The organism is Microbacterium sp. 05N427 (assembly GCF_056397105.1).
In genome coordinates this window covers 166,446-279,916 of record NZ_JBFTMT010000010.1, presented here as the reverse complement: position 1 = coordinate 279,916, position 113,471 = coordinate 166,446, and the positions used below count along the sequence as shown (strand labels likewise).

The following is a 113,471-nucleotide window of genomic DNA, read 5'->3' as shown; positions in this document are numbered from 1 at the left end:
CGGCACCCTCCACGATGATCGCGGCATAGCCGGATCCGCGGAACGACGGGACGGTGAAGGCCCTCGTCAGCGCCATCGTGCGCCCGTCGTCGCGATAGTCGAGCACGCTCACCAGCACGCCGTCGCGCGTCAGCGTGTAGCGCGACGCGTCGGCCTCGCGAGTGAGCACGAACCGGTCTGAGCTTGAAGAGATCCCCACCGTTTCACGCTACGCCCGCATTGTTCGACCGGGTCCGTTTTGACATAGGAGGTCACCGTCGGTAATAATCGGGCCCATGACCACCAACGCACGCCCCTTGTCCGCCCAGGAGGCGAACGGGACGACCGGGATGATGATGCCCGGTTGCGTTGGCATGTGTTGCCGAATGTGTCGCTGAAGCCACAGAACTCTGTCTGACTCGCTCGTCGTGATCTTCGCGGGCTGAGTCTCCGAGCACCCATCCGCGTGCTCGTCCTCCGGCTCGCCGGTCACTTCGCAACACTCTCCGAGTCGCCGACCGACTCCTTCCTTCCAAGGACCCATCATCATGTCGCACTCCGCCCTCCTCGAGCGTCCCGTCACCATCTCCCCCGTCGCCGCGCCCCGGCTGCACGCCGTGCCGCGCACCCAGATCGATGCTCCGGCTCCCGCCGTCGACGCTCCGCCGGCCCGCTCGCCCCGCGGCTTCGCCCTCTACGTCGGCCTCGACGAGCTGAAGGCCGCCACGAACGGCGTGAGCCTGCCCCTGCTCGTCGACGCGCTGCGCCGCACGCTCGCCGAACTCGCACCCGACGCAGAGACCCACGCCACCGTCGCCCTCGCCCCGCAGGGCACCGGCGGTCGCGACCTCGACGTCGTGCGCCTCGCGCTGCACGAGCCCGGTGCGATCGCCCGTTCCAAGGCCGAGGCCGAGGAGCGCGAGCCCGAGGACGGCGGCGGTGTCGTCGTGGACATCTCCCGCAAGCGCGTGCTGATCGACGGCGACTCCGCCGCGTTCACGTACAAGGAGTTCGAGCTGCTGCAGTACCTCGTCCTGCGTGAGGGCTCGACGATCGAGCGCAGCGAGCTCGTCGGGGCGCTGTGGCAGACCTCCGACGAGGAGGCCCCCGGCGAGCGCACGATCGACGTGCACGTGCGTCGCCTGCGCGCCAAGCTCGGCCGCTACGAGGACATCGTCCGCACCGTCCGTGGCGTCGGCTACCGCTTCGACCGCCACGCCGACGTCGCGATCCGCTACGGAGTGGGCACCCCCTCCCCCGACCGGTTCTGAACGCCCCCGGCTGACCGGATCCTGCGCCCACCGCACCGGATCCTCGCGACTGCACCGGATCCTCGCGACCGCACCGGATCCTCGCGACTGCACCGGATCCTGCCGACTGCACGGCTTGTCGGCGCGAAGATCCCGTGCACTCGAAGGCTTCCCGTGCACTCGGCGACTTCCCCTGCCTTCGGCGCCCTCCCCTGCACGCGACGACTTCACGCTCACTCGACGACGGCGAGCGGATCCTGCAGCAGAGACGCTGGCCAGGATCCTGAGCCTCGCCTGTCGGCGCACGGATCTAGGGTGTTCCCATGACCCTCGCAGCGGATCCCGCACCGCGCACCTGGCCGGTGCGCGAGAGCGTGTACCGCCCGCGCGGGCCGCTCGACCTGCCGGCCACGATCGGCATCCTCGGCCGAGGGCCGCGCGACCCCGCGTTGCTGCAGGACGGGCCCGTGCTCTGGCTTACGCTCCGCACCGAGGCCGGCATCGCCACGCTCGCGCTGCGCGCCGGATCTGGCGAGGTGCGAGCGAGCGCCTGGGGGGCCGGCGCCGACGCCGCTCTCGACCTCGTTCCTGCACTGTGCGGCGCGCACGACGACCCCGAAGGGTTCGACCCGTCCTCCCACCCGCTGCTCGCGGCGACCGCTCAGCGTCGTCCCGGCGTCCGCCTCACCCGCACGGGCGCGGTCTTCGACGCCCTCGCCGGCGTCGTCCTCGAGCAGAAGGTCACCGGTCTGCAGGCGTACGGCGCCTGGCGTTCGATCGTCACGCGCTTCGGCGATCCAGCGCCCGGCCCGGTCCCGCGCCCGATGGCCGTCGCCCCCGACGCCGCGGGCTGGCGCCGCATCCCGTCCTGGGCCTGGCATCGCGCGGGCGTGGAGCCGCCCCAGTCCCGTGCGATCGTGCGCGCGGCCGAGCGCGCGGCCGGGATCGAACGCGCCGTGCATGCCGCCGCGGACGGCCCCGCTCGCGACAGGGCGCTCACGAGCCTGCCGGGAATCGGGCTCTGGACCGCGGCCGAAACACGGATCCGCGCCCTCGGCGACCCCGATGCGGTGAGCGTGGGCGACTATCACCTCGCGCACGAGGTCGGCTTCGCGCTGACCGGGCACCGCACCGACGACGCGGGCATGCTCGCGCTGCTCGAGCCATGGGCGGGGCATCGCCAGCGCGTGGTGCGCCTCATCCGGATGAGCGGCGCTCTCGAGCCGCGGCGCGGACCGCGCCTTGCCCCGGAGGACCACAGGAAGCGGTGAGCCGCAGTCCGCAGGCCGGCTAGTGCCAGACGGCGAGCGGACCGTCCGGGCCGTCGATCACGGTGACGGGGGTCTCGAACACGTCGGTCAGCACCTCGCTGCGCATGATGTCGCCCACCGGGCCGAACGCGATGACCTCGCCGTCCTTCATCGCGCAGATCCGGTCGGCGTACCGCGCGGCGAAGTTGATGTCGTGCAGCACCACGACCACGCTCTTGCCGAGCTCGCCCGAGATCCGCTGCAGGTGCCGCATCATCCGCACCGCATGCTTCATGTCGAGGTTGTTGAGCGGCTCGTCCAGCAGCACGGTGCCGGTGTCCTGCGCGAGCACCATCGCGACATAGGCACGCTGCCGCTGCCCGCCGGAGAGCTCATCGAGGTAGCGCTTCTCCAGCTCCCCCAGTTCGAGGAAGTCGATCGCGCGGCTCACGGCCTCCTCGTCCGCGTGCGTGAGCCTGCCGCGCGAATGCGGGAAGCGGCCGAACCCGACCAGCTGGCGCACGGTCAGGCGCGTCACGAAGTGGTTCTCCTGACGCAGGATCGAGACGACCCTGGCCAGCTCCTTCGACCTCGTCGTCCCCACGTCGAAGCCCGAGATCCGAATGGATCCCTGGTCCATGCCGAGCAGCCGTCCGATCATGGTGAGCAGGGTCGACTTGCCGGCGCCGTTCGGGCCGATCAGGGCGGTACCGACGATCGCATCGTCGGTCTCGGGACGAGGGTTCGGTTTCGCGGCCACGCGAGAGGCCTTGCGGGGGTCGTTCATAGGCGTCCCTTTCGGAGCAGGACGAGCAGGAAGACGGATCCGCCGACCAGCTCGATGATGATGGAGACGGCGCCCTGCGCCGAGAAGAGGTGCTTCATCACGAAGTACGCGCCGCCCAGCACCGCGATCGCGGTGAGCACGGCGACGGGAAGCACGAGCCGGTGATCGTGGGTGTCGGCCAGCTGGTAGGCGAGGGTCGCGACGAGGAAGCCGAGGAACGTCATCGGCCCGACCAGCGCGGTCGAGGTCGCCATGAGCACGGCCACGAGCAGCAGCACGCGCAGCTGCTCGCGCCGATGGTCGACGCCGAGCGCGTTCGCCGCGTCGGGCCCGAGCGCCAAGACGTTCAGGCGGCGCGACCGCAGGAAGAGGAGCGCGGATCCGGCCAGGCACAGCGGGATCGCGAGCGGCAGATAGGAGGCGTCGGCGTTCGCGACGCTGCCGAACAGGCGCGCGGCGAGCACATCGAACTCGCTCGGGGTGAGCAGCCGCTGCATGAAGGTGGACACGGCGCCGAGCCCGCCGCCGATCACGATCCCGATCAGCAGCATCACGTGCATGCTGCCGCGCCGGCCGGACAGCAGCCAGCCGTAGAGCAGGACGGCGAACCCCGTCATCAGCACGATCTGCAGCGCGAACTGCGGCACGCCTTGCAGCGCGGTGACACCGGCGGCTCCGAGCAGGAACACCGCCGTGGTCTGGATCGCCGTGTAGAGCGACTCGAATCCCATGATCGACGGCGTCACGATGCGGTTGTTCGCCGCGATCTGGAACGCGACGGTAGCGGTGGCCTGAGCGATCGCGACCACGAGGATCACCAGGACGCTCGTGACGCGCAGCTGCACGACGCGCCAGAAGCCGTCGGTGCCGAACGGCACGGGGTTGCCGTGCACGAGCAGTCCGATCAGCGCAGCTGCGGCGAGCACGGTCAGCACGGCGATCACGAGCACGTACCGTCGCCGCGCACGCGCGGTCGGGAAGGCACCGGACGTGCGCCCGGTCGCCGGAGTCGCAACCGGGGACGACGAGGCCGGCGCCGGCGACATGCTCAACAGCTCAGCCACGGGGACGCTGCCTCAGGATCAGCACGATGAACACCGCGGCTCCGACGAGGCCGAGCACGAGCGACACCGGCACCTCGAACGGCATGATGATGGTGCGTCCGATGAGGTCGCACACGGTGACCAGACCCACCCCGAGCAGGCACACCCAGGGCAGGTTGCTGCGCAGGTCATCGCCACGGATCATCGACACCACGTTGGGCACGATCAGTCCGACGAACGGCAGGTTGCCGACGACGACCGTCACGACTCCGGTCGTGGCCGCGATGAGCACGGTGCCGAGCAGGACGACCCTGCCGTGGTTCACGCCGGCGTTCGTGGCGATCTCCTCGCCGAGCCCCGCGATCGTGAACCGATCAGCGACGACGAAGACGATCACCCCGACGATCGCCACGATCCAGAGCAGCTCGTACTGCCCCCGGAGCACCGAGGTGAAACTTCCCGCGAACCACACCCCGAGCGTCTGCAGCGTGTTGGTCGCGAGGGCGAGATAGGTCGACACGGATCCGACCACCGCGCCCAGCATGATCCCCACGATCGGCACGATCAGAGAGGACCGCAGGGACACCCGCCGCAGGAACGCGAAGAACACGAGCGTGCCGACGAAGGCGCAGAGCACCGCCCCGAGCATCCGCAGCGGGATGCTCGGGTGCGGCACCAGCACCGAGACGGCCAGCAGTCCCAGCCCCGCCCACTCCGTCGCTCCGGTGGTGGTCGGCTCGACGAAGCGGTTCTGGGTCAGCATCTGCATGACCAGGCCGGCCATCGCCATCGACGCCCCGGCGAGCACGAGCGCGGTCGTGCGCGGGATGCGCGTGATCGCGAACATCTCGGCGCCGTCGGCGGATCCGGTCACGTCGTAGACGCCGAGGAACAGCGACAGCACGAGGAGGCCCGCGACGATGAGGATGCCGACGAGCAGGGCGGGGTCGAAGAGCCTCGCCCTGCCCCGGGCCGCAGCGGAGGCGCTGCCAGGGGCGGGACGGGTGAGCGGGGTGGTCATGGCCGGATCCGACGGAGCGTCAGCTCTTCTTCGCGTTCTTCTCGAGGGCGTCGGCGAAGGAGTTGAGGAACGTCGTGTACGTCTGGATGCCCTCATTGAGGTAGGTGTCGGTGGGCATGTAGACGATGTGCTTCTGCTGGATCGCGGTGACGGAGGCCAGCGCCTGGTTCTTCTCCAGGATGTCCGCGGCCTGCACGTAGGAGGGATCGTCCTTCGCGAACACCGCATCGCGGTCCATCACGAGGATCCAGGACGGGTTCGACGCAGCGATCGCCTCGACCGAGATGTCGTCGCCCTTGTGGTTGTCGTCGGCGCCCTCGACCGAAAGCGCGGGCTTGAGTCCGAGGATGTCGAAAACCGGGCCGAGCGTGCGGCCGACCTTCGGCGCGAGGTAGCCGATCTTTCCGCCGGACGTGGTGACGGCCATCACGCCGGATCCGTCGTACGCCTTCTTGGCGCGGTCCACCGCCGCATCGAAGTCGGCGGCCAGCTTCTTCGCCTCCTTCTGCTTGCCGAAGACCTCGCCGAGCACCGTGACCTGACGCTTCAGCTCGGCGTCGAAGGGCTGCCCGTCGCGCGGGTCGAGCTCGAGGATGGTCGCCTCTGGCACGAGCGCGGCGAGCTTGTCGTGGTGCTGGGTGAACCGCTGCCCGTTCACGATGAGGTCGGGCTCCACGGCGACGACCGACTCCAGGTCGGGCTCCATGTGGGTGCCGAGGTCGATGATGCTCTTGTCTTTGACGTACGACACGGTCTCCGGCATGAGCGACACCGCGGCGGCCTTGACCGGGATGCCCCAGTCCGCGAGCGTCTGGAACGTGCGGTTGTCAGTCGCGACGACCGAGGCCGGAGGCGTGGAGATCGTGTGCTCGCCGTTGTTGTCCTCGACGGTCACGGTGCTGGCTTTCCCGCTTTCCGTGGGGGCTGCGGCGGGGCCGGAGGCGCAACCGGCGAGGGCGACGACGGCTGCGAGGCCGAGCGCGGTGGCGGTGAGGATCCGAGGCACGGACATGGAGATGCTCCTGTTCTGCGGGATGTGCTGTGTGAGTGGCCCGATTGGGAAGSTTAGGTTTACCTAACTTCAACCTGGGGTCTCACACAGGTTAGCCTTACCTTATGAACAACGCGAAATCCGGCTTCACCCTGGTGCGACGCCCGCTCGAGCTGCGCTTCCGCACGCTGACCCTCGCTGCACGCGAGTGGATCGTGCCCGATTTCGTGCGGGTGCGGCTCGCCGGATCCGACCTCGCCGGCTTCGACTCGCTGGGGGCGGACGACCACATGCGGCTCTTCTTCGTGGACGCTCCGACCGACTCCGTCGAGGAACTGCGCGCCGCGCCGAGCCGCGAGTACACGCCCCTCGCGTGGGGCGAGGACTGGCTCGACGTGGAGTTCGCCGTGCACGGCGATGAGGGTGTCGCCGCCCGCTGGGCGGCGACCGCACCCCTCGGATCCGTCATCGGCGTCGGCGGCCCGCGCGGCTCCCTCGTGCTGGAGGGCGAGCCCGACGGTTGGCTCCTCGCCGGCGACGAGACCGCAATCCCGGCGATCCGGCGCTTCGCCGCCCTGATTCCCGCCGGCGTCCCCGCCCGCATCGCGATCGAGGTGCGCGGGCCGGAGCACGAGCTGGCTCTCGATGCGCCCGTCCCGGTCGAATGGATCCATCGCGGTGATGCTCCCGCCGGATCCTCCCTCGCCGACTTCCTGGGCGCGCTCGGGGAAGCCGATCGTCCGGGAGCGGCCCCGTTCGTCTTCGTCGCCGCCGAGTCGTCGATCGTGAAGCCGGGCCGCGCCCTGCTCGAGCGCTGGGGCGTCGACACCGCTCGGGCCGTCGTGAAGGGCTATTGGAAGCGCGGCGAGGCCGAGTACCACGCCCCGCACTGACGCGTACGGGGACGCCCCGAGCCGGTCTCTGGTCTCCGGTCTCCGGTCTCCGGTCTCCGGTCTCCGGATCAGTCCTCGTCGAGGACCGCGGCGACGGCCTCGATCTCGACCAGCTGGTCTTCGTAGCCCAGCACCGTGACACCCATGAGCGTGCTGGGCACATCGTGGGGGCCGAACGCGTCGCGCACCACGGCCCACGCGTCGACCAGGTCCGACTGCCGAGTCGAGGCGACGAGCACTCGCGTGCTGATCACGTCGGTCAACGCCGCTCCAGCAGCGGCGAGCGCGACCTCGAGGTTCTTGATGCACGTAGCGGCCTGGCCGGCGTAGTCGCCGACCGCCGCGGTGGATCCATCGCGATCCAGCGGGCAGGCGCCGGCGAGGAAGATCAGCCGCGCGCCCTTCGGCGCGGTGGCCGCGTAGGCGTATTGCGCCACATCGGAGAGCTCCCCGGCGCGGATGAGGGTCACGGCAGTCATGCCCACAGTCTGTCGCACAGCCCGACGGGCCCGCGCGCCGGGCGCAGCGGGGGGCTGTCGGCTCGATCCACACATTCCCACGGTCGGAGCAGTTCTGCACAGATCCCGTGATCTGTGACCACCAGCCCGTTCGCCTCTGGCATGCTCGGACGAACGATGCGACGATGAGGAAGTGGGATTCATGAACGATGCGCAGATCTGGACGATGATCGGGGCCTTCACCGCCCTGATGTTCGGCATGCTCACCGTGGTGTCGACGTTGTTCATCCGGGTCCTTCGCGCGGAGATCGGCGGACTCCGCTCCGAGGTGAACGGCCGCCTCGACATCATGAACACCCGTATGGACGGGCTCGACCGGGACGTGCAGGCGCTCGTCAAGCGCACCTTCGGCCTCGATCGGGACTGACCGCGCCGCCCCGTCGGGCAGACTGGTCCGCATGCCGCTTTTCGATCATCTCGGCCTCACGGTCGAAGACCTCGACCATGCCTTCGCCCAGTGGAACCCGGTGCTCACCGCTCTGGGCTGCACGCCCGAGGACGGCGAGATGGAGGGCGGAATCGCCTGGTGGCGCGAGGGCGACACCGAACTGATCCTCTACCGCGCCCCGGAAGCCGGTGGCGAACCGCACCGGTACGGACGGATCGGGTGGCAGCATCTCGCCTTCGCCGTGGACTCGCGCGCGGAGGTCGAGCGTCTGCACGCCATCGCCCTCGACGCCGGCTGGACGCCGGTGCGCGATCCCAAGGTCTTCACGCGCTTCTCCRACCGCTACTACGCCTCGTTCGTCGAGGAGGACAACGGCATCCGGATCGAGTTCGTGTACAACCCTCCGCGCGAGTCCGTCGAGGGCTGAGGCCCGCTCCCGCCTCGCCCGTCGCCGAGCACACCGGATCCTGTCGAGCACACCGGATCCTGACGAACGCACCGGATCCACGCGTCAACAACCCGTGCACCCGACAACAAACCGTGCGCGCGGCGACTGCACCGGATCCTGACGAACGCACGGGATCCACGCGCCAACAACCCGTGCGATGGACAACAGCCCGTGCACTCGGCGAGAACCCCCGTGACGGACGCGCCAACAAAGCGTGCACTCGGCAAGATCCCGTGCACACGGAGGGACCCCGGGTCCGGGCGCCTCGCGCTTTGTCCCCGGCATCCGCGATGCTGGAGGCATGGCCACTCTCGATCACCTCGGCATCAGCGTCGACCACGTGCCCGGCGCTTCCGCGCAGTTCGATCCGGTGCTGAGCGCACTCGGCTACGTCCGCAGGCACGACGCTCCCGACCTCGCCTACTGGCGGCGGGACGGCCTGCCCGAGATCCTGCTCTACCCCGCGCGCGACAATGCGGATGGCCCGCACGAGCACGGCCGCATCGGCTGGCAGCATCTCGCCTTCGCCGTCGACTCGCGCGCCGAGGTCGACCGCGTGCATGACATCGCTCTCGACGCGGGCTGGACCGCCGTCCGCCCGCCGAAGGAGTACCCCCGCTTCAGCGATCGCTACTACGCGACCTTCGTCGAGGACGACAACGGGATCCGGCTCGAGATCGTGCACAACCCGCCGCGGGACGCGCCCGAAGCCTGATCCGCGACACACTGTTGCCGATGTCGGGGGCCGGGCCCAGACTGATCCTGCGCACATCCCGCGCCTCATCCTGAGCTTGACGGAGGACGTCCATGACCACACTCAACCCGTACATCTCGTTCCGGGACAACGCCCGCGAAGCCATGGAGTTCTATCAGCAGGCGCTTGGCGGCGACCTGCAGGTGATGACCTTCGGAGACATGCCGGGCATGGTCGAGGACGAAGCGGAGCAGCGCCTCGTCATGCACTCGATGCTGCGGACTGCCGACGGCCTCGTGCTGATGGGATCCGACACCCCGGCCCACATGGAGTACCAGGCGCCTCAGGGCGTTTCGGTTTCGCTGAGCGGCAGCGACGAGGACGCCCTTCGCGCGATCTGGGGCAAGCTCGCCGACGGTGGGACGGTCACGATGCCCTTCGAGCAGGCGCCGTGGGGCGGCCTGTTCGGCATGCTCGTCGACCGCTTCGGCGTCTCCTGGATGTTCTCCGCCGGCGACGACCAGGGCTGACCGCGGGAGGATCCGGCACGACATCGGCCCGAGGACTCAGTCCTCGGTCTCAGTCCTCGGACTCGACGGTCGCCCACTCGACGCCGTCGAGTCCGAGTTCACCGGTCATGTCGCGCAGGAACCGGATGACGACCTCGCGCTCCCCCTCGGTCAGGCGCGCCGCGGAGTGAAAGCGGCGCGCCTGCTGACGCCCCACGGTCTCCATCGCGGCTCGCTGGGTCTCCGGCGTGATGGTGATCGCGAGCGCCCGCCGGTCCGAGGGATGCGCGGAACGCGAGACGTGTCCCCCGCGCTCCAGCCGATCGAGCAGCTTGGTGGTCGACGCGGTGGAGATGCCCAGATGCTGCGCGATACCGCCCGGCGTCGCGACGGCCCTTCGGTTCGCGCACACGATGAGGTAGTGCAGCGCGCACATGTCGGTCTCGTTGAGCTTCATGTACCGGCGGGACGCCTCGGCGAGGCGCTGCTCCGCGTCGCGCAGCTCGCCGAGGGAGGCCATCAGCTCGCCGATCTGCCGGATCGCACTCGGATCGACGCCGGCGCGGTCGAGCAGCACACCATCCGGGTCGCTCGCCTCGATGTCGTAGACGGCGCCCGCTTCGACGCCGTCGCGTGTCGGGACCCCGTCGCGTGTCGGCTCCTCGACGAGCGTCACGAGCTCCTGCTCGCCCGCCTCGTCGCGCCGCTCCGCCATGCCGTCATGCTACACCGAGTATCTTTTCACGCCAGGATGATTACTTGCCAAGCTAGCTAATTCGATCTATCCTGCCGAGGACGGAAGGATACCGATGACCGCCTCGCAGCACGTCTCACGCCCGCGCCGACCCCGCCGCCTCCTGAGGGTCCTCCTGCCCGCGCTGATCATCCTCGGCTGGCTGGTCGCGGCGTCGCTCGGCGGCCCGCTGTTCGGCAAGGTCGACCAGGTCTCCTCGAACGATCGCACCGCCTACCTCCCTTCCTCCTCCGACTCCGCCCGCGTGCAGGAGCTGCAGACCCGCTTCGCCGGATCCGATGAGATCCCCGCGATCATCGTCGCCGCCTCCGACCACGCGCTCACGGACGCGCAGCGCACCGCACTGTCCGACGCGGTCTCGGCCACCACCGACATCGAGGGCGTCGGCGACGACGTCTCCCCCGCTCTGCCCTCCGATGACGGCAAGGCCGTGCAGGCGTTCGTCCCGATCCGCTCCGACGCCGACCTGGGCGACGTGGTGGCGGAGATCAGGGCGTCCCTCGAAAAGGCCGCGCCGGAAGGCGTGCGCGTCTACATCACCGGGCCCGCCGGTTTCAGCGCCGACCTCGTCGCGGGCTTCGCCGGCATCGACGGGATCCTCCTCGGTGTCGCGCTGGCCGCCGTCTTCGTGATCCTCGTGCTCGTCTACCGCTCGCTGCTGCTGCCGATCGTCGTGCTCCTGACGAGTCTGTTCGCGCTGTGCACCGCGCTCCTGCTGGTGTGGTGGCTCGCCAAGTGGGGCGTGCTGCTGCTCAGCGGGCAGACCCAGGGCATCCTGTTCATCCTCGTGATCGGCGCCGCGACCGACTACGCGCTGCTGTTCGTCTCGCGCTTCCGCGAAGCTCTGCGCGTCGAGCGGGATCGCGGGAAGGCCGTGCTCGCGGCGTGGAAGGGCGCCTTCGAGCCGATCCTCGCCTCGGGCGGAACGGTGATCGCCGGGCTCCTCTKCCTACTGCTCAGCGACCTCAAGTCGAACAGCGCGCTGGGCCCGGTCGCGGCGATCGGGATCGCGTTCGCGATGCTGTCCGCGCTCACTCTGCTTCCTGCCCTCCTCATGGCGTTCGGGCGCGCGGCGTTCTGGCCGCGCCGCCCCACGTACGCCCCCGAGGCCGTCGCGGCGGAGGGGGGCATGCCCGCGACCGGCGTGTGGGCGCGTCTCGCCGAGCTGATCCGGCGCCGCTCTCGGGTGATCTGGATCGCCACGACCCTGGTGCTCGCCCTCGGCACGGTCGGGGTGCTGCAGCTCGACGCGTCGGGCGTACCCCAGTCCGACCTCCTGCTCGGTTCCTCGCAGGCCCGCGACGGACAGAAGGTGCTGGGTGAGCATTTCCCCGGCGGATCCGGCAGTCCTCTCCAGGTCGTCGTCGCGAAGGACTCCCTGCAGGACGCGGCCGATGTGCTCCTGGCCGACAAAGGCATCGACGGCGTGACGGTGACCGCGAAGGACTCGCCGAGCGGATCGGCCCCTGTGACGAAGGACGGCGTCCGGCCGGTCGGGCGTCCCGGGACTCCGGCCCCGGATCCGACCGTGGTCGACGGCGATGTGATCCTCCAGGGAACGCTCAGGTCCGCTGCGGATTCGACCGCCGCGGAGGACACGGTTCGCCGCATCCGCACCTCGCTCGAGGGCACAGGAGCCGTGGTGGGCGGAGTCACCGCGACCGCGATCGACACGAACGACGCTTCGCTGCACGACCGCGCCCTGATCATCCCGGTGATCCTCGTCGTGATCATGCTCATCCTGATGATGCTGCTGCGCGCGATCGTCGCGCCCGTGCTGCTGATCGTGACGACCTTGCTGTCGTTCGGCACCGCGATGGGCGTCTCCGCGCTCGTCTTCAACGGCATCCTCGGCTTCCCCGGGGCGGATCCTGCCGTGCCGTTGTACGGCTTCGTCTTCCTCGTCGCGCTGGGGATCGACTACAACATCTTCCTCATGACGCGCGTGCGCGAGGAGAGCCGGATACACGGCACGCGCGAGGGCGTGCGCCGAGGACTCGCGATCACCGGCGGGGTCATCACGTCGGCAGGTCTCGTGCTCGCCACGACGTTCGCGGCGCTCGCGGTAATCCCGATCCTGTTCCTCGCACAGCTCGCCTTCATCGTGGCTTTCGGCGTGCTGCTGGACACCTTCGTGGTGCGCTCGCTGCTCGTGCCCGCCCTCGTGCACGATGTCGGCCGCGCGGTGTGGTGGCCGTCGAAGCTGTCTCGCGGGGAGCGCTGAGACGCGCCGTCGTCCGGCCCGTCAGCCGATCGCGGGCTCCGTGGCGGCGGCGTGGCCTGCACGGTCGGTGAACGCCTGCTTCGGGACGAACAGCAGCAGCACGGCCGCGGCGAGCGCAGTGACACCGCACACGACCCAGACGGTCACATAGCCGGAGAAGGATCCGGCAGTGCCCTCGGCCGCGGCGGATCCGGCGACCGCGTGCATGAGCGCGATCCCGAACACGCACGAGGCGATCGCGCCGCCGACGGTCTTCACCGAGTTCGTGAGGCCGGTCGCGACACCGGTCTGGGTGTGCGGCGCGGCCGACGCCGCGGCGGCCGGGAGTGCGGCGACGAGGGCTCCGGATCCGATCCCRACGATCACCATGTTCGTGATGACCTGCGCGTAGGCGGCGTGGAAGGGGAGGAACAGCAGGAACCCGATCCCCACGAGCACCGAGGCGCCGATGAGCGTGATCCGGGGCGTCGCGAACCGCGCGATCTGCGGATAACCCAGCGCACCCACGATCATCGCGACGAGGTAGACGCCGATGATCAGCGAGGTCGCGAACCCGCTGGTGCCGAGGCCGTAGCCGTAGACGGACGGATCCGTGCGGGCGAAGGTCGACAGCGGCGCCTGCGCGCCCAGCACGCTCACGCCGAACAGGCCGGCGGTCAGGAACACCGGTCCGAGCGCGGGGCTGCGGAACATCCGTACGTCGATGAGCGGATCCTGCTGGCGCAGCTCCCACAGTGCGAACGGCACGACGAGGAGCACGCCGATCGCGATCACGATCCAGGACAGCGGGTTCGCGACGCCGCCGGGCAGGCGCAACAGACTGAGCCCACCCGTCAGGCCGATGAGCGAGAGCGAGATCAGCACGAGGCCTGTCGTGTCGAAGACGCCGCCGGTCTTCTCCGGCGACTCCTTCACGCCGAAGAGGATCACGAAGAAGCAGGCCGCGATGAGCGCCGCGGGCACGAGCAGCACCGTCGACAGCGGCAGCTTGTCAATGAGCGCGCCGCCGGCCAGAGCGCCGATGATCGCACCGCCCTCGAGCGCGGCCACCAGGATTCCTGCCGCCTTGGCGGTGATCGCCGAGCTGCCCTCGATGCGCCGGGCGCGCGACCAGATCAGCGCGATCTCCAGCGGCAGCCAGACGACGTAGAAGCCCATCATCGCCCAGGCCACGAGGAAGACGCCGAAGGTGTCGGTGAACGGCAGCACGAACGCGGCGACCGCGGTGATCGCGGTCGAGATCAGCAGCATGCGCTTGCGGCCGATCATGTCCCCGAGCTTCGCGAAGGCCGGCACCACCAGCGCCGACAGCATGAGCTGCGCACCTTCGAACCAGTTCACGTCGGCGTCGTGGATGCCCAGGTGCCGCGCGATGTCGCTCAGCATCGGGGTGTAGTAGCCCTGCAGCACGCCGCTGGTGAACTCCACGAAGGCCAGGAATCCGACGACGGCGACCAGGGTGCCGAGCGTGGCGGTGCGCGTCATGAGCTGCTCCTCCGTGCGGTCCCGTCGCCGGCGGCGGGACGTGGTGCGGCCGCGTCGAGACGATCGGCGACCGCAGCGGGTCAGCTCACTGTAGCCGCTCGATGAGCGCGCGGTGGAACCGCTCCCCGCGCTCGAGCGCGGCGATCTCGACGCTCTCGTCCACACCGTGGATCGTGGCGCGCTGCGCGTTCGACATCTCCAGCGGCGCGAAGCGGAAGACCGCCGGCGAGAAGCGATGGAAGTGCCGGGAGTCGGTCGCCTGCATCGTCACGTACGGCACGGCGGGGATCCCCGGATGCGACGCGGCCAGCGCCTCCGCGATGAGCGCGAACGGCGCCGTGTCCGTGGGCGACTCCGGCGACGGATCGCTGCCCTCCCGCACTTCGACGGTCACGAGCGGATCCGCGATGCGCCGGCGCACGCGTGCAGCCGCGCTCTGCACGGTCTCGCCTAGGGCGATCCGCAGGTTCACGGTGGCGGAGGCCTGCGACGGCAGCACGTTCGCGGCGGTGCCGCCGGACTGCATCGTGGGGGCGACGGTCGTGCGCACGAGGGCCGCCGCCTCGCCGCCGAGCGCGGCGAACACGCGCGCCGACACGAGAGGGAGCGCACCGAGCGTGCGCAGCAGCAGGCGCGCGGGCCCGGAGGCACCACCGGACAGCTGGATCAGCATGCGCGAGATCGCCCGCGGCGTGCGGGGACGGAAGGTGCCGGGGCCGAGGCGCTCGACGGCGCGTGCGATGCGGCGCACCGCCGTGAGGGGCGGCGGGGCCGAGGCGTGGCCGCCTTCGCCGCGTGCGGTGAGCTTCACCGTCATGACGCCCTTCTCGCCGACGCCGATCATGGCCGCACGCCCCGGCACGAACGGCAGCGGGGCGTCGACCACCGCACCTCCTTCGTCGAGGACGAGCCAGGGCACGATCCCGCGCTCCTTCAGAACGTCCGCGATCGCGACGGCGGCGGATCCGAACGTCTCCTCGTTGCCGCCGAAGGAGAGGTAGACGTCGCGGGCGGGAGTGAAGCCCTCCGCGAGCAGCTTCTCGACCGCCTCGAGGATCACGATGAGCGGACCCTTGTCGTCCAGAGCGCCGCGGCCGTAGACGGATCCGTTCTCGATCACGCCGGCGAACGGCGGATGCGTCCAGTCGTCGGACTCGTCGACGGGGACGACGTCGTAGTGCGCCATGAGCACGAGCGGGCCGTCCGCCGCCGGCCGGTGCCCCACCCACCGGAACAGCAGTCCGAAGTCGGTGTGGCGTTCGAGGGTCAGCTCGGCATGCACCCGGGGGTAGAGCTCGGCGATGAGCGCCACGAACTCCTCGAAGGGCGCGGATCCTCGTTCATCCAGCTCGGCGGACACGGTGGGCAGCTGGATCATCCGGGACAGGCGCTCGGCGATCTCGGCGACAGGAGCGTTCATCGTGGCCATGCTAGCTCCGCGCCGAGCATGACCTCTTAGGCTGGCTGCATGACCGCTCCGCACCCGTCTTCCGCAGGATCCCGCCCGCAGGCCGTCATCAGTGGCGGCGGAACCGGCATCGGACTCGCCTCGGCGCTGCGCCTCGCCCGGGACGGCTTCGACCTCGTCCTCCTCGGCCGACGCGAAGCCGTGCTGCAGGAGGCGGCCGACCGCATCCGCACGCAGACCCCGGACGCCCGTGTGCAGACCGTCGTCGCCGATCTGCAGGATCCGGCCGCCGTCGAGCGCGCGGCCGGCGAGATCGCCGGAGATGTGGACGTGCTGCTGAACAACGCGGGCGGCAACGTACTGGACCGCGGCGAGGGTCTGGCCGGCATCGCCGCGAACTACGAGGCCAACATGCGCCTGAACGTGCTCACCGCGGTGCTGCTGACCGAGGCACTGCTCCCGCGCATCACGAGGCCGGGCGGCCGGATCATCTCGATCAGCTCGATCGCGGCGCTCCGCGGCGCGAACGGCTACGGGGCGGCGAAGGCCGCGATCCACGGTTGGATGATGGGGCTCGCGGCCGAGCTCGCCGCCGAGGGCGTCACGGTCAACGCGGTCGCGCCGGGTTATGTGCCCGACACCGGGTTCTGGGACGGCCGGCGCACGCCGGACGTCGTGTCCTCGCGACTCGCCCAGGTGCCGATGAACCGCGCCGGAACGCCGGACGAGGTCGCCGGCGCCGTTTCCTACCTCGCCGGCTCCGAGGGCGGCTGGACCACGGGGCAGATCATCCAGGTCAACGGCGGCGCGCTCTTCGGCCGCGGCTGAGGCCGCACCCGGCATCAGAGCAGCGCCGCCGCATCCGCCTTCACGAGCGCCGCGTGTAGCGATGCTCCGGGCGGCCGGTCGCGCCGTAACGGAGCCGCACCTCGACGGCGGCGCGTTCGGCGAGCGCGGCGAGGTGGCGCTGCGCCGTGGCCCGGGAGATCCCCACGCGCTCGCCGATCTCGGCGGCCGAGGCCTCGTCCTCTCCCAGCGCCGCGAGCACGACCTGCTCGGTCGCCGACCGCGAGGACGACGCCGCTTCTCCGGATCCGTGCAGGATCGCAAGGGCCCGATCGAGATCCTTCTGCGGCAGGGGACGATCGCCCGAGAGCAGGTTGCGGAAACGCGCGTACCGATCCAGCGCGCCCGCGAGGCTGCGCTTCTCGAACGGCTTGATCAGGTACGCGTGCGCGCCCGAGCGCAGCGCACGGCGCACGGTCGCCGAATCATCGGCCGCGGAGACGACGATCGCATCGATGCCGGCCTCGCGCACGAGCCCGATCCCGTCGCCGTCGGGCAGGTAGACATCGGCGAGAAGCAGGTCGGGAGCGAGATCGCGGACGGCCGCGCGTGCTTCGGCGATCGTGCGCACGGGCTCCAGCGCGACGAATCCGGAGCGTTCGTCGACGATGCTCTGATGCAGGCGTCCGACCCGGAAGTCGTCGTCCAGCACGAGGGTGCGGATCGGATCCATCATCTGCTCTCTTCCTTCTCCTGTCGTGTCCCGGCACGCCCGGATTCGTCGTCCGGGTCTGCGTGGCCGAGTTCTCCGACGGGTGCGACCGCGCCGTCGAGGCGGGCCGCGAAGACCGCCCCGTGGTCGTCGCCGCCGCGGTCGATGATCCACAGATCCCCGCCTCCTCGGCGGGCGATCTCCCGGGACAAGGGCAGGCCCAGCCCATGGCCGTGCACCGCGCCGGCGTCGGCGAGGTTCGCCTCGGCGCCGTCGCCCGTGGTCGCACCCGGCGCGTCGGGCTCCTCGACGGGCGCCGCATCGAGCCCCGCCCCCGAATCCGCGACCGTGACGATCAGGGCGTCCCCGTCGTCGAGCACGGCGACCTCGACCCAGCGCGGGGCGCTGCCGGCGACCGCCGCGGTCACGGCGTTGTCGACGAGGTTGCCGAGCACGGCGGCGACGTCCTCCGCCTCGATCACCGTGCCGAGCAGGTACGTGTCCTCCGCGATCCGCAATGTCACGCCGCGCTCGGACATCTCGAGCGCCTTCGCCCCCAGGAACGACTGCAGGAACGGATCGCCCAGCCGTTCCAGCCCCTGCACCGGGAAGTCCACGGATCCGCGTTGCCTGAGCTCCGTGAGGAAGTCCCTGGCGTCCTGCACGCGCTCCGCGTCGATGAGCCCGGCGGCCACGTGGATCCGGTTGGCGAACTCGTGCCGCTGCACGCGCAGCGCGGCGGTCATGGTGCGCACGCTCTCCAGCCGCTCCGACAGCGCGATGAGCTCGGTGCGATCGCGGATCACGGCGACCGTGCCGAGCGCACGCCCCTCGCGCTCGACAGGACGCGTGTCGAGGTAGAGGACCCGGTCCCCGAGCACGACCTCGGAGAGCACCCGCGCACCGGAGAGGGCGTCGCGCACCGCATCGGGAAGGCCGGTCCGCCCCAGTGGCGCGCCGACGAGGCCATGCACTCCGAGCAGGCGCTCGGCGGCGTCGTTGCAGACCCGCACGATGCCGTCCTGATCGACCGCGAGCACGCCGTCGTCCACCCCGTTCAGCACGGCGGTCTGGTTCTGCACGAGCGCGACCAGTTCCTCCGGCTGCACGCCGAGGGTCAGCCGTTCCCAGCGGCGGCGCAGCGCGAGCGCGGCGATTCCCGCCAGCAGCAGCGATCCCGCGGCGGCGATGCCGATCACGGCGAGCAACGGCGGCAGGTCGTCGAAGACGCCCGCGCGGGCGAAGCCGACGCTGACCTCGCCCACCGGCGCGCCCGCGTCGTCCCGCACGGGCACCTTCGCCCGCGCGGAGTCTCCCAGAGTCCCCGTCTCCCATTCGACGACCTCGTGCCCGGCGAGCACGTCCTGGTAGGGCGTGCTCACCTCCTCTCCGAGGCGCTCCGGATCAGGATGCGCGAGTCGGATCCCGTGATCGTCGGTGATGACGACGAAGAGGGCTCCTGTGCGGGAGGCGATCGCCGTCGCCGTGCGCTGCAGCGCGCCGCCCTCCAGATCGGCCGCCTGCGGTGTCCCCGGTTCTGCGGAGGCGTGCACGACCTCCGCACGGACCTCCGGATCCTCCGCCAGCGTGCGCGCGATACCGAGGGCAGAGGACTCCGCCTCGGCCCGTAGCTGCTGCACGGCCAGGAGCAGATAGACCCCGGTGCACAGGGCGACGACGAGCACGACCGTCGCGAACTGCAGCAGGAGAGCCCGCGTCGCCAATCGCAGCCGGCGTTTCCGGGGCATCCGTCCTCCTTGAGCAATATGCGCAGAAGTCACGCTACGCGCACAACGCGAGGAATGCGACTTACCGGATCCGGATCGTGCCCCGCCCCTAATCTCGGCGGAGTCCGTCGACGACGACAGGCGGATGACGAAGGAGTCAGCTCATGCCCACGGTGCTCACCGGTCTGCTTGCCGCAGCCGAGGACAAGCCCTCATACGACATCGCCTTCGCGCCGCCGGAGGGGGTCCTGGTGATCCTCGGTTTCGTGATGGTGCTGGTCTTCATGACGCTGATCATGACCAAGCGCCTCACCCCGATGGTGGCGCTGATCCTGGTCCCCACGGCGTTCGGCCTCTTCGCGGGCGCGGGACTGGGGCTCGGTGACATGATCCTCGACGCGATCGGCAAGATGGCGCCGACCGCCGCCCTGTTGATGTTCGCGATCATGTTCTTCGGCATCATGATCGATGTCGGGCTGTTCGACCCGCTGATCCGCCTGATCACCCGCGTGCTGGGCGACGACCCGGCCAAGGTCGTCGTGGGCACCGCCCTGCTCGCCGGTGCGGTGTCGCTGGACGGCGATGGATCCACGACCTTCATCATCACGACCTCGGCGATGCTGCCGATCTACCTGCGCCTGGGCATGAACCCGGTGGTGCTGACGTGCGTCGCGGGCCTCATGAACGGCACGCTGAACATCGTGCCGTGGGGCGGGCCCACCGTGCGCGCGGCGACCGCGCTGAGCCTGCAGCCGACCGATGTGTTCGTACCGATGCTGCCCTCGCTCGGGGTCGGCCTGCTCGTGTCGCTCGGCTTCGCCTGGATGCTCGGCCTGCAGGAACGGCGCCGGCTCGGCGCTCTCGACGAGAGCCGCCTGACCGGCACGGGCGAAGGCGGGCTGCTCGCGGCGATCCCCGCGATCTTCCGCGGCGCCGACGCCAAGCCCGGCGCACGTGCCTCGCTGCGCACGGGCAACATCGTCACGGTCGCGCATGGTCACGGACCGGTTGCCGCCGGCGGGGTGGACCCGGCCGACACCGCGATGGCCGACACCATGCTCGATCCGAACCGGCCCACGCTGCGCCCTCGGCTGATCTGGTTCAACCTCGCCCTCACCGTCGCCGTGATGGTGCTGCTCGTGATCGACATCCTGCCGCTGCCGTTCGTGTTCATGATCGGAGCCGCAGTGGCGCTGCTCGTGAACTTCCGCAAGCTCAAGGACCAGGCGTCCGAGATCGTCGCGCATGCGCCGAGCATCGTCGGCGTCGTCTCCATGGTGATCGCCGCGGGCGTGCTCGTCGGCGTGCTCAGCGGCACCGGAATGGTCGATGCGATGGCGGGTTGGATCACCACCGTGCTGCCTCCGCAGCTCGGCCCCTTCCTGGCCCCGATCACCGGCGTGCTGTCGATCCCGTTCACGTTCCTGATGTCGAACGACGCGTTCTATTTCGGGATCCTGCCGGTGCTATCCGAGAGCGCTGCGCACTTCGGCATCGCCCCGGTCGAGATGGCCCGGGCCTCGATCACCGGTCAGCCCGTGCATCTGCAGAGCCCTCTGGTTCCGGCGATCCTGCTCCTGGTCTCGCTCGCGAGCGTGAACCTCGGCGATCACCACCGCAAGGTGCTGTGGCGCGCGCTCGTGGTCTCGCTCGTGATGCTCGCGGTCGGGATCCTGACCGGAGCGATCCCGTTCTTCGTCGCACAGTGATCGTGGCCCCCGCCCCTCAGGCCGCGACGGGCGGAGCCCCGGCGTCGGCGTCCACGAACATCACCCGAGCCGGCGGGGTGTCACGGAACTCGAGCCCCGAAGGCGTTGTCCACACGATCACTCCCCCTGGTCTCTGCTCGGCGAGCCAGCGCCAGCGCGGGTCGAGGTCGGGATGTTTGAGGGCGTGATGGGTCTCGCAGAAGCACGACAGGTTGTCGATCGCCGTCGGACCGCCGCGGGCGTAGTCGTGGTTGTGGTCGATCTGACATCGGCGGGCCGGCATTCGGCAGTTCGGGAACCGGCAGGTCCTGTCGCGCGCCCTGAGATGTCGCCGCATCGCCTCGCTCGGTCGATAGGGAGTGGTGCGGACGACCCTTCCGGCCTGATCCAGCTCGAGCCTCTCCCAGCTCAACGCCGATGCGGCCAATCGGCGAGCGAGATCCGGATCCATCGGCCCTCGGCCGTCGAGTTCGGCCATCCGGTCGTTCTCGCCGGCGAGAGTGGTCTCGGCGATCGTGACCTGCACGGTCGCATGGATGCCGTCGAGCACGTCGGCGTCGTCCGAGATGCGGCCGGTGAGCACCCTCAGCAGGAACCTGTCGAAGCGCACCTGATCCAGTCGCCGCCCGTCGGCTGAGCCGCTCGTGCCACCCGCGCGGTCCGCCCGCTGGGAAGCATCGAGAATGGCCCGCCCTTCCTGGGTGAGCAGATCGAACGCGGCGTGGATGAGCGCCGCAGGCCCGCTGGCATGCATGGTGGCCTGCCCCGCACCGTCGTCCGTCACCGTGACCGCGCGGTCCTCGTGCACTCGACGATGCACCTCGGTCAGAGCGACCGGGGCGACCGCGGCGGCCACGGACTCGGCGAAGGCCTTCGTGCGCGCCCGGGACTCGGCGGAGGCGAACGGCACGACCTGGGCCTCGTACTCGGCGAGCGCCGTCGCGTCGTCGCGAGGGATGTCGGTGGCGGCCTCGATGATGGCCTCCGCATGGGCGAGGGACAGGTCGCCGGCTTCGAGAGCACCGCGCGTGACCGTGAACCGCTCGTGCAGGACGTGCCCGGTCGCGAGCAGCTTCGCCGCGGCATAGCGGGACAGATGCAACCCGACCGCCAGTTCGCAGATCATCGAACGCTCCGCCTGGTCGAATCCTGCGGATCCGGGCGGCACTTCGTCGAGCAGCAGCGCGACCCTCTCATGCGCAAGAGCCGCCTGCCGCGCGTGCAGCTGGGCGATCTGCCGCCCGAGATCAGCGCACTCATCCACGATCTCCGCACTACGGCGGAGGTAGTGGTCAAGAGGCTGGTCCATGCCTCGAGTTTAGTACATATCTTCGAAGAGCGGAAGAGTTTCCACACCTCCGGTTCTGTCAGAACAGTGCCGCCGGAAGCGCTCCCTCATGCTCGAGCAACCAGCGCTTGGTGAGCAGGCCCTCGCCCGGACCTCCGCCGGAGTATCCGCCGAGCCCGTCGCTCGCGACAACCCGGTGGCACGGCACGATGATCGGGATCGGGTTGGCGCCCATGATGGATCCGATCGCCCGCGCGGGCGATGCCGTGCCGCTGCGCTCCGCGAGCTCGCCGTAGGTCACGGTCTGGCCGTGACCGACGGTGTCGTAGAGCGCGTGGAGCACGGCGTTCGTGATGTCGGACTGCGGGCCGAGGTCGAACGGCAGGTCGAAGCCCGACCGTTCCTCTGCGAAGTACGCGCCCAGCTGCGCGAGCGCCTCGGCGAGCAGCGGATCCCGATCGGAATCCTGGGGCGCCCCCGGCGCCGGCGACGCGGATCGCCCGCCGCGAGGCCAGGTCACCCGGGTGATCGCGACCCCGTCGCTGTGCACCGCGAGCACGCCCACCGGGGTGGCGATCGAGCCGGAGTAGGTCATCCCGTGATCGTACGCCGGGGGTCGGACACGGCCGCGCCGCCCCCCCCTGTCACACTTCCGCCTCCGGATCCGACACCCCTCCTGAGAGCCGATGTGTGCCCGCAGGACCGCGGGCCCGGCCACGGAAGGATCGATGATGACCAGGATCGACATGGCCCGTACCAACAAGCTCGGCTACGCCGCGGTGCTCGGAATGGAGGCGTACTCGCGCAAGAGCGTGGAGCCGCGGCTGTACGAGCTGATCAAGCTGCGCGCCTCGGTCCTGAACGGGTGCGGTTTCTGCGTCGACATGCACGCGACCGAGGGCGCCAAGCGTGGAATCCCGCAGCGCACGCTGCACGCGGTCGGCGCGTGGCAGCATGCGAAGGGCTTCTTCGATGAGCGCGAGCTGGCCGCGCTCGCCCTGACCGACGCCGTCACACAGCTCGGCCCCGAGACCGTGACGGACGAGATCTGGAACTCGGTGGCGCGGCACTTCGACGAGGGAGAGCTCGGCGGGCTCGTGCTCGCGATCTGCACGATCAACGTGTGGAACCGCGTCGCGATCGCCACCGAGATGGCGCCGCCGATCGACGACAAGCACCCGATCGTCTGAGCGGTGCCCGATTCCGGGCGGTACCGTGGGCCCATGACCCTCGTCTCGCCCGCCACCCGCGCGTGGCAGGCGGAGCGGGGGCGCCTGATCGGCATCGCCTACCGGATGCTCGGCGACTACGGCCACGCCGAGGACATCGTGTCCGAGGTCGCGATCGAGGCGCTGCAGCAGGAGCGCTCCGAGCACCCCGATCCGGACGAGTCCACCGCGGACGGATCCGTTGCGGCGGGACGCGTGCGCTCCTGGCCCGCATGGCTGACCACCGTGTGCGTGCGCCGCTCGATCGACCGCGTGCGCGCACTCGCAGCGATGCGGGAGGACTACGTCGGCCCGTGGCTGCCGGAACCCGTCGCGACCTCGCGGCTGCCCGAGGACGCGGTAGCCGACCGCGAGCTGCTCTCGCTCGCGCTGCTGCACATGGCGGAGCAGCTCGCACCCGAGGCACGGGCGGCCGTCGTGCTGCACCGGGCGTTCGGGATGTCGGCCGTGGAGATCGGACGGATACTCGAGAAGACGCCGGCCGCCGTGCGGCAGCTCGTCTCCCGCGGCGAGCGCCGACTGCGCCTCGCTGACGACCCCGCCCTCACCCGCGCGGCGGATCCGGCCGCGCTCGGTGCTCTGCTCGCAGCCGTCGAGCACGGCGACATCTCGGGCGTCCTCGCCCTGCTCTCGGACGACGCGATCCTGTGGAGCGACGGCGGCGGGAAGGTGCGTGCCGCGCTCAATCCGATCTTCGGCGCCGATCGCGTGCGGCGCTTCCTCCTCGGCGTGCTGGAGAAGGCCACAGCCGACCCGATGCTGCCGTTCGCCGTGGCGCTGCTCGACGTCAACGGCGAGCCCGCCGTCGCGCTCACGCACTCCGGCCGCACCGATGTGCTCACGCTCGAGTTCGGTGCCGAAGGGCTGATCCACGGACTCCGCCAGGTGTGCAACCCGGACAAGCTCGCGTACGCGGTCTGAGCCGGACGCCGAGGGCAACCCCGGGGATCCGAGGATCCGTCCTCGCCGCGCGGCCGCGTCAGCCTGCGACCGGCTCCGCCTGCCAGGCGGTGAGGTGGAGTTCGGTGCCCGGCACAACGTCGAAGGCGTTCGTCCACGTCTGGCGGCTCTCCCCCGCGCGAATCGCCACATGCAGGCTGCGCGCGACGAGCTGACCCTGGGTGGAGTTCGCATCCCACCCGATCCCCGCCCTCGCGGACGCGCCGGGCGCGAGCATCACGGGCGACGCGCCGGGATCGGACGCCATGAAGGAGCTCCCGCGCTCCTCGTCCACCTCGATCGTGTGTCCGTTCTGATCGCCGAAAGCCACATCGGGATACCCGTTCAGCACGCACGCCTTTGCGGAGACGTTGGTCGCCTGCAGAGCCTGCAGGCGATGCCCGGTCGCTCCGTCCACGGGCGGTGCGAAGAGCTCGAGCTGATCCGCGCTGCAGGCGTCCGGCCCGGGAGGTTCGGCCGACGCGGCCACCGTCGGCACGGGCGTTCCGGGAGCCGCGGGATCCGGCGCGGCAGCGCCATCGGGATCCGTCGGAGTCGGTCCGCGATCCGCCGCGACGACCTGCTGCGCAGCGTCGTTCGCCCCCGCCGAAACAGCGGGCAGGACTGCCGCGAGCACCACGAGGACCGCCCCCAGTACGGTGACGACGCGCGGCGACGGCGCACCCCGCCGCGCCTCGGAGGCAGATCGCTGGGACACCGTGATCGCAGGGATCCAGCCGACGACGAACGCCCAGAACACCGCGAGCATCGTCGAGCCCGTCGTGCTGAGGGCCGCGCGGAATCCTCCCCAGGAGATCGCCGCGACCATCGCACCGAGATCGAGCACTCCGCCGACCGCGAATCCGACGGCCACCGCCGCCAGCCACGCGGCGAGGAACGTGCGCGCACCCCGGCGGTCCAGCAGTGAGATCGCAAGGACGTAGGCCCCGCCCACGAGGAGCGCCGCGACGGCGTGGAGCAGGAGCGCCCATCCCGGAGGAGCCCCGAAGAACTGTCCGTTCATCGGGGAGGGCACGATCCTGCCGAGGGTTGTCAGGGATCCTCCGGCGGAGGACAGCAGATACGGCAGCCATCCGCACAGCAGCCACAGCGCCGCGAGCATCCCTCCGCCGAGCAACCGTCGTCTCGTGCCCGTATCCATCGCCCCCCGATCCGTCTCCGTCACCCTAGCGGGGACGAGCTCTGACCGGCTCCGATCCCCCCGTCCGGTCCTGACCGCCCGAGATCCCCGCACCTCAGTCCAGGAGGTGGCGGGTGTACCGTCCCGGTTCGTCCAGGAACGACCGCCAGTGCCGCACGAGCTCCAGATCCTCCCAGGCAGCGTCGCGGAGCCCCCACTCCCCGACCTCGAGGATCTTCGCGCCGGGCAGCGCGGCGAGCACCGGCGAGTGCGTCGCGCAGAGCACCTGCCCGCCTTCCTCGGCGATCCGGCGCAGCACGGCGATGAGACTCAGGGTCGAGGAGAAGGAGAGCGCCGCCTCCGGCTCGTCGAGGCAGTAGAAGCCGGGATCGTCGAACCGCGACTCGAGCAGCGCGAGGAAGGATTCGCCGTGACTCATCTCGTGGAAGAGCGGTTCCGGCCCGGGCGACGGGTTCTCCTCGAGGTAGGTGTAGAACGAGTGCATCGTCTCCGCACGCAGGAAGAAGCCCCACCGGTTCGCCCCCACACCGYGCTGGATGCGCAGCCAGTCCGAAAGCGGGGACTCGGTGGGACGCGTGCTGTGCCGGGCCTGGCGGGATCCGCCCTCGGGCGAGAGTCCATAGGCGATGGCGACGCCCTCGACCAGTGTCGACTTGCCGCTGCCGTTCTCGCCGACGAGGAACGTCACGCCGGGATCGAGGGCGATGCCCTCGCGCAGCACCTGCGCGACGGCGGGGATGCTCGCGGGCCAGGTGCGGCCCGCGGCCGGCGCATCGTCGGCGGGGTGCACCGCGACCACGGGCTGCTGCCGGCGTCGGCGACTGCGCGGGTCCCAGAACGGATCCATGACGCTCCTCTCTGCGATCGGCTCTGCTCCATTGTGCCGGGCACGACCGACAGAGCCGGCGCCAGAACCGGCGCCAGAACCGACAACGGCGCACAAGACCCGAGCCGGACCGTCAGCGGTTCCCCAGACCGCCCCCGGGAGGATGGATCCGTGAGCCAGTCGACGAGTGAGCAGGTCAGGGCGCGCCGCGCGACCCCTCGTCGCCGCGCCGTCGTCGCGATCCTGCTGATCACCGCCGCGCTCACCACGACCGTGCTGCTGGGTGCGATCCCCGGCCCGGTCGGGACCGGGATCGCCGTCGTCCTGCCCTGGCTGGGGTTCGCCCTGGTCCCTCTCGTGGTCGCCGCGCTGCTGATCCGGCCGCGCACGGCGTGGATCGCCGCGGTGCCGCTGGTCGCCTGGACCATGGCGCTGTGGGCGTTCCTCCCGGTGCCCTGGCAGGGCGATCCGCCCGCCGGGGACCATGGGCTGCTGATCGCGACACAGAACGTCGAGGCGGGATCGGGAACCGGGGCCGCGTCCGCCCGCGCGCTCGCCGATGACGGCGCCGGGATCCTCGCGTTCACGGAGCTCGACGCCGACTCGGGCTCGGCGATCGCCGAGGAGCTCGCCGACGCCTACCCTCACACCTACCGCGTAGGCACGGTGGGTGTGTGGAGCCGCTACCCGATCCTCGACGAAGAGGCGCTCGACCTCGGGCTCGGCTGGAAGCGCGCGCTGCGCGTCGAGATCGATGCGCCCGGCGGCGCCGTCGACGTCTACGTGGTGCACGCGGCCTCGCTGCGCCCCGGCGCGCAGAGCGCTCGGGACGGCATGCTCTCCGCGCTGGGAGAGCGGATCCGAGAGGATCRGAGCCCTCGGGTGATCGCCCTCGGCGACTTCAACGCCGTGTCGACGGATCCGGCTCTCGCCCCGATCGCCGGCGCCCTCGGCGAAGTGCGATTCGGCGGCATCGGCCCGTCGTTCACCTGGCCTGCGTCGTTCCCGGCGGTCCGGATCGACCACGTGTTCCAGCGCGGCTATCCCTCCGCATCAGGGCGGACGACCTCGGCCGGCGCCAGCGACCACCTCGCGGTGGTCGCTGCGCTGGGCGGCTGACGACTCGGCCCGAGGTCAGCCGACGACCATGAGGACCCGGGCGTCATCGGCGACGATCCCGGGTCCGCGGGCGACCGCGCTGTCGCTCGTCTTCGCGGACGGCAGCACCAGCGCCTCCATCGCCGCTGCCGTGCTGCCCTCCGTGCTCACCCGCCCCGAGCGCACGACGATCGCGCGCACTCCGTCGGGCAGGACCGATGCTCCGTTCAGGTCCGCGAACACGAGCGCAGGCCGCGCCCGTGCGGTCACCGTGGAAAGGACGAGGACCCGGCTCAGCTCCGCGGCACGGAGCCGGGGCCGGCGCAGCTCCAAGAGCGGATCGGTGTGTCGCAGCACGCGCTCCTTGCGCAGCCCCACCATCGCCCCTGGGCCGACATCGACCTGCGGGCCGCCGATCCCGGCGAGCACGTGCGTCGCCTCATGAGGCAGGTGCAGGATGCCCACTGGGCCGCGCAGCTCGACCAGTTGCAGGGCCCAGTGCAGTTCGCCGTTCGCGCCACGCAATCCGCAGATCTCGCGCACGTGCCCGCCTCCCGCGGCGAGACCGCGCCTGGGCAGGCTCCGCAGCTGCAGGAGCTCGGCCGTGGCGGGACTCGCCGCGAGGGAGGCGGGGTTCATCGGATCAGACCCGCGCGCCGATGAGGACATAGCCCTCTTCGCCGTGCACCACGGTGTCGAGCCCTGCGATCTCGTCTTCGTTCTTCACGCGGAACCCGAGGATCTTCTCGATGACGAACCCGATCCCGAAGGCGAGTGCGAACGAGTAGACGAGCACGGCGCCCGCTGCGAGCGCCTGGGCCGCGAGCTGTGCGAAGCTGCCGCTGAAGATCAGGCCGGTGCCGTTCGCGAACACGCCCAGGTAGAGCGTTCCCAGGATGCCGCCGATGAGGTGGATGCCGACCACGTCGAGCGAGTCATCGAAGCCGAGCTTGAACTTCAGGTCGATCGCGAGCTGGCAGACCGCGCCGGCGAGGAGGCCGAGCACGACCGCCCAGATCGGGGTGAGCGCGGCGCAGGCCGGGGTGATCGCGACGAGACCGGCGACAGCACCGGACGCGGCGCCGACCGAGGTGGGCTTGCCGTTGCGGATCTTCTCCATCACCAGCCAGCTGAGCAGAGCGGCCGCGGGAGCGGCGAGGGTGTTCACGAAAGCAATCGCGGCGGTGCCGTCGGCGCCGAGCTCGGAACCGGCGTTGAACCCGAACCAGCCGAACCACAGCAGGCCGGCGCCGAGAAGCACGAACGGCGGGTTGTGCGGCACGTCGGCGCCCTTCTGGAAGCCGATGCGGCGGCCGAGCACGAGGGCGAGTGCGAGACCGGCGGCTCCGGCGTTGATGTGCACCGCGGTGCCGCCTGCGAAGTCGATCGCGCCGACGCCGAGCCAGTCCTGAAGGCCCTTGGTGACCCAGCCGCCGTAGGCGAAGCTGCCATCCTTGTTCAGGCCGAAGTTGAAGACCCAGCTCGCGACCGGGAAGTAGACGACCGTCGCCCAGATGCCGGCGAAGATCATCCAGGATCCGAACTTGGCACGGTCGGCGATGGCGCCGGAGACGAGGGCGACGGTGATGATCGCGAATGTCGCCTGGAACGCGACGAACGCGAGCGGCGGGTACGCGGCGTCCTTGGGTACTTCGAGCAGGCTGTTCAGGCCGATCGCCGACCAGTCGATGGTCCACGGGGCGATCAGGCCCTTACCGCTGGGGAACGCGATCGCGTAGCCGAAGACGACCCACAGCACGCCGATCAGTCCGATCGCGCCGAAGCTCATCATCATCATGCTGATCACGCTCTTGGCCTTGACGAGGCCACCGTAGAAGAACGCCAGACCTGGCGTCATGAGCAGCACGAGGGCTGCACAGATCAAAACGAAGGCGGTGTTCCCCTGATCCATGGGTCCGCTCCTCTCTCAGTGAGAACGCTCCTGCAGCGTCGGGTGACGTCAGACTGTCACTCGCGCGTTTCGCTTCGACGCGCGCTGTGTTACCGGTGCGTTTCGTCGCGCGCGCCCCACGTGAACAAGCTGTGACGAAGTCCGTGCGCCTGGCAGGATGAGGCCATGCGTGCAGTGGTGTTCGATGCGGTCCGTGCCCGACCGGACGTGCGTTCGGTGCCGGAGCCGGAGGTCCCGGCCGACGGCGTGCTGGTCCAGGTGAGGGCCACGGGCCTGTGCCGGAGCGACTGGCACGCCTGGGCAGGGCACGACGACATCGCGTTCCCGCACGTGCCGGGGCACGAACTCGCCGGGACCATCGCCGCCGTCGGGCCGCAGGTGACCCGCTGGCAGGTGGGAGACCGCGTGACGGTGCCGTTCGTCTGCGGCTGCGGACGCTGCGAGTGGTGCCTTTCCGGCAATGCGCAGGTCTGCCCCGACCAGCAGCAGCCCGGGTTCACGCACTGGGGATCCTTCGCCGAGGTCGTCGCCCTGCACGCGGCCGATGTGAACCTCGTCTCACTCCCGGACGAGGTGGACTTCGCCACGGCGGCGAGTCTCGGATGCCGCTTCGCGACCGCCTTCCGCGCGCTCGTCGGGCGCGCTCGGGTGCGCGAGGACGAGTGGGTCACGGTCGTCGGAGCCGGAGGCGTCGGGCTCAGCGCGGTCATGATCGCGCAGGCTCTCGGCGCGAAGGTGATCGCGGTCGACCGCAATCCGGAGGCGCTCGCTGTGGCGAAGGAGGTCGGCGCCGCGCACACGCTCCTCGCCGACGGGACCGACATCCCGGCAGCCGTGGCCGCCCTGACCGGCGGCGGCAGCCACGTCTCTGTCGACGCCGTCGGCAGTGAGCAGACCCTCGCCGACGCGGTCCTGGGACTGCGCCGGCGCGGCAGGCACGTGCAGATCGGCCTGCTCCCGCCGGTCGACGGACACCCCCGTGTGCCGATGGACCGGGTGATCGGCTGGGAGCTCGACCTGCTCGGCAGCCACGGGATGGCCGCGGCCGACTACCCCGCGATGATGGAGCTGATCGCCGAAGGGCGGCTGGCACCGCAGCGCCTCATCGAGCGCACCATCGGCCTCGAGGAGGCGGCGGCACTGCTGCCCGCGTTCGACCGGGCGACCGTGGCGGGCATGACCATGATCGATCCGCAGCGGGTCGGCTGACGATCGCCCCTCGCGCCACGCCGCTCAGGTCGCGGTCGAGGTCGCGCCCAGTCCCGGGGACCTGGCCCCCTTCGGAAGACCGAGGCGGCCGCGGGTCACGAGGATCAGGACGACGGCCGTGCCGGTGAAGCCGATCAGCACCGGAAGAAGCCCGTAGTCGTTGAAGATCGGCGCAGGAAACAACGGCGCCCCCACCTTGTTCGCGAAGGTGTTGAACGAGGCGTGCATCAGCATCGTGATCAGCACGCTGCCCGCCGCATGGTTGAAGACCCAGGTCATCATGATGGTCAGGGCCGTGATCATCACCACGAACATGACCATGTTCGTGAGGGTGGGCGGGGTCCACACCCCGCTCCAGAAGAGCGGGAAGTGCCAGAACGCCCACAGCAGGCCGAGGATGACGCTCCCCGGCAGCGGACCGTAGCGCTCCTGCAGCCGCGGCAGCGCGAACCCTCGCCATCCCGGCTCCTCGCCCAGCGGGCCGCCGAGGAGGAACGTCAACAGGAATGCGAGCGGGTAGGCGGCCAGCAGCGGCCCGACGATCGGCTGGAACGACGACAGCACACCGGGGACGACGATCGTGCCCAGCACGATGATGATCGGGACCCCGACGAGCAGGAACAGATACCAGACGATCCCGACACGCCACTGCACGTACCGGCGCAGCAGACGAGCGATGCCCGCCTTCCCCTCCATCACGCCCGTCATCACGAAAGCGCCGACCGTCGGGCCGAAGGTCGCGGCGACGACCGCGACCGCGATCACCGGTTTCGGCAGGGCCGGCAGCACGCCCTGTGCCGAGAGCGCGACCGGCACCTCGATCAGCCACGCGAAAAGATACGCGATGACGGCGAAGGCGATGAGCGGATACCGGGCGAGCAGGCCGCGAGGCGCCGCACGGGAGGATCGATCGAGCTTGCCGACGACAGCCATGGGATGACCTTTCCGCCCGCGACGGGCTCGCACCGATGCGCGTGGGTCGTACGCCGATCCTCAGTGTTCCACTCGGCGGGGTCGGGCGCCAGACACACCGTGAAGCTCGACGTCAGCCCTCCAGCAGGCGCTGGATCGCGGACTCCGGACTGATCGTCGTATCGAGCACGCGGCCCTGGGCGTAGCGGCCGAACACGCGCGGATCGATGTAGCTCGCCCGTGCCACCGCCGGAGTGTTGCCCAGCGCCGCGGCGGCCGCCTCGACGGCATCCCGTTCGGCCCGTTTACGCCGGGCGACGCCGTCCTGCACCCCCGCGGCGGCCAGGGCGCTCGCCGCCGCGATCGTGCCCCGGAGCGTGCGGAAGTCCTTCGCGGTGAAGACCGTGCCCGTCAGGGCGCGCACGTAGTCGTTGACCTCCCTCGCGGTCACCGCGACTCTTCGCCTCCCCCGGCGATACGCGAGCAGGGTCGCGCCCGCACCCGCGCCCTGCACGAGATCGGCGAGCACGGCCGAGAGCGTCGGATCCTCGATCTCGAGATGCATCCGCTGTCCGCTCTTGGCGGGGAAGGCGAGCGAGGTCGTAGAGCCGTCGATGCGCACGTCGCGACAGCGCAGCGTGGTGAGCCCTCTGCTGCCGTATCGCACCAGGTAGCGAGGAGAGCCGATGCGCGGAGCCGCGTCGTCCAGCAGCCGGAAGGCCACCGCGAGCACGCGCTCCCGGTCGGGCGCGCCGTCCTGTCCGAGCACGCGCGTCACCCTGGCCCGCGCGCTCGGCAGCCCCGCGGCCAGTGCCATGGCCCGGCGGAACTTCCTCCGGTCCCGGCGCCGGCGCCACTGCGGGTGGTACAGATACTGCCGCCGCCCTGCCGCGTCGAGACCCACGGCCTGGATATGCGCGCGCGGGTCCTGCGCGATCCAGACGTCCTCCCACGCGGGCGGGATCGCAAGGGAGCGGATCCGCTCGAGATCCTCGCCGGCGGCCGCGCGTCCCCGCGCATCCGTGTAGCGGAAGCCGGATCCCGACCGCTTCCGCCAATATCCCGGGTCGGCGCCGGGGCGCGCGCGGACCAGTCGCGCCCCCTCGGCCCTGCGCGTCATTCTCCGGCCGCGCGGCACGCGGAGCCGCCGTCGAATCGCCTGGTCATCCGCGTCCCCTCTCTCCACGACAGGCCCCGGTCGTGGTCACGATGACTCTGCCGGGCCGTCTGCGCTCCGGGAAGGGGCTGGTGGCCGGCCGCCGCTGTCGGCTACCATCCTTCGGCCCGGCGGAAGAGGATCCGTCGGGATCGGCCGTGAAGGATCCGCCTGCCCGCGTGCGGGGCCCGGTGGCTGCGGCTCAGCCGCGCAGCCGGGCCGCACGGGCGCGCAGATAGTCGCGCTCCGGGATCGAGAGGGTCGCCCTGGCCGCATCGAGGTACTCCTGGGCCGCCTCGGCCGTGCGCCCTGCGCGTTCCAGCAGGTGCGCGCGCACGGATGCGATACGACGACGGTCGCCGCGCACCCGCGGATCCACGATCCCGTCGATCACGGCGAGCCCCGACTCCGCGCCGTGCACCATCGCCTGCGCGACGGCGCGGTTGATCGTCGCGACGGGGTTGCCGGTCTCGAACTCGAGCAGGCGGTACAGGGCCAGGATCTGCGGCCAGTCCGTCGTCTCGGTGCTGGGCGCGTCGTCGTGCAGGGCCGCGATCGCGGCCTGGATCGCATACGGGCCGTGGCGGCCGGCGGCGAGCGCGGCGTCGAGGATCTCCGTGCCCTCGACGATCCTGTCCCGGTCCCACCGGCTGCGGTCCTGCTCGTCGAGCGGGATCAGCTCGCCACGAGCGCCGGTCCGCGCGGCGCGGCGCGCATCGGTGAGCAGCATCAGCGCGAGCAGGCCCGCGACCTCGACGTCGTCCGGGCGTTCGCGGTGCAGCATCCGGGCCAGGCGGATCGCCTCGTCGCTGAGCCGCACGTCGTTGACGTCGGCGCCTTCGCTGGCTGTGTGCCCCTCGGTGAACATGACGTAGAGCACGGCGAGCACCGGATCCAGGCGGTCGTCGGAGTCGGACGGCTCCGGGAAGACCGCCCCTGCGGCGCGGATCCGCGCCTTCGCCCTGCTGATCCGCTGCGCGATCGTCGCCTCGGGCAGAAGGTGCGCGCGGGCGATCTGCGCGGTCGAGAGGCCGGCGACCGCGCGCAGCGTGAGCGCCACCTGCGCCGGCATCGTGAGAGCGGGGTGGCAGCACAGCCGCAGCACCTCGACGCTGTCGTCCGCGTGCGCCGCTTCGGCCTCGGCGAGAGGCCGCCAGGCGTCGGCGTAGGCGTGCTCGCGCTCGCGGCGCTGGTGCTCGCTGCGGATCCGGTCGATCATGCGGCGTCGAGCTACGGTCAGCAACCAGCCCTTCGCATCCGCAGGGGCGCCCTCGGCCGGCCACTGCTGATGCGCAGCGAGGAGCGCCTCCTGCACCGCGTCCTCGCACAGGTCCAGCTGCGCGGCACCGTAGCGACGCAGCAGCGCGGCGAGGACCTGCGGCGCATTGCTGCGCCACAGGTCCTCGAAGCCGCGATCGGTCACACGTCGGTCCCGGCGGAGAACATCACAGGGCGGATCTCCAGGGCGAGGCCGTCGATCGCCGCGTCCGGGATCTGCCGGGCGAGCTCGACCGCACGTTCCTCGGACTCGACCTCGATCAGGTAGTACCCGCCCATGAACTCCTTGGTCTCGGCGAACGGACCGTCGACCACCTCAGGAGCGCCCCCGGCGCCGCGCACCACCTTCGACTGGCTCGGGTCGGCGAGGGCGACGGTCCCGAGCATCTCGCCCGATGCCGTGATGGTGTCCATGAAGGCCTGGTGGCCCTCTCCGATCGCCTGCATCTGCTCCGCGGTCAGCGCATCCAGCACGTCCTGGCGCACCTGCATGAGGATCATGTACTTCATGGTCGTTCTCCTTCTGTTCGTGGGGCGACTTCTCTTCGTCCGGGCGATCCGTTGTCCGCCTCGGTATGTGGTCGGAGCCGATGCTCAGTTCTCGACATCATTCTGCGCGCCGAACGCCGGGATGTGCCGGAGTCGCGCCGCGGTGACCCCCGCGAGCGCGAGCATCGCGACCGCGGCGACGACGGCTGCGACCTGCAGCGACGAGGTGAATGCCGCCCCCGCGACCGCGCGCACGGCGGGGTCGGCGACGCCGAGCGCCGCGTCGACCCCGGCCGACAGGGCGTGGCGGTCGGCGGCATCCAGTCCTGGCGCGCCCGCGACGAGGAAGCGGTATACGGCCGTCGTCAGGCTGCCGACCACGGCGATGCCGAGGGCGTAGCCGAACTGACCGCTCGCCTCCTGCGTGGACGCGGCGGACGACGCCTCCTCGACGGGCACGCTGCCGAGGATCACGTTCGTGCCGAGCGTGGGTACGGCCGACGTGCCGAAGCTCACCACGCTGAACCCGACGACGAGGGGCCAGGGTCCCGTTCCCGGCGTGATCTGCGCCATGAGCAGGAGCCCGGCAGCGGAGAGGGCGAGGCCGGCGGCGATGAGCAGGCCGGGCCGGATCCGCTTCGCGAGCAGCGGCATCGTGAGGAAGCCGGCGGCGCCGGTGAGCGCCGGTGGCACGGTGAGAAGGCCGGCCGCGAGCGGATCCGCCCCGGCGACCGCCTGGAAGTACTGGGTGTCGAGCATCATCAACGGGCCCGTGAGCATCGTCATGAGCAGCATCGTGATGAGCACGACGCACACCCCGCGGCGGCGGAACATCGCAAGGTCGAGCAGAGGGGCATGTCCGGCGCCGCGGGCGAGGGCGCGCTGACGCCGGAGGAACACGACGAGGAACACCGCCCCGATGATCAGGCTCGCGACCGCGACGACGGCATCGCCGGAGCGGGCCGCCTCCTTGATGCCGAAGACGATCGGCAGCACGGCCAGCAGGGACTGCGGCACGCTGACCGCATCGATGCCGCGTCCGGTGCGCCGAGCGCGCGGGGCGGAGACGTCCGCGACGAGCAGCGGGAACGCGATCAGCACGAGCGCCATGACGGGAACGGCGATGAGGAAGACCGCGCCCCACCACCACAGGCTCAGCGCGATCCCGCCGACCACCGGTCCGATGATCATCCCGCCCATCAGGCAGGTCATGAAGACGCCGATCGCGATCGCCCGCTGCCCGGAATCGGGGAACAGCCCGGTCAGCAGTCCGTAGAGCGACGGAGCGAGCGCGGCCGCACCGATCCCCATGACGGCCCTCGCGCCGATCAGCATCTCGGGCGAGAGGGCGAAGGCAGCGGCCAAAGACGCGAGGCCGAAGACCGTCGCCCCGAGCATCGCCATGCGCCGCCGGCCGAGCTGGTCGGCCAGTCCGCCGAACGCGATGAGCAGCCCCGCGAAGACGAAGCCGTATCCGTCCACGATCCAGAGCTGCTGGACGGCGTCCGCGTGCAGCTCCCGCGCGATGCTCGGCAGCGCCAGCAGCACCACGGAGGTGTCGATCGCGGTCATCAGCGCCGCGCCTGCGAGCACGGCGAGGCCGAGCCATTCCCGTGGTCCGGCCGAGGCGCGCGTGCGCGCCCCGGCTGACGTCTGCCCTGCGTCCTGCGTCCGTGCTTCGTCTGTGCGAGTCATGCCCTGTGGTCGGAGCGGACCGGCGGTTCTCGACAGGGACGACGGGCGAACAGCCGGGAGCGTCGCCGTGCCGGTGGCGCTACGCCCGCCGGCGGAAGATGCGCCCTGACACGGACGTCGGGTGGATGCGCACCCACCTGTCCTTCGGCTCCGGCGCCCACGGCATGACCCCGGTCTTCTCGGCGTCGAGCGTGTCCGCGTCCCGGTCGAACTCCTCGGCGACGCCCTTCACCATGACGCTGAAGGCTTCAGCTCCGTCGGTCCCGTCGATCTCGAACACGACTCGCTGCCGTATCGTCAGCTCGAGCAGCTTCGTGCCCGCAGACGTACGGAAGACGATCATCCCGTCGAGCACGGCATGGTTGATAGGGAAGACGTCGATCTCCTCCGCCGCCGCGACGGCGATGCGCCCGTACGGGGCCGCGTGGATCCGTTCCCAGCACTCGCTTTCGGTGAGAGACCGCGTCGGCTCCCTGCCCTCTTCGGTGTCCATGGCCCTATGCTGCCGGGCTCCGCTGCCTCGGTCAGGGTCCAAAGTCCCGTCGGGCAGGCGGCACGATCAGCCGTGAGCACGCCTCGGACCGCCGGAGGGCGCGGTGAAGCGTGCGGCGCGCCGCAATACGCGCCGCACACGGGGACGCGGTGGCACGACGACCGAGGGTCGCGCGCTCATCCGCCGGAAGTACCAGAGCTTGGCGAGTTCGACGAGCACCAGATAGACGATCAGCATCGCGACGAGCGCGAGGAAGAAGGGCGCCGGCAACGGTGTGAAGCCCAGCAGCCCGTTCGCCGGCGAATACGGCAGCCATGCTCCGACGGCGATCGCGGCGAACACGGTGATGGCCAGCACCGGAGCCGGACGGCTCCGCACGAACGGGACCCTGCGGGTACGGATCGCGAACACGATGAGGGTCTGGGTCGCTATCGATTCGATGAACCAGCCGGAGCGGAACTCGGGCGCGCCCGCGTGGAAGACGAACAGCATCAGCCCGAAGGTCGCGAAGTCGAAGAGAGACGAGATCGGCCCGAACAGCAGCATGAACCGGCGGACCGCGCCGATGTCCCAGTGCGAGGGCGCCCGCAACTGCTCGGGATCCACCCGGTCGGCGGGGATGACGAGTTGGCTGGTGTCGTAGAGGAGGTTGTTCAGGAGGATCTGCCCGGGGAGCATCGGCAGGAAGGGCAGGAAGATCGAAGCGGCGGATGCGCTGAACATGTTGCCGAAGTTGCTGGACGTGCCCATCATCACGTATTTGATCGTGTTGGCGAAGATACGCCGCCCTTCCGTGACGCCGTCGGCCAGCACGTCGAGATCCTTGTCGAGGAGCAGCACGTCCGCGGCATCCTTGGCGATGTCGACGGCGGAATCCACCGAGATCCCGATGTCGGCGCCGTGCAGCGCGAGAGCGTCGTTCACGCCGTCGCCGAGGAATCCCACCGCTCGGCCGCGATGCCGCAACGCCCTGATGATCCGAGCCTTCTGCTCGGGCGAGACCCGGGCGAAGATCGTGGTCCGCTCGGCCGCATCGATGAGCATCGCGTCATCCAGGGCGTCGACCTCCTCCCCGGTCAGCACCGCGGTCACGTCCATCCCCAAGTCGCCCCCGGTGCGGGCTGCGACCACCGCGCTGTCGCCTGTGCAGACTTTGACCGAGACGCCGAGATCCGCGAGCCTCTGCAAGGATGCGCGGGCGCCCGGCTTGACCGCATCGGAGAACACGAGGAAACCGCCCAGGATGAGGCCCTCATCGAGACCTGGGGTGAGGGCGACGGCCCCCGGGACGGCGCCGTGGGCGACGGCGACCACTCGGAGCCCCTCGCGATACAGCGCGTCCAACGCGGCGGTCGCGGTCGTCGGCACCGCCGCGCAGTGCGGCAGGATCGATTCGGCCGCGCCCTTCATGATCACCATCGGGTTCTGTTCGTCGCGCTGGACGAGCACAGTCATCGTGCGGTGTTCGTGGTCGAAGGGGATCGCATCGAGACGGTGCCACCCGCCGAGCGCCGCGCCGCCGGCCAGCCCCACCAAGAGCGCCGCGTCCAGGGCGTTCAGCCCCACGACGGAGAGCGAGCTCAGATCAGCCTCGGAGGCGAGCAAGCCCCATTCGACCAGCGGGGTCGCGGCATCGCCGTCGACCGGGACCGCGCGTTCGAAGGAGATCTCCCCGGTGGTCAATGTCCCGGTCTTGTCCGTGACGAGCAGGTCGAGATCGCCGAGATCCTCGATGCACACCATGCGCTTGACGAGCACGCGGCGTCGCGCCATCGCGCGCGATCCCGCCGCGAGACTCGTGCTGACGACCGCCGGCAAGAGCTGCGGAGTGATTCCGACCGCGATCGCCAACGAGAACAGCAGCGACTGGATCAGCGGCCGGCCGAGCGCCACCGCAATGACGAAGATCGTCGCAGTGAGAAAGATCGCCACGAGCAGCAGGAACGTCGAGAAGCGTCCGAGACCGCGCTGGAACTCGGTCTGCGGCTCCCGCGCAGCGAGCCCCGCGGCGATCCGCCCGAACTCGGCGCCAGGTCCTGTCGCCACGACCACTCCGGTCCCGGAACCCGCATGCACGACCGTCCCCATCAGCGCGCAACAGGTCAGATCCCCGACGCCGGTGCCCTGAGGCACCGAAGCCACTCTCTTGACGGCAGCCATCGCTTCGCCGGTGAGGATGCTCTCATCGCACTCGAGCCCCTCGGCATGCAGCAGACGCAGATCTGCGGGCACGACGGTTCCCACGGAGAGCACCACCACATCACCGACCACGAGCTCGGTGACATCCACCCGCTGAGCCGCACCGGACCGGCGCACGACGGCCGTGTGCCGCAGCCGGTCGTGCATCGCATCCGCCGCGCGTTCGGCACGGAACTCGTTGACGAAGCCGAGGCCGACGCTGAGCAGCAGGATCATGCCGATCACCACGGCGTCCGTGATGTCACCGAGGAAACCTGCGACGATCGCCGTCCCGAACAGCATCAGCACGATCGGGCTCCGAAGCTGCCTGCCCAGCACGCGCCAGGGACGGGCCCCTCGGCTGCGGATCGCATTCGGCCCCTGCCGCGCGAGCCGCTCCAGGGCGTCCGCCGTGCTCAGCCCGTGCTCGACCGATCGGAACTCGGTGAGCACCTGAGCGGGATCCTCAGCCGCGCACCGGCGCACCGCACTCTGCAAGGTCGAGGATCCGGCCGGAGCCGGTTGCAGGGAATTGCCGCCCCCGCCTGCGGTTCTCGTCGTCGCGTCCGGGGCCTGCTCAGCGGACACGACTCCAGCTCCACTCGGCCACTTCGGGGATGTCCTCACCGTGCTCGCGAGTGTAGGCGCGGGCGCGCAGCCGCGCGTCCTGCAAGTCCTGCCGCAGTGACGCGGAGCGCTGAGCGAGCCCCGGCACGCGGTCGATCGCGTCGATCGCCAGCTGGTAGCGATCGAGGTCGTTGAGCATGACCATGTCGAACGGCGTCGTGGTCGTGCCGTTCTCCTTGTAGCCGCGCACATGGAGGTTGTCGTGTCCGTGCCGCTTGTAGGCCAACCGATGGATGAGCCAGGGATAACCGTGATACGCGAAGATCACCGGCCGGTCGACGGTGAAGATCGCATCGAACTCCCGGTCGGACAGCCCGTGCGGATGCTCGCTCTCCGACTGCAGACGCATCAGGTCCACGACGTTGACCACGCGCACCCGCAGCTCCGGCAGCGCGTCGCGCAGAATCTGGGCTGCGGCGAGCACCTCGAGCGACGGAACGTCGCCGGCGGCCGCCAGCACGACATCCGGATCCTGCCCCGTGACCTCGGTACCCGCCCATTCCAGGATCCCGAGGCCGCGCGTGCAGTGATGCACGGCCTCCTCCATCGTGAGCCAGTTCGCGGCGGGCTGCTTCCCCGCGACGACGACGTTGACATAGTCCACCGAGCGCAGGCAATGATCGTAGGTGGACAGCAGCGTGTTGGCGTCGAACGGGAGGTAGACCCGCACCACCTCGGCGCTCTTGTTCACGACGTGATCGATGAATCCCGGATCCTGATGGCTGAACCCGTTGTGATCCTGCCGCCAGACGTGGCTCGTGAGCAGGTAGTTCAGGCTGGATATCGGACGCCGCCAAGGGATCTCGCGCGCCACCTTGAGCCACTTCGCGTGCTGGTTGAACATCGAGTCGACGATGTGGATGAACGCCTCGTAGCAGGTGAACAGACCGTGCCGCCCGGTGAGCAGATACCCTTCGAGCCAGCCCTCGCACTGATGCTCACTGAGCATCTCCATGACCCGTCCGACGCGGGCGAGGTGGTCGTCCGTCGGCAGGATCTGCGCGACCCACTGCTTCTGCGTGGCCTCGTATACCGCCGGAGCGAGACGGTTGGAGGCGGTTTCGTCGGGACCGAAGATCCGGAACGTGGAGGGGTTGCGCCGGATGGCCTCCGCGAGCCACGTGCCGAGCACTCTGGTCGCTTCGGCGCTCGTGGACCCGGGCGAGGGGACGTCCACGGCGAACTCCCGGAAGTCCGGCAGCGACAACGGTGCACGGAGAAGGCCACCGTTCGCGACCGGGTTGGCGCTCATCCGATGCTCGCCGTCCGGGGCGAGCCGTGTGATGAGCGCGACCGGTGCGCCGTCCTCGTCGAAGAGCTCCTCAGGACGGTATCGGCGCATCCAGTCCTCGAGGATCCTGAGGTGCTCCGGGGTGTCCCTGGCGCTCGCGAGCGGCACCTGATGAGCGCGATAGGTCCCTTCCACGAGCACGCCGTCGACCTCGTGCGGCCCGGTCCAGCCCTTGGGCGTGCGAAGGATGATCATCGGCCACTCCGGCGTCGCCATCACCGGGTCATCCGAGCGATACCGGCCCGCTCGCGCCTCCGTGCGGATGCGGGCGATCTCGTCGAACACCTCCTCGAGCAGGGCGGAGAAACGACGGTGGACGCTGATCGGATCCTCATCGTCGAACCCGCCCGTGAACACGTACGGTGCGTACCCGTAGCCCCGGAACAGTTCGACCAGTCGTCTCTCCGGGATGCGTGCGAGGACGGTCGGGTTCGCGATCTTGTAGCCGTTCAGATGCAGGATCGGCAGGACCGTGCCGTCCTGCACGGGATCGAGGAACTTGTTCGAGTGCCAGCCCGTCGCCGCGGGTCCGGTCTCCGCCTCGCCGTCGCCCACGACGCAGGTCACCACCAGGTCGGGATTGTCGAAGGCCGCGCCGAACGCGTGGCTGAGCGAGTAGCCCAGCTCGCCGCCTTCGTGGATGGACCCCGGCGTCTCCGGAGCGACGTGGCTCGGGATCCCGCCGGGGAAGGAGAACTGACGAAACAGCGCGCGCACTCCGTTCTCGTCCCGGGAGATGCGCGGGTAGACCTCGGAGTACGTGCCGTCCAGGTAGGTGTTCGCGACCATTCCCGGACCGCCGTGGCCCGGGCCGGTGACGAAGATCGAGCTCAGCTCGCGGTCTCGGATGACCCGGTTGAGATGCGCGTACAGGAAGTTCAGCCCCGGGGTCGTGCCCCAGTGACCGAGCAGTCGCGGCTTCACATCCTCCGCTGTGAGCGGTCGGCGCAGCAGCGGGTCGTTCTGCAGGTAGATCTGGCCGACGCTGAGGTAGTTCGCCGCGCGCCACCAGGCGTCGATGCTGGCAAGATCCGAGTCGGGGACGCCGCCCTCCGGCGTCGAGGGGTGCTCCGTCGGGTGCGTCTCGATCATGGTTGCAGCCTCGTCCTCTCACTGTCGTCGTTCCGGGCCATTGGTCCCTCGATCGGAGCCTGCGAAGCGATGGCGCGCTCCGGAGTCAGCGGGCCGCGCAGCGCCCGCAGCGCGTACAGGATCGTGGCGAGATCCACGAGCTCCTGCACCAGGGCACCCGCGACGGCGGGGATCACGCCGGTCATGGCGACGATCATGAGCGCGATGCTCAGCGCGATCCCGATCCAGATCGCGGTCAGCGCGACCCGCACGGTGTGCCGACCGATCTGGACCGCGTGCACGACCTTCGCCAGGGAGTCCACGAGGATGACGGCGTCGGCGGCCTCGCCCGCGGCGGTCGCGCCCTTCGCGCCCATCGCGATCCCCACATCGGACGCGGCGAGCACCGGGGCGTCGTTCACGCCGTCACCGATCATCATGAGAGGGCGCGGCTGCAGGTCGCGAGCGAGGCGCACCTTGTCGTCGGGCAGGAGCTCGGCGTGCACCTGGGTGATGCCGACCGTCTCCGCGATCGGATCCGCCGTCGCCGCCGTGTCGCCGGTCAGCATCACGATCTGCTCCACACCGTGATCGTGGAGCCAGGCCACGACGCCCGGCGACTCGGGGCGCGGCGCGTCGGCCAGCACCAAGGCTCCGGCGTAACGCCCGTCGATCGCGACGTAGGCCGCGGCCTGCCCCGCAGCGAGGTCGGTGCGCGCGAACTCCGGCACGAGCGAGGCGATGTACGCGGGCTTGCCCACGACCACCGTGCGCCCTCCGATGCGCGCCATCACGCCGTTGGTCGCGACCTCGCTCGCATCCTCGGCCGTCTCCGGCGAGAGACCGCGCTCGCGGGCCGCCGCACGGATCCCGGCCGCGAGGGCGTGCGAGGAATACTGCTCCGCCGAGGCGGCATGGCCCAGCACCTCCTCCGCCGTGAACCCGGCCGCGGGCCGGACATCCACGAGAGCCGGCTTGCCGCGGGTGAGCGTGCCGGTCTTGTCGAACGCTGCCGAGCGCACCCGGGAGAGCGTTTCGATGACCGCGCCGCCCTTGAGCACGATCCCGTCCTTCGCCGACCGCGACAGGCCGCCGAGGAACGCGACGGGCGCGGCGATCAGAAGTGGGCACGGCGTCGCCAGCACCAGCACCTCGGCGAACCTCACGGCCTCGCCGGAGAGCGCCCAGGCGAGGCCGCCGAGCAGCAGCGACACCACCGTGAACGGAATCGCGAACCGGTCGGCCAGCCGCACGACGGGCGCGCGCGAGTCCTGCGCCTGCCGTACGAGCGCGAGGATCTGCTGGTACTGGCTATCGGCACTGCGTCGCACCGCCCTCGCCCGCGCGATGTGGGTGCCGTTGACGGCGCCGGAGAGCACCGTCTCGCCGGCACTGCGTGTCACCGGCAGGCTCTCGCCCGTGAGCGAGGACTCGTCGAAGGAGACCTCCTCGGTCAGCAGCTCGCAGTCCACGGGCACGATCTCAGAGGGACGGATCAGCAGGACGTCGCCGATTCCGACCGCGTCGACGGGCACATCCCGGACGAGCTCGCCGTCCCCCTCTCCCTCGGTCGTGACGACGTGCGCAGTCTGCGGCGAGCGCTCCAGCAGCGCGGTCAGCTCGCGCTTGGCCCGGCGTGCCGCGAAGTCCTCGAGAGCCTCTCCCCCGGACAGCATCAGCACGATGATCAGGGAGGCGACGTACTCGCCGACTGCGAGCGTCGCCACCATCGCGACGATCGCGAGGACATCCAGCCCGAACCGGCCGCGCAGCATCTCGCGGATCATCTGGATGAGGGTCCAGACCACGAAGGCGCCGACCACGATCGACGCGAGCCATCGCGCGATGACGTGCTGAGAGGTCGCATCGAGCACGAGAATCACGATGAGGGTGACGAGGGCGATCGGGATCGCGGGCTGCCGTCTCACCGTCTTCAGCACTGCCATGTCGTCGAGCTCTCCCTCTCCGGTGGCTCGTGAGCCGTCTGTGCCTCCACCCTTCCGCCCAGTTGTCGCCCCCGCAAGTGACTTTCGTCCTGCGTGCCGCATCGGACACGGAGAAGGGTGAGGGCATGAACACCACTGCGAATGCTCCGATCCTCGTCGGCGTCGACGGCTCCGCCGCTTCGCTCGACGCTCTCCGTTACGCCGCGAAGATCGCGGCCGCGCTCGGGGCGCCCCTGCGAGCGATCACCACGTGGGACTTCCCTGCCCTCGTCGACCTCTATCCGAGCGTGGGCTGGAAACCGGACGAGGATGCGGCGGATCTCCTGGACGCCGCAATCAAGGACGTGTTCGCCGGAGATCCGCCGGCCGCTTTCTCGGCCGCGGTCGTGGCGGGCCCCGCCGCGCCCGTGCTGATCAAGGAGAGCCATGGCGCCGAGATGCTCGTGCTCGGCAGCCGCGGACGAGGAGGCTTCACCGGCCTGCTCCTCGGTTCGGTGAGCGCGACCTGTGCAACGCATGCACACTGCCCTGTTCTCGTCGTGCGGCACGAGCCCCACGAGGAGTGAGGAACAGGTTGCCGCGGCGCATACGGCGGCATGCCGGGCGGACTCGATATCGGAGACGACACCCCCGAGGGTTTCTGCACGGTCCGCGTCCTCCGTCGGCGCCCCTCGCTCGCGTTCGCGAAGTTCGGGGGCGTGCTGGGCTCAACGGTGCTGCAGTCGTCCGGCCAGCTCCAGCGCCCATCGTCGGGCGCGCTCCCGCTCACTGTCGGACAGCGGACCTTCGTAGCCGTGCACGCACGCCGAAGGTCTCAGGGCTCGCAAGCAGACGGAACCCGAGGGCGGTCAGTTGCCGCATTGTCTTCTTCGCAGCGGAACCCGGCAGCCGAGGCGCCATCACGCGAGTGTCAAAGGTGGCGACGGCGACATGTCGGCTCGGCGATGGCAGGGCCGCGATCCATTCGCGGATCCCACATAGAGGGATCCGCGTCGCGCCCTGCTCTCTCGCCGCGCCGCGTGTGGCCGACGTGGGCAAGGTGAAGGCATGAGTGGGTGTGCCGACGATCGGGAGATCGACGTTCGACGTTCGACGTTCGACGTTCGACGTTCGACGTTCGACGGCACGGTACCGGGCGCCGAGTCGGCGTCCGCGACCTCCACCTCGCCGCCGGTGCGATGAAGAACTTCTCCCAGACCTGCCCCGATCTCGCGAGCAAGGCGTGGGAAGGCGGGGCACCGACGCCGAATCAGTCCAGAATCGCCTGCAGGCGTGCGCCCGCAAGTGACTTTCGTCCCGTCCCCCGCGGCGCTCGCGGAGAAAGGTGAGGACATGAATACCACTGCGAACGCCCCGATCCTCGTCGGCGTCGACGGCTCCGATTCCTCGCTCGACGCCCTTCGTTACGCGGCCAGGTTGTCAGGCGCCCTTGGGCTCCCGATCCGCGTCGTCATGACGTGGGACTACGCCGCCCTGATCGACCTGTACCCGACGCCTGATCGGTCTCCCGACAAGGAGACGGCAGTGCTTCTCGACGCTGCGATCAAGGACGTGTTCGGCGACGCCCCGCCGGCGGATCTGGCCGCCGCCGTCATCGCGGGTCCGGCTCCCTCCGTGCTGATCGATGAGAGTCGCCGTGCGGAGATGCTCGTGATCGGCAGCCGCGGTCGGGGCGGATTCGCCGGTCTCCTGCTCGGATCGGTCAGCTCAACCTGCGCGACGCACGCGCACTGCCCTGTCCTCATCGTGCGGCACCAGAAGCACGAGGGCTGAGCCGCAGCGCGATCGTCGCCTACGGCTCTCGGCGGCGGCCGCGCTCGATCTCGAACACCGCAGCCTGAGTGCGGTGATCCAGGCCGAGCTTGCTGAGCAGTCCCGAGACGTAGTTCTTGACCGTCTTCTCCGCCAGTCCCAGTCGTTCGCCGATCTGCCGGTTGGTGAGTCCATCGGAGATCAGCGCGAGGATCTGCCGCTCGCGCAGGCCCAGAGAGCCGAAACGGGGGTCCTCACCGGGCGCGTCGCGCAACCGCTGCATAGCGTTGCGCTCCGCGCCCGGATGCAGGAGTCTTTTGCCCGCCCCGACGTCGCGGATCGCCCCGACAAGCTCCGCGCCGCGGACGCTCTTCAGCAGGTATCCGGCTGCGCCGGCCACGACCGCGGCGAACATCGCGTCATCATCGTCGTAGGCCGTGAGGATGAGACACTGCACCTGGGGGTGATCCTGTCGAATCTGCCGGCACAGATCGATGCCGTTCCCGTCCGGGAGCCTGACATCGAGCACGGCCACGTCGGGTCGGGTCGCGGCGATCCGTGCCAGCGCATCATGGGTGGTGRCTGCCTCGCCGATCACCGTCAGATCGGACTGGCCGTTGATCACCCCCGCAAGCCCCTGGCGGACGATCTCGTGATCGTCGACGATGAACACAGTGCTCATCCGGACTCCCTCCCGTTCCGCTCATCATGCCCCAGAGGCATGGAGACCCGCAGGGGCGAAGGTCCCGCGCCGACCATAGACTGCCATGTATCAGGGACAGAGGCGCCATGGACGACGATCCGCTCACATTCCCCGATGTTCCTCGGCTGGAGCTCGAGAAAACCATCGCGGAGCTGATGGCCCGCGCCCAGCAGGTACTCACCGCGCAGGGGCGTCTGCGCAGCCTGCTCGGCGCCACCCGTGCCGTGAGCGAGGACTTGGACCTCGACACGGTGCTGCGACGCATCATCAGCGCGGCCATCGAGCTCGTCGGTGCCCGGTACGGCGCGCTCGGGGTGATCGATGAGGACGGTCTCCTTGAGCGCTTCATCCATCAGGGAATCGCCCCCGAAGTGGTCGATGAGATCGGTGCCCCTCCGCGAGGGCACGGGCTGCTCGGTGCCGTGATCGAGGCCGGCGAGACGATCCGGATCCCGCGCATCGCCGACGATCCGCGCTCGGTCGGCTTCCCGGATCATCATCCGCCCATGGATGCTTTCCTGGGGGTGCCGATCCGGGTGCGGGATCAGACCTTCGGCAATCTCTACCTGACGGACTCCGACAAGCAGACCTTCTCGGACGAGGATCAGGAGATCATCGAAGCGCTCGCAACCACGGCGGGGGTGGCGATCGAGAATGCTCGGCTCTTCGCGGAGACGCGACGACGGGAGCGTCTCGGCACCGCACTGTCGGAGATCACCGCTGCCCTGCTGTCGCCCGACTCCGTGGACGTCCTGGGAATCGTGGCGGACCGGGTGACTTCGATCATCCCCACGGATCTGGTCACGATCATCACTCCGGACGAAGACGATCTGCTGCGCATCGACGTCGCGCGCGGGGCAGGAGCGAAGGCCCTGGAGGGCACGCATTACCCGGCGGCCGACGCGCTCGTCACCGTCGCCATCGCCGAAGAACGGCCGGTCGTCGGCCGTCTCCCCGACCCGGTCGATGTCGTGCTGCGCCCGTTCGGCTTCACAGTGGCCGTGCCACTCATCACTGCAGGGGACGCCGTAGGCGCCTTGTGCGTGTCACGCAGCGGAAGCACCTTCACGCGCACGGAACTGCAAACGATCGCAGACTTCGCTTCGCAGGCGGGAATCGCCATCTCACTGGCTCGCGCCCGCGAGCAGCGCCAGATCCTCGACATCATCGAGGACCGCGGCCGCATTGCGCGCGACCTGCACGACCACGTGATCCAGCGACTGTTCGCCACGGCGCTCGGCTTGCAGGGGCTGGCGGCAGTGCATACTCCAATCGGCGCCGACCTCGATCGCCACATCGAGGAGCTCGACGGAGCGATCTCCGACATCCGCACGGCGATCTTCGCCCTTCGCGCCCACGACGGCGCGAACAGCGGTCTTCGGCGCCGCCTGCTCGGGATCGTCTCCGACTATGCACCGCGGCCGCGGATCTCCTTCACCGGACCGGTGGACCTCGTCGTCACCGGCGATCTCGCCGATGACCTCGTCGCGGTCGTGCGCGAGTCGCTCGCGAACGTCACCCGACACGCGCGGGCCTCGATCGCGCTCGTGGACGTCCGGCTCACAGAGACCGAGGTGACGGCAACGATCGAGGATGACGGCGTCGGGCTGCCCGCGGAACTGACCCGGAGTGGCACCGCCAATCTTGCCGCCCGTGCTGCCGCCCGCGCCGGCGAGTACGTCATCGAGCGCCGGCCAGAGGGCGGCACTCGCGTCCACTGGAGCGTTCCCCTCCAGGAATAAGCAGGACCACCGGCTCGGCGGCGTGCCGACCCGCGTGACGAAAGTCCCATTCCGCACGTCGCAGCGGGTGTTGTGTCATCTCCATGAGCGCGACACTGACCTTCCTTGGGGCGACCGACACCGTCACCGGATCCCGCTACCTGATCGAGACGGGGAAGAGCAGGATCCTCGTCGACTGCGGCCTCTTCCAGGGCTACAAGACGCTGCGCGAACGAAACTGGGCACCGTTCCCGATCGACCCAAAGAGCATTGACGCCATCGTCGTCACGCACGCTCACCTCGACCACACCGGTTACCTGCCGGCACTCGTGCGCGACGGCTTCCGCGGCGCGATCCACTGCACCGTCGGCACGGCGGAGCTCAGCACGCTCGTCCTTCCGGATAGCGGGAGGCTGATGGAGGAGCAGGCCTCGTTCGCGGAGCGCCGGCACAGCTCGAAGCACGCACACCCGCGGCCGCTCTACACCGAACGCGACGCGATGACGGCGCTCGATCACTTCGAGCCGCACCCGTTCGACGTCTCCTTCGAGACCGGCGACATCCAAGTCTCGCTCGTCCCCGCCGGACACATCCTGGGTGCGGCGCAGGCGCGCCTCGACGTGGACGGCACCCGCGTGCACTTCACCGGCGATCTTGGCCGTGCCGACGACCCGCTGATGCGTGCGCCCCGCGACCTCGAAGCGACGGACGTGCTCGTCTCCGAGTCAACGTACGGTGATCGCGCACACCCGGCCGAGGATCCAGAGACGGCGCTCGCCGACATCATCAACCGGGTATGCCGGCGCGGTGGGGTCGTGCTGATGCCGGCCTTCGCGATCGGCCGTGCAGAGACACTACTGCTGCACCTCAGCCGTCTGCGCACCGCCGGAAGAATCCCAGACGTGCCGCTGTTCCTGAACAGCCCCATGGCGGTGAGCGGTGCCGAGATGTACGCCCGGCATCCTGAGGAGCACCGCATCCCCGCCGACGAATTCCATCGCATGTACGAGGACGCGACGCTGGTCCGCAGCGTCGAGGAATCCAAGGCGCTCAACAGCCGCGGAGGTCCGGCGATCATCATCTCCGCGAGCGGCATGCTCGAGGGCGGACGGATCCTGCACCACCTCGCCTCCTACGGGCCGGATCCGCGCAATGCGATCGTGCTGACAGGCTTCCAGGCCGGCGGCACGCGCGGGGATGCGCTGCAGCGCGGTGAGCGCACCCTGCGGATCTACGGGCAGGATGTGCCGATCCTCGCCGAGGTCCACTCGCTGGAAATGCTCTCCGCACATGCCGACGCCGGACAGATCCTCGACTGGATGCGCACCGCTCCGCAGGCGCCCGCGCAAGTGTTCCTCACGCATGGCGAGCCGGGCTCCTCCGACGCCTTGCGCAGCCGGATTCGTCGTGAACTCGACTGGAGCGTCCGGGTGCCGCATCTGGGGGACTCCGTCGCACTGGACGCGTTCCGGCATGTGGCCTCCGACGATGCGGCCCCCGACTCTCGCCCGTCTGCGGCAGTCTCCGCCCCGGCCGCCGCGGCTGATCCGACGAACCCGATCGCGGGAGTGTCGGCGGTTCCGGAGCCCGCGCCGACGGACTCCCAGACTCCGTCCGCGACGATGCGCGCAGCCGTGGTCTCGTCGTTCACCGAGCCCATCGCGGTGCAGGACGTGCCCGTCCCGGTCCCGGGTCCAGGACAGGTGCTCGTGCGCATCGAGACGAGCGGCCTGTGCCACACCGACATCCACGCCGCGCGCGGCGACTGGCCCGTGAAGCCGGCGCTGCCGTTCATCCCGGGACACGAGGGAATCGGCCGCGTCGACGGCCTCGGCGAGGGGGTCTCCGTACCCGCTGTCGGCACGCGCGTGGCGTTGGCCTGGCTCGGCTCGGCCTGCGGATCCTGCCGTTACTGCGCGAGCGGCCGCGAGAACCTCTGTCTGGCGCAGAAGAACACCGGGTATGCGGTGAACGGCGCGCACGCCGAGTACGCGGTGATCGACGCGCGGTTCGCCGTCCCCGTGCCGGAGTCGCTCGCCTCGCTCGACGCCGCTCCGCTGACCTGCGCCGGCGTGACGACCTACGCCGCGGTCAAGGCCGCCCACGTGACGCCGTCCGAGCGGGTCGCCGTCTTCGGGATCGGCGGCCTCGGGCACCTGGCGATCCAGTACGCGCGCCTGGTCGGGGCCGAGGTCATCGCCGTGGATGTGAGCGATGACAAGCTCAAACTCGCCACGATGCTCGGCGCAGACCACGTCGTCAACGCCGCGAAGACGGATCCGGTCGAGGCGATAAAAGCGCTCGGCGGCGCGGACGCCTGCATCGTGCTCGCCGTCGCGCCCGCAGTGTTCGATCAGTCCTATCGGGCCCTCGCCCGCGGCGGCCGACTCGTGCTCGTCTCGCTGCCCAAGGACGGCACCCTGACGTTCCCGATCTTCGACACGGTGCTGAACGGCATCGAGATCATCGGTTCCATCGTCGGGACGCGAGAGGACCTCGCCGAGGTGTTCCGGCTGCATGCGCTCGGTCGCACGACGGTCGTCGCCCAGACCAGGGATCTGTCCTCGGTCGCCGAGTCGATGCAGGAGGTGCTCGATGGCACCGTGCCGGCCCGGCTCGTGTTCGACTTCGACGTCGAGACCTCCGATTGACCCGATACCGGATCCGGTCGCGCCCTGCGACGCGGATCCGGGTGACTTTCGTCCTGCCGCCGGTTTGCTACCCGGAGAACCCTGGATTCATGGAGAACAACGAGAACAAGCGCATCGTCGTCGGCGTCGACGGCTCCGATTCATCGATCGCCGCACTCCGCTATGCCGTCCGGATCGCGGATGCCATCGACGCTCCGCTCGAAGCCGTGACCACCTGGTATTACTCCTCGCTCTCGGGCGCGCGGCTCGTGATGGAGTGGACTCCCGAGCAGGATGCGACAGACACCTTGGCGACGGCCATCGACCGCGCGTTCGGCACGAATCCGCCGGACCGCCTGGTCCGGACGGTGGCCGGAGGCCCCCCAGCGCGCACCCTGATCGAGATGAGCAGGACGTGCGAGATGCTCGTGCTCGGCAACCGGGGCCACGGCGGGTTCGCAGGACTCCTGCTGGGCTCGGTGAGCGCCGCCTGCGTGCGGCACGCGCACGCACCGGTGCTGGTGGTCCGCCCTCGCGAGATTCACGCCGAGGCCTGATCATGATGTACGGCTATGACGACCTCGGGGCCACGTGGTCAGTCCTATGGCTGATGTTCGGCATCGTGGCTTTCGCCGCCTACCTCTTCGCGCTCTTCGCGGTGGTCGCGGACCTTTTCCGCGACCACTCGCTCGGAGGCGTCGCGAAGGCGCTGTGGGTGATCGCCCTCGTCTTCCTCCCGCTGCTCGCCCTGCTCACGTACCTGATCGCCCGTGGCCCCGGAATGCAGAGGCGCACAAACCTCGAAGCCGAGCGGATGTGGCGCACCACCGACGACTTCCTTCGCCGGATGCCGGTCGCCAGCACCCCGTCCGAGGAGATCGCACGTGCCAAGGCGCTCCGCGACGACGGCACGATCACCGACGGCGAGTTCGACGTGCTCAAGGCGAGAGCACTTTCCTTCCCACCACCCGCTTCGGCCGCGAACACGTGGGCGGAACACCCGTAGTGCATCGCGGCGCCGGCCTCACTCCGCCCCGCCCGGCAACATCGCGCGCAGCGCCCCCTCAAGCGCCACAGGCGCAGCCGCGCCTCCGGTCGGCGCCGTGACGAAGAAGGCGCGCCGCTCGAAATCCGGAGTCGGCGATCTCGCCCGTCACTACGGGATACATCTCCTGGTGGTGACTCCGGTGCGGATGCTCAAGGGAGGCGCGGTTCTTGCCCCGCGTCCTTGACGAGGCGATCGCCGACCTTCAGCTCTTTCCACAGGGCTCGGTCGAGGCGGAGCCTCTCCACCCGTCCGTCGTCCGTCTCGACGGTGACCTGCCGGTAGAAGTTGGAGCCGTCCAGCAGCTTTCGCGACTTCTCGGTGACCGTGCCGCTCCAGACATCGTCATCGTGCATGTTCTCTCTCCATTTCTCTGATTCTCGGAAGCGCGGTGCCCGGGCGGCACCACCCTTCGGTCCGCTTCGCCGCGTGTCAGCGCCGGTAATGCAGCAGGAGGCAGCCGCCCGATCGCTCGGCGCTGATGAGCGAGAAGCGCTGCAGTCCCGCAGTCCCGTCGAGCAGTGGTTTTCCGCCACCCGCGAGGCTCGGCGCCACGACCAGCCGCAGCTGATCGACGAGCTCCGCGGCCAGCAGCGCGCGGGCGATCGACAGGCTGCCGTGGACGCCGATGTCGGATCCTGCCTCTGCTTTCAGCGCGGTCGCATAGGGAACCAGCGCGTCGCGGACCTGGCTCGAGCGCGCCCATTCGAGCGCGAGGGGCGATGAGGTGAAGATCCGCTTGTCGACGCCGTTGATGAAGTCGGCGAACGGCTGCATCGTCGATGTCGGCCAGTAGGGGGCCCATTTCTCATACGTCGTCCGGCCGAGCAGCACGGTATCCTGCGTCGCGATGGTCGCACCGAGAAAGTCGGCCAGACGCCCGTCGGCATCGCCGAACCACTCGCCCTCACCCGGGTCGTCCGCGAATCCGTCGAGCGACATCAGCTCGTACAGCACGATCTGCCGCTGGCCCTGCACATTGATGCTCATAGCCCCAGGATGTCCCCGTGCGGGCACCCGCGACAGTGCCGCCGTCACCGTTGCGGCGTGCATTCTGCACGGGTCGCGGTCATCCGAGCCAGCCGTGCTCCTCGGCGATGATCGCGGCATACGTGCGATTGCGGGCCCCGACCTTCTCGGTGGCGGCCGCGAGATAGTTGCGGACGGTGCCGTACGACAGGAAGAGCTGAGCGGCGATGTCGCGCGGATCGAGCCCGCGTGCGTGAAGCCGGAGCACCTCGACCTCGCGTGCGGTGAGCGGATTCGGGTCTGCCTCGAGCGCGGTCAGGGCGAGTTCCGGGTCGACGGCGCGGCCGCCGGCCGCCAAGGACCTGATCGCGGCGGCGAGTTCTCCGGCGGTCACGTCCTTCGGCAGGAATCCGGACACGCGTGCGGTGAGCGCCGCGCGAAGGTTGGCCGGCTGCGTGTGGGCGGTGAGGATGAGAACGCGACAGGCCGGCAGCTGCTCGGCCAGGAGCGCCGCAGCCCGGATGCCGTCGATACCGGGCAGATCGAGATCGAGGACCGCGACGTCCGGCGGGTCCTCGAGTGCCGCGGGCAGGATCCGATCGCCCGCCGCGATGGCGGAGACGACGTGGATGTCGTCCTCAAGGCTCAGCACCGCCACGAGCGTGTCGCGGAGGATCGTCGAGTCCTCAGCGATGAGCACCCGGATCATGATGAGCCTCCTGGGGGATTCTTCGTCAGAGGGACGACGGCTGTGAACTCGAACGATTCTCCTCCCGAGATCACGCGGACCGTGCCGTCGAACGCGGCGACACGGGTTCGTATGTTGCGCAGCCCTGTCCCTTCCGTCGAACGGCCGGACGGCAGTGGACGATCGTTGCGGACCGTGAGGGCGGCCGCGGCAGCGTCGAGGGTGATCCGGATCGTGCAGAGGCGCGCATCGCTGTGCCGCAGCACGTTGGTGACAGCCTCGCGGAGCACTGTGCCCAGCAAGGCGTCCAGCGGTTCCGGAACCGCCAAGGGGTCGTGCTCGACGAGCACCTCGACGCCTGCCGCCCTGAGCGCCTCGCCCGCGGCATCGAGCTCCGGGATCACGCCGATATTCAGGTCTCCGAGCGCGACGGCGGCCGCGTCAGCCTGCACGTTCTGCCCGAGCCGCAGGATCTGCACGGTCTCCCGGCGCGCACGCACGGGATCCATCCGGATTAGCGCCTGCGCGAGGTCGCTCTTCAACGCGATCGTGGACAGCGCCAGACCGAGAGCGTCATGCGCGTCCCGAGCGATCCGGATCCGCTCCTGCTCCGCTCTCGCGGCCACGAGCTGGGCGCCTGCGTGCTCCAGGCGCGCAGCGACGTCAGGAAGTCGGGCGAGGACGTACAGCAGCAGACCGGTGTATGCCATCGTGGCCGCCGCGTACAACGCCCACGACACCACGCCCGTACGCGCGAGATCCTCGGAGCCCGCCACCACCAGCAAGGGAAGGGCGGCGATCGTCCCTCCGAAGACGACCCAGCGCGCCGGCCCCCTCAGCAGCAGCAGCAGCGCGCTGGCGCCGACGAACGCGAGGAAGAGGCCGCTCGCCGCCCCGAAGACCGGGTAGAGCGCGAAGCACGATGCGATCTCCAGCAGAAAGGTCCACCGCCAGCCCGCCGGACGTCGCGTCGGGGTCGCGGTCGCGTGTCGGAGTTGAACCGCCACTGCCGAGACGGCGATGACAACGCTCGCGATCGCCATCCCTGCCGTCGCCGTCCCCGTCCGGATCGCGGCGACCACGGTGTTCGCGAGGAACTGCACCGCGTACAGCACCGTCACGGTGGTCGCGATGCGCGCCGCCGTGCGCGAGGACAGTCCGGAAGGGCCCGTGCGCGGGGCCTCCAGGCCGGCGGGCGATGTCGCGATCGTGCGTGCGGAGACCGCCGCTTCACGGGCGAGTCTCCCGACCGCCGCATACGCCGGCCCCGCGTCCTGAGGCGTCTGCGCGCGAAGCGCCGAGATCGCCTCGGTGCGCAGTCCATCGAGGCGATCGGCGATCGATGTCCGCAGCTCCCGCGACGCCGCCGCGCGCTCGCGTTCGGCTGCGGCGTCCGACAGAAGCTCCGCCGTCGTCTCGAGGCGGTCCACCAGGATCGCTGCGGTCGCCATCCCGTACAGCCCCAGGCTCGTGCTGAGGAACGCGACGGCGACCCAGATCACGCTGGCCGCGACGGGCATGTAGGGCAGGCTGACCGCCGCCCAGACGGTCGCTTCCGCGACGGCGAGCACGCCGAACAACCACCATCGCAGCGGCGCGGCGACGACCAGCAGCACCAGCGCACCGAGCAGGCCGTCCACTCCGCCGACCCAGCGCGGACCGAAGATGACCAGACCCGACGCGCACACCAGTACCTGCCCGGCGAGCAGCGCCCACGGCGCCCGACGCCAGGGCCCGCGCCCTCTGCCGGTCAGCCACCAGACGGGCAACACGAAGCAGGTCAGGACCCACGGCAGATACTCCGGCCCGGGGTGCGGATTGCCGTCCATCAGCTTCGACACGAGCAGACAGGCGACGTACGCCCACAATGCGACCCGCACTCCACGCCCCGACCGGGGATCGATCAGCGACGTCACGGCCCGTGTCTCGCTCATGACGATGTCGCCCTCTCTGGCCGCGCGGGGAGCTCCCCCTGGCTCCACCCTGCTCCGGCTCCGGAGAGGTTGCAAGCAACGCCGTCCCGGCGCAGCGAAGACCGCTCGTCCTGCTCCTAGATCATGCCGTCGGCCTGCTCGGCGGGCAGGTCAGGCTCCCGGATCCGCGGCGCGCGCCCTCGCCACGACGATGCCGCGCTGCGACGTGGGGAACCGCTGCAGCATCGCCCGCAGCTCGGCGGCGCCGACGTCGGCGCCGAAGGCCTCCGCGCCGGGCTCCAGCATGATGCCGCTCGCGAGATCACCGGCGACCACGGGATCGAACCCGAGGTCGTCGACCAGCCGTGCCACGTGCGCCACGTCGTCGGGATCGTCCCCGGCGATCGCGATCGCCTTGCGGTCGGGCGCAGCCGCGGGCCGGGTGTCGTCCTCGAGGTCCTGATAGCCCATGTGGTTGAAGGCCTTCACGACCCGCGATCCGCGCAGGAACCGCTGCACGGTCTCGCTCGTGGACGTGCGCGGATCGTCGAGGTCGCCGCGGATCCCGTCGCCCCACCAGTAGTTCATGGCGTCGATCACGAGCTTCCCCCGCATCGGCTCGGCGGGCAGGGTGGTGTGCCGGCTGAGCGGCAGAGCCAGGAGCACGGCATCGGCCGCTCGGGCGACCTCGGCCACGTCGACCGCGGTCGCGCCGAGTGCCCTCGCCGCGCGTGCGATCCGCGCCGGATCCGATGATGCCGCGACCAGCACGCGGTAACCGGCCGTTACCGCGAGCCTCGCGAGCACGCTGCCCACTCGCCCGACACCGATGATGCCGAGCGTCTCGATCCGGGGTCCCGTGTCCGCCACGGCGCCATCGTATCCAGGAGCCTCTCTCTGCCGTGACGACGATGAACACGAGCCCGCCGGCTGCGGCGAGCGCGAGGTCACCCGAGGCGCAGTTCCTCCGGCTCCAGCACCAGATCGATCAGCGCGCCGCTACGCAGGACGACCATCTCCATCCGCCGCCCGATCGCGCCTTCGACCATGACCCGTTGCAGCCCGGTCGGGTCGAAGACCGCGGTGCCGTCGATCGAGAGAACGACGTCGCCCGGCCGGGCGCCGGCGACGGCGGCGGGGCTTCCGGGGACGGTCGACATCACCTGCATTCCGGTCGGGGATCCGACCTTCGCAGCGGCCTCGGGCGTCAGCGCGACCTTCGCGCCCGCCACCCCCAGCCAGGCGCGCCGCACGCGTCCGAACGTCGCGAGCGTGTCGACGATCGACAGGGTCGTCGCGTTGATCGGCACAGCGAGCCCGAGTCCGATGCCCGCGACGGCGGTGTTCACCCCGACGAGCCTGCCCGAGCTGTCGGCCAGCGCTCCCCCGCTGTTGCCGGGGTTCAGCGCGGCGTCGGTCTGGACCACCTCGTCGATCACGCGCCCCGACGCGGTCGGCAGCGAGCGGCCCAGCGCCGAGACGATACCCGCGGTCACGCTGCCTGCCAGCCCGAGCGGATTCCCGAGCGCGACGACCAGCTGCCCGACTCTGAGGCGTGCGGCGTCGCCGAGCGGAACCGGATCCGGGATCGGACTCTGAGCCCGCAGCACGGCCAGATCCGACAGCACATCGGATCCGACGACCTGCGCATCCGCGGAGGTCCCGTCGGTGAATGCGAGACCGACCTCGCGCGCGCCGGCCACCACGTGCGCGCTCGTGAGAAGCAGGCCCGCGCGGAACACCGAGGCGCTCCCGGCGCCGGCTCCGCCGTCGGTGCGCACGCTGACGGCGGCGACCGAGGGCAGCACCGTCTCCGCGACGCGGACGACCGTCGTCGAGTAGGCGTCGAGGGCTTCACTGTCGTCCATGCCCAGAGTCTCCGCCCGCGCCGAAGGCCCGCGGGCGGAGTTCGCCCAGGGCTGACGGGTCGCCGTGCGGCTCGGAGCGAGACCCGGCCTGCGGAGCCCGGACCGGGCCGTTTCAGCGGGCCGGTCGCTCGATCCGCGCGCGGGCCTCACGCTCGACGAGGACAGGCACGAAGTCGCGCACCCTGGCCTGCTCGAAAGAGCGCTGCGCGTCCCGGACCGCACCGTCGATCTCGATCTCCGCGGTCTGGGGGAACCTCGTCTGGAGACGTTCGATGACGTCGGCGATCGCCTTGTCCTCGTCGGACGCTTCTCGGGTCATGGCGCCATCGTCGGCTTCCGTCCCCGCCCGTGTCAAGCGAGACAGGTGATCCACAGCGACTTGGCGGCGCTCACACCACCGAGTCGTCCCCTTCAGCGGAGCCCAGAGCATCCGCTGAGGGGGACGACTCGGTAGTGGGCGGGTGCCGCTGGCGCTCGGGCGGCGACGGGCATAGGTTCGTCTCGTGCCGTCTATGGAAGCCCTCATCGCCTTCGCCCTCACGTCGCTGGTCCTGATCGCCGTTCCCGGGCCCAGCGTGCTTTTCGTGATCGGACGCTCACTCGCGTGGGGACGCAGCGCCGGGCTCTGGAGCGTGCTCGGCAACGAGCTCGGAAGCCTCGTCCCGATCGGGGCTGTCGCGTTCGGCGTGGGAGCCATCGTCGCGCAGTCCGTAGCCCTGTTCACCGCGGTGAAGGTGCTCGGTGCGCTCTACCTGGCCTACCTCGGCATCCAGGCGATCCGTCACCGGCGCGACGGCATCGGGGACGCGACCGCGACGAGCCAGCGGCGGATGTCGACGCTCGTCATGCTGCGTCAGGGAATCATCGTCGGGGCGACCAACCCCAAGACCATCGTCTTCTTCGTCGCCGCGCTGCCGCAGTTCGTGGACTTCCACGCGGGCGCCGTGCCGCTGCAGATGCTGATCCTCGGTCTCGTCTTCACCGTCATCGCCTTCGCCTGCGACGCGACCTGGGCGCTGATCGCCGGCTCGGCGCGAGCCTGGTTCACGAAGTCACCACGCCGGCTCGCCGCCGTCCGCGGCACCGGCGGCGGCATGATGATCGGCCTCGGCGGCGTGCTGCTGCTCACGGACAACAAGGCCTGAGAGGCGGCCGGATCGGTCAGACGCGCACCTGCGGACTRCCGACCGCTGACCGCCGACCACCGACCGCCGACCGCCGACCGCCGACCGCCGACCGGGTCAGCGTCGCAGCGCTGCCGGTCGCGGCAGCCCGAGATCCTCGATGAGGTCGCCGAGGGCGCGGTCGAGCTCGGCGCCGGCCTGCGTGATCTTGTTGACGCCGAAGCCGGCGAGCCGGGAACCGGGCACCTCGAAGCTCAGCGTCGTCCCCGGCGCCTTCGACGTGTGCGCCTCGATGCGCAAAGGGGCATAGAGCATCGTGCCGGGGTCGTGCCGGAACAGCCGCGCCGTGATCCCGTGGTGCGCGATCAGCCACACCACGCTGCGCGCGCCACTGCCCGCGTGCTCCATGAGCGCGTCGGGGCGCGAGGTCCAGACCCGGACGAACCCGCTCGGCGCCTCCCACTGCAGTCCTTGCACGAAGCCCGCCCAGTCGCCACGGCGCAGTTCGACCAGCGCCTGCTCCTCCGACAGCGCAGGGACCGCCGCCTCGAACGCCCCGACCAGGGCGTCGAACTGCGCGTTCGTCTCGAGCCGGATCCGCCGTCCCGCATGTTCGAAGACGGTCTCCGCCGCGTCATAGCTCACCGGACCATCCTCTCGCAGCCGCACCTCAGGGCCTCCGACAGTGAGCGCCCGTCTTCCCGCGTGTCCGGATCCGCGTGTTCGGATCCGCGTGTCCGGATCCGCGTGTCCGAATCTGCCGGCGTCGTTCGACGGAACAAGTGAAGGGGCCGAAGAGCGGCCCCGCACCGAAAGGAAATGCACATGCGGAAGATCGTGGCATTCGAGCACATGACGCTCGACGGATACGTGTCGTCGGGGAAGGGGATGGGGTTCGAATGGACCAACCGCGCGTACGACGAGGAGCTCTCCGCCTACGCGCCGCACATCCAGGAGGACTTCGATCTCCCCGTCTACGGACGTGAGACATACCTGGGGATGGCCGGCTACTGGAGCACGCAGCCGAACGCGGAGAGCACACCGACCGAGCGCGCGCACGCGGAATGGGTCAACGCAGTGGACAAGATCGTGGTGTCGACGACGCTCGAGTCCGCCGACTGGAACAACACGCGCCTCATCCGCGGGAACCTCGCCGAGGAGTTCGGGCAGCTGAAGGAGCAGCCTGGCGGCACGATCGCGATCTACGCGAGCCCGAAACTGGTGCACTCGTTCCTCGACCTCGGCCTGATCGACGAGTTCCGGGTCATCGTCCACCCCGTCGTCATCGGCGGCGGCACGCCGCTGTTCCCGACGGGCACCGACCTCGAGCTGACCCTCGAGGAGTCGCGCTCGTTCGCGGCCGGCGCGACCTACCTGCGCTACGGCGTGGCGTGAGAGAGGATCAGACCATGCGATACCTGCTTCTGATCCGGCCCGACATCGAGGATCTGCCCGCCGACTGGGCACCCGACTCCCGACTCGAGGAGGAGATGGGTCACCTGCTCGAGGAGATGACGAAGGCGGGCGTGCTGCTGGACACCGCCGGCCTCCGCCCGCCCGAGGAAGGCGCGGTGATCCGTCTCGCCGCCGGCGAGGTGACCGTCGTCGACGGGCCATTCACCGAGTCGAAGGAGATGGTCGGCGGCTACTGCCTGCTGCAGACCCGCACCCGCGACGAGGCCGTCGAATGGGGCACGCGATTCCTGCGCATCCACGGACCGGAGTGGACGATGGCTCTCGAACTGCGCGAGCTCGACGGCGAATAGGTGACCGACGGCCCGCCCCTCGACCGCGCGGTGCAGCGCGCGGTCGATGCGGCGTGGCGGCTCGAGTGGCCACAGCTCGTCGCGGTGCTGACCCGCCTCGTCGGCGACATCACGCTGGCCGAGGATCTGGCGCAGGATGCGCATCTGGCCGCGCTCGAGCAGTGGCCCAGAGACGGCGTCCCGCACAACCCGGGCGCGTGGCTGACCGTGACCGCGAAGCGCCGGGCAATCGACCGGATCCGCCGCGACACGACCCTCGCCCGTAGGCTCCCGCTACTGGAGAGCGAGCTCCTCGCCGACCTTTCCGCGATGTCGGATCCGGCGTCGATCGTGGACGGCGAGATCCCCGACGACCTGCTGCGGATGCTCTTCACCGCCTGCCATCCGGCGCTCTCGCGCACCTCCCAGGTCGCCCTGACGCTGCGCATGGTCGGCGGGCTCACGACCGAGGAGATCGCGCGGGCGTACGTGACCGCGACGCCGACGATCGTGCGCCGCATCTCGCGCGCGAAGAAGACCATCCGCGACGAGCGGATCCCCTACGAGGTGCCGTCGGGCGCCGAGCTCGCCACCCGGCTCGACGCCGTGCTCGAGGTGATCTACCTCGTCTTCAACGAGGGCTACGCCGCCACCGCGGGGGACGAATGGATGCGGGTCGATCTCTGCACCGAGGCGCTGCGCCTCGCCCGGATCCTATGCGCGCTGATGCCCGCCGAGCCGGAGGTGCACGGGCTCGCCGCGCTCCTGGAGCTGCAGGCATCCCGGCTACGCGCCCGGCACGACGCCGCCGGGTGCCTCGTGCTGCTGCGCGATCAGGACCGCACGCGGTGGGACCGGCTGCTGATCCGACGCGGCTACGCGGCACTCGCCCGCGCCCACACCCTCGCCAGGGACCGGGAGCGGCCGCCCGGGCGCTATGCGCTGCAGGCCGCGATCGCCGCGGCCCACGCGATGGCGCCGACGCAGCCGGAGACCGACTGGCGCCGGATCGCGGGCCTCTACGCCGTCCTCGCCGCGCGGTTCCCCTCGCCGATCGTCGAGCTCAACCGGGCTGTCGCCGTCGCCGAGCTGCACGGGCCGGCCGCGGGGCTCGAGCTCGTCGACGCGGTCGTCACCTCAGGCGCGATCGACGAGTACCACCTGCTGCACGCAGTGCGCGGCGATCTCCTCCTGCGACTCGGGCACGCGACTGAGGCGAGGGTCGAGTTCCTGCGAGCGGCGGAGCTCACCGCCAACGCGGCCGAACGGGCGATGCTGCGGGGTCGCGCGGGCCGCTGAGCGCACGCGGCCGAGCCGACTCGTGCGTGCCGTCCGCCCGTCACATCTCGCCCTGTGCGCCGCCGAAGAGGCGATCGACGCCCGCGAGGTACGCCTCCCGGTCGAACCCCTGCAGCAGCGTGCTCTGCAGGATGAGCCCCTGCACGAGACCGAGCAGTACAGGGAGCATGCTCGCCGCCCACTCCGTGGCCTCGTCGGGTCCGATGCCCTGCACAACCTCCGCCCATCGGCCCAGATGGATCCCGAACATCGCCCCGAGCTCCTGGAACGCCGTCGACGCGATCCGCTCGAACTCCGGGTCGCTCGCCGCCTCTCCCCACATCTGCACGATGAGCGCCGGTGACGGTGAACGGCGCAGGAAGGCGTCCGACACGATGCGGATGATCTGACTCGGCGAGACCGCTGTCCCCTGGGCGGCCGTCTCGAGCTCCGCCGCACGTCCTGCGGCCTCGCGGCGCATCGCCGCAAGGGCGATCGCCTGCTTGCCGTCGAAGTATCCGTAGATCGCCCCCGCGGACAGACCGGACTCGGCGATGATCTCGGCCATGGTCGTGGCCCTCACTCCACGGCGCAGAAAACAGGCGACGGCCGCGTCGAGGATCTGGTCTCGGCGCGACTCCCGGTGCGCGTCACTCACTTTCGGCATGGGTCCATCCTCTCCGAACCGACGAAGCATCTTGTCAGGCACCTCTTGAAGTATTATAAAGAACGTACATTCGTTTTTTAAGTCGCCATCGTCGCGAGGAATACGAGGAACATGTCCGATTCCGCCTCCACCCGCACTTCTCCGGAGGGCACGCACGCTCCGCACACGCCCTGGGCGCGCGCGGCGCTGATGGGCGTCGTCCTGTCCGCCGTCGTCTGCCTCGTGGTGCTCGCATTCTCCTGGCCGAGCGCGACCCTGAACCCGAAGGACGTACCGATCGCGATCAGCGGCCCCGCCGCCGCACTCGACCCCGTCAAGAAGGCTCTCGACGAGCAGGGCGGCGGAACCTTCCGCCTGATCGAGGTGGACGATCGCGACGCCGCCGTGCACGAGATCAAGACCCGGCAGGCGTACGGGGCGATCGTCCTCGGCACGAAGCCCGAACTGCTCACGGCATCCGCCGCGGGGGCGGCGACCTCGGCCATCATGACCCAACTCCACACCCAACTGCAGGCCATGGCGCAGCAGCAGGCCGCGGCCAAGGCGGCGGGTGCACCGACGGCACCGACCGTCACGGTCCCGCTCACCGACGTCGTCCCCCTCGTGAGCACCGACACCCGTGGGGTCGGACTCGCCTCCGCCGCGCTCCCCCTCGTCTTCGGCGGCATGATCGGCGGCATCGGAATCGCGTTCGCCGTCTCCGGCGCCTGGCGCCGCGTCGCGTCGCTGTTCGTCTACGCGGCCGGCGGCGGACTCGCGATCGCCGGGATCATGCAGGGATGGTTCGGCTTCCTCGGCGGGAACTACTGGGCCAACGCCGGGGCCTTCGGTCTCACGCTCCTCGCGATGGGGGCGACGATCGTCGGCTTCGCGTCCTTGTTCGGGCGTCCCGGGATCGCCGTCGGGCCCGTGCTGTTCATGCTCATCGGCAATCCGATCTCCGGCGCGCAGTTCCCCAAGGAGTTCCTCGCCTCCCCGTGGGGAGCAATCGGTCAGTGGCTTCCGCCGGGAGCCGGCAACTCGCTCCTGCGCGACAGCTCGTACTTCCCCGACGCGGACCCCTCGTTCCCGATCCTGGTCCTGTCAGGCTGGGCCGTTGTAGGGCTGCTCCTCGTGGTGATCGGCCACTTCAGGGACCAGGGCAGGCTCGCGCTCGAGGAGAATCCGGCGGACGCGGCCGTCGCCGCCGTCTGAGCTCGGCGCCGGTCTGCGCGATCTTGTTGACGCCGAAGCCGCCGAGCGCGACGCGGCGCACCTCGAAGCTCAGCGTCGGCGTCGGCGCCGGAGCCGGAGCCGCCACCCTGGTGTACCTCCGGCGTCCTGCGACCGGTTCGCGCGCGTCGCGTCACGATCGCGGCTAGTGGGCCGGCTGCTGCTGGGTCACGCAGTGGATGCCGCCGCCGCCTGTGCCGAGGTGGTCGATGTCGAGCTGCTCGATGGCGCGTCCCGGGAAGAGCGCCGCCAGGGTGGCCTTGGCTGCGGCGTCCGCCTTCGCGTCGCCGAACTGGCCCATGATCACGGCACCGTTGCAGACGTAATAGTTCGCGTATGAAGCGAGGAAGTCCCGGTTGGTGGAGCGGATCCGATCGTAGTTCGGCCCCTGCAGAGACGTGACCGTGATGCGCGCACCATCGGCGGTGCGCGCCGAGGAGAGGACCGCCAACTGCTTCCTGGCGTCCTTCGCGAAGGCGTCGTTGTCCGAGGCGTAGGGCACCTGCACGACGGCGCGGCTGGGGGCGACGAAGCGAGAGGTCGCGTCGACGTGGTCATCCGTGATGTCCTGCCCCTTCACCCCGTCGAACCAGATGACCGAGTTCGCACCGTAGGCGTCGAGCATCGCGGCTTCGATGTCTCGCTCCGACATGCCAGGGTTGCGGTTGCTGTTGACGAGGCTGCTGCGCGTCGCCATCAGCGTTCCCGCGCCGTCCTGCTCGACGGCGCCGCCTTCGCCCACGAGGTCTCCGTAGACGATGCCCACCCCGACGTAGTCGGCGATGCGCGAGGCGACCTTGGCATCATTGGAGTGCGCCTGCTTGTTKCCCCAGCCGTTGAAGTTCAGGCCCACCGCATCCATGCCGCCGCTGCCGTCCGTGCGGAAGATCGCGCCGGTGTCGCGGATCCAGCAGTCGTCGACCGGGATGTCCGTCAAGACGGTGACTCCGCTTCCGCACAGCGAGCGAGCCTTGGCCGCGCTCTTCGCGTTCGCGCAGAGGTAGACAGGCTCGTACTCGGCGATCGTCGCGGCGATCCGCGCGATGTCTTCCTGAACGCCGGCGAGTCCTCGACCCCAGATGTTGGTCCTGTCAGGAAAGGCCATCCAGGTTCGGGTGTGCGGAATATCCTCCGCGGGAACGGCGAATGATGACGCATTAGCGGCGGAGGCGCGCGTTGCCGCCGACGCGGGAAGCGCGCCACCCAGGAGGGGCGCGGCTGCGGCGCTTGCCGCGCCGACGCCGACCGCCGCGAGGAAGCCGCGCCTGTTGGTCGCCCACCGGGCGGGCATCTGTGAGGACCTGGTCATGTCGACTCCTTCTCGTAGGAAGCTGTTGCGATCAGGCTAACTGACCAAGCGCTTGGTTAGCAATAGAGGGATACCATGTACCCATGGCGCAGACGTCCGACCTCGACCCCGCGGCGCCGGTGCGGCGTGCCAGAGGCGAGGCGACGCGTGCCCGCCTCATCGACGCCGCCCGAGCGCTGCTCTCCGGCGAGCAGGACGGCACGTTCACGACGCGCAACGTGGCGGCGCTCGCCGGCGTGACGCACGGCATGTGCCACTACCACTTCCATGACCGGACGGAACTCGTCTTGGCCGTCATCGACGATCTCCGGCCCGAATGGATCACCCCGCTCCGCGAGGCGGTGGACCCGCCTGGCCGGTTCCTGGATCGCGCCGAGCGCGTCCTGGCGCTTCTCGTGGAGCCGGAGAGCACCTCCTCCGCGAACCTGTTCTCCGCTCTGCACTGGATGGCGCAGGGAGATGCGCGGGTGCGCGAGCGTCTCGCCGACGAGTACCGCACCTGGCGTGAGGGCTTCGTCGACCTCTTCCGCATCCTGGCCATTGAGCAGCCCACCCGAGGCCTGGATGCGGAGGCTCTCGGAACGGCGGCCGCGGCCGCGGCCGACGGGCTCGCCGCATACGGCGCGCTCGGTATCGCGGAGTCCTTCGAACCCGCGCTCCGCGCCGTCCTGATCGATCCGGCCCGCTCGCCGGACGAGCGCACGGGGTAATCGGAGACGGCCGGCGAGCAGCACTGCCGCCCCCTCCCCTCACCCCCGAGAGCCGGCCCCTCTGCGCCACGAGAAGTGACACAGAGGGGCCGCGCAGTTCCCTCAGCCCGACGCGGGAGCCTTCTCAGAGGGAGAGGCCTGCGGGGATCTGCTGAGTGATGCAGTGCGGTCCCCCGCCGCCCGTGGCGATCGTGTCGGCGCGGACACCCACGACCGCTCGGCCGGGGTAGATCTCTCGCAGACGATCGAGCGATCCCTCGACCCCGACACCCCCGTCGATCGGCACGATGACGCCGCCGTTGACAAGGTAGTGGTTGGCGTAGGAGACCTCCGCGTCCAGGGGCGGATCGAACTTCTCGATCTCGATGGGCCGGCCCCGCGCGTCGAGACTCGCGCGCAGCGCCGCGAGGTTCGCTCGGGCGCGGGCGAACTCGGTGGAGTCCTCGGACTCGGGCACCTCGAGCATGACCCGGCCAGGGGCGACGTACTGAGCCACGCCGTCGATATGCCCGTCGGTACCCGTCGCGCCCGTGTCGAGGCTGTGCCCGTACGGCATCCAGATCACCGTATCGATGCCCAGATAGTCGTGCAGGATCTGCTCGATGTCGGCCTTACCGAGATGCCGGTTGCGGTTCGGGTTGAGCAGGCACTGCTCCGTCGTGATCAGGGTGCCCTCCCCGTCGACGAAGAAGGATCCGCCTTCCAGGACCATCGGCGCGGCGAACACCGGGACTCCGAAATGCGCGGCGATGCGCTCCGGAACGAGCGCATCGTGGTCGTACGGGTGGAACCTGTTTCCCCAGGCGTTGAAGCCGAACTTCACGACCGCCAGGTCGCCTCGGTCATCCGTGACGAAGGTGGGACCGCAGTCTCGCGCCCAGGAGTCGTCCGCGCCGAACGGCAGCGGGGTGACGCTCGACGGACAGCGCCGGCGCACATCGGCGACGGCGTCGGGTTCGCACACCATGAAGACGGGCTCGAACTCGGCGATCGCCGCCGCGACCTTCGCATACTCGTCGCGGGCCGTGTCATAGCGGTCCCCCCAGAGCGCCTGCCGTGACGGCCATAGCATGATCGTCGCCGAGTGGGGAGCCCATTCGGGCGGCATGCGGAATCCAGCGGCGCGGGGGGTGAGCGGCAACGATGCCATGAGTACGTCCTCCAAAGAGTGGTTTCCCACTATTTTGGATGACATCCAATTTCACGTCAAGGGATCACCCGATGGAGTTCGTGACGGTCTCGGTCTCGGTCACGCGCAGCAGCGCCGCCGCGCCGCCCTCGAGCAGTTCGAGCATGCGGGCACGGTCGACCCGGCCCGCCCCGACGGTGACCTGGATGGAGAGCCCGTCGATCATGGCGGCGATGGTCTCGCACACATCCTCCACGTTCGCGACGTGGAACACCCCACGGCCGCGGCCGTACTCGACCACCTCGGTCAGCATGTCGAACCAGCGCTGATCGAGCTGTCGGTGCTTCTGGGAGACGCTGGCGTCGGAAAGCCCGTTCGCCCAGGCCTGCAGCCAGAGAAGCCACCCGTCGTCCTGGAAGCCGCTCGCCGCCGCCAGGCCGATGAGGTGACGCAGCCGCTCCATCGGGTCCTCGATGCCGGCGAGCTCCTCTCGGGACTGCTGCACCAGTTGCTCCTCGCTGCGCTGGATCGCAAGCAGGAGCAGGTCGTTCTTGGACGGGAAGTAATAGGTGACGTGACCAGTGGTCATGTTGGCGCGTTCCGCGATATCGGAGACGCGGACGTTGGCATACCCGAGGTCGGCGATCGCCTCGCCCGCGGCGCGCAGGACGATCTCCTCCCGCTCCTTGCCCTTTGCATGACGAGACACTCGCGACCCCCTCCTCCGCGCCGTCGTGCGGCGCAACACGGCAGCGAGTCTATAGGCGGGGTACGGCCGAGAGCAGCTGACGGGTGTACGCGTGCTCCGGCTCCGCGAAGAGCTCTGCAGCAGGCCGATCCTCCAGAACCGCTCCGTCCTTCATCACCACGACCCGTTCGCTGATGTGCTGCACCACGGCGAGGTCGTGGGAGATGAACAGCAGCGTGAGACCCAGATCGCGTTTCAGCTGCATCAGCAGGTTGAGGATGGCCGCCTGCACGGACACGTCCAGCGCCGCGGTCGACTCGTCGGCGATCAGGATCTTCGGATCGACTGCGAGCGCTCGAGCGATGCCGACCCGCTGCCTCTGGCCACCGGAGAGCCGCCGCGGCAGGGCATGGTAGGCGGAGTCCGGCAGGCCGACCCTGTCCAGGAGCTCCCACGCGCGGGCCCGCACGCCCGCACCGGAGGCCAGGCGATGGAACCGGATCAGCTCTTCGAGCATCGGGCCGATCGACATGCGCGGATTGAGGGATGAACTGGGATCCTGGAACACCATCTGCAGGAGACGCACCTGCTCCCGGGTGCGCCGGCGGTCGACCGGATCCCCGTCGATCCGGATCTCACCGGAGGTGAGGGGGATCAACCCGATGAGGGCCTTGGCGAGGGTGGATTTGCCCGACCCCGACTCGCCCACGATCCCCACGGACTCTCCCGCCCGAACCGCCAGGTCGACGCCGTTCAGAGCGGGACGCTCGCCGCGTCGCGGGCGACCGTAGTGCACGGTCGCATTCAGAGCTTCCAGGGCCGTGCTCATACGCGGGTCTCCAACGTGAGGTCTGTGCGGATGCACGCGGTCATTCCGCCCGCCCGCTCGACGAGCAGATAGCTGGCACTGTGGCAGGCTTCGACCTCGAACGGGCAGCGGGGGGCGAACCGGCACCCGACGGGGAATCGACCAGGGTCGGGCGGGGTGCCGGGAATGGTCTCGAGCTCCGCGTCACCGCTGACCGCGGAGGGGGTGCACCCGAGGAGAGCGGCGGTGTAAGGATGCTGCGGGTGGTGCAGCACCTGGTCGGCCGTTCCCGACTCCACGAGCCGTCCGGCGTACATCACCGCGATGCGATCGCTGATCGAGCCGACGACGGCCAGGTCGTGCGAGACGAACACCATTCCCATGCCGCGCTCCTCGCTGAGCCGCCGCAGCAGGGCGAGGATCTGAGCCTGAATGGTGACGTCCAGCGCCGTGGTCGGCTCATCGCACAGCAGGACATCCGGCTCTGTGCCGAGAGCAGCGGCGATCATGACCCGCTGCCGGAGTCCCCCGGACAGCTCATGCGGCCACATGCGGGCACGGCGTGCGGGCTCGGGGATCCCGACGTCAGCCATCAGCTGCAGCACCTTGGCCTGAATTGCGGCGCGGGGTGTGCCGCCGTGGGCTCGGATCCCCTCGGCGATGAAGTCCCCGACGCGCATGGTCGGGTTCAGCGCGAGCATCGGCTCCTGGAAGATGAGCGCGACACGGGCCGGCCGGTCGCCCTCCCCATGGGGAAGCGTGATCGTGCCGCGACGGGTCGCCCCTTCGGGCAGGATGCCCAGCACGCCGCGCAGGGTCAGGCTCTTGCCCGAACCTGATTCACCGACGATGCCGAGGGTCTCTCCGCGTCCGACAGCGAACGAGACGCCGTCCACCGGCGTGAGGCGACGACCGTCGATGCTCAGATCGATCGCGAGGTCTTCCACAGACAGGACGAGCGGGGTCATCGGCGATTCCTCCGCGGATCCGACCATCGGTCTCACTTGCGCACCCATGACTCGAGCCCCTCTCCGATCATGCTCAGCCCGAGCCCGAACAGCACGATCGCGAAGCCGGGAACGGTGGAGAGCCACCACTGCACCCGGATGTAGGTCTGCCCGTCGGCGATCATCGCACCCCACTCCGGAGAAGGCGGCTGGATGCCGAGGCCGAGGAACGACAGGGCGGCCAGTCCCAGCGTGGCTGCGACGACATCGGACGGCAGGTAGACCAGGCTCTGGCTGATCGAGTTCGGCAGAGCGTGCCGCCACAACACCCGCTGTGAGGAGAACCCGGACACCCGGGCCGCGGCGATGTAGTCCTGCTCGCGCACGCGGAGCATCTCCGTGCGCATGAGCCGCGCATAGGCGACCCACGACACGACGGTCATCGACACCAGGATCGATCCGGGCCCGGCGCCGAGTACGAACACGAGAGCGATCACCAGGATGTAGCTCGGGAACGCCTGGACCAGGTCGGAGAATCGCATCACGGCGGTGTCGACCCATCCGCCGTAGTACCCGGCGAGGGCGCCGAGGATCGTGCCGACGATCGCCGGCAGGACGGCCCCGAGGAAGCCGATCAGCAGGTCGATCCGGGAGGCCCAGATCAAGCGGGACAGCACGTCGCGACCCAGCGAGTCGGTGCCGAGCAGATGCTGCCAGGACGGCGCCCGCAGCGCGTCGGTGACGTCCTGGGCGAGCGGATCGTAGGGGGCGATGACGGGAGCGAAGACGGCGCCGACGATGAACAGGGCGACGATCGCGGTCCCTGCCCACACCATGCGCGGGATCCGGCGGCCGCGCTCCTTTCTCACTCGGGCGATGGCGAGCGGCACGGTTGCCGTGGCATGGGCGGTCATGAGTCGACCTTCACTCTCGGGTCGAGGATCGCTTCGGCGACGTCGGCGATCAGGTACACGAGCACCACGGCGACAGCGAACAGGATCGTGTACCCCTGGATCAGGGGAATGTCGCGCTGCTGAGAGGCGAGCACGATGCCCTCACCGATCCCGGGCAGCGCGAACGTCGTCTCGATGACGACCGCGCCGAACAGCATGTAGCCGACATTCAGGGCGAGTACCGCGACGGTGGGAGGTGCAGCGTTGCGAAGCACGAATCGCGACATCACTCGCACGGGGCCCACACCGAGGGCGCGGGCCGAGGTGATGTATTCGGAGGAGCGGACCTCCAGCAGGCTGGCGCGGAAGCTGCGCACCTGCAAGGGTGCCATGGACACCGCCAGGGTGATCGCGGGGAGGACGATCGAGCGCAGATGCTCGAGCGGCGTATAGCCGAACCCGCCCACAGGGAACCATCCGGTGGGCAGCGCGATCAACAGGATCAGGATGATGCCCGTCCAGAACGAGGGCATCGCGAACAGCACGAGTCCCGCTCCGCGCGCCAGATGATCGATCACGCCATCGGGCTTGCGGGCGGCGAGGGTCGCGACGGGCACCGAGATGATCACCGAGACCAGAGCGCCGAAGCCGAGCAGCCACAACGTCACGGGCAATCGCTGCGCGATGATCTCCGTCACCGGCTGCTGCGACTTGAACGAGAACCCGAAATCGCCGGTCACCACGTTGCCGAGATAGTGCAGGAACTGCACGATCGCGGGCTGGTCCAATCCGAGCTGTCTGCGGGCGTCATCGAGCTCCGCCGGCGATGCTCGCAGGCCCACCACGAGTCTGGCGGGATCGCCCGGGGTGATCTTCAGGATGAGGAACACGAGCAGCACGACGATGATGATCAGCGGGACCGCGTAGGCGATCCGTCGCAGGACGAAGGCGTAGCGTCCTCCCACCGATCAGCCCTCGCCCAGCGTGATCTTGGACCAGAAGTACATGCCCCACGGGGCCGGCGCGAAACCCTTGACGCGCTTGCCGACGGCATCCAGTACCTGGAACTGTGCGACCGGAGCGGCGAGGACCTCCGAGGCCGCGTCATCCTGCACCTGGCGGATGATGGCTTCGCGCGCGGTCTGATCCTGTGCGGCGGCGTAGGCGCTGAACTGCCCGACGATACGGTCGGTGCTCGCCCCGCTGAACAGCCAGGATGTGCCGCTGATCCAGGCGAGAGGATCGCTCGCGTCCGGGGAGACCGGGCCGTAGGACCAGAGCACGAGGTCGGACTTCAGGCCGTAGGCGCGGTCGAGGAAGGTGCCTGTCTCAAGGGGCGTGAGCGTGAGGTCGATGCCCAGCTCGGCGAGGTTCTGCTTGATGATCTGCGCCACATTGTTGTCGGTCTGGTTGGAGGCGTCGTAGACGACCTCCAGGTGCGTGGGCTTCACGGCCGCCAGGGCGAGTTCGGCCTTCGCCTTCGCCAGATCGAACGTCGGCTGCGCCACGTCTGGCGCGGACCAGTTCGCAATCCCCGGAGGGATGATCCCCTCAGGCGCTTCGCCGTACCCCTTGAAGGCCCCCTTGATGATCGTCGCCGTGTCGAGCGCCCCCGCGATCGCCCGCCGCACGTGCACATCGTCCAACGGCGGCCTGGTGGTGTTGAAGCTCAGATGCTCGATCTGACTGGCCGGCTGCGCTTTGATCGCCGTCCCGTACGCCTCGGCATCCTGCGGCGTGACGTACTCGGAGATGTCCGCCTGCCCGGACTGGAGCAGCGCCGCGCCCTGGTTCGCATCGGTCACGGTGGTGATCATCACCCGCTTGACGCCGACCTTGCGGTAGTAGTGCGCGTTGGCGACGAGCACCGTCTGCCCGCCTGTGCTCCATGAATCGATCGCGTACGCGCCCGCGCCGATCGGCTTCTGCCAGAACTTCGACTCGCTCACCCCGCCGAAGTCCTTCGGGAAGATCGCCGACGAACTCCACGTCATCAGCACCGGCAGGGTCGCGTCAGGAGCGTTCATGTGGAACACGACCGTGTGCGGATCGTCGGACGTGACGCTGGCGATGTTGCCGTACAGCGATCCGTAGTTCTTGCCCTTGGCCCAGACGGACTCGGAGAAGATCACGTCCTGCGGGGTCAGGGCACGGCCATCGCTGAACTTCACGCCGTCGCGGAGCGTGAAGGTCCATGTCTTCGCGGCCTCGTCGTAGATCCATGTTGTCGCGATGCCCGGTTCGATCGAGCGCCCGTCGGAACCGAACGAGAGCAGGGGCTCCTCGACGTTGCTGAGCGTCTGATACGTCGCGTAGGCGGCGGCCTTGTCCGGGTCCCAGCCGTCGAAGGATTCGGCGCGGATCACGTGGAGAGTCTGGTTGTCACCGCTGCTTCCGGCCGTGCAACCGGTCAGCGCGGCGAGCAGCAGTGCCGCGGCGGTGAGGGCGGAGACGGTGGTCGTGCGTCGTCGCATGAGGGCCTCGTTAGAAAGAATTGGATGTTATCCAACTATCGTGCGAGTCGGAGGCTCCGATGTCAACCCTTCGTCGGTCACCGGCGAATCCGCACACCGGATTCCCGCTCTTCGACGGGCGGAGAACGGGGCGTGTTGCCGCGTGTTCAGCGAGGGGTGCTCAAGGCGCAGTCGTGGGCGCGCGGCGCCCCACGCGCCGCAGGATCAGGGGCGCGACCAGGCCGTGGAGCAGGATGCTGCCGATCACCGTGAGCACGGTGACGTCGAATGCGTCCTCGGCGGGCCCCATCGGCAGCTTGTTGAACGCGATCAGACCGAACACGATCGTCGCGGTGCCACGGGGTCCGAGCAGTCCGATCTCCGTTCGGTCGCTCGCGGTGACGGACGACCCGAGCGTCGACAGGTACACCGGGAGGAGGCGGAAGACGGTGAGAGCCAGCAATGCCAAGAGCGCCAGGGACCAATCGATGCCGCGGACGACCATTTCCGTCGTCATGGCGCCGAGCACGAACCAGACGAAGTTGGTCGCGAGGGTGGCTGCCTCCTCGACGAGCAGGAGCTCCTCATGGGCGACGGCAGGCTGCGACGTCTGACGAATTCGCATGAAACGATAGGCGACGCCGGCCACGAAGGCAGCCACGAAGCCGTTCGCTCCGAGACCATGCACGGTGGCGACGCCGTAAGTGAGCAGCGGCGCGAGCAGCATGATGAAGCGAACGCCGGAGCTGTCGGCGTATCCGTGCCGAACGGCCCATCTGGTGACCGCTCCCAGCAGTCCGCCGATCACCACGCCCACGACGATGGCGAAGAGCGTGGCGGGAACGGCGCCGGCGAGAGCCTTCATGAACCCGTCCAGGCCACCTGCAGAGTCGCCGCTTCCCAGGTGCAGGGCGTCGGTGGCCTTCGCGCTCGCCGGCAGCGCGACGGCGATCGCAAGTGCCATGCCGAAGATCGGAGAGATGAGTCCGTCGTTGTAACCGCTTTCGACGTTGAGGATCTGACGAATTCTCGCCGGTATGCGTTCCGAGCGCAGCAGGCCGGTCGTCGCGGCGAAATCGGTCGGTATCACGACGCAGGCGATCACGATCAGGACGAACAGGTTGGCCTCCGGCATCAGCCAGTATCCGGCCAGGACCACCAGCACGATCGAGACCGGCAGGGCGATCAGGAGCAGGCGGGCGAGCATTCGCCCTTCGCCGCCGAAAAGACCGCCCGTGACCTCGCAGGCGTCCACGAACAGCAAGACGGCGAGGACGAGTTCGACCACGTAGAGGGCGACCTCGCTGTCGACTGCTTCGACGAACGCGGAGGTGTCGATGAGCACCACGAGAGCGCCGATGATCGTGAGGATCACGGGGCCGACGATGCCCCTGGACTCGAAGCGTCGCGCCACCAACGACCAGACGATGATCGCGCCGAGGCCCACGAGGATGATGACCGGCATCGATGGATCCCCTCTCCTGGTCGCACCCGTTGCGCGACAGGAACATAGTCTGACGCGCCGGCGTCGATCTCTCCACGACCCGCCGCACCGGAGCTGTCGTGAACCCACGGCGCCTATCCCTGACGTGCCCCCTTGCGGGTGCGGCAGCATGCGGTGACGCGACGAGCTGTCGCGTCACCGCTGCGGCCCTAGACCGAAAGGGCGGCCGTCGGGGAGGTGCGCGCCGCACGGATGGCGGGGAGCATCCCGGCGACGGCTCCGACGACGACGGTGACGGTGACGCCGGCGACGAGCACGCCGGGCGGGATGGCGACGAGCCAGCCGTTCCCGCGGGCGACGACGGCCGTGATCAGCCAGCCGAGTATCGTGCCGACGACTCCTCCGTATGCCGCGAGCAGCATCGCCTCGACGAGGAACTGCGACCGGATATGGCCCCTGGTCGCTCCGAGCGAGCGACGCAAGCCGATCTCACGACGGCGCTCGAGCACGGAGATCACCATCGTGTTCGCGACTCCGATGCCGCCCACGAGAAGAGCGATGGAGCCCACTCCGACGAGGAGCCCGGTGAACGCGTCGTCGATGGTGTTCTTCGCGGCGAGCGCATCGGACGGGCGGCTCACCTTCACCTCGCCGGGTGCTCTCGGATTGATGGTCGCGGGGAGCAGCCGGCGCACCTCCCCCACGCGGGCGTCGACGGACCGTTCGAACATGAGCGTCGGCGAGCCGCTGAATCCGAACTGGGCTGTCGCGAATGGAGCCCCGATGATCGCGGCGGAGTCGAGGTCCGGCGCGAGGGGGGAGCTCACGAGTATCCCGACGACGGTGAAGGAGACGCCGCCGATCCAGACCTGGGCTCCGGTGTCGTGGATGCCGAGCTTGCGTGCCGCGCGTTCTCCGAGCACGACCGCGGGGTACCGTTCGGTCGCGGTGTTCAGCCAGGAGCCTGCACGAAGTCGGGAGCTCGTGGCCTGCAGCAGATCCCGGTCGGCGGCCACGACGGCAAGCCCGCCCGTGGCCCCCCTGTCGATCTCCGCGTTCCGGTACACGTGCACGTCCTCGAGCGTCGCGATCCAGCTCGCCGTGCGAACGCCGTCGATGCGGCGGATCCTGTCGATCGCGTCGGCGGGGAGTCTGGTGTTCTTCCCGAGGACGTCCGTTCCCGCGGATGCGGTGAGCATGTCGGTGCCGAGGGAAGCCAGCTTCTCCTGCACCAGGGCTTGGCTGGAGGTGGAGATTCCGACGACCGCGATCATCGCGGCGATGCCGATGGCGATGCCGAGCGCGGACAGGGCTGCGCGCAGGGGGTGGGCTCTCAATCCATGCGTGCCCAGCCCGAGCAGATCGGTCCCGCGGATCCGGGAACGCCGCCCCGACGCGTTCACCGCGCCACCTCCGGTTGCCGCGCGCGCAGGTCCTGTTCGAGGCGACCGTCACGGATCGTGACATGGCGCGGAAGACGCCTCGCGAGATCCAGGTCGTGGGTGATCACGACCACGGTCGTACCGGCCTCGTGCAGTTCTTCGAGGATCTCGACCACGGTGTCTCCGGAGCGGGTGTCGAGGCTGCCCGTCGGCTCGTCGGCCAGGATCAGAGCCGGCTCGCCCACGACCGCGCGGGCGATCGCGACGCGTTGCCGTTCGCCTCCGGACAGTTGCCTCGGCCGATGCTGCAGCCGATGCCCGAGCCCGACCCGTTCCAGCGCGGCGACGGCCCGTCGCCGGCGTTCCTGCCGGGGCATTCCCGTGTAAAGGAGCCCCGTCGCGACGTTGTCGATCGCGCTGACGCCCTCGGCGAGATGGAACTGCTGGAAGATGAACCCGATCGTGTACGCGCGCAGCGCCGAGAGATCCTTGTCGGTGAGCGCCGTGACGTCCTGACCGGCGATGCGGATCCGTCCGGAAGTCGGCCGGTCCAGGGTGCCGATCAGGTTGAGCATGGTGGATTTCCCCGACCCGGAGGGACCGACGATGGCGAGCATCTCTCCGGGATCGATGGTGAGGTCCATGTCGGCCAAGGCGACCGTCGGCGGGTCACCGTAGCTGCGCGTCACGGAGCGCAATTCGACGATCGGGTMAGTCATCACCCACCACCACCTTGTCCCCGACCTTCAGATCGCCCTTCGTGACCTCGACCATCCCGTCTGCGAACGCTCCGAGCTGGACGCGCACCTTGTGACTCTTCACGCCCCGCATCACCTCGACGGCGTAGCCGCCTCCGGGATGCGCGAGGAGGGCGACCACGGGGACCTGAAGGGCATTCCTGCTCTTCAGCTGGGAGATCAGCACGGTCACGTCGGCATCGTCGAAGCCGTCCGCCGCGGCGGCATGGTCCAAGGTCACCGTCAGGGGCAGCGTGAGCTTCTTTCCCCCTGCCGGATCCTCTTCCTGCACAGGCGATCCGACTGCGACGACCTTCGCCTTCGCCTCCGCACCGTTGGGCAGCACCACGGTGACCTCGCCCCCCATGGGAACGGCCGCCTTGAGGGAGGGGTCGACCGAGGTGGTGATCACCTTTCCCGTCCCGGAGACACTCACCACAGCGGGCCCGGCGGCGGATCCGATATCGGTCTTCCGGCCGGCGATGCGCACGTCGTTCGAGGAGAAAACGACGCGCCCCATCTCGATCACGCCGGTCCGGTCCAGCCCCAGGGACTTCTGCCATCGTTCGATCGCGGCTTCGGTGCTCCACGCGAAATGCTGGTCCGGGTCCCCGGGGAAGAACCCCAACTCGGCGAGGCTGCGCTCCAGCTGCAGCACATCGGGACCGTCCTCCATGCCCTCCTCGAACGATCGCCACATCGGCAACTCGCCGCGCAGGAGCACCACGGGCTGATCGTTCACGCGGAACAGCTCACCTCCGTTGCCGACGACCGTCCCCGCTCCGGGCGTGCCCGTCACCGTCCCGCTCACGCTGGTGCCCAGATCCCTCGTCTGCCCGTAGCTGAGTTTCCCGTTCGTACGCACCCGATCGACGAGGTCGCCACGGGTCACCGACTGGGTCAGTGGGGGTACCCTCTTCGGCTCCGCCGTCACCCGGCTCGGCCACAGCAGGAACAGCACGCCGGCGACGACGGCTGCGGCGACGACCACGCCGATCGTGACGATGATCGCTCGGCGAGTGCGGCGGTGCGGCGGACTCGGCGCGGGCTCACGCAGATCGACGTCGGCGTCCTGCTCATCCGTCGCGGGCAGGGTCATTTGCCGCCCCCGAGTCCTGCGTCTTTGCTGCACCGGTCGATGTCCGCGGGATTCCAGGTGGACGGCATCGCCGGGCTCATCGGCGCTCCCCCGTGGGGATCGATCTTCGGGTCCGCGTAGTCGTATCCGGCCGCGCGCATGCATTTCGCGAACTTCAGCATCGATTCGTTCAGCTCGGCGGCCGACGGCACGCTCGGATCCGCCGGAGGGTTACCGAGGGCCTTGCGGCACGCAGATGCTGCGGCATCGAGCTTCCCCGAGTCGGATGAGGTGGTGGGGTCGTCCTTCATCGCCGAGAGATCGAACCCCTTCCCCTTCATGCAGTCGTGGAAGTCGTCCTGCCAGTCCGCGTAGGCCGTCTTGGCATCCCCCTGCTTCAGGTCTCCGCCCGCGTCGGGGGTCGTCGAGGTGCATCCCGCCAGCACGAGGGCCAGTGCGGCGCCCCCGAGAACGGCACCGACGAGACTGCGCCGATGGGCTCGGGTGGTGATCATGATCGCTTCCTTCCCGTCCGCCGCGTCTCGGCCGAACAGTCCCAGTTCAGTGCGGCGCCGGTTAGCAACCCGTAAAGGAACCCCTTGACGTTTCCCTTACCCCTCCGATGCTTGAATGGGCGCACCAGCGGAAAGGRGCGGCATGCGAGTTCTGGTCGTTGAAGACGAGGAGTACCTCGCCGAGGCCATCCGCGACGGACTCGCCCAGGCCGCCATCGCGGCCGATATCGCCGCCGACGGCGACGCCGCTCTGGCCGCGGTCGACGTGAACGACTACGACGCGGTCGTCCTCGACAGGGACATCCCCGGCGTTCACGGAGACGACGTGTGCAGGATCCTCACCGCGCGTGAAACTCGTCCGGCGGTACTCATGCTCACCGCTGCCGGGCRCCTCCATCAGAAGGTCGACGGCTTCGCCCTCGGCGCGGACGACTACCTGTCCAAACCGTTCGAGTTCCCCGAGCTCATCGCCCGATTGCGCGCCCTCGGCCGGCGCCGGTTCCACGCTCTGCCCCCGCAGCTGGAAGGGGGCGGGATCGTGCTCGACCCGATCCGTCGCACGGTCTTCCGCGACGGACGCCATGTGGCCCTCAGCCGCAAGGAGTTCGCCGTGCTCGAGATCCTGCTCCGCGCGGTAGGAGGGGCCGTCAGCGCCGAGATGCTGCTCGAGAAGGCGTGGGACGAGAACACCAACCCGTTCACCCATTCTGTGAAGGTCACCATCAGCACCCTGCGCCGCAAGCTCGGCGAACCGCAGACGATACGCACCATCCCCGGAGTCGGCTATGTCATCGATGAGTGAACCGATCGATCCCCGGGATGCGCGGCCCGAAACGCGCCGCTACCGGCTCACCGTCAGGACGCGCCTCGCGCTCACCTATGCCGCGCTCCTGTCCGGCGCAGGGCTGATCATGCTCGCGCTCATCTTCGTCGTCGTGGGGCTGCTGCCCACCTTCGAGTTCGCGGTGCCCACCACGCCCGCGATGCCGGCCGACGGCAGCCCGCCGGCGCCGGCGGAATCGACACCTTCCATCGTCGTGGCGTCCCGCGCGGACGTGCTCCGGCTCCTCCTGATCGTGTCGGTGGTCGTCTTCCCGCTCCTCGCCGCAGGAGGACTCCTCGCAGGATGGTATGTCGCGGGGCGCATGCTCCGCCCGCTGCGTTACATGGACGCGGCGGCACGGCGGGCGGCACAAGGACATCTCGACCACCGCATCAACCTGACCGGTCCCCGCGATGAGATCACCGACCTCGCGCACACCTTCGACGGAATGCTCGCCGAGCTGGAACGCTCCGTCGACTCCTACCGCCGGTTCGCACAGAACGCGTCGCACGAGCTGCGGACCCCTCTCGCGACGACGCGCGCGATGCTCGACGTCGCGCTCGGCGCGCCTTCGGACGACTCGACCGCGCTGCTGACCCGGCTAAGGACCACGAACGAGCGCAGCATCGTCACCGTCGACGCTCTCCTCGACCTCGCGGAGGTCAGCGCCCGCGCGATCAGGACCGACCCCGTCGACCTCGCCCGGCTCGTCGCAGGGCTCATCGACGAGGTCGGCGAGGAGGCCGCGCTGACCGACATCACGATCACCGCCGCACTCGACTCGGCCCCCGTGGAGGGAGACCCCGCGCTCCTCCGTCAGCTCGTCCTCAACCTGCTCCACAACGCGATCCGGCACAACATCCCCGGGGGCTGGATCACCGTCGAGACCCGCGACCGCACCGATACGGAAGTCGTCCTGCAGATCGCCAACAGCGGTGCGCCGATCCCCGCGACCGGAGTGGAACGGCTCTCGGAGCCGTTCTACCGCGCGACAGGCCGCACCTCGAAGGGTCCGGCCACGGGCCGCGGCCTCGGGTTGTCCATCGTCGCGGCGATCGCCGAACGGCACCAGGCCGAGCTCCTCTTCACCGCCCCCGACGAGGGCGGGCTGATCACTCGCCTCGCCTTCCCCCGACGCCGCCCCGCGTGATGACGCCTGTGAACTGACGCGTCCCGGATGGCGCGTTATCGCGCCGCCGGCTGCTGCTGGGTCGCGCAGTGGATCCCGCCGCCGCCCGCGGCGATGGGATCGATGTCGAGCTGCACGATCTCACGACCCGGGAACAACGCCGCAAGCGTCGTCTTGGCATGGCTGTCACCGGCATCGTCGCCGAACTGCGGCGCGATCACGGCACCGTTGCACACATAGAAGTTCACGTATCCGGCCGCGAAGTCGTCGTTCGCGAACTCCGGGCGCACCGTGCTCGGTCCCGGCAGGACGTGCACCTCGAGAGCGCGCCCCTTCGCGTCCACGGCGCTCCCGAGGATCTCGAGATGACGGCGGGTGACGGCATGGTCGTAGCTGTCCGGATCGTCGTCCCGACCCGCGACGACCACACCGGGTCGGGCGAAACGCGCATAGAAATCGGTGTGGCCATCCGTGATGTCCTTCCCGGCGATCCCGGGAAGCCAGATCACGTGGCGGATGCCCAGCAGCCGATCGAGCTCCTTCTCGACGTCCTTCTTCGACCACCCCGGATTACGGTTCTCGTTGATCACGCAGCTCTCGGTGATGATCGCCGTCCCCTCTCCGTCGACCTCGAGCGCACCGCCCTCGAGCACGAGCTCGGTGCGGATACGGCCCGTTCCCGCGTCCTTGCAGACTTCTTCCGCGACCCGGGCGTCGAGGGCGTGCTTCTGCTTGTCTCCCCAGCCGTTGAAGTTGAAATCCACCCCTGCCAGGCCGTCGTCGGTGCGCACGAAGGTCGGACCGGTGTCCCGCATCCACAGGTCGTCCGCATCCTGCTCGATGAGCTTCACGCCTTCGAGGTCGACGCCTGCGGAACCGCCCTTCGCGACCAGCGCGGTGACGGGCTCGTAGCGCGCGATCGTTCGCGCGAGCTCCTGCAGCGTCTCACGCACCGCAGGCGCCAGTTCCTCACCCCACACCTCGTCATCGACGTGAAGGCTCATCCAGGTGGAGGCGTGCTGAGCCCCTTCGTCGGGCATGACCCCGCCGACGGAGTCGGAGACGGGCGTCTTGCCGTCCGGGGTCGGGCTGCAGCCGGCCAATGTCGCGAGCGCCCCTGTTCCGGCGGCGACAAGGAGGGTACGGCGGGTGATGTCCATCGGGCGGGCTCGCTCTCGTCGAGGTCTCGTGTCAGGTCCGTTGCGCGCGGGCGACGTGAAGGATCGCTTCCGCGCCCGCCCGGATCAACGTCTTCGCCGCGGTGACGTCGATCTGGCCTGATAGCCAACGGCTGGACAGTCCCTCCACCAAGGCGGTCAGCAACGTCGTCGTCGTTGCCAGCTCCTCCTCGGGGACACCCGCCTTCTGCAGTGGTGCGTACAGGCGCTGCTCCCACTCGCGCGTGCTTCGGCCGAGGGCGGCCTGCAGCTCCGTTTCGAAAACGGCGATGGCGCGGATCTCGTTCCACACCACGGAGTCGTCCCGCACGTCGCTGTCTTCTTCGAACTCGGCGACGAGCAGGTCGATCACCGAGTCCGTGCCGTGCTCGGTTGCGGACGGACCTCGCTCCTGGACCGCCGTGTTGACCGCTTCGATCGTGGCGTTGAGGAGACCTGCACGATCCTCGAAGTGGTAGTAGACCAGCCCGAGCGAGACGCCGGCGCGCTTCGCGACGCGTTGCACGCGGAGACCGCGCACACCGCTGCGGGCGATCTCATGACGACTCGCCAGAAGGATTCGCTCGCGTGCGTCTGATTCCGTCATCGCTGCCTCCGTGATCATTCCTCCGAGATCCGTTCCGCCTGCGTGGGGACCCCGTCGTTCACCCCAGTCTCGGGCCAGATCCGGAGAGCGAGCAAATAGAACCCTCCGCCGACGAGCATCGACAGGGGCAGGCTCACGTCGAGCCCTCCGGCGATCTGCGCGAACGGAGCGACGTAGAGCTCGTTCTGCACGGTCAGGAGCCCCACCAACGCCCCCGCGAGCAGGGCGAAGACGGCCCGCAGATTCCACCCGTGGAAGAACCAGTACCGACCGCCGCCGCGTCCGAGACCGTAACGCTGCAGCGCGACGGGATCGTATCGGCCACGGCGGGCCACGATGAAGCCGATGCCGTTGATGATCACCCACGGACCTGCGACCGCGTTGAGCACGACGGTCATCGCCGTGATCGACGAGATCGCATCGGTGGCGATCACCCCCAGGTACATCACGGCGATCGCGATCACGGAAGTGATCAAGGTCGTCTGCGTGCGGCTCAGCCGCGGCACGATGGACTCGAGATCGAGCCCGCTCGCATAGATGTTGATGACGCCCTGCCCGAAACCTCCCATGATCGCGAGAACCAGCAGCGGCACGAGATACCAGCCGGGCGCGGTCCTCACCAGATCTGCGACGTACGAGGGGGACATGGTCACGAACGTGCTCGCCGTGAAGGCGCCGAACGCGGCTGTTGCGAAGAGCCCCAGGAAGATGCCCGCGCACGCGGCGACCGCGACCTGGCGATCCGTGAACCGCTTCGGATTGATCCTCCGCGCGTAGTCGCCGATGGAGGGCGCGTAGGAGAGCGGGCCTCCGATCGAGATCGTCACGGCGAAGAGCCAGGTCGGCCAGAACCCGCCGAGCAGGTACTCCCCCGTGCTGCGGCCCGCATCGAATCCCGGTGCGAACGCGAACATCCCGACGAGCAGCACGAGCCCGGCGATAGGGATGATGAACTTCTGCAGGGCGACGATCGTGCCGTGCCCGTACAGGGCGATGAGGACGACCTCGACGGCGATGATCGCGTAGCCGATGATGAAGGCGGTGCTGTTCTCCGGCGTGCCGAACAGTCGGTGCGCGCCGGCGACGAGCGCTTCACCCGACGTCCAGACCGCGATCGCTGCGTACGCGATCGCGAACAACAGCGTCAGGAACGATCCGAGCAGCCGGCCCCGCATGCCGAAATGCGCGCCGCTGGAGACCGGGTTGTTCGTGCCGGTCCGGCTGCCGAGCAGGGTCATCGGGATCATGAGCACGAGGCCGATCGCCAGCCCCACGGCGCTCGAGGCGATCGCCTGCCAGAAGTTCAGACCGAACGTGACCGGCAACCACCCGAAGATCACCACCGACAACGCGAGATTCCCGCCCACGAAGACCCGGAACATGTTCGCCGGCGAGGAGCGACGCTCCGCCGTGGGCACGTAGTCGACCCCGGCCTTCTCGATCCGGCCGAACTGATCGATCGTCTCGGTCGCTGATGTTCCCGTGACGGACACGGTTTCGACGCTCGGCGGCGCTGCCTTGCTCATAGATTCTGCTCCCTGATTCGGTTCTGCGTGGCTATGCTAGCCATGACTGAAAATTCAGTCAATGCCTTGTTTGCGACAAAAGGAGACGAAGTGGTCCTCCCTGAACCCACCGCGACGATCGCCGAACTCCGCGAGATGCTGCTGTCCGGATCCCTCTCGGCCCGGCAACTGCTGGATCAGCATCTGGAGCGGATCCGCGAGCACGCCGACCTCAATGCCATCGTCGTGCCGAATCCGGCGGCGAACGACGAGGCCGCGGAATCGGATTCCCGACTGCGCGCGGGCACGGCCCGCCCGCTCGAAGGCGTGCCGTTCACGGTGAAGGATTCGTACATGGTCCGGGGGCTGACCGTCGCGTCCGGCTCCCCCGCGTTCAAGGATCTCGTCGCCCAGTGGGATGCCTTCTCCGTGGAATCGCTGCGCCGGTCAGGTGCTGTCCTCATCGGCAAGACGAACATGCCCCCGATGGCCGATGGCGGAATGCAGCGCGGCCTGTACGGGCGCGCGGAGAGCCCGTTCAACGCGGAGTACCTCGCGGCCGCATACGCGTCCGGATCGTCGAACGGCTCCGCCGTCGCCGTAGCCGCATCCCTGTGCCAGTTCGGCATGGGCGAGGAGACGGTCTCCTCCGGCCGCAGCCCCGCATCCAACAACGGCATCGTCGCCTACACGCCGTCGCGCGGCGTCCTCTCCCTGCGCGGCAACTGGCCGCTCTTCCCGACCCGCGACGTGCCCGTTCCGCACACGAAGTCGGTCGCGGACATGCTCGAGATCCTGAATGTCCTCGTGCAAGACGATCCGCACTCCCGCGGGGACTTCTGGAGAGAACAGCGAGCGGTTCCCCTCCCCGCGCCCAGCTCGCATCGGCCGGAGGACTACCGCTCCCTCGCCACAGCAGGCGCCCTCCGCGGCATGCGCCTCGCCGTCCCGCGCCGGTATCTCGGAAAGTCGACCGACGTGCCGATCGACGTGCATCCCGACGTGCTCGGCCTCTGGGAGCAGACCCGCACGCTTCTCGAGAACGCCGGAGCGACGGTGGTCGAAACCGACTTCCCCCTCATCGACCAGTACGAGGGCACCAGCGAGGGGCACGACCGCCTCCACGAATTCGCCGAGCTCCCCGACGACTGGATGGCACACGAGTACACCACCCTGGTCGCGGCCGCGTGGGACGACTTCCTGCGCGCCAACGGCGATCCGGTCATTCCGCGCCTGGCAGGGGTCGACCCGGCAACGATCTTCCCCCTGCCCGAGGGCGCCCTGCCCGACCGCTACCCCGAGGTGGAGGACAACCTCAACCGATACGACGAGATCCTCGAGATCAGTCGGCGCCGGCCTGGCGCTCTCGACCCGGACGGACCTCCGCTGAGTGCCGCCGGCCTTCCCGGCTTCGACACCGCACTCCGGCGTTTGGAGTCGCTCCGCGAGGAATTGCTGGAGTCGTGGCTCGAGGAGAACGGCTTCGACGCCGTTGTGTTCCCCGCGAATGCCGATGTCGGCCGCGCCGACGCCGATCGGAACCCCGCCTCCGCGGAGCTCGCGTGGCGCAACGGCACCTTCTACTCCAACGGCAACCTGGCGATCCGCCACCTCGGGATCCCGACCGTGACGACGTCGATGGGGGTCATGGCATCGACCGGCATGCCGGTCGGTGTGACCTTCGCGGGCGCCGCGTACTCCGATCCCCGTCTCCTCAGCCTGGCCTGGGATTTCGAGCGCGTGCGCGGAGTGCGCCCGGTGCCGCCGTCGAGCGGAGGACGTTCGTCCTGACTCCGGCCACCCGCCGTCGTCGCCGACACCCGAGACCTCGGCGTGCGAGAGTCAGAGGCTCTGCCGCAGCGACCGCGCGACGGTGAGACCGGTGAAGAGGCATCCGCCGAGGAAAGTCCCTTCGAGGGCGTTGTAGCCGTGGGCGCCGCCACCGCCGAACCCGGCGGCTTCACCGGCGGCGTAGAGCCCGGGGACCGGATGTCCGTCGAGTCCCGGCACACGGCCTCCGAGATCCGTCTGGATGCCGCCGAGCGACTTGCGCGTGAGCGTGCGCAGCCGGACAGCGATGAGCGGACCGGACTTCGCGTCGAGGAGCCGATGCCGGCGAGCGACCCTGGCGAGCCGGTCACCACGGTAACGGCGAGCGTTGAGTTGTGGCCAGGGGCGACCGAGTGAGAGGTCGCGTCGACGTGCCCGTCAGTGACGTCCTGCCCGTTCACCCCGTCGAGCCGGATGACCGTTCTCCCGGATGGGCGGGTTCTCGAAGGGATTACGCGCTCGTCCAGATGTCCTCCAGGAAGCGGCGCACCTGTTCGATCTGCTCCCGGTCCTCGGGAGCCTGGCCCATGAACACACCGTGCAGGGCGCCCTCCCACACATGAAGTTCCGCGCGGACGCCCGCCCGGAGGAGCTTGCGGTGAAGTCGCACCGTGTCCGAGAGAAGGAAGTCTCTCGTCCCGGCCGTCAGGATGGCCGGAGGGAAGTCCTCGGTGAAGGTCCCGAACAGGGGCGAGATGTACGGCTCGGTCAGTTCGCGGCCGTTTCGATACAGCTCCAGCATGTTCTCGAACCGTCCCGGGAGCGCAAAGCTGTTCGTGGTCCAGGTGTCGCCCGCCAGGGTGAAGTCCACGCAGGGAGAGATGAGGACTGCGGCGGCTGGCATGGGCAGGCCCTCATCGCGCGCTCGCAGGAGCAACGCCGCCGTGAGATTGGCGCCACCGGATTGCCCGCCGATCGCGATGTTCTCCGGTTTGTGTGTTCGCAGGAGATGGCGATACACCGTGATGCAGTCATCGAGGCCGGCAGGAAACGGGTCCGAGGGAAGTTGGCGGTAGTCCATCCCCCAGGTCTGCACTCCGATGTTCGCAGCGATCAGCTGCGTGGAGCGACGGGCAGTCGCACCGCCACCCCAGATGAAACCGCCGCCGTGAATGTAGAGAAGGACTCGCTCGTCGTCGCTGCCGATATCGTCCGGCTCGGCGATGAAGAACCTGGCTCCGTCGACTTCGGCCGGCTCAACCATCGCGATGACGTCCGTCGCGACCGCTCCCGTGGTTGCGAGAGCCAGGGCCTCCACGGTCGCCGGGTCGTCGGAGGCAGCCGCCTCTCCGAGGGCGCGCCAGGCCATGACATCATCGGGTGCGGGATCGGGCTGCGGAGGACGTTGTGCCACGAGCGCCAGGATGTTCTGCGCCTCAGGGCTGATGCTGCTGGGGATGGGGAAGGTGGTCATGGGTGGTCTCTTTCGGCAGGGGTGGGGATTCGGGGGCTCAGCGGTCGAGGAGTGGCGAGTGGCGCTGACGCTCTGCCACGGCACGTCGGCCGAGCCAGTACAGGCTCGGCTTGGCCGTGCGCAGGAAGGTGGTCCGGTCGACGGCGATGAGCCCGAACGTGGGCCCCCAGTGGCCCCACTCGTAGTTGTCGAGGATGCTCCAGTGCAGGTATCCGCGGACATCGACTCCCTCGGCGACCGCTGCTGCGAGCCCGGCAAGAGCCTCTTCCGTGTAGGCGATGCGGCGTGTGTCGTCTGCCGTCGCGATTCCGTTCTCCGTGACGAGAACGGGGACGCGCGCCACCTCCGCGGCGTGGCGCACGGCCGTGCCGAGAGCATCGGGCCGGTAGGCGGCGCCCGTGAGCGAGTTGTCCGGATGCGGAGGGTGCGCGACGAGGCCGTTCTCGTCCACGGCCTGGGACGAATAGGACTGGACTCCGAGGAAGTCATCCTCGCGGGACGCCTCGAGGTAGAGGTCCTCCCAGTCATAGCGGACGGACGCGAGCTTGTCCTCGTTGCCGGGCGTGGCGGTGAGTGCCAGACAGGCCACGCTCCAGCCGACCCTTGCACCGGTTGCATCGCGGAGGATATCGCGCACGGCGCGGTGCAGCTCGATGAACCGCCTTCCGATCTCCGGATCCGGGTCGGGAAGCCGCGCGGCCCGCGCAGCGCCGCTCTCGTCTTCGACGGTGGGGCTGACCCACTCACCGGCATCTCCGGCATCGAACACCTGCTGCGCTTTGAGCATCATCGAGAGCATGTTGGGTTCGTTGAAGGTGATGATCCACTCGACGTCTGTGAGGATGGGGATGACCGTGTCGATGTAGGTTCGCCACCGCTCGAATGCCGTGTCGCCGGTCCAGCCTCCCTCTTCGGCGAACCAGAGAGGGATCGTGAAGTGGTTCAGAGTGATCACGGGCGTGAGGCCCAACTCGCGAGCGGTGTCGATCATGCGCCGATAGTGGGCGAGTTCTGCGAGCGAGACGTGGCCCGCTCGAGGCTCCACGCGCGCCCACTCGACACCGAAGCGGTAAGTGTCGAGCCCCGCGTCCGCCAGCAGCTGCATGTCCTCGCGGTAGCGGTGGTAGCTGTCGACGGCATCGCCGCTGGGCTCCATGCCCGGGAAGCTGCCTTCGATCTTCCACCAGTCGCTAGCGAGGTTGTTGCCCTCGATCTGGTGGGGTGCGGAGGAGGCGCCCCAGAGGAAGCCGGGTCGGAAGTGGGACATGTGCTTCTCCTGCGTGCTCATCGGGCTCGGGCCGGGGTGATGGTGAGGGTGGCATCGAGCCGAGCCGTCGCGTCTCTGCCGATGCCGACCTCGATCGTCGTGGCATCCTGCGTTTCGGTTCGCGTGGCGGCGCTCCAGTAGCGCAACTGTGCGGGACCGAGGGGAAAGGTGACCGTGCGCTTCTCGCCGGGGCGGAGGGTGAGGCGCTCGAAGCCCTTGAGTTCGCGAATCGGACGGGAAGACGCACCGTGTCTCTGGTGGATGTACAGCTGTGCGACCTCGTCCGCGGTGCGATCCGACGTGTTGCGGACTTCGACGGAGACCAACGCGATGTCGCCGACAGTCATCGTGTCGCGGTCAAGGCGCAGAGCGGAGTACTCGAACTCGGCGTAAGAGAGGCCGTACCCGAAGGGGAACAGCGGAGTGCTCTCCTCCTCGAAGTAGCGGTTGGATTGCTCCTGTGGCTGGAAAGTCCGCAGGTGCGAGGAGATGAGCGGCACCTGTCCGACGTGGCGCGGCCAGGTGAACGGAAGCCGACCGGCCGGCGAGGTCTCACCGAGCAGGGTCGCCGCGACAGCGTCACCGCCACGGGTCCCGGGGTACCAGGCCTGCAGGATCGCGGAGACGTGCCCGCTCGCCCAGCGAAGGTCGAGCGGGCGACCCGAGACGACGATGAGGATGACCGGGGTTCCGGTGGCGGCGATCTTCTCGAGTTGTTCCTGCTGGCGGCCGGGGAGGTCCAGCGTCGACGTGGACGCCTTCTCACCGGCTTGGTTCTGACGTTGACCCACGACGACCACGGCGACGTCGGCGGAGGCAGCAGCGGTGACCGCGCGCTCGATCTCGGCGTCGTCATCCCAGTCGTCCGGGGTCGGACTGATGGTCCGGTCGGCCTGATCGAATGCCGACGGGAACCTGCGCTCGAGGATCCCCGCCCCTGGCTCGTACACGACAGCGTCGTCGCCGAGGCGGGAACGCAGCCCGTCGAGGATCGTGACGGTCTCCGCGGTGTCGTGATCGAAGACCCAGGGGCCGAGCAGGTCGCGCCGGCTGTCCGCGAGCTGCCCGATGACCGCGACCCGCCCGAGACGCTCGGGGGACAGCGGGAGGGCACCATCGGCGTTCTTGAGGAGCACGAATGACTGTTCGGCGGCGATCCGCGCGACATCGCGATGTTCGCCCGCGTCGAGCACGTCGTTGACGACGGAGGCGTCGGCATAGGGCCGCTCGAACAGGCCGAGGCGGAACTTGGCTTCCAGCACTCGTCGAACAGCGACGTCGAGGACGCCCTCGTCGATCAGCCCCTCGGCGACAGCGGCGGGCAGGCGGGAGAAGGCCGCGTCCGACATGGCCATCTCCATGTCGAGCCCTGCGTCCAGAGCGCGGACCGCCGCGTCCGACAGATCTTTCGCGAAGTGCTGTGTCTCGAGGGAGCGTACAGCGTTCGCGTCGGACACGACGAACCCCTTGAAGCCCATCTCGTCGCGGAGGATCTCGGTCAGCAGCCACCGGTGCGCAGAGGCGGGGATGCCGTTGAGATCCATGTACGCGCTCATCACGTTCGCCGCGCCCGCGTCGATGGCCGCACGGAACGGGGGAAGATACACGTTGCGCAGTTCGGAGTCGGAGACCTCGGCGTCGTCGTAGTCGCGCCCACCGCGCGCGGCGCCGTAACCGGCAAGGTGTTTGGGGCCGGCGAGGAGACGGTCGCCTGCGAGATCTCCCTGGAATCCGCGAACCTGAGCCGCTGCGACAGCCGCTCCGAGCACGGGATCCTCTCCGGCGCCTTCGACGATGCGTCCCCAGCGGGGGTCGCGGGCGATGTCGATCATGGGCGCGAACGTCCAGTGGATCCCCACGGCTCGCGCTTCACGGGCGGCCACCGTCTGCGCCTGTTCGATGAGCGCGGGGTTCCAGCTCGCAGCCAGGGCGATCGGGACGGGGAGGATCGTGCGGAAGCCGTGAATGACGTCGAAGCCGAACAGGAGCGGGATCCCGAGACGAGTCTCCTCGACGGCGATCTTCTGGAGCCGGGTGATCAGGTTCACGTCGGTGACGAAGAGCACGGATCCGACCTTCCCCTGTTCCAGCGCGGCTTCGACTGCTGCGGGTTGGTCGAGGAAGGCGCGGTGCTCGGGAGGAAGCGCGTCGATGTCGAAGTCCTCAGGCAGCTCGGCAGGACCGAAGTGGAAGTACTGGGTGAGCTGCCCTGCCTTCTCGTCGAGAGTCATCTGTGCGAGGAGGTCATCGACGCGGGCCGAGACAGGCGCGTCGGCATCCCGGTAGAGCGGCGCGGTCCTCCGATCCTCCACGGGATCGGAAGCGGGTGCAGAGGGTGAGGTGTTGATCATGCGTGCTCCTTCGTGTTGCGCGCTGCTGCCGCACCGGGGTCGCGCGGCTCGTCGCTCAGCGCTTGCAGGGTCGTGGTCGCAGTGCCGTGCCGGTCAGACGATGCGTGCAGTGTGATCGTGCCGGGTTCGCCGGTGGTGCGGACGATGGCCAGCGCACGGCCTCGGTACGTCTGGTGTTGGTCGTCGACGTAGCTCTCCCGTGTGGCCGGCGCCGCGCTGGCGAGGCTGAGGAGCTCCGCAGGCCCAGAGACGCTGACGCGGACCCGGTCATGGGCGACGACGTCGACGATCCCGTCCTCGTCGGCCAGTTCGACCCGGACGAAACTCAGGCCATCCGGTCCCGACATGTGATCGGTCTCGGGTCGGAGCGACAGGCGTGGCGCGCCGGCGCTCCGGAGCGAACGGCGTCCGATCTCCTGACCCCGGCGGTAGGCGATCGCGGTCAGCTCGCCCTTCTCATATGGTGCGCGGAACGTGGAAAGGAAGCCGGTGGCGGCACCGCCTCGGCGGCGACCGAGAGAGCGGCCGTTCAGCTGCAGCTCGACGTGATCCCCGCGGGAGTACACCTCGATCTGCGCCCACCCTGTGGCGTCTCCCCACGACCAGGTGGGGAGCGCGTCCGAGGCGAGCCAGGGCGTCCTGTTCGGCCGATGCCCGGCGCGGTCGAGCGGACGAACCGCGATCCCTGGACGGTCGCTGATTCCCCAGACGGCCTGGGTGAGGTGAACGGCAACTGTGGGCTGACCGGTGATGTCGAAGACTCCACAGCCGGCAAGGATCCCCGGGTATGGCTTGGCGATACCGCCCGGTTCCTCGCCGTAGCTCCAGTACCCGAGGCCCACCTCTCCGAGGTAGTCCCAGCCCGTCCAGCTGAAGTCGCCGATCACTCCGGAGATGGAGGTCACGCGCTTCCAGATTGCGGGCAGATCGCCGACCATCGATTCGGTCCCGAGAATGACTCGATCCGGGTGGCGTCGACGGGCACCGGCATAGCTGGCATAGCCGTAGTTGTAGCCGGCGATGTCGACGACATCGAAAACACCCCTGGTCGCGCGCTCAGCAGCCGGGAGCGTGGACGCGAGCACCATGAGCCGTCCCATCTTCGCCGCCGCCTGGTTGGCTGCCGTGCTCGTCGCGGGCTTGCGTTCGGGCGGCCCTTCCTCGCCCGCCGACGGTTTGGCGCGAACCGCCATCATCGCCAGCAACGGATTGACGGCGATGGTGGTCGGACGCGTCGGATCCATCCGGCGGAAGTGATCCTGGAGCTGTCCAGCGACATCGACTCCCGCAGGGGTGGCCGACTCGGCGATCTCGTTCCCGATCGAGTACATGATCACGCAGGGCCGGTTGCGGTCCTTCGCGATCATCGAAGCGATGTCGTCGCGCCATTGCTCGTGGAAGCGCGGCGATTCGTCGTGCGGCGTCTTCTTGCGGAACCAGATGTCGCTGAGCTCGTCCATCACGTAGAGTCCGAGCTCGTCGCACGCGTCGAGGAACGCGCGAGAGAGCGGATTGTGCGCACTGCGGATCGCGTTGAAGCCCGCCTCCTTCAACAGGCGCGCCCGGCGCCATTCCGCGGACGAGAAGGTCGCGGCGCCGAGTGGGCCGTTGTCATGGTGCACCGCCGTGCCCCGCAGCAGTACGGGTTGACCGTTGATCCGCAGACCCTGTTGGGCATCGACCTGGACCGTTCGCAGTCCCGTGCGAAGGGACCCCTCATCCAGCACCCCGTGGTCGGCCTCAAGGCGCACGGCAATGTCGTAGAGGTGCGGATGTTCCGCGGACCACGGTCGGGGCGAGGGCACCCGCAGCTCGAGATCGACACCGCCACCGCCACCGCCACCGCCTGGTATCGACGACGTCGCGCTTGCGATGATGCGACCTTGATCGCGGATCTCCACCTCGACGCGGGCAGCGGGCACGGGGTCGCCCTCGGTCGATACCGATACCTCGACCTCCGCCTGTCCGGCATCCAACGTGCGGGTCCGCACGCGGATGCCGTCCTTCGCGATTCGTGTCGGTGAAGCGCTGTCCAGCCACACCGGGCGGTAGATTCCCGAACCTGTGTACCAACGACTCTTGGGGGTGCGCGAGTTGTCCACCACCACCTCGATGAGGCCCTCCACCCCAGGGGCGAGGTGCCGAAGCGGCACGGTGAACTCCCGATACGGGCTCTCACTGCGACCGACCTCGGCCCCGTCAACGGTGACGATCGTGCTGCCGTAGACGCCCTCGAACACGAGAGAGTATTCGCGCTCGTCAGCGTCCTCCGGCGGGGACCAGAGCTTGCTGTAACGGTAGATCCCGCCGGGGAAGAAGCCTCCGTGGTTTCCGGTGCCCGCGTCCTCCGACCTCTGCTCCGAGATCATCGCGTCGTGTGGCAATCTGACGGCGCTTCCGCGGCCGTCGCCGCCGCCACGGAAGAAGGTCCATCCGGCGGTGAACAATGTCATGGTCATGGTAATGCTCCAGGTCGGTCAAGGGGCGACAGTGAGAAGACGTTCAGCGCACGCTCTTGACCTTCCACTGCACGATGATTCCGGAGACGATCGTCAGCGCGGCTGCGACTACGAAGAGCAGGCCGTAGTTCTTCTCTCCCTGGCTCACGCCGATGAGGATCAGCGGGGCCGCGAGGAGAGGCGCAACGGCCTGCGCGATCGATCCGGAGTAGCCGTTGATGCCGAGGAAGCGACCAGCGTTGTCATCTTTCTCGGGCAGGACCATCAGCACGATCGCCTGGTCGACGGATGAGAAGACCCCCAGGGCCAGTCCAGTGAGGCAGGAACCGAGCAGAAGGACGACGAAATCGTTGCCGCCGAAGGCGAGCGTGATCGATCCCGCCGTGTAGACCACACCGGACCCGAGCACGAAGGCGCGGCGACGCTTGAGCTTGTCGGAGAGGAACCCTCCCAGGAGAGCGCCGATGCCGGTGACGACGATGCCGATTGTCGAGAACACGATGATGAGGCTTCCGATGTCGGCGACCTGACCGCTCGCGGTGAGCCGCGACGCGAAGAACAGCGAACTGAACGTCGAAGCGAAGGTGACGCCTGTCATGAACAACAGTCGTGCCAGCCAGTTCCAAGCGAAGTCCGGGTACTGACGCGGGTTGAAGACGAAGCTGGTGAGCAGTTTGCCGGCACTGACCTTGTCCTCGAACTCCACGTCTCTGGAATCGCGCTCCTTGACGAACAGGACCCACGCCATCATCGCCAGCAGACCGACACCGCCCGGCACGAGGAACACCAGGGTGTTGTTTCCGATGAAGGAGCTGGCCAGAGCGATACCGGCGACCGGCGCCACCATCTGGATGAATCCGGACATGCCGGCCACACGCCCGTACTGAGACTCAGGCAAACGGTCTGCCTGTGACTGGATCAGCGTGTTCATGCTGCCGTTCCAACCGACAGCCGTGACGATCCAGCCGAGCAGCAACGTCGGGACGTTGGGCGCCTGGGCGATCACGATCAGGCCAACGAAGCCGAGGAGGGCGGTCCCGAAGGCGAAGGGTCGACGGCGACCGAAGCGCGAACGCGTGCGGTCGCTCCAGAGGCCCGCCAAGGGCCCGACGATCGTGGTCACGATCGCACCGACACCGATGACGTAACCGAGAACTTCGACGTGCGACGGTGCCAGTTCCTGGACCCGCAGAGACAGCGTCAGACCGATCGGCGCCACAAGAGCCACGTATGCGCCGAACATTCCGAGGAGGAGGAACGTGACGTACCGGCGCGACACCGGGGTGCGCACGGTGCCGGTCGACGTGTTCTCGGCCTGTGTATCTGCGGCGAGGGTTTGCTGGGCCGGTGAAGCGGGAGCTCCGGGCACCGCCGATGCGAAGGGATTGTCCGACATCATGACTCCTTTGTCTCCGGCTCGGGTCGCCGGACTCTGATGATGAGTTCCACGGTCATTATCACGTGATAATTGGTAGTTGACCACGAAAGGTATCACGTGTCAATTCGGTACCGTAGAATTGGGGTTCCAGAGCGCGAGGAGGACCGATGGCCGCTACCAGTGCAGATGTCGCGCGGCGCGCAGGCCTCTCCCGCGCCACGGTCAGCCAGATCCTCAACGGCCATACCCAGCGTTTCACCGCCGATACCGCTCAGCGGGTCCTTCAGGCAGCGGGCGAGCTCGACTACGAGCCTTCCGCTGCCGGGCGGATGCTGCGCAGGGGATCCAGCGACTTCATCGTGGCGCTCATCCCCGACACCACGTACGGCAGTAACCTGCAGGACATCTTCGATCCCCTCACCGAGAGTCTCGCCGAGCACGGCCTCAGCCTCGTTCTGCACTTTTCGATGGGCGCGCCGGGCTCGCTGGACCGGATCCTTGGCGGCATCAGGCCTCGAGCCGTGCTCTCGCTCCGGCCCTTCAGCCCCGAGGAGAGACAGATCCTCGCAGAGCGAGAAGTTCCGGGATTCGATACGACGACCGGCACTGATTTCGACGGCCACATCGGAGCGCTCCAAGCGCAGCACCTGATCGCCCGGGGATTCGAGCGGCTCGCCTTCGTGCACTTGCACGATCGTCGATCCAACCCGTAYGGCCCAGGGAGGGAGCAAGCGGTCGTGAACGCCTGCGCCACCGCCGGGCTGCCGTCGCCGCGCATTCTGGGCATCGCGATCAACCGGGCTTCGGCCGATGCGGCGCTCGCCACCATCGAGCCGGGGACCGGGATCGCTTGCTACAACGACGACGTCGCCATCGCCATGATGACGGCGATCGAGAGGCGCGGATGGCGCATCCCGGCCGATGTCGGCGTGATCGGGATGGACAACACGCCCCTGGCGCAGGTGATGAATCCCGCACTGACGACGATGGGTTACGACCTTGCCGCAGCGGCTCGCCTGGCCGCCAACGCTGCCTTGCTCGCCCTCGGGCAGAACGTCACCGTCTCGCCACCCGACCTCGACTTGCGGGTCATCGAGGGCGGCTCCTGCTGACCCGGCTCGCTGAGGGCGTCATCCGATTTCTCTCGAGGGGACGTTCCCCGTCGGGAAGCGCGTCCCATGATGGCAAGGTCAAGGCGCCCGCCGCGGGGCGGAGGCGGGCATTCATCGCGCCGGCTCCGACCCGATGCGGAATGCGTGACGGATCCGCGGCCACTCGGATGCGACCCAGTCGCCGACGATCCTCGTGCGATCCTCTACGGCCGCGGCGGGAAAGGCCAACCCGCGGGTCGGCACGCTCGCGCCGAGCTCGACGAGGAGCGGGCGGAGGGTCGTATCCACCGCCAGGGCATGCGTCGGCGCCCCGATCGTGAGCACCGGCACCGCGGTGAGACCCCGCAGCCCGTCGGATCCGTAGCGGTCCAGGAACGCCTTCAACAGGCCCGTGTAGGCGGCCTTGTAGGTGGGGCTCGCGATGACCGCCACGTCGGCGGTCGCGATCCGGCTCAGCAGGTCATCGAGCCGTGGCTCGGGAAAGCGGAAGAGCGCCTCCGCGACGTCCGCGAGGTCGATCGTGGCGTCGATATCCGCGCCGCCGCGAGCAGCGAGCAGGGCCGCCACCTCTTCTGCGACGAGGCGGGTGCGCGAAGCTGGCTGGGGGTTTCCCACCAGCACTGCGATCCGGGTCATGAGATTCCCTTCGAGAGTGAGGCCGCCCCCAGAAGACGCGGGTCATTGGGTCATGACCCTGTCCGAACGCCGCGTCAGCCCACGAGCACACGGCCGCCCGCGACGACGGGGGTCCTCACCGCGAGAAAGGTGGTGTGCCGGCGCAGAGCGAAGCCCAGACGCTCGTAGACGCGGATGGCTCCGACGTTCGACGCCGCCGCGTGCAGCAGCGCTTGGTCACCGCGTCGCTGGATGTGGAAGGCGACATCGAGGACGAGACGGGAGGCGATGCCCTGACCACGGAATTCGGCATCCGTCGAGACCGCGCTGATCTCCGTCCAGCCCTGAGGATGCAGTCGCTCCCCCGCCATCGCGATGAGACGACCGCCGCGGCGGATCCCGATGTAGCGACCCAGCTCGACGGTGCGAGGACGGAACGGACCCGGCTGGTTCCGCTCGACGAGCGCGAGCATCTCGGGCACGTCATCCGTGCCCAGTTCGATCGCCTCATCGTCCGGGAGGGGCTGCAGCGCGTCGGTCTGCACCAGCTGCACCCCATCGCCTCGGCCGAGCTCCTCCCATCCGTCCGGGAGGTCGGGATCAGCCCCTGAGATACCGATCTCCTGCCCGGGACCGACCAGTTCGACGAGTGCCTGCCAGACCCCGGGGTCGTCCCAGGTGCGCGCCGCCACGAAGGGCGCGACGTCGGCGGGGTATCGGCGCACCACGTCATCGCCGATCGCGAAGGAGGCGTGCGGACCGGTCAGTGCATGCCACGCCGGATTGTCGAGGACGTTGTCGCTGGGGGATGCGGAAACCATGACGCGGATCCCTCTCTCTTCTCTTCAATGGGGGCCGAGGACACCCACGGTAAGTACAGCACCGATGCTCGCGATGACCGCCCCGCCGACTGTGTCGCCCGGTGACAGGATGCAACGCCGCGTGTCGGAGCACGACGGTTCTTGACCGTCTGCATCAGCTCGTGACCCCTGCTCACGACCGGTGCCGCCGCCGATGGAAGCATCGCTCGAACGGAGCTCTCGCGTCCCGCAGACTCCGCCGGATCCATGCCACGAAGAGCGAAAGGAGCACCCCCGATGTCGATCACGGACGCGTCACGACGGAGCATCGCGCGCCACCTCGCATCGAGACTCGGCCAAGCAGTGATCGTGCTGTGGGCCGCGTACACGGTGTCGTTCATCGTGCTCTACGCGCTGCCCAGCGATCCGGTGGCGCTCAAGACCGGCGGTGATGCCAGCGACGTCACGCCGGAGCAGCTCGCTGTGCTGAAAGCGAGGTACGGCCTCAACCAGCCCCTCGTCGTGCAGTACTTCCTGCGCCTCGGCGGCGTACTGACGGGCGATCTCGGCGCGTCGATCGACACGGGGCGCCCCGTGTCGCAGGTGATCGGCGAGGCGATCCCTCCGACCCTGCAGCTCGCCGGCCTCGGCCTCCTGATCGCGGTCCTCACCGGCGCCTCGCTCGCCGTGTTCGCGACGTTCGTGCGCAGCCGCGCACTGTCGACGTTCCTGCTGGGCCTCCCCCCGCTCGGCGTCGCGATCCCCGCCTTCTGGTTCGGGTTGATCCTCATCCAGCTGTTCTCGTTCCAGCTGCCGCTGTTCCCCGCGATGGGAGACCGCGGCTTCGCCTCCCTCGTCCTCCCGTCCATCGCTCTCGCGTTGCCGACCGGAGCGATGATCGCCCAGCTGCTGTCGAAGAGCCTGACGGCCGCGCTCCATGAGCCCTACATCGACACCGCTCTCGCCAAGGGCGCGGGCCGTGCTCGGATCCATCTGCGGCACGCGTTGCGCAACGCCGCGCTTCCTGCGCTGACGGTGACGGGCCTCATCGTCGGTCAGTTGCTCAGCGGCACGGTCGTCACCGAGACGGTCTTCTCACGTCCAGGCATCGGCCGGGTCACAGCAACGGCGGTTCAGCAGCAGGACATCCCCGTGGTCCAGGGCGTCGTGCTCTTCGCCGCCCTCGTCTTCGTCGTCGTCAACCTCATCGTGGATCTGATCTATCCGCTCCTGGACGCGCGCATCGACCTGACGTCGCCGCCGCGTCGACGGCGTCGCTCACGCTCCGCGCACCACACGACGGTCTCCGTCTCCACCGGGGCCCCCGCCTTCGTCACCGATGCCGTCCTGGAGGAAGTCCGATGAGTGACACTGTTGCCCTCCTCCCCGATGGCACTCAGCATCCCACGGACGGTTTCGGCGGGACCGCCGGGAATCGATTCGACGACGCGGTCGCAGAGCGGACCTCGCACCGCGGGCCGGAGGCATCCGCTCCGCGCGGGCGGAACCGGTTCGCTCGGCGACCGGCAGCCGTCCTCTCGCTGCTCTGGCTCGTTGTCGTGATCGTCGCCGCGCTCGGGCCGGCTGTGCTCGCTCCCGGCGATCCGCTCGCCGGTGTGCCTGCCGAACACCTCCAGGCGCCCTCCGCCGTGCACTGGTTCGGCAGCGACCAGATCGGGCGCGACCTCTACACCAGGGTGGTGCACGGCACCTCGCTGACGATCAGCGCCGCGTCGCTGGCGGTAGCCGTCGGCCTGATCGCGGGCTCCGCGATCGGTCTGCTGAGCGGGTTCGCCGGTGGCCGGACCGACGCCATCCTCATGCGGGCGGCCGACGTGCTCCTCGCGATCCCGAGTCTGCTGCTCTCGCTCGCCGTCATCACCGCTCTGGGCTTCGGCACCATCAACGTGGCGATCGCCATCGGCGTCGCCAGTGTCGCCTCCGTGTCGCGCATCATGCGCGCAGAGGTCATCAAGGTGCGCAGCTCCGCATACGTCGAGGCCGCGCGCGCATCGGGGAACAGCGGGACCAGGGTTCTCCTCCGACACGTCCTGCCCAATTCCTCCGGGCCCGTGATCGCGCTCGGCGTGCTCGAGTTCGGCGGCGCGATCCTCGCCGTCTCCGCGCTGAGCTTCCTCGGATACGGCGCCCCGGCCCCCGCGCCCGAATGGGGTGCCCTGGTGTCCGGCGGTCGTGACTTCCTCCGCAACGCCTGGTGGCTCACCACATTCCCCGGGCTCGTCATCGCCCTCACCGTGCTCGCCGCGAACCGGCTGGCGCGCGGGCTCGACACCGAACGGACGGCCGGATCATGAACGCGCAGACGCCTCTGCTGGAGATCGAGGCCCTGTCAGTGACGTACCGAACGGCGCGCGGACGCGTCGAAGCGGTGCGCGACGTGAGCCTGTCGGTCGCGCCCGGCGAGACCGTCGCGATCGTCGGTGAATCGGGATCCGGCAAGTCGACGACCGTGCACGCCGTGATCCGCCTGCTCCCCGGTGCGGCGGACATCGCCTCCGGTGCCATCCGCTTCGATGGGATCGACCTGGCCACGGCGCCGAACGCCGTCCTTCGTTCCGTGCGCGGCCGCCGAATCGGGTTCGTGCCGCAGGATCCCGCCGTGAGCCTCAATCCCGTGCAGCGGATCGGCACGCAGGTCGCGGAGGTGCTGCGGGTGCACGGGCTCGCCGACCGGCGCGATGCCATGGAGCAGGCGGTGCGCGCGCTGGAGCGCGCGGGGCTCCCCGATGCGGCGCTGCGTGCCCGGCAGTATCCGCATGAGCTGTCCGGCGGGATGCGTCAGCGCGTCCTCATCGCGATCGCCATCGCCGCCGATCCGCAGCTGATCATCGCCGATGAGCCGACGAGCGCTCTCGATGTCACCGTGCAGCGACAGATCCTCGACCACCTCGACGACCTCAAGCGCGAACGCGGCGCGAGCCTGCTGCTCATCACGCATGATCTCCGCGTGGCGGCGGACCGGGCCGACCGCATCATCGTGATGTCTCAGGGCGGGATCGTCGAGGAAGGCACCCCCGAGCGGGTGCTGCGGGCGCCGAAGCACCCGTACACCCGCCAGCTGATCGCGGCCGCCCCCGGCCTGAGCGCGCCTCAGGAACCTGCGCTCGTCGACGCTGCGGCGCCGAACGTGCTGCGCGGGCGTCCCGGCGACCCTTTCGCTCCCCGGGACGCTGCCGTGCGCCCGACCGGCGGCGGACCCGTCCTGGAGGTCGACTCGCTGGTGAAGGAATTCGCGGCGCCGGGGACGGGCGGCGCCGTGCAGCGCGCCGTCGACGGCGTCGGCTTCCGGATCGAACGGGGCCAGACGCTCGCCCTGGTCGGCGAATCGGGTTCAGGGAAGACGACCACCGCCCGGTTGGCGCTGCGCCTCACCGACCCGACTTCCGGAACCGTCCGGATCGACGGCGCGGACGTCACCGCGCTGCGCGGCTCGGATCTGCGGCAGGTGCGCCGCCGCGTCCAGCTGGTGCAGCAGAACCCCTATGCCGCGCTGAACCCTCGGCTGACGATCGAGCAGATCATCAGCGACCCGCTGATCGCATACCGCCTCGGAAACCCGGTTCAGCGCCGGGCCCGCGCCGCTGAACTCGCCGATGTCGTCGCACTCCCGTCGTCGGTGCTGCATCGCAGACCGTCAGAGCTGTCCGGCGGGCAGCGCCAGCGTGTCGCTATCGCCCGCGCTCTCGCGATCTCCCCCGATCTCATCGTGCTGGACGAGCCCGTCTCCGCCCTCGACGTATCGATCCAGCACCAGATCCTCACCCTGCTCGGGACCATCCAGCGTGAGTTCGGCCTCAGCTACCTCTTCATCTCCCATGACCTCGCCGTCGTCCGGCAGATCGCGCACACCGTCGGCGTCATGCAGCGCGGCCGCATCGTGGAGTCCGGCGCCACCGAGGAGATCTTCGACCGCCCGCGCACCGAGTACACCCGCACCCTCCTCGACGCGATCCCCGGCGGCCTGCGAATCCCGCTCTGACCGGTACCCACTCCGAAGCCCACGCTGTCCCGCACTGCACCGCACCCCCTATCAAGGAGCCACCATGAACCCGACCCGAACGGCGCCGCACCCGCGAGCCGCCCTGCGCCTGCGCCTGCGCACCACCGTGCTCGCCTCGATCGCCGTCACCGCCGGCCTCGTTCTCAGCGCCTGCTCGGTCCCCGGGCCCGCCGGATCGACGAAGAGCGATGCCGCTGCGCCCGTCAACGGCGGAGAACTCACCTTTGCGATCGCGAACGACCCGATCTCGCTGAACCCGTCCGGGATCGGCTCCGGCAACGACACCTGGTACGTCACCCGACAGCTGGTCGACTCCCTGCTCTACCAGAACCCCGAGACCGGCACGCTCGAGCCGTGGCTCGCCACCTCGTACAAGAGCAACGCCGACGCGACATCGTTCACCTTCGAGCTGCGCCACGGCGTCACCTTCTCCGACGGCACGCCGTTCACCGCGGCCAACGTCAAGTCCACCTTCGACGACATCCTGGCCGCGGGGGCGCTGACGCAGACCAGCAGCAACTTCGTCGGCTACAAGGAGACCAGGGTGATCGACGACGACACCGTCGAGGTCGACTTCAGCACCCCGAACGCCGCGTTCCCGAACTCGACAGCCAGCGTCGGTCTGGGCATCGTCGGCAACGCCACCCTCGCCGCGCCCTTCGCCAGTCGCTCCGACGGCAAGGCCATCGTCGGCACCGGTCCGTTCACGCTCGACAGTTACACCAAGAACGTCGCGACAGTCCTCTCCGCCCGCAAGAACTACGCCTGGGCGCCCAAGGCGCTCGGCAACACCGGTCGCGCCCACCTGGACACCGTGACGTTCCAGGTCGCGCCCGAGGCGGGCGTACGCACCGGCAGCCTGACCAGCAACCAGGTCGATGTCATCGGCGGCGTTCAGCCCACCGACGTGAAGACGCTTCAGGACTCCGGCTACCCGCTGATCTCCCGGGGCAATCCGGGCATCAGCTTCGGGCTCTCCTTCAACCTCGCCCGCCCCATCGTCTCGGACATCGCCGTACGGGAGGCCATCTCTGCGGCGATCGACCCCACCGTCGTGCGAGACACCGCATTGAACAAGCTCTTCCACGTGGCCACGAGCACACTCGCGAAGAACACGCCGTCCTGGGCCGACGAAGGAACGCATTTCTCGTACGACCCCAAACATGCCGGAGCAATCCTCGACAAGGCCGGGTGGACCAAGGGGGCGGGCGGGATCCGCACGAAGGACGGCACTCCCCTGACGCTGCAGCTGGCATGGATCACGAACTTCGGGCCGAACCAGACGTCGCTCGAACTGATCCAGCAGCAGCTCAAGCAGGTCGGCATCGACGTCGTGCTCGCCGGCAGCACCGTCCCCGAATTCCTCGCGAAGCAGGCGTCGGGCGACTTCGACATCGTGTGGGGCAACCTCTCCCGCGCCGATGGGGATGTGTTGCGCACCCAGTACTCCAAGGCCACCACGAAGCTGCACATCGATGACCCTGCCCTCGAGGCACTGTTGCAGGGTCAGCTGGCCTCGGGAGATCCCGCTGCCCGCGACAAGATCCTCGCCGAGGCGCAGGCGCGCATCGCGTCGCAGTACTACCAGATCCCGGTGCACGAGCTGACCTCGATCCTGTCGACCCAGTCCACCGTGCACGGGATCCGCCTCGGGGCGGACTCGCGCCTGGACACCCTGGTCTCCGCCTGGAAGGGCGCCCGCTGATGGGCGCCGCGACCATCAGCTCCGCCGGTTTCACCCTGGCGGGGAACTATCCGGAGGCCGATCCCGCGGCCGGTCTCGAGGACACGCTGCGGCTGTTCGAGTTCGCCGAGGAGATCGGTCTGCAGGTGGCCGGGATCCGCCAGCGTCATCTCGAGCGCGGCGTCTCGTCGGCGCTGACCTTCCTCGCCGCGGCCACGCAGCGCACCGAGAGGATCCGTCTGGAGACGGCGGTGGTGCCGCTCGGCTACGAGACGCCGTTCCGGCTGGCCGAGGACTTCGGCACGGTCGATGCCCTGTCGAAGGGCCGGCTCAACGTCGGGGTCAGCTCCTCCGCGCCGCACGGCGCGCTGCTCCGGGGTCTCGGCCGCGTCGAGAACGAGGACGACATCGACCCCTACGTCCTGATCGGACGCTTCCTCGAGGCGCTGGAGGGCCACAGCCTCGGCGCGGACATCCCCACACCCTATGGTCCGCAGACCCCGCGAGTGCAACCCCATATCGCAGGTCTCCGGGATCGGGTCTGGCTCGGAGGCGGCTCGGCCCGCTCGGTGCTCTGGGCCGCCGGGCAGGGGCTCAAGCTCCTGCTCGGGAACATCACGGCCGCCGGGGGATCCGACACCTTCGAGGTCGCTCAGCGCGCCCACATCGACGAGTACTACGCGCACTTCGCCGGCACCGGCACACCGTCAGTCGGCGTCGAGCGGGTCATCCTTCCGCTCGACAGCGCCTCGAGCGGTCAGCGCGAGCGCTACGCCGCGTTCGCGGAGAGCAGGCAGGCGCGTACCGAGCAGCCCACGAACGGACACCTCTTCCAGCGGGATCTGTTCGGCACCGCCGAGGAGATCGTCGATCGCCTCGCGTCGGATCCCTCGATCGACGGCCGCACGGAACTGCGCATCGCGCTGCCGTACGCACTTTCCCTCGACGACTACCGGCAGATCCTCTCCGACATCCGCCACGCGGTCCTGCCCCGCCTCGGCTGGGTGCCGACAGCTGCAGCCTTCGCCTCGGCTGCCGCCTAGCGCTTCGCCCCCTCGACCATCCCAGACAAGGAGCACATCATGAGTTCACGACTTCGCATCGGCGTCGCCCTCGAAGGCGCCGGCTGGCACCCTGCGGCGTGGCGGGAGCCATCGTCGCGGCCCACCGAGCTGTTCACTCCCAGATATTGGACCGACCTCGTCCGCACGGCGGAGGACGGGCTCCTCGATTTCGTCACCATCGAGGACTCCCTTGCGCTGCAATCCTCGGAGCCCGTCGGTGAAGGCGATCGCACCGACGAGGTGCGCGGACGTCTGGATGCGCTGCTGATCGCCTCCCGAGTCGCGCCCGTCACGTCCCGCATCGGGCTGATCCCGACAGTGACGACCACGCACACCGAGCCGTTCCATGTCTCCACGGGCATCGCCACCCTGGACTTCGCGAGCGAAGGGCGCGCCGGATGGCAGGTCAAGGTGTCCGGGCGCGCCGACGAAGCCGCCCATTTCGGTCGCCGCACGCACCCCGGGGACCAGGTCCTCTGGGGCGATCCGGCTTTCGACGCCCTGGTCGGCGAACTCTTCGACGAGGCCGCCGATGCGGTGGAGGTCGTTCGACGGCTCTGGGACAGCTGGGAGGATGACGCCGAGATCCGCGACGTCGCCACCGACCGGTTCCTCGATGCGGACAAGGTGCACGAGATCGACTTCGAAGGCCGCTGGTTCAGCGTCCGGGGACCCTCGATCACACCGCGCTCGCCCCAGGGCCAACCCGTCGTCGCCGCCCTTGCGCACGCCGAGGTCCCCTACCGGCTCGCCGCCCGTTCCGCCGACCTCGTCTTCGTCACCCCGGCCGACGCGGCACAGGCGGAGCGGATCCTGGACGACGTCGCCGCCGCCGCGGAGGGACGCGAGGGCGACCCGCTGCAGGTCTTCGCCGACTTCGTGGTGTTCCTCGACGATCCGGATGGGGAGAGCGCCGCCGATCGGCTTCGGCGTCTCGATGCCCTCGGCCGTCCGCTCACGAGCGACGCCCGGATCTTCACCGGCTCCGCGTCCGAGCTCGCCGACCTCATCGCCCAGCTCGGGGCCGTCGGATACGCCGGGGTGCGGCTGCGCCCCGGCGTCCTGACCGACGATCTGCCGCGCATCGCAGGCGGGCTCGCATCGGAGCTCCGTGAACGCGGCCTCTTCCACGACGCCTACGAGGCGGACACCCTGCGCGGGCTGCTCGGCCTGCCGGAGCACGTTCCCAGTCGCTACGCCGGCGTCTGACCGATCAGAGGAGCACATCATGACCACAAGAGCACGCAAGCAGATCATCCTCGCCGCGTACGTCGGCGGAGTCAACGAACACACCCTGTGGGAGCACCCGGATGCAGGCAGTCAGATCGACTTCTCCACGTTCCGGCACGTCGCGCAGACGGCCGAGCGCGGGCGCTTCGACTACTTCTTCCTCGCGGAGGGGCTCGCTCTGCGTGCCCGGGCCGGCCGCCTCTTCGACCACGACATCGCCGGCCGCCCTGACACGCTCGCCGTGCTGGCCGCGCTGGCCGCGGTGACCGACCACATCGGCCTGGTGGGCACGCTGAACACCACCTTCAACGAACCGTACGAGCTCGCCCGCCAGATCGCCAGCCTGGATCACCTGTCCGGTGGCCGGGCCGGGTGGAACGTCGTCACCTCGTTCGACGCGTTCACCGGCGCGAACTTCCGCCGCGGCGGCTTCCTTCCGCACAGCGAACGCTACGTGCGGGCTGAGGAGACCGTCGCGGCCGTCCGTCGGCTGTGGGACTCCTGGGCGGAGGAGGCGATCGTCGCGGACAAGGCGACAGGGGCCTTCCTCGCGGACGCCGACACCGGCTCATTCGTCCAGTCCACCACGCAGTTCGACATCGCAGGCCGCTTCACGGTGCCACGCAGCCCGCAGGGCCGCCCGGTGATCGTGCAGGCCGGGGTCTCGCCGCAGGGTCGCGACTTCGCGGCCTCCACCGCCGACGCCATCTTCTCCCCCTACGCGACGCTCGCCGAAGGCAAGGCGTTCTCCGCAGACATCAAGGAGCGCGCCGCCCGGTTCGGTCGCGGACCGGATGAGATCAAGATCCTGCCGGCGGCCGGATTCGTGATCGGGGATTCGACGAAGGACGCCGAGGAGAAGGCACGCCACATCCTCGAGCAGCAGCTGACGGACAAGACCATCCAGGTGACGTTCGAACAGGTGTGGAACCGCGACCTGTCGGCCTACGATCCCGACGGACCGCTGCCGGATGTGGACCCGGATCCCGACGCGCCGGCGATCATCCAGGGCCGCGCGTTCGTGTTCCAGGATCGGTTCGAGACGGTGCGCACCTGGCGCGAGCTCGCCGACGAGCGCGGTCTCACACTTCGCGGGCTCGCGCACGAGATCAGCCGTGGCCCCGGGTACGTGGGCACCGCCGCGCAGATCGCCGATCAACTCGACGCCTTCGTGCAGGAGGACGGCGGAGACGGAGTGGTCCTCGGATCCCACCTCGTTCCGTCCGGGCTCGACGAGTTCGTCGACCGGGTCGTGCCGTTGCTGCAGGAACGCGGTTCGCTGCGCGGCGAGTACGACGGCACGACTCTTCGCGCGAACCTGCACCTGCCTCTGCCTGCACGTTCCGAGGAGCTCCTCTCCGCGGCTACGGAGGAGGCACGATGACGCTCCCGTCCACGGCCGAGACGGCATCGCCGCAGACGCAGGACCTGTTCGCGCACGAGTGGAGGCGCTGGCACGACGAGCACGAAGCGCGCCGTGCCGATCCGCACGGATTCCTCGCCGTCGTCGGACTGTTCTGGCTGACGGCGGAGCCGAGCCGCCTCCCCGGCCTGCCCGGCGAATGGTTCACCGGAGTCACCGGCCCCGTCGTCGTCCTCGCAGACGACGAAACTCTGACGGTCGACGGCGTCGACGTGACCCAGACGCATGCGTTCGGGCCCCTCCTCGAGCGTGGCGGCGTGACGGTCGGCTTCGACGGAGGTGTCGTCGAAGTCGCGAAGCGCGGCGGACGGGACATCCTGCGTCCGCGCCGACCCGACTTCCCGTTCCTCTCCGCCTACGCGGGGACCGCCTCCTACCCGCCGGATCCGAGGTGGCGGATCCCGGCCCGATTCGTCCGGTTCGTGGCGCCGAGGGCGATCGAGGTCGGCGCGGCCGTGGACGGGCTCAGCCACGTGTACGACTCTCCGGGCTACGTCGAGTTCGTGCGCGACGGGGAACCGTTCCGGCTTCTGGCCTTCGACGGCCACCAGCCCGGATCCCTGTTCGCGCTGTTCACCGACGAGACCAGCGGCGTCACCACCTACGCCGCGAACCGGACCGTGTCTTTCGAGGTCGTCGAGGGATCCGACACGACCGTGATCGACTTCAACCGCGCGACGAACCTGCCGTGCGCGTACACGGACTTCGCCACCTGCCCGCTGCCGCCCGCCGAGAACCGGCTCCGCATCGCAGTGACGGCCGGAGAGCAGACGCCGGACCGACGTGTGCACGGAGAAGTCTCCGCCGAAGGGTTGCTCCCTCGGGCCGGATCGATCTGAGCGCAAGAGACTCGGCGCCGTCTGCGAACACGCGGACGGCGCCGAGTCGTGCTCCCTACCGACCGACCGATGCCTCGAGGGAGCGGCGAGCGCCGTTCGCGACGCCCCACGCATCGGCGAGCAGCGTGAACGAGCGCGCGCGGTCCTCGGGGTCGTGCGTGATCGTGGTGAGCAGCAGCTCATCGGCACCCGTCACACGCTGCAGGGTGTCGAGGCGTTCGACGACGCTTTCCGCATCCCCGACGAAACGGGTGTCCAGGCGGTCGCCGACCACTTCGAGAAGGTCAGCCGAGAAGGGCGCGACGAACGCATCGTCGGGACGCGGGTAGGCGATCGCGCCCTGCCCGGCACGGATGCTGTGCACCCATTCGGCGTAACCCAGGCCGAGGCGCTCCGCTTCGGCAGCCGTGTCCGCGACCAGAACATCGGCCGAGACGATCACCCGTGGCTCGGCGATCGCACCGGGGCGGAAGGCGCGCCGATAGGCCTCCACGGCGTCGAGCACGAAACTCCCCGCGACGTGGAAATTGGCACCGAACGGCAGCCCGAGACGCCCCGCGAGCTCGGCGCTGATCCCTGCGGTGCTGCCGTGCAGCCACACCTGGATGTCCTGTCCCTCGGCCGGCGTCGCGTGGATCGGAACGCCCTCCGGCGCGATGTAGGTGCCCTCGATGAGGGCGAGGATGTCGTGCACGTCCTGCTCGAACCTGTCGGSGTCGCCTGCGGTGCGACGCAGCAGCCTGGCCTGCGCGGAGAATCGGGCCGAGTCGAAGGCGAACGGTCTCGCGGCGGGCAGCAGAAGGCCATCGACGAGGCGGGACTCCGCAGACTTCGGTGCGCTCGGCGGTGAGGGGTGCGACGTGGATCCGGACCGGCCGATCCCGAGATCGAGGCGTCCCGGGTGGAGGGCGGCGACGATACCGGCGGCCTCGACGACCTGGAGGGCGGAATAGTTGCCGATGATGGTCGCGGCGGTGCCGATTCTGATGTGTTCGGTCGCGGCGGCGATGGCGGCGAGGAGCACATGCGGGGCAGCGCCGGCGACGCCGGGGTTGAGGTGATGCTCAGCGAGCCAGAAACGGTGGTAGCCGAGTCGCTCTGCGGTCTTCGCGAGCGTGATCGTGTCCCGAAGCCCTTGGCCCGCAGTCGACCCTTCGCCGAACGGGGAGAGCTCGAGGATGCTGAGCGGTGCGCGGTTGGTCATGAGTTCGTCTTTCTCGGATGCGGATATGCGGGAAGGTGCGGGCCGGCGTCTGCCGCCGGCCCGCACCTCGAGGTCAGGACTTGGGCAGCCCTGGCGGGTTGATCTCCGACTTCTCGACTCCCTCCGAGTCGAGTCCCCATCCCTTGAGCACCTGCGTGTACTTGCCGTTCGCGATGAGTTCGTTGAGGACGATGTCAACGGGCTCGATGAGCCCGTTGCCCTTCGCCGTTCCCGCCGCGATCGCAGCGGACAGCGGCCAACCGCCGGGAACGATTCCCACGAGCTTGGTGTCGCCGGTCTCCCTGGCCGACCATGCGGAGGCGGCGTTCGGGCCGAAGGTCGCATCGACACGACCGGACTGCAGTGCCAGGGTCGCCGCCGCGTTGTCGTCGTAGTACTGCAGGTCGRCCGGCGCCTTCCCCGCGGTCTTGAGCTCGTCATTCCACTTCAGCAGCACCTGTTCCTGGTTGGTGCCGGAGCCGACGACGATCTTCAGGCCGGAGATGTCCGCGGCCTTCTCGATCTTGGTGATGGTGCTGTCGGACTTCACGTAGAAGCCGAGCAGATCCTGGCGGTAGCTGGCGAAGTCGAAGAGCTCTTTGCGCGCCTCGGTGACGGTCACGTTCGAGGTGATGAGGTCGTACTTGCCGGACTGGATCCCGAGCGGCCAATCGGCCCAGGCGACGACCACCGGGTTGTACTTCAGGCCGAGTCCCTGCGCGATCAGGCTGCCGATGTTCGGCTCCGTGCCGGCAGGCAGGGTCTTCCCATCCGGGACATAGCTGAGCGGCGGCACGAAGGCGCCGACGGCGACGGTGAGCTTGCCCGGCTCGACGGGTGTGAAACCGCTCTTCTTGAGCGCTTCGACCGCCTTCGGGACGACGTCTCCTTCGACCCAGGGGACGTTGTCGGCCGAGACTTTCGTCGAGGTCGTCGTGGGCCCGGGGGTGCTGTCGGCCGCGGTCGCCGCCGCCGGCCGGTTGAGGGCGACGACGGCGACGACCGCGACGATCGCCGCGACCGCGATCGCGGCGGCGCCGATGACCACCCGCTGCTTCTTGCTGATTGCCATGCTTTCTTGCTCCTTGCGGTGATGCGGCCGTGCCGCGTTCGGGTCGTGCGGGTCAGTTCAGGACTTTGGCCAGGAACTCTCGGGTGCGAGGATGCTTCGGACGGTCCAGGACGTCGGCGGGGCGTCCTTCCTCGACCACGGTTCCGTGATCGAGGAAGATGACGCGGTCGGCGACCTGGCGGGCGAAGCCGATCTCGTGGGTGACGATGATGAGCGTCGTGCCGAACCGGGCGAGGTCGCTGATGACCTCGAGAACCTCGCCGACGAGTTCGGGATCCAGCGCACTGGTCGGCTCATCGAACAGCAGCACCTTCGGTTTCAGGGCGAGTGCGCGAGCGATCGCGACGCGCTGCTGCTGACCCCCGGAGAGCTGCCGGGGGTAGGCGTCGGCCTTGTCGGCGAGGCCGACCCGATCGAGCAGACCGAGGGCGAGCTCCCTGGCGTCGGAGGCGGCCAGCCGTTTCAGCGCGATCGGCGCTTCCACGATGTTCTCCAGCGCAGTGAGGTGCGGGAACAGATTGAAGTGCTGGAAGACGATCCCCACCTGCGTACGGCGCCGCAGGATCTCCCGCTCGTGCAGCTCATGCAGCTTCTCGCCGCGCAGCTCGTAGCCGATCAGCTCGCCGTCCACGGTGACCGAGCCGCGATCCACGCTCTCCAGATGGTTGATCGTGCGCAGCAGCGTCGACTTGCCCGAACCGCTCGGCCCCAGCAGTACCACGACCTCCCCCGGTTGCACCGTGAGGTCGATGCCGGACAGCACCTTGACCCCGCCGAAGCTCTTGTGGACGTTGTGGATCTCGACGAGTCCGCTGGTCACGGTCCCTGCGGTGACGGTGCTCATGAGCTCGCCTTTCCGATGGAGCGGATCGCGGCATCGACTGGTCCCGGATCATCGCCGAGCCGGGCCCATTGCCCGCTCACCCAGCGCCGCGCCTGCTGCAGAGGGGTGGGCGGCAGCGCCCGTGCGGAACCGCGCGCGAAGTGCCGCTCGATGTAGAACTGCGCGATGCTGAGGATCGTGGTGATGATCGTGTACCAGACGACGGCGACCAGGAGCAGGGGGATGACCCGGCTGTTGCGGTTGTAGATGACCTGCACCGCGTAGAAGAGCTCGGGGATCGCGATCACGAACACGACGGAGGCGCCCTTGACGAGGCCGATGACCTCGTTGGTCGCGTTCGGGACGATGGAGCGCGCCGCCTGCGGCAGGATGATCCGGAACAGCCGTCTGCCCGCCGGGATGCCGAGGGCTGCGGCCGCCTCGGACTGTCCCTGGTCGACGGAGAGCAGACCTCCCCGGATGATCTCGGCCGAATACGCGGCCTGGTGCAGTCCCAGGCCCAGGATGGCCGCGGCGAACGCGCTGACCAGCTGGACGGTGGGGAACTCCACGATCCAGAAGTCGGTGGTGAACGGCGTGCCGAGCCCCAGCTTCGGGTACAGGTAGCCGAGGTTGTACCAGACGATGATCTGCACGACCAGCGGCACCGAACGGAAGAACCAGACGTACGCCCACGCGAAGGAACTCAGCAGCGCGGACTTCGACAGTCGCCCCAGCGCGATGATCGTGCCGAGCACGAAGCCGACGATCGCCGAGACAGCGGTGATCGCGAGCGTGTAGCCGATCCCGATGAGGACCGGGCCCGAGAAGAAGTACTCGGCGAACGTGTCCCACTCGTAGCGGCTGTTCGTGATGAGGCTCCAGCCGAACTGCGCCACGACGAAGAGGATGATCGCAGCGAATGTCCAGCGCCACCAATGTCGGGTGGGCACCACAGGGACGGCGCCGATGTCGACCCTGTCCCGAGTCCGATCCTTCGGACGATTCGGCTCATGGTCGACCGAATGGCCGAGAAGCGGTGCGGCGATGTCGGTCATGATGTTCCCTCGTGATTCCCTCAGCACAGGGCGTGCTGCGTGAAGTCACGGTATGAGCAGCCCTGGGGCCCTCGACAGTCGGGATACATACGCGGCAATCGGCCGATACGCGACGATCGGCGCCCCGCCGGCAGGTCGGTTCAGGCGTTTCGGAGGATGTGATCCGTGACGCGCGTCGAGAAGTAGAGCGCGTCCACGGAGATGCGCTCGTCCGCGGCGTGGAATTCTCCGAAGACGTCGAAGTCGGCCGGAACCCGCAGCGGCACGAACCCGTAGCCGTGGATGCCGAGCTGTGCCAGGTGCTTGTTGTCGGTGCTCGCCGGCAGCAGATAGGGGACGACGAGAGCATCCGGGTCCTCCGTCGCTATCGCGTCCTGGAGCACCGTCAACAGCGGGGAGTCGATCGGTGACTCGATCGCGGGTATCGGGCGCCCCCAGGAGAGCTCCACGTCATCGCCGATGAGATCGGCCAGCTCTTCCGTCAGCGAGGCATCCGCCCCCGGCAGCACGCGGATGTCGAGACGTGCCGTGGCCTCAGCAGGGATCACGTTGGTCTTGCCACCGGCGCTCAGCACCGTCGGCGAGACGGTGTTGCGCGCCGAGGCCGTGACGATCGAGGAGACGAATCCGAGCCCGGCGAGCTCGTCGTCCAGGCCGTCATCTGTGAAACGGATCCCGCGGTGCTCGCCGAAAACCTGCAGGAAGCGTTTCAAGGCGGGGCTCGCCACGACCGGGAAACGGTGCGCCCCCACGGCTGCGACGGCACGGGACAAGCGGACCACGGCGTTGTCCGCTGTCGGACGCGAGCCGTGGGCAGCGTGTCCGCGAGCGGTCAGCGTGGCCCACGTGACGCCCTTCTCGGCGGTGGCCACCAAGTAGGCCCGTCGTTCGTCGGTGAGCGGGATCGAGAAGCCGCCGACCTCGCTGATCGCCTCCGTGGCGCCGGAGAAGAGGTCGGGCCGGTTGCGCACGATCCACCGCGCCCCCCACACGCCTCCTGCCTCCTCGTCCGCGAAGAACGCGAAGATGAGATCACGGCGGGGTACGACGCCCGCTCTGCGGTACGACCGGGCGAGAGCGAGGATGGTTCCCGCGTAGTTCTTCATGTCGACGGCCCCTCGCCCGTACAGGATGCCGTCGTGGATCTCCGCGCCGAACGGCGGATGGGTCCAGTCCGCCTCCACGACGGGCACGACATCGAGGTGCGCGTGCACCACCAGGCCCCCGGTATCCGGATCCGACCCGGCCAGCCGAGCGACGACGCTCGCACGGCCGGGACGCGGCTCGATGAAGTCGACGTGATACCCCACCTCCTCGAGCTTCTGCTTCACGAACAGCGCCGCCCGGGTCTCGCCGTCCCCGATGGTGGCAGCATCGCCGGTGTTGACGCTGTCGATGCGGATGAGGTCTCGGATGAGGTCGAGGGACTCGGTCTCGACAGGTGACGGGATGGTCACTGCCCGGCTCCGTGCTCGTGCTCGTGCTCGACACGGGCGTCGCCGGCGAGCTTGAAGGCGAGTCGGCCGTGCGCATACCCGCCTCCCGCGCGGATGGCGGTCGCGACCCAGGCGGCCTCGGCGAGCTCTGCCTCGGTGGCGCCCGCACGCACCGCATTCTGCGCATGCCCGTCGATGCAGTACGCGCACTGCGTCGTGATCCCCACCGCCAGGGCGATCAGCTCGCGGAACTTCAGCGGGATCGCGCGCCCCTCCGCGGCGAAGACCGCCTGGTCGAACGCCGCGAACGCCGCAAGGATGTCGGGCGTCTCGCGCTTGTAGACGCGGGTGAAGGTCTTGTCTGCGGTGCGATCGAAGTAGTCCGACACGTGCTCTCCTCGGAGTTCAGGCCGCGCAACGACACGGCGCGGCCTCACGCTAACCGGGGTGCGCGATGCTTTCGATGCGCACCGTCATCGAGCGTCTCGCGGCGTCTTCCACGACGGATTGTTCCGCCGCATGTCGCCGGGTTTCGCCCACGATCCACCCCTAGCGGCAGAGCAAGAGACTCGTCGCATGACGCATCCGATCGCCCCTGACGCAGCGCGTCGTCCTCCGACCCTCGAGCAGGTATGGGCCGAGCTCCTGCCCGAGCTCTCCCGTCGCGCATCCCCTGCGCGGACGCCCGAGCCGCGGCTCATCGTCCTGAACGAGGAGATCGCGGCGGAACTCGACCTGGACCCCGGGTGGTTGCGGTCGGACGGCGGGGTGCGCTTCCTCACCGGGGAGTCCCTGGCCGCCGGCACGGTCCCGGTGGCTCAGGTCTACGCGGGCCACCAATGGGGCACGTACCGACCGATTCTCGGCGACGGTCGCGCCGTTCTCATCGGGGAGAGACGCGACCGACAGGGCCGTCTGCGAGACCTGCACCTCAAGGGCATCGGCCCGACGTCGATGTCCCGCGTCGACGGCTTCGCCACGATCGGGCCGATGCTTCGCGAGTACCTCATGGGCGAAGCGATGCACGCGCTCGCCATCCCCACGACGAGAGCGCTCGCCGTCGTATCGACCGGGGCCCCTCGCGAGCGGGACGGCGAGGTGCTGCCCGGCGCAGTGCTCGCCCGCACAGCGGGAAGCCATGTGCGATTCGGTTCGTTCGAGTACGCCCGCGCGCAGGATGACCCTGGTCTGCTCAGACGCCTCGCCGACCATGTCGTCTCTCGTCACTACCCGCAGGCCTCAGGCGCACAGCAGCCCTATCGAGCGCTGCTCGCGGAGATCGTCGAGGCAACAGCCGCGCTGACCGCGGACTGGATGCGCATCGGATTCGTCCACGGAGTTCTCAGCACCGACAACGTGCTGGTCTCCGCCGAGACCATCGACTACGGCCCCTGCGCCTTCCTGGATGCATACGAGCCCAGCGCCCGCTTCAGCTCGATCGATGAGCTCGGCCGCTATGCCTACGACAGGCAGCCGGCCATCATGCGCTGGAACCTCGAACGCCTGGCGGAGGCGATCACCCCGCTGCTCGACAACGACCCGGCGACGGCCGAACGGACGGCCGCCGAGATCACCGCCGCCTTCGATGGCCGGTTCCGCGCTCACAGATCGCTGGCATTCCGCCGGAAGCTCGGCGTCGGCCAGGGCGTCGGCCACGCGGAGGTCGATGCCCTGACCGACGCGGCACTCGCGATTCTCGCGGAGCATGCCATCGACTTCACGGGATTCTGGCGGGACCTCGCGGCGGCCGCTGTCGGCGACCAACGGCCGATTCGCAGTCGCTTCCTCGGTCCGGTCCCCGAGCTCGACGCCTGGTTGCGTCGCTGGCTCGCCCTCGGCCCGGACGATGACCTGATCCGCAGAACCAACCCCGTGTACATCGCGCGCAACCACATCCTGGACGAGGCGCTCACGGCGGCGGTCGACGGCGACCTGCTGCCGTTCACGCATCTGCTGGGGCTGCTCCGCGCCCCCTTCGACGAGCGCGCGGGACATCAGGATCGCCGCTACGCCCGCCCCGCGCCCGACGGCGGCCCGAGACACCGCACCTACTGCGGCACGTGAACGGCCGCCGTCACTCGATCCGGGACGGCTCCCCCAGTGCGTGCCACGTGCGCGCCACGTAGACCAGCGGCGTCGCTGCGGCCTCGGTCCCTGACGCCTCGGGGAGTTCGGCGTGGAGAGCATGGACGACCACGACCGTGGACGTGCCCGCCCGCACGCGATGCAGGACACGGCCCCGGATCCACGTGCGCGCCGCGGGGAAGTAGGGCTCTCCCGTGTCCAAGCGATTCCAGATGGCGCGATCCGCGAACCGATCGATGCCGCTGGTGGCGCCCAGCTTCGCCAGGCCGAGCTGTCCGGAAGACAGCAGATGGACGATCAGG

General features: G+C 69.3%; 105 protein-coding genes and 1 pseudogene (2 of these 106 cut by a window edge). 39 read left to right on the top strand and 67 right to left on the bottom strand.

The window, feature by feature from the left end:
- On the bottom strand, positions 1–199 hold the 5' portion of the coding sequence (locus tag AC1DG4_RS12270; protein WP_477378559.1) for a GNAT family N-acetyltransferase. It extends 110 nt beyond the left edge of the window; 199 of the gene's 309 nt are visible here — the first part of the coding sequence; it begins with the start codon at positions 197–199; the stop codon falls past the left edge of the window.
- 328 nt (positions 200–527) lie between these two features.
- On the opposite strand from AC1DG4_RS12270, the gene AC1DG4_RS12265 reads away from it, so the two are divergent.
- Both AC1DG4_RS12265 and AC1DG4_RS12260 read left to right on the top strand, forming a co-directional pair.
- Positions 528–1,250: a winged helix-turn-helix domain-containing protein gene (locus AC1DG4_RS12265; RefSeq protein ID WP_477378557.1), complete on the top strand. Its 723-nt coding sequence runs from the start codon at positions 528–530 to the stop codon at positions 1,248–1,250.
- Between the two features lie 302 nt (positions 1,251–1,552).
- Positions 1,553–2,500, top strand: a complete 948-nt coding sequence (locus AC1DG4_RS12260) for a DNA-3-methyladenine glycosylase family protein (RefSeq protein WP_477378555.1) — start codon at positions 1,553–1,555, stop codon at positions 2,498–2,500.
- Positions 2,501–2,519: 19 nt separating this feature from the next.
- On the opposite strand, the gene AC1DG4_RS12255 is transcribed toward AC1DG4_RS12260, so the two are convergent.
- The 4 genes from AC1DG4_RS12255 to AC1DG4_RS12240 are packed head-to-tail and all read right to left on the bottom strand — an operon-like array spanning position 2,520 to position 6,342.
- A complete protein-coding gene (locus AC1DG4_RS12255) occupies positions 2,520–3,266 on the bottom strand; it encodes an iron ABC transporter ATP-binding protein (protein WP_477421258.1) in 747 nt (248 codons plus the stop codon).
- A complete protein-coding gene (locus AC1DG4_RS12250; RefSeq protein WP_477378716.1) occupies positions 3,263–4,312 on the bottom strand; it encodes an iron chelate uptake ABC transporter family permease subunit in 1,050 nt (349 codons plus the stop codon). Before AC1DG4_RS12250 ends, AC1DG4_RS12255 begins: the two co-directional genes overlap by 4 nt.
- A 10-nt stretch (positions 4,313–4,322) precedes the next feature.
- Positions 4,323–5,330: an ABC transporter permease gene (locus AC1DG4_RS12245; RefSeq protein ID WP_477378551.1), complete on the bottom strand. Its 1,008-nt coding sequence runs from the start codon at positions 5,328–5,330 to the stop codon at positions 4,323–4,325.
- Positions 5,331–5,349: 19 nt separating this feature from the next.
- Positions 5,350–6,342, bottom strand: coding sequence for a siderophore ABC transporter substrate-binding protein (locus tag AC1DG4_RS12240; protein WP_477378549.1), 993 nt, complete (start codon positions 6,340–6,342; stop codon positions 5,350–5,352).
- Positions 6,343–6,446: 104 nt separating this feature from the next.
- On the opposite strand from AC1DG4_RS12240, the gene AC1DG4_RS12235 reads away from it, so the two are divergent.
- The gene (locus AC1DG4_RS12235; protein WP_477378547.1) at positions 6,447–7,214 is read left to right on the top strand and encodes a siderophore-interacting protein; all 768 of its coding nucleotides are present in this window, start codon (positions 6,447–6,449) and stop codon (positions 7,212–7,214) included.
- A gap of 68 nt (positions 7,215–7,282) precedes the next feature.
- On the opposite strand, the gene AC1DG4_RS12230 is transcribed toward AC1DG4_RS12235, so the two are convergent.
- Positions 7,283–7,693 carry a RidA family protein gene (locus AC1DG4_RS12230; protein ID WP_477378546.1) on the bottom strand — a complete coding sequence of 137 codons (411 nt, stop codon included), beginning with the start codon at positions 7,691–7,693 and terminating at the stop codon, positions 7,283–7,285.
- 181 nt (positions 7,694–7,874) lie between these two features.
- Here AC1DG4_RS12230 and AC1DG4_RS12225 point away from each other — a divergent pair, with 181 nt between their 5' ends.
- From AC1DG4_RS12225 to AC1DG4_RS12210, 4 genes are all read left to right on the top strand, one after another.
- The gene (locus AC1DG4_RS12225) at positions 7,875–8,099 is read left to right on the top strand and encodes a hypothetical protein (RefSeq protein ID WP_477378544.1); all 225 of its coding nucleotides are present in this window, start codon (positions 7,875–7,877) and stop codon (positions 8,097–8,099) included.
- Between the two features lie 31 nt (positions 8,100–8,130).
- Positions 8,131–8,547 (top strand): VOC family protein, encoded by a 417-nt coding sequence (locus tag AC1DG4_RS12220; RefSeq protein ID WP_477421257.1) that lies wholly within the window; start codon positions 8,131–8,133, stop codon positions 8,545–8,547.
- 322 nt (positions 8,548–8,869) lie between these two features.
- Positions 8,870–9,283, top strand: coding sequence for a VOC family protein (locus AC1DG4_RS12215; RefSeq protein WP_477378540.1), 414 nt, complete (start codon positions 8,870–8,872; stop codon positions 9,281–9,283).
- Positions 9,284–9,375: 92 nt separating this feature from the next.
- The gene (locus AC1DG4_RS12210) at positions 9,376–9,792 is read left to right on the top strand and encodes a VOC family protein (RefSeq protein WP_477378538.1); all 417 of its coding nucleotides are present in this window, start codon (positions 9,376–9,378) and stop codon (positions 9,790–9,792) included.
- Between the two features lie 49 nt (positions 9,793–9,841).
- Here AC1DG4_RS12210 and AC1DG4_RS12205 read toward each other — a convergent pair whose 3' ends face one another.
- Positions 9,842–10,486, bottom strand: coding sequence for a MarR family winged helix-turn-helix transcriptional regulator (locus tag AC1DG4_RS12205; RefSeq protein WP_477378536.1), 645 nt, complete (start codon positions 10,484–10,486; stop codon positions 9,842–9,844).
- Positions 10,487–10,580: 94 nt separating this feature from the next.
- Between AC1DG4_RS12205 and AC1DG4_RS12200 the strand changes: the two genes are divergently transcribed.
- Positions 10,581–12,749: an MMPL family transporter gene (locus AC1DG4_RS12200; RefSeq protein WP_477421256.1), complete on the top strand. Its 2,169-nt coding sequence runs from the start codon at positions 10,581–10,583 to the stop codon at positions 12,747–12,749.
- Positions 12,750–12,770: 21 nt separating this feature from the next.
- Here the strand turns inward: AC1DG4_RS12200 and AC1DG4_RS12195 are convergent, their stop codons facing one another.
- Positions 12,771–14,234, bottom strand: a complete 1,464-nt coding sequence (locus AC1DG4_RS12195; protein ID WP_477378532.1) for an MFS transporter — start codon at positions 14,232–14,234, stop codon at positions 12,771–12,773.
- 85 nt (positions 14,235–14,319) lie between these two features.
- Positions 14,320–15,654 carry a M20/M25/M40 family metallo-hydrolase gene (locus tag AC1DG4_RS12190; protein ID WP_477378530.1) on the bottom strand — a complete coding sequence of 445 codons (1,335 nt, stop codon included), beginning with the start codon at positions 15,652–15,654 and terminating at the stop codon, positions 14,320–14,322.
- A gap of 48 nt (positions 15,655–15,702) precedes the next feature.
- Between AC1DG4_RS12190 and AC1DG4_RS12185 the strand changes: the two genes are divergently transcribed.
- A complete protein-coding gene (locus AC1DG4_RS12185; RefSeq protein ID WP_477378528.1) occupies positions 15,703–16,470 on the top strand; it encodes an SDR family NAD(P)-dependent oxidoreductase in 768 nt (255 codons plus the stop codon).
- 40 nt (positions 16,471–16,510) lie between these two features.
- Here AC1DG4_RS12185 and AC1DG4_RS12180 read toward each other — a convergent pair whose 3' ends face one another.
- Both AC1DG4_RS12180 and AC1DG4_RS12175 read right to left on the bottom strand, forming a co-directional pair.
- The gene (locus AC1DG4_RS12180) at positions 16,511–17,164 is read right to left on the bottom strand and encodes a response regulator (RefSeq protein ID WP_477378526.1); all 654 of its coding nucleotides are present in this window, start codon (positions 17,162–17,164) and stop codon (positions 16,511–16,513) included.
- Positions 17,161–18,888, bottom strand: coding sequence for a sensor histidine kinase (locus tag AC1DG4_RS12175; protein WP_477378524.1), 1,728 nt, complete (start codon positions 18,886–18,888; stop codon positions 17,161–17,163). Before AC1DG4_RS12175 ends, AC1DG4_RS12180 begins: the two co-directional genes overlap by 4 nt.
- Positions 18,889–19,031: 143 nt before the next feature.
- On the opposite strand from AC1DG4_RS12175, the gene AC1DG4_RS12170 reads away from it, so the two are divergent.
- On the top strand, positions 19,032–20,576 hold the full coding sequence (locus tag AC1DG4_RS12170; RefSeq protein ID WP_477378522.1) for a CitMHS family transporter: 1,545 nt from the start codon (positions 19,032–19,034) through the stop codon (positions 20,574–20,576).
- Positions 20,577–20,592: 16 nt separating this feature from the next.
- On the opposite strand, the gene AC1DG4_RS12165 is transcribed toward AC1DG4_RS12170, so the two are convergent.
- Together AC1DG4_RS12165 and AC1DG4_RS12160 are read right to left on the bottom strand one after the other, a co-directional pair.
- A complete protein-coding gene (locus tag AC1DG4_RS12165; RefSeq protein ID WP_477378520.1) occupies positions 20,593–21,885 on the bottom strand; it encodes an HNH endonuclease signature motif containing protein in 1,293 nt (430 codons plus the stop codon).
- A gap of 58 nt (positions 21,886–21,943) precedes the next feature.
- Positions 21,944–22,459 (bottom strand): methylated-DNA--[protein]-cysteine S-methyltransferase, encoded by a 516-nt coding sequence (locus tag AC1DG4_RS12160; RefSeq protein WP_477378518.1) that lies wholly within the window; start codon positions 22,457–22,459, stop codon positions 21,944–21,946.
- Positions 22,460–22,595: 136 nt separating this feature from the next.
- Here AC1DG4_RS12160 and AC1DG4_RS12155 point away from each other — a divergent pair, with 136 nt between their 5' ends.
- Positions 22,596–23,054, top strand: a complete 459-nt coding sequence (locus tag AC1DG4_RS12155; RefSeq protein ID WP_477378516.1) for a carboxymuconolactone decarboxylase family protein — start codon at positions 22,596–22,598, stop codon at positions 23,052–23,054.
- Between the two features lie 33 nt (positions 23,055–23,087).
- Positions 23,088–24,014: a sigma factor-like helix-turn-helix DNA-binding protein gene (locus AC1DG4_RS12150; protein WP_477378514.1), complete on the top strand. Its 927-nt coding sequence runs from the start codon at positions 23,088–23,090 to the stop codon at positions 24,012–24,014.
- A gap of 58 nt (positions 24,015–24,072) precedes the next feature.
- Here AC1DG4_RS12150 and AC1DG4_RS12145 read toward each other — a convergent pair whose 3' ends face one another.
- Both AC1DG4_RS12145 and AC1DG4_RS12140 read right to left on the bottom strand, forming a co-directional pair.
- Positions 24,073–25,194: a DUF4232 domain-containing protein gene (locus tag AC1DG4_RS12145; protein WP_477378512.1), complete on the bottom strand. Its 1,122-nt coding sequence runs from the start codon at positions 25,192–25,194 to the stop codon at positions 24,073–24,075.
- A gap of 94 nt (positions 25,195–25,288) precedes the next feature.
- Positions 25,289–26,041, bottom strand: coding sequence for an AAA family ATPase (locus tag AC1DG4_RS12140; protein ID WP_477421255.1), 753 nt, complete (start codon positions 26,039–26,041; stop codon positions 25,289–25,291).
- A gap of 150 nt (positions 26,042–26,191) precedes the next feature.
- Between AC1DG4_RS12140 and AC1DG4_RS12135 the strand changes: the two genes are divergently transcribed.
- Positions 26,192–27,139: an endonuclease/exonuclease/phosphatase family protein gene (locus AC1DG4_RS12135; RefSeq protein WP_477421254.1), complete on the top strand. Its 948-nt coding sequence runs from the start codon at positions 26,192–26,194 to the stop codon at positions 27,137–27,139.
- Positions 27,140–27,154: 15 nt separating this feature from the next.
- On the opposite strand, the gene AC1DG4_RS12130 is transcribed toward AC1DG4_RS12135, so the two are convergent.
- On the bottom strand, positions 27,155–27,757 hold the full coding sequence (locus AC1DG4_RS12130) for a hypothetical protein (protein ID WP_477378507.1): 603 nt from the start codon (positions 27,755–27,757) through the stop codon (positions 27,155–27,157).
- 4 nt (positions 27,758–27,761) lie between these two features.
- Positions 27,762–29,030 (bottom strand): ammonium transporter, encoded by a 1,269-nt coding sequence (locus AC1DG4_RS12125; RefSeq protein WP_477378505.1) that lies wholly within the window; start codon positions 29,028–29,030, stop codon positions 27,762–27,764.
- Between the two features lie 165 nt (positions 29,031–29,195).
- Here AC1DG4_RS12125 and AC1DG4_RS12120 point away from each other — a divergent pair, with 165 nt between their 5' ends.
- Complete coding sequence (locus tag AC1DG4_RS12120) at positions 29,196–30,239, top strand: zinc-dependent alcohol dehydrogenase family protein (protein WP_477378503.1); 1,044 nt, start codon at positions 29,196–29,198, stop codon at positions 30,237–30,239.
- A gap of 24 nt (positions 30,240–30,263) precedes the next feature.
- Here AC1DG4_RS12120 and AC1DG4_RS12115 read toward each other — a convergent pair whose 3' ends face one another.
- The 9 genes from AC1DG4_RS12115 to AC1DG4_RS12075 all read right to left on the bottom strand — a co-directional run bounded on the left by AC1DG4_RS12115 (position 30,264) and on the right by AC1DG4_RS12075 (position 43,375).
- Positions 30,264–31,172 (bottom strand): CPBP family intramembrane glutamic endopeptidase, encoded by a 909-nt coding sequence (locus AC1DG4_RS12115; RefSeq protein WP_477378501.1) that lies wholly within the window; start codon positions 31,170–31,172, stop codon positions 30,264–30,266.
- Between the two features lie 112 nt (positions 31,173–31,284).
- Positions 31,285–32,271 (bottom strand): DNA topoisomerase IB, encoded by a 987-nt coding sequence (locus AC1DG4_RS12110; protein ID WP_477378499.1) that lies wholly within the window; start codon positions 32,269–32,271, stop codon positions 31,285–31,287.
- 238 nt (positions 32,272–32,509) lie between these two features.
- Positions 32,510–33,730 carry an RNA polymerase sigma factor gene (locus tag AC1DG4_RS12105; RefSeq protein WP_477378498.1) on the bottom strand — a complete coding sequence of 407 codons (1,221 nt, stop codon included), beginning with the start codon at positions 33,728–33,730 and terminating at the stop codon, positions 32,510–32,512.
- Positions 33,727–34,095: a YciI family protein gene (locus AC1DG4_RS12100; protein WP_477378496.1), complete on the bottom strand. Its 369-nt coding sequence runs from the start codon at positions 34,093–34,095 to the stop codon at positions 33,727–33,729. Before AC1DG4_RS12100 ends, AC1DG4_RS12105 begins: the two co-directional genes overlap by 4 nt.
- A gap of 84 nt (positions 34,096–34,179) precedes the next feature.
- Entirely contained in the window at positions 34,180–35,769 is a 1,590-nt protein-coding gene (locus tag AC1DG4_RS12095; protein WP_477378494.1) for an MFS transporter, read from the bottom strand.
- A 79-nt stretch (positions 35,770–35,848) separates the two neighbouring features.
- Positions 35,849–36,262: a pyridoxamine 5'-phosphate oxidase family protein gene (locus AC1DG4_RS12090; RefSeq protein ID WP_477378492.1), complete on the bottom strand. Its 414-nt coding sequence runs from the start codon at positions 36,260–36,262 to the stop codon at positions 35,849–35,851.
- A gap of 66 nt (positions 36,263–36,328) precedes the next feature.
- On the bottom strand, positions 36,329–39,028 hold the full coding sequence (mgtA, locus tag AC1DG4_RS12085; protein ID WP_477378490.1) for a magnesium-translocating P-type ATPase: 2,700 nt from the start codon (positions 39,026–39,028) through the stop codon (positions 36,329–36,331).
- Entirely contained in the window at positions 39,018–41,450 is a 2,433-nt protein-coding gene (locus tag AC1DG4_RS12080; protein WP_477420250.1) for a phosphoketolase family protein, read from the bottom strand. Before AC1DG4_RS12080 ends, mgtA begins: the two co-directional genes overlap by 11 nt.
- Positions 41,447–43,375 (bottom strand): heavy metal translocating P-type ATPase, encoded by a 1,929-nt coding sequence (locus AC1DG4_RS12075; RefSeq protein ID WP_477378486.1) that lies wholly within the window; start codon positions 43,373–43,375, stop codon positions 41,447–41,449. Before AC1DG4_RS12075 ends, AC1DG4_RS12080 begins: the two co-directional genes overlap by 4 nt.
- Before the next feature lie 125 nt (positions 43,376–43,500).
- Between AC1DG4_RS12075 and AC1DG4_RS12070 the strand changes: the two genes are divergently transcribed.
- Together AC1DG4_RS12070 and AC1DG4_RS12065 are read left to right on the top strand one after the other, a co-directional pair.
- The gene (locus AC1DG4_RS12070; protein ID WP_477378484.1) at positions 43,501–43,941 is read left to right on the top strand and encodes a universal stress protein; all 441 of its coding nucleotides are present in this window, start codon (positions 43,501–43,503) and stop codon (positions 43,939–43,941) included.
- Positions 43,942–44,707: 766 nt separating this feature from the next.
- Complete coding sequence (locus AC1DG4_RS12065; RefSeq protein ID WP_477378482.1) at positions 44,708–45,148, top strand: universal stress protein; 441 nt, start codon at positions 44,708–44,710, stop codon at positions 45,146–45,148.
- A 19-nt stretch (positions 45,149–45,167) separates the two neighbouring features.
- Here AC1DG4_RS12065 and AC1DG4_RS12060 read toward each other — a convergent pair whose 3' ends face one another.
- Positions 45,168–45,809, bottom strand: a complete 642-nt coding sequence (locus tag AC1DG4_RS12060; protein WP_477421253.1) for a response regulator — start codon at positions 45,807–45,809, stop codon at positions 45,168–45,170.
- Positions 45,810–45,916: 107 nt separating this feature from the next.
- On the opposite strand from AC1DG4_RS12060, the gene AC1DG4_RS12055 reads away from it, so the two are divergent.
- The 4 genes from AC1DG4_RS12055 to AC1DG4_RS12040 all read left to right on the top strand — a co-directional run bounded on the left by AC1DG4_RS12055 (position 45,917) and on the right by AC1DG4_RS12040 (position 51,187).
- Complete coding sequence (locus AC1DG4_RS12055) at positions 45,917–47,572, top strand: sensor histidine kinase (RefSeq protein ID WP_477378478.1); 1,656 nt, start codon at positions 45,917–45,919, stop codon at positions 47,570–47,572.
- Positions 47,573–47,655: 83 nt separating this feature from the next.
- On the top strand, positions 47,656–50,202 hold the full coding sequence (locus AC1DG4_RS12050) for a zinc-binding dehydrogenase (protein WP_477378476.1): 2,547 nt from the start codon (positions 47,656–47,658) through the stop codon (positions 50,200–50,202).
- Between the two features lie 89 nt (positions 50,203–50,291).
- On the top strand, positions 50,292–50,738 hold the full coding sequence (locus AC1DG4_RS12045) for a universal stress protein (RefSeq protein WP_477378474.1): 447 nt from the start codon (positions 50,292–50,294) through the stop codon (positions 50,736–50,738).
- Positions 50,739–50,740: 2 nt separating this feature from the next.
- Positions 50,741–51,187 carry an SHOCT domain-containing protein gene (locus AC1DG4_RS12040; protein ID WP_477378472.1) on the top strand — a complete coding sequence of 149 codons (447 nt, stop codon included), beginning with the start codon at positions 50,741–50,743 and terminating at the stop codon, positions 51,185–51,187.
- Positions 51,188–51,378: 191 nt separating this feature from the next.
- Here the strand turns inward: AC1DG4_RS12040 and AC1DG4_RS12035 are convergent, their stop codons facing one another.
- The 7 genes from AC1DG4_RS12035 to AC1DG4_RS12005 form a co-directional block, all read right to left on the bottom strand.
- Positions 51,379–51,582, bottom strand: a complete 204-nt coding sequence (locus AC1DG4_RS12035; RefSeq protein ID WP_477378470.1) for a DUF7489 domain-containing protein — start codon at positions 51,580–51,582, stop codon at positions 51,379–51,381.
- Positions 51,583–51,658: 76 nt separating this feature from the next.
- On the bottom strand, positions 51,659–52,216 hold the full coding sequence (locus tag AC1DG4_RS12030) for a dihydrofolate reductase family protein (protein ID WP_477378468.1): 558 nt from the start codon (positions 52,214–52,216) through the stop codon (positions 51,659–51,661).
- Between the two features lie 79 nt (positions 52,217–52,295).
- Positions 52,296–52,904 carry a response regulator transcription factor gene (locus AC1DG4_RS12025; RefSeq protein WP_477378466.1) on the bottom strand — a complete coding sequence of 203 codons (609 nt, stop codon included), beginning with the start codon at positions 52,902–52,904 and terminating at the stop codon, positions 52,296–52,298.
- Entirely contained in the window at positions 52,901–54,817 is a 1,917-nt protein-coding gene (locus AC1DG4_RS12020) for a sensor histidine kinase (RefSeq protein ID WP_477378464.1), read from the bottom strand. The genes AC1DG4_RS12025 and AC1DG4_RS12020 overlap by 4 nt, the downstream gene beginning before the upstream one ends.
- 150 nt (positions 54,818–54,967) lie before the next feature.
- Positions 54,968–55,666, bottom strand: a complete 699-nt coding sequence (locus AC1DG4_RS12015; protein ID WP_477378462.1) for an NADPH-dependent F420 reductase — start codon at positions 55,664–55,666, stop codon at positions 54,968–54,970.
- A 77-nt stretch (positions 55,667–55,743) separates the two neighbouring features.
- Complete coding sequence (locus AC1DG4_RS12010; protein ID WP_477378460.1) at positions 55,744–56,664, bottom strand: S1C family serine protease; 921 nt, start codon at positions 56,662–56,664, stop codon at positions 55,744–55,746.
- Between the two features lie 112 nt (positions 56,665–56,776).
- Positions 56,777–56,983: a three-helix bundle dimerization domain-containing protein gene (locus AC1DG4_RS12005; RefSeq protein ID WP_477378458.1), complete on the bottom strand. Its 207-nt coding sequence runs from the start codon at positions 56,981–56,983 to the stop codon at positions 56,777–56,779.
- 193 nt (positions 56,984–57,176) lie between these two features.
- On the opposite strand from AC1DG4_RS12005, the gene AC1DG4_RS12000 reads away from it, so the two are divergent.
- Positions 57,177–57,809: a LysE family translocator gene (locus tag AC1DG4_RS12000; RefSeq protein ID WP_477378714.1), complete on the top strand. Its 633-nt coding sequence runs from the start codon at positions 57,177–57,179 to the stop codon at positions 57,807–57,809.
- A gap of 96 nt (positions 57,810–57,905) precedes the next feature.
- On the opposite strand, the gene AC1DG4_RS11995 is transcribed toward AC1DG4_RS12000, so the two are convergent.
- Entirely contained in the window at positions 57,906–58,433 is a 528-nt protein-coding gene (locus AC1DG4_RS11995; RefSeq protein WP_477378456.1) for a hypothetical protein, read from the bottom strand.
- A 180-nt stretch (positions 58,434–58,613) separates the two neighbouring features.
- Between AC1DG4_RS11995 and AC1DG4_RS11990 the strand changes: the two genes are divergently transcribed.
- From AC1DG4_RS11990 to AC1DG4_RS11980, 3 genes are read left to right on the top strand one after another with little or no spacing between them, the layout of a single operon-like run.
- The gene (locus AC1DG4_RS11990; RefSeq protein WP_477378454.1) at positions 58,614–59,183 is read left to right on the top strand and encodes a dihydrofolate reductase family protein; all 570 of its coding nucleotides are present in this window, start codon (positions 58,614–58,616) and stop codon (positions 59,181–59,183) included.
- Between the two features lie 14 nt (positions 59,184–59,197).
- Complete coding sequence (locus AC1DG4_RS11985) at positions 59,198–59,554, top strand: YciI family protein (RefSeq protein ID WP_477378452.1); 357 nt, start codon at positions 59,198–59,200, stop codon at positions 59,552–59,554.
- On the top strand, positions 59,555–60,832 hold the full coding sequence (locus AC1DG4_RS11980) for an RNA polymerase sigma factor (protein ID WP_477378450.1): 1,278 nt from the start codon (positions 59,555–59,557) through the stop codon (positions 60,830–60,832).
- 40 nt (positions 60,833–60,872) lie between these two features.
- On the opposite strand, the gene AC1DG4_RS11975 is transcribed toward AC1DG4_RS11980, so the two are convergent.
- On the bottom strand, positions 60,873–61,478 hold the full coding sequence (locus AC1DG4_RS11975; RefSeq protein ID WP_477378448.1) for a TetR/AcrR family transcriptional regulator: 606 nt from the start codon (positions 61,476–61,478) through the stop codon (positions 60,873–60,875).
- Between the two features lie 111 nt (positions 61,479–61,589).
- On the opposite strand from AC1DG4_RS11975, the gene AC1DG4_RS11970 reads away from it, so the two are divergent.
- Complete coding sequence (locus AC1DG4_RS11970) at positions 61,590–62,672, top strand: ABC transporter permease (RefSeq protein WP_477378446.1); 1,083 nt, start codon at positions 61,590–61,592, stop codon at positions 62,670–62,672.
- A gap of 163 nt (positions 62,673–62,835) precedes the next feature.
- Here the strand turns inward: AC1DG4_RS11970 and AC1DG4_RS11965 are convergent, their stop codons facing one another.
- Positions 62,836–63,999 (bottom strand): agmatine deiminase family protein, encoded by a 1,164-nt coding sequence (locus AC1DG4_RS11965; protein WP_477378444.1) that lies wholly within the window; start codon positions 63,997–63,999, stop codon positions 62,836–62,838.
- 83 nt (positions 64,000–64,082) lie between these two features.
- Here AC1DG4_RS11965 and AC1DG4_RS11960 point away from each other — a divergent pair, with 83 nt between their 5' ends.
- Positions 64,083–64,709 (top strand): TetR/AcrR family transcriptional regulator, encoded by a 627-nt coding sequence (locus AC1DG4_RS11960; RefSeq protein ID WP_477378442.1) that lies wholly within the window; start codon positions 64,083–64,085, stop codon positions 64,707–64,709.
- A gap of 124 nt (positions 64,710–64,833) precedes the next feature.
- Here the strand turns inward: AC1DG4_RS11960 and AC1DG4_RS11955 are convergent, their stop codons facing one another.
- The 12 genes from AC1DG4_RS11955 to AC1DG4_RS11900 form a co-directional block, all read right to left on the bottom strand.
- Entirely contained in the window at positions 64,834–65,859 is a 1,026-nt protein-coding gene (locus AC1DG4_RS11955; protein ID WP_477378440.1) for an agmatine deiminase family protein, read from the bottom strand.
- 64 nt (positions 65,860–65,923) lie between these two features.
- The gene (locus AC1DG4_RS11950) at positions 65,924–66,547 is read right to left on the bottom strand and encodes a TetR/AcrR family transcriptional regulator (protein ID WP_477378438.1); all 624 of its coding nucleotides are present in this window, start codon (positions 66,545–66,547) and stop codon (positions 65,924–65,926) included.
- Positions 66,548–66,596: 49 nt separating this feature from the next.
- Positions 66,597–67,355 (bottom strand): ABC transporter ATP-binding protein, encoded by a 759-nt coding sequence (locus AC1DG4_RS11945; protein WP_477378436.1) that lies wholly within the window; start codon positions 67,353–67,355, stop codon positions 66,597–66,599.
- Complete coding sequence (locus AC1DG4_RS11940) at positions 67,352–68,302, bottom strand: ABC transporter ATP-binding protein (protein WP_477378434.1); 951 nt, start codon at positions 68,300–68,302, stop codon at positions 67,352–67,354. Before AC1DG4_RS11940 ends, AC1DG4_RS11945 begins: the two co-directional genes overlap by 4 nt.
- 32 nt (positions 68,303–68,334) lie before the next feature.
- A complete protein-coding gene (locus AC1DG4_RS11935; protein WP_477378432.1) occupies positions 68,335–69,195 on the bottom strand; it encodes an ABC transporter permease in 861 nt (286 codons plus the stop codon).
- Positions 69,192–70,139: an ABC transporter permease gene (locus AC1DG4_RS11930; RefSeq protein WP_477378430.1), complete on the bottom strand. Its 948-nt coding sequence runs from the start codon at positions 70,137–70,139 to the stop codon at positions 69,192–69,194. The genes AC1DG4_RS11935 and AC1DG4_RS11930 overlap by 4 nt, the downstream gene beginning before the upstream one ends.
- 3 nt (positions 70,140–70,142) lie before the next feature.
- The gene (locus tag AC1DG4_RS11925; protein ID WP_477378428.1) at positions 70,143–71,648 is read right to left on the bottom strand and encodes an ABC transporter substrate-binding protein; all 1,506 of its coding nucleotides are present in this window, start codon (positions 71,646–71,648) and stop codon (positions 70,143–70,145) included.
- Between the two features lie 160 nt (positions 71,649–71,808).
- A complete protein-coding gene (locus AC1DG4_RS11920; RefSeq protein ID WP_477378426.1) occupies positions 71,809–73,092 on the bottom strand; it encodes a cation:proton antiporter domain-containing protein in 1,284 nt (427 codons plus the stop codon).
- Between the two features lie 188 nt (positions 73,093–73,280).
- The gene (locus AC1DG4_RS11915) at positions 73,281–74,474 is read right to left on the bottom strand and encodes an ABC transporter permease (protein ID WP_477378424.1); all 1,194 of its coding nucleotides are present in this window, start codon (positions 74,472–74,474) and stop codon (positions 73,281–73,283) included.
- Positions 74,471–75,142 carry an ABC transporter ATP-binding protein gene (locus AC1DG4_RS11910; protein ID WP_477421252.1) on the bottom strand — a complete coding sequence of 224 codons (672 nt, stop codon included), beginning with the start codon at positions 75,140–75,142 and terminating at the stop codon, positions 74,471–74,473. The genes AC1DG4_RS11915 and AC1DG4_RS11910 overlap by 4 nt, the downstream gene beginning before the upstream one ends.
- Complete coding sequence (locus AC1DG4_RS11905; RefSeq protein ID WP_477421251.1) at positions 75,123–76,289, bottom strand: peptidoglycan-binding protein; 1,167 nt, start codon at positions 76,287–76,289, stop codon at positions 75,123–75,125. The genes AC1DG4_RS11910 and AC1DG4_RS11905 overlap by 20 nt, the downstream gene beginning before the upstream one ends.
- Entirely contained in the window at positions 76,286–76,783 is a 498-nt protein-coding gene (locus AC1DG4_RS11900; RefSeq protein WP_477378418.1) for a hypothetical protein, read from the bottom strand. The genes AC1DG4_RS11905 and AC1DG4_RS11900 overlap by 4 nt, the downstream gene beginning before the upstream one ends.
- 142 nt (positions 76,784–76,925) lie before the next feature.
- Between AC1DG4_RS11900 and AC1DG4_RS11895 the strand changes: the two genes are divergently transcribed.
- Both AC1DG4_RS11895 and AC1DG4_RS11890 read left to right on the top strand, forming a co-directional pair.
- The gene (locus tag AC1DG4_RS11895) at positions 76,926–77,585 is read left to right on the top strand and encodes a response regulator transcription factor (protein ID WP_477421250.1); all 660 of its coding nucleotides are present in this window, start codon (positions 76,926–76,928) and stop codon (positions 77,583–77,585) included.
- The gene (locus AC1DG4_RS11890) at positions 77,578–78,756 is read left to right on the top strand and encodes a sensor histidine kinase (protein ID WP_477378414.1); all 1,179 of its coding nucleotides are present in this window, start codon (positions 77,578–77,580) and stop codon (positions 78,754–78,756) included. Before AC1DG4_RS11895 ends, AC1DG4_RS11890 begins: the two co-directional genes overlap by 8 nt.
- A gap of 35 nt (positions 78,757–78,791) precedes the next feature.
- Here the strand turns inward: AC1DG4_RS11890 and AC1DG4_RS11885 are convergent, their stop codons facing one another.
- The 3 genes from AC1DG4_RS11885 to AC1DG4_RS11875 are packed head-to-tail and all read right to left on the bottom strand — an operon-like array spanning position 78,792 to position 82,025.
- Positions 78,792–79,895, bottom strand: a complete 1,104-nt coding sequence (locus tag AC1DG4_RS11885; RefSeq protein WP_477378412.1) for an agmatine deiminase family protein — start codon at positions 79,893–79,895, stop codon at positions 78,792–78,794.
- Between the two features lie 31 nt (positions 79,896–79,926).
- Entirely contained in the window at positions 79,927–80,499 is a 573-nt protein-coding gene (locus AC1DG4_RS11880) for a TetR/AcrR family transcriptional regulator (protein WP_477378410.1), read from the bottom strand.
- A gap of 14 nt (positions 80,500–80,513) precedes the next feature.
- Entirely contained in the window at positions 80,514–82,025 is a 1,512-nt protein-coding gene (locus tag AC1DG4_RS11875; protein ID WP_477378408.1) for a purine-cytosine permease family protein, read from the bottom strand.
- A 42-nt stretch (positions 82,026–82,067) separates the two neighbouring features.
- Here AC1DG4_RS11875 and AC1DG4_RS11870 point away from each other — a divergent pair, with 42 nt between their 5' ends.
- Positions 82,068–83,795, top strand: a complete 1,728-nt coding sequence (locus tag AC1DG4_RS11870; protein WP_477378406.1) for an amidase — start codon at positions 82,068–82,070, stop codon at positions 83,793–83,795.
- Positions 83,796–83,846: 51 nt separating this feature from the next.
- Here the strand turns inward: AC1DG4_RS11870 and AC1DG4_RS11865 are convergent.
- The 6 genes and pseudogenes from AC1DG4_RS11865 to AC1DG4_RS11840 form a co-directional block, all read right to left on the bottom strand.
- Positions 83,847–84,164: pseudogene (locus tag AC1DG4_RS11865) on the bottom strand (FAD-binding protein); the annotation flags it as partial.
- Positions 84,165–84,285: 121 nt separating this feature from the next.
- Positions 84,286–85,248 (bottom strand): alpha/beta hydrolase fold domain-containing protein, encoded by a 963-nt coding sequence (locus AC1DG4_RS11860; RefSeq protein WP_477378404.1) that lies wholly within the window; start codon positions 85,246–85,248, stop codon positions 84,286–84,288.
- Positions 85,249–85,285: 37 nt separating this feature from the next.
- Complete coding sequence (locus tag AC1DG4_RS11855) at positions 85,286–86,515, bottom strand: family 1 glycosylhydrolase (RefSeq protein WP_477378402.1); 1,230 nt, start codon at positions 86,513–86,515, stop codon at positions 85,286–85,288.
- A gap of 17 nt (positions 86,516–86,532) precedes the next feature.
- Positions 86,533–88,866, bottom strand: coding sequence for a glycoside hydrolase family 3 N-terminal domain-containing protein (locus tag AC1DG4_RS11850; RefSeq protein WP_477378400.1), 2,334 nt, complete (start codon positions 88,864–88,866; stop codon positions 86,533–86,535).
- Positions 88,863–91,325: a glycoside hydrolase family 2 TIM barrel-domain containing protein gene (locus AC1DG4_RS11845; RefSeq protein ID WP_477378398.1), complete on the bottom strand. Its 2,463-nt coding sequence runs from the start codon at positions 91,323–91,325 to the stop codon at positions 88,863–88,865. Before AC1DG4_RS11845 ends, AC1DG4_RS11850 begins: the two co-directional genes overlap by 4 nt.
- A gap of 43 nt (positions 91,326–91,368) precedes the next feature.
- Complete coding sequence (locus tag AC1DG4_RS11840) at positions 91,369–92,721, bottom strand: MFS transporter (protein ID WP_477378396.1); 1,353 nt, start codon at positions 92,719–92,721, stop codon at positions 91,369–91,371.
- Between the two features lie 149 nt (positions 92,722–92,870).
- Here AC1DG4_RS11840 and AC1DG4_RS11835 point away from each other — a divergent pair, with 149 nt between their 5' ends.
- Complete coding sequence (locus AC1DG4_RS11835; RefSeq protein ID WP_477378394.1) at positions 92,871–93,815, top strand: LacI family DNA-binding transcriptional regulator; 945 nt, start codon at positions 92,871–92,873, stop codon at positions 93,813–93,815.
- Positions 93,816–93,926: 111 nt separating this feature from the next.
- Here AC1DG4_RS11835 and AC1DG4_RS11830 read toward each other — a convergent pair whose 3' ends face one another.
- Complete coding sequence (locus tag AC1DG4_RS11830; RefSeq protein ID WP_477378392.1) at positions 93,927–94,451, bottom strand: NADPH-dependent FMN reductase; 525 nt, start codon at positions 94,449–94,451, stop codon at positions 93,927–93,929.
- 74 nt (positions 94,452–94,525) lie between these two features.
- Positions 94,526–95,251, bottom strand: coding sequence for a GNAT family N-acetyltransferase (locus AC1DG4_RS11825; protein WP_477378390.1), 726 nt, complete (start codon positions 95,249–95,251; stop codon positions 94,526–94,528).
- A gap of 276 nt (positions 95,252–95,527) precedes the next feature.
- On the opposite strand from AC1DG4_RS11825, the gene AC1DG4_RS11820 reads away from it, so the two are divergent.
- The 8 genes from AC1DG4_RS11820 (at position 95,528) to AC1DG4_RS11785 (ending at position 105,491) form a co-directional block, all read left to right on the top strand.
- Positions 95,528–96,595, top strand: a complete 1,068-nt coding sequence (locus AC1DG4_RS11820) for an ABC transporter permease (protein WP_477378388.1) — start codon at positions 95,528–95,530, stop codon at positions 96,593–96,595.
- A complete protein-coding gene (locus tag AC1DG4_RS11815; RefSeq protein WP_477378386.1) occupies positions 96,592–97,545 on the top strand; it encodes an ABC transporter permease in 954 nt (317 codons plus the stop codon). Before AC1DG4_RS11820 ends, AC1DG4_RS11815 begins: the two co-directional genes overlap by 4 nt.
- Positions 97,542–99,230 carry a dipeptide ABC transporter ATP-binding protein gene (locus AC1DG4_RS11810; protein ID WP_477378384.1) on the top strand — a complete coding sequence of 563 codons (1,689 nt, stop codon included), beginning with the start codon at positions 97,542–97,544 and terminating at the stop codon, positions 99,228–99,230. The genes AC1DG4_RS11815 and AC1DG4_RS11810 overlap by 4 nt, the downstream gene beginning before the upstream one ends.
- 64 nt (positions 99,231–99,294) lie before the next feature.
- Complete coding sequence (locus tag AC1DG4_RS11805; RefSeq protein ID WP_477378382.1) at positions 99,295–100,956, top strand: ABC transporter substrate-binding protein; 1,662 nt, start codon at positions 99,295–99,297, stop codon at positions 100,954–100,956.
- Positions 100,956–101,978 (top strand): LLM class flavin-dependent oxidoreductase, encoded by a 1,023-nt coding sequence (locus tag AC1DG4_RS11800; protein ID WP_477378380.1) that lies wholly within the window; start codon positions 100,956–100,958, stop codon positions 101,976–101,978. Before AC1DG4_RS11805 ends, AC1DG4_RS11800 begins: the two co-directional genes overlap by 1 nt.
- Before the next feature lie 39 nt (positions 101,979–102,017).
- Positions 102,018–103,208 (top strand): LLM class flavin-dependent oxidoreductase, encoded by a 1,191-nt coding sequence (locus AC1DG4_RS11795; RefSeq protein WP_477378378.1) that lies wholly within the window; start codon positions 102,018–102,020, stop codon positions 103,206–103,208.
- Positions 103,209–103,227: 19 nt separating this feature from the next.
- Complete coding sequence (locus tag AC1DG4_RS11790) at positions 103,228–104,613, top strand: NtaA/DmoA family FMN-dependent monooxygenase (RefSeq protein ID WP_477378376.1); 1,386 nt, start codon at positions 103,228–103,230, stop codon at positions 104,611–104,613.
- Positions 104,610–105,491 (top strand): DUF1684 domain-containing protein, encoded by an 882-nt coding sequence (locus AC1DG4_RS11785; RefSeq protein ID WP_477378374.1) that lies wholly within the window; start codon positions 104,610–104,612, stop codon positions 105,489–105,491. The genes AC1DG4_RS11790 and AC1DG4_RS11785 overlap by 4 nt, the downstream gene beginning before the upstream one ends.
- Positions 105,492–105,546: 55 nt before the next feature.
- On the opposite strand, the gene AC1DG4_RS11780 is transcribed toward AC1DG4_RS11785, so the two are convergent.
- From AC1DG4_RS11780 to AC1DG4_RS11755, 6 genes are all read right to left on the bottom strand, one after another.
- Positions 105,547–106,695, bottom strand: a complete 1,149-nt coding sequence (locus AC1DG4_RS11780; protein ID WP_477421249.1) for an LLM class flavin-dependent oxidoreductase — start codon at positions 106,693–106,695, stop codon at positions 105,547–105,549.
- A 73-nt stretch (positions 106,696–106,768) separates the two neighbouring features.
- The gene (locus AC1DG4_RS11775; protein ID WP_477421248.1) at positions 106,769–107,767 is read right to left on the bottom strand and encodes an ABC transporter substrate-binding protein; all 999 of its coding nucleotides are present in this window, start codon (positions 107,765–107,767) and stop codon (positions 106,769–106,771) included.
- 52 nt (positions 107,768–107,819) lie between these two features.
- Positions 107,820–108,611 (bottom strand): amino acid ABC transporter ATP-binding protein, encoded by a 792-nt coding sequence (locus AC1DG4_RS11770; protein ID WP_477378369.1) that lies wholly within the window; start codon positions 108,609–108,611, stop codon positions 107,820–107,822.
- Positions 108,608–109,648, bottom strand: coding sequence for an amino acid ABC transporter permease (locus tag AC1DG4_RS11765; RefSeq protein WP_477378367.1), 1,041 nt, complete (start codon positions 109,646–109,648; stop codon positions 108,608–108,610). Before AC1DG4_RS11765 ends, AC1DG4_RS11770 begins: the two co-directional genes overlap by 4 nt.
- Positions 109,649–109,788: 140 nt before the next feature.
- A complete protein-coding gene (locus AC1DG4_RS11760; protein ID WP_477378365.1) occupies positions 109,789–111,105 on the bottom strand; it encodes a M20/M25/M40 family metallo-hydrolase in 1,317 nt (438 codons plus the stop codon).
- Entirely contained in the window at positions 111,102–111,473 is a 372-nt protein-coding gene (locus AC1DG4_RS11755) for a carboxymuconolactone decarboxylase family protein (RefSeq protein WP_477378363.1), read from the bottom strand. The genes AC1DG4_RS11760 and AC1DG4_RS11755 overlap by 4 nt, the downstream gene beginning before the upstream one ends.
- A 187-nt stretch (positions 111,474–111,660) precedes the next feature.
- Here AC1DG4_RS11755 and AC1DG4_RS11750 point away from each other — a divergent pair, with 187 nt between their 5' ends.
- Entirely contained in the window at positions 111,661–113,148 is a 1,488-nt protein-coding gene (locus tag AC1DG4_RS11750) for a protein adenylyltransferase SelO (protein ID WP_477378362.1), read from the top strand.
- Positions 113,149–113,158: 10 nt separating this feature from the next.
- Here the strand turns inward: AC1DG4_RS11750 and AC1DG4_RS11745 are convergent, their stop codons facing one another.
- Positions 113,159–113,471, bottom strand: the 3' portion of a protein-coding gene (locus AC1DG4_RS11745) for a flavin reductase family protein (RefSeq protein WP_477378360.1). Its footprint extends 275 nt past the window's final position; 313 of the gene's 588 nt are visible here — the last part of the coding sequence; the start codon falls outside the window, past its right edge; its stop codon occupies positions 113,159–113,161.

Bases quoted from the DNA above. Each gene is read 5' to 3' on its own strand.
- AC1DG4_RS12265 (WP_477378557.1), top strand. From the start codon at position 528: ATGTCGCACTCCGCCCTCCTCGAGCGTCCCGTCACCATCTCCCCCGTC.
- AC1DG4_RS12260 (WP_477378555.1), top strand. From the start codon at position 1,553: ATGACCCTCGCAGCGGATCCCGCACCGCGCACCTGGCCGGTGCGCGAG.
- AC1DG4_RS12255 (WP_477421258.1), bottom strand. From the start codon at position 3,266: ATGAACGACCCCCGCAAGGCCTCTCGCGTGGCCGCGAAACCGAACCCT.
- AC1DG4_RS12250 (WP_477378716.1), bottom strand. From the start codon at position 4,312: ATGTCGCCGGCGCCGGCCTCGTCGTCCCCGGTTGCGACTCCGGCGACC.
- AC1DG4_RS12245 (WP_477378551.1), bottom strand. From the start codon at position 5,330: ATGACCACCCCGCTCACCCGTCCCGCCCCTGGCAGCGCCTCCGCTGCG.
- AC1DG4_RS12240 (WP_477378549.1), bottom strand. From the start codon at position 6,342: ATGTCCGTGCCTCGGATCCTCACCGCCACCGCGCTCGGCCTCGCAGCC.
- AC1DG4_RS12235 (WP_477378547.1), top strand. From the start codon at position 6,447: ATGAACAACGCGAAATCCGGCTTCACCCTGGTGCGACGCCCGCTCGAG.
- AC1DG4_RS12230 (WP_477378546.1), bottom strand. From the start codon at position 7,693: ATGACTGCCGTGACCCTCATCCGCGCCGGGGAGCTCTCCGATGTGGCG.
- AC1DG4_RS12225 (WP_477378544.1), top strand. From the start codon at position 7,875: ATGAACGATGCGCAGATCTGGACGATGATCGGGGCCTTCACCGCCCTG.
- AC1DG4_RS12215 (WP_477378540.1), top strand. From the start codon at position 8,870: ATGGCCACTCTCGATCACCTCGGCATCAGCGTCGACCACGTGCCCGGC.
- AC1DG4_RS12210 (WP_477378538.1), top strand. From the start codon at position 9,376: ATGACCACACTCAACCCGTACATCTCGTTCCGGGACAACGCCCGCGAA.
- AC1DG4_RS12205 (WP_477378536.1), bottom strand. From the start codon at position 10,486: ATGGCGGAGCGGCGCGACGAGGCGGGCGAGCAGGAGCTCGTGACGCTC.
- AC1DG4_RS12190 (WP_477378530.1), bottom strand. From the start codon at position 15,654: ATGAACGCTCCTGTCGCCGAGATCGCCGAGCGCCTGTCCCGGATGATC.
- AC1DG4_RS12185 (WP_477378528.1), top strand. From the start codon at position 15,703: ATGACCGCTCCGCACCCGTCTTCCGCAGGATCCCGCCCGCAGGCCGTC.
- AC1DG4_RS12180 (WP_477378526.1), bottom strand. From the start codon at position 17,164: ATGATGGATCCGATCCGCACCCTCGTGCTGGACGACGACTTCCGGGTC.
- AC1DG4_RS12175 (WP_477378524.1), bottom strand. From the start codon at position 18,888: ATGCCCCGGAAACGCCGGCTGCGATTGGCGACGCGGGCTCTCCTGCTG.
- AC1DG4_RS12170 (WP_477378522.1), top strand. From the start codon at position 19,032: ATGCCCACGGTGCTCACCGGTCTGCTTGCCGCAGCCGAGGACAAGCCC.
- AC1DG4_RS12165 (WP_477378520.1), bottom strand. From the start codon at position 21,885: ATGGACCAGCCTCTTGACCACTACCTCCGCCGTAGTGCGGAGATCGTG.
- AC1DG4_RS12160 (WP_477378518.1), bottom strand. From the start codon at position 22,459: ATGACCTACTCCGGCTCGATCGCCACCCCGGTGGGCGTGCTCGCGGTG.
- AC1DG4_RS12155 (WP_477378516.1), top strand. From the start codon at position 22,596: ATGACCAGGATCGACATGGCCCGTACCAACAAGCTCGGCTACGCCGCG.
- AC1DG4_RS12150 (WP_477378514.1), top strand. From the start codon at position 23,088: ATGACCCTCGTCTCGCCCGCCACCCGCGCGTGGCAGGCGGAGCGGGGG.
- AC1DG4_RS12145 (WP_477378512.1), bottom strand. From the start codon at position 25,194: ATGGATACGGGCACGAGACGACGGTTGCTCGGCGGAGGGATGCTCGCG.
- AC1DG4_RS12130 (WP_477378507.1), bottom strand. From the start codon at position 27,757: ATGAACCCCGCCTCCCTCGCGGCGAGTCCCGCCACGGCCGAGCTCCTG.
- AC1DG4_RS12125 (WP_477378505.1), bottom strand. From the start codon at position 29,030: ATGGATCAGGGGAACACCGCCTTCGTTTTGATCTGTGCAGCCCTCGTG.
- AC1DG4_RS12120 (WP_477378503.1), top strand. From the start codon at position 29,196: ATGCGTGCAGTGGTGTTCGATGCGGTCCGTGCCCGACCGGACGTGCGT.
- AC1DG4_RS12115 (WP_477378501.1), bottom strand. From the start codon at position 31,172: ATGGCTGTCGTCGGCAAGCTCGATCGATCCTCCCGTGCGGCGCCTCGC.
- AC1DG4_RS12110 (WP_477378499.1), bottom strand. From the start codon at position 32,271: ATGACGCGCAGGGCCGAGGGGGCGCGACTGGTCCGCGCGCGCCCCGGC.
- AC1DG4_RS12100 (WP_477378496.1), bottom strand. From the start codon at position 34,095: ATGAAGTACATGATCCTCATGCAGGTGCGCCAGGACGTGCTGGATGCG.
- AC1DG4_RS12095 (WP_477378494.1), bottom strand. From the start codon at position 35,769: ATGACTCGCACAGACGAAGCACGGACGCAGGACGCAGGGCAGACGTCA.
- AC1DG4_RS12090 (WP_477378492.1), bottom strand. From the start codon at position 36,262: ATGGACACCGAAGAGGGCAGGGAGCCGACGCGGTCTCTCACCGAAAGC.
- AC1DG4_RS12080 (WP_477420250.1), bottom strand. From the start codon at position 41,450: ATGATCGAGACGCACCCGACGGAGCACCCCTCGACGCCGGAGGGCGGC.
- AC1DG4_RS12075 (WP_477378486.1), bottom strand. From the start codon at position 43,375: ATGGCAGTGCTGAAGACGGTGAGACGGCAGCCCGCGATCCCGATCGCC.
- AC1DG4_RS12070 (WP_477378484.1), top strand. From the start codon at position 43,501: ATGAACACCACTGCGAATGCTCCGATCCTCGTCGGCGTCGACGGCTCC.
- AC1DG4_RS12065 (WP_477378482.1), top strand. From the start codon at position 44,708: ATGAATACCACTGCGAACGCCCCGATCCTCGTCGGCGTCGACGGCTCC.
- AC1DG4_RS12055 (WP_477378478.1), top strand. From the start codon at position 45,917: ATGGACGACGATCCGCTCACATTCCCCGATGTTCCTCGGCTGGAGCTC.
- AC1DG4_RS12050 (WP_477378476.1), top strand. From the start codon at position 47,656: ATGAGCGCGACACTGACCTTCCTTGGGGCGACCGACACCGTCACCGGA.
- AC1DG4_RS12045 (WP_477378474.1), top strand. From the start codon at position 50,292: ATGGAGAACAACGAGAACAAGCGCATCGTCGTCGGCGTCGACGGCTCC.
- AC1DG4_RS12040 (WP_477378472.1), top strand. From the start codon at position 50,741: ATGATGTACGGCTATGACGACCTCGGGGCCACGTGGTCAGTCCTATGG.
- AC1DG4_RS12035 (WP_477378470.1), bottom strand. From the start codon at position 51,582: ATGCACGATGACGATGTCTGGAGCGGCACGGTCACCGAGAAGTCGCGA.
- AC1DG4_RS12030 (WP_477378468.1), bottom strand. From the start codon at position 52,216: ATGAGCATCAATGTGCAGGGCCAGCGGCAGATCGTGCTGTACGAGCTG.
- AC1DG4_RS12025 (WP_477378466.1), bottom strand. From the start codon at position 52,904: ATGATCCGGGTGCTCATCGCTGAGGACTCGACGATCCTCCGCGACACG.
- AC1DG4_RS12020 (WP_477378464.1), bottom strand. From the start codon at position 54,817: ATGAGCGAGACACGGGCCGTGACGTCGCTGATCGATCCCCGGTCGGGG.
- AC1DG4_RS12010 (WP_477378460.1), bottom strand. From the start codon at position 56,664: ATGGACGACAGTGAAGCCCTCGACGCCTACTCGACGACGGTCGTCCGC.
- AC1DG4_RS12005 (WP_477378458.1), bottom strand. From the start codon at position 56,983: ATGACCCGAGAAGCGTCCGACGAGGACAAGGCGATCGCCGACGTCATC.
- AC1DG4_RS12000 (WP_477378714.1), top strand. From the start codon at position 57,177: ATGGAAGCCCTCATCGCCTTCGCCCTCACGTCGCTGGTCCTGATCGCC.
- AC1DG4_RS11990 (WP_477378454.1), top strand. From the start codon at position 58,614: ATGCGGAAGATCGTGGCATTCGAGCACATGACGCTCGACGGATACGTG.
- AC1DG4_RS11985 (WP_477378452.1), top strand. From the start codon at position 59,198: ATGCGATACCTGCTTCTGATCCGGCCCGACATCGAGGATCTGCCCGCC.
- AC1DG4_RS11975 (WP_477378448.1), bottom strand. From the start codon at position 61,478: ATGCCGAAAGTGAGTGACGCGCACCGGGAGTCGCGCCGAGACCAGATC.
- AC1DG4_RS11970 (WP_477378446.1), top strand. From the start codon at position 61,590: ATGTCCGATTCCGCCTCCACCCGCACTTCTCCGGAGGGCACGCACGCT.
- AC1DG4_RS11960 (WP_477378442.1), top strand. From the start codon at position 64,083: ATGGCGCAGACGTCCGACCTCGACCCCGCGGCGCCGGTGCGGCGTGCC.
- AC1DG4_RS11955 (WP_477378440.1), bottom strand. From the start codon at position 65,859: ATGGCATCGTTGCCGCTCACCCCCCGCGCCGCTGGATTCCGCATGCCG.
- AC1DG4_RS11945 (WP_477378436.1), bottom strand. From the start codon at position 67,355: ATGAGCACGGCCCTGGAAGCTCTGAATGCGACCGTGCACTACGGTCGC.
- AC1DG4_RS11940 (WP_477378434.1), bottom strand. From the start codon at position 68,302: ATGACCCCGCTCGTCCTGTCTGTGGAAGACCTCGCGATCGATCTGAGC.
- AC1DG4_RS11935 (WP_477378432.1), bottom strand. From the start codon at position 69,195: ATGACCGCCCATGCCACGGCAACCGTGCCGCTCGCCATCGCCCGAGTG.
- AC1DG4_RS11925 (WP_477378428.1), bottom strand. From the start codon at position 71,648: ATGCGACGACGCACGACCACCGTCTCCGCCCTCACCGCCGCGGCACTG.
- AC1DG4_RS11920 (WP_477378426.1), bottom strand. From the start codon at position 73,092: ATGCCGGTCATCATCCTCGTGGGCCTCGGCGCGATCATCGTCTGGTCG.
- AC1DG4_RS11900 (WP_477378418.1), bottom strand. From the start codon at position 76,783: ATGATCACCACCCGAGCCCATCGGCGCAGTCTCGTCGGTGCCGTTCTC.
- AC1DG4_RS11890 (WP_477378414.1), top strand. From the start codon at position 77,578: ATGAGTGAACCGATCGATCCCCGGGATGCGCGGCCCGAAACGCGCCGC.
- AC1DG4_RS11885 (WP_477378412.1), bottom strand. From the start codon at position 79,895: ATGGACATCACCCGCCGTACCCTCCTTGTCGCCGCCGGAACAGGGGCG.
- AC1DG4_RS11880 (WP_477378410.1), bottom strand. From the start codon at position 80,499: ATGACGGAATCAGACGCACGCGAGCGAATCCTTCTGGCGAGTCGTCAT.
- AC1DG4_RS11875 (WP_477378408.1), bottom strand. From the start codon at position 82,025: ATGAGCAAGGCAGCGCCGCCGAGCGTCGAAACCGTGTCCGTCACGGGA.
- AC1DG4_RS11870 (WP_477378406.1), top strand. From the start codon at position 82,068: ATGACTGAAAATTCAGTCAATGCCTTGTTTGCGACAAAAGGAGACGAA.
- AC1DG4_RS11860 (WP_477378404.1), bottom strand. From the start codon at position 85,248: ATGACCACCTTCCCCATCCCCAGCAGCATCAGCCCTGAGGCGCAGAAC.
- AC1DG4_RS11855 (WP_477378402.1), bottom strand. From the start codon at position 86,515: ATGTCCCACTTCCGACCCGGCTTCCTCTGGGGCGCCTCCTCCGCACCC.
- AC1DG4_RS11850 (WP_477378400.1), bottom strand. From the start codon at position 88,866: ATGATCAACACCTCACCCTCTGCACCCGCTTCCGATCCCGTGGAGGAT.
- AC1DG4_RS11845 (WP_477378398.1), bottom strand. From the start codon at position 91,325: ATGACCATGACATTGTTCACCGCCGGATGGACCTTCTTCCGTGGCGGC.
- AC1DG4_RS11840 (WP_477378396.1), bottom strand. From the start codon at position 92,721: ATGTCGGACAATCCCTTCGCATCGGCGGTGCCCGGAGCTCCCGCTTCA.
- AC1DG4_RS11830 (WP_477378392.1), bottom strand. From the start codon at position 94,451: ATGACCCGGATCGCAGTGCTGGTGGGAAACCCCCAGCCAGCTTCGCGC.
- AC1DG4_RS11825 (WP_477378390.1), bottom strand. From the start codon at position 95,251: ATGGTTTCCGCATCCCCCAGCGACAACGTCCTCGACAATCCGGCGTGG.
- AC1DG4_RS11820 (WP_477378388.1), top strand. From the start codon at position 95,528: ATGTCGATCACGGACGCGTCACGACGGAGCATCGCGCGCCACCTCGCA.
- AC1DG4_RS11815 (WP_477378386.1), top strand. From the start codon at position 96,592: ATGAGTGACACTGTTGCCCTCCTCCCCGATGGCACTCAGCATCCCACG.
- AC1DG4_RS11810 (WP_477378384.1), top strand. From the start codon at position 97,542: ATGAACGCGCAGACGCCTCTGCTGGAGATCGAGGCCCTGTCAGTGACG.
- AC1DG4_RS11805 (WP_477378382.1), top strand. From the start codon at position 99,295: ATGAACCCGACCCGAACGGCGCCGCACCCGCGAGCCGCCCTGCGCCTG.
- AC1DG4_RS11800 (WP_477378380.1), top strand. From the start codon at position 100,956: ATGGGCGCCGCGACCATCAGCTCCGCCGGTTTCACCCTGGCGGGGAAC.
- AC1DG4_RS11795 (WP_477378378.1), top strand. From the start codon at position 102,018: ATGAGTTCACGACTTCGCATCGGCGTCGCCCTCGAAGGCGCCGGCTGG.
- AC1DG4_RS11790 (WP_477378376.1), top strand. From the start codon at position 103,228: ATGACCACAAGAGCACGCAAGCAGATCATCCTCGCCGCGTACGTCGGC.
- AC1DG4_RS11785 (WP_477378374.1), top strand. From the start codon at position 104,610: ATGACGCTCCCGTCCACGGCCGAGACGGCATCGCCGCAGACGCAGGAC.
- AC1DG4_RS11770 (WP_477378369.1), bottom strand. From the start codon at position 108,611: ATGAGCACCGTCACCGCAGGGACCGTGACCAGCGGACTCGTCGAGATC.
- AC1DG4_RS11765 (WP_477378367.1), bottom strand. From the start codon at position 109,648: ATGACCGACATCGCCGCACCGCTTCTCGGCCATTCGGTCGACCATGAG.
- AC1DG4_RS11750 (WP_477378362.1), top strand. From the start codon at position 111,661: ATGACGCATCCGATCGCCCCTGACGCAGCGCGTCGTCCTCCGACCCTC.